The sequence below is a fragment of the Amycolatopsis deserti genome (assembly GCF_014653945.1).
In the GTDB taxonomy this organism is placed as follows: domain Bacteria; phylum Actinomycetota; class Actinomycetes; order Mycobacteriales; family Pseudonocardiaceae; genus Amycolatopsis_E; species Amycolatopsis_E deserti.
Genome location: NZ_BNAU01000002.1, coordinates 112,526 through 226,236, shown reverse-complemented (window position 1 = coordinate 226,236; position 113,711 = coordinate 112,526). Strand labels below are relative to the sequence as shown.

Annotated in this window: 105 protein-coding genes and 1 riboswitch (2 of these 106 running past the window's edge); of the genes, 76 read left to right on the top strand and 29 right to left on the bottom strand. The window is 73.6% G+C overall.

Translation table 11 applies throughout. The annotated features are described in order from the left end of the window. The 4 genes from IE290_RS09550 to IE290_RS09535 form a co-directional block, all read left to right on the top strand. Positions 1–1,442, top strand: the 3' portion of a protein-coding gene (locus IE290_RS09550) for a serine/threonine-protein kinase (RefSeq protein ID WP_191244190.1). 37 nt of this gene lie to the left of the window's left edge; only the last 1,442 of its 1,479 coding nucleotides appear in the window; the start codon falls outside the window, past its left edge; it ends in the stop codon at positions 1,440–1,442. 130 nt (positions 1,443–1,572) lie between these two features. Then, positions 1,573–2,586 carry a 4-hydroxy-tetrahydrodipicolinate synthase gene (dapA, locus tag IE290_RS09545; protein WP_191244189.1) on the top strand — a complete coding sequence of 338 codons (1,014 nt, stop codon included), beginning with the start codon at positions 1,573–1,575 and terminating at the stop codon, positions 2,584–2,586. Next, on the top strand, positions 2,586–4,301 hold the full coding sequence (locus tag IE290_RS09540; protein WP_373300454.1) for a ribonuclease J: 1,716 nt from the start codon (positions 2,586–2,588) through the stop codon (positions 4,299–4,301). The genes dapA and IE290_RS09540 overlap by 1 nt, the downstream gene beginning before the upstream one ends. A 67-nt stretch (positions 4,302–4,368) precedes the next feature. Continuing rightward, positions 4,369–5,988 carry a substrate-binding domain-containing protein gene (locus tag IE290_RS09535; RefSeq protein ID WP_229874358.1) on the top strand — a complete coding sequence of 540 codons (1,620 nt, stop codon included), beginning with the start codon at positions 4,369–4,371 and terminating at the stop codon, positions 5,986–5,988. Here the strand turns inward: IE290_RS09535 and IE290_RS09530 are convergent. After that, the gene (locus tag IE290_RS09530; RefSeq protein ID WP_191244187.1) at positions 5,955–6,539 is read right to left on the bottom strand and encodes a TetR/AcrR family transcriptional regulator; all 585 of its coding nucleotides are present in this window, start codon (positions 6,537–6,539) and stop codon (positions 5,955–5,957) included. The genes IE290_RS09535 and IE290_RS09530 overlap by 34 nt on opposite strands. Before the next feature lie 50 nt (positions 6,540–6,589). Between IE290_RS09530 and IE290_RS09525 the strand changes: the two genes are divergently transcribed. Further along, positions 6,590–7,540: a zinc-dependent alcohol dehydrogenase family protein gene (locus IE290_RS09525; RefSeq protein WP_191244186.1), complete on the top strand. Its 951-nt coding sequence runs from the start codon at positions 6,590–6,592 to the stop codon at positions 7,538–7,540. Here the strand turns inward: IE290_RS09525 and IE290_RS09520 are convergent. Further along, positions 7,537–7,872, bottom strand: a complete 336-nt coding sequence (locus IE290_RS09520; RefSeq protein WP_191244185.1) for a cupin domain-containing protein — start codon at positions 7,870–7,872, stop codon at positions 7,537–7,539. The two genes, IE290_RS09525 and IE290_RS09520, sit on opposite strands and share 4 nt — an antisense overlap. Before the next feature lie 72 nt (positions 7,873–7,944). Here IE290_RS09520 and IE290_RS09515 point away from each other — a divergent pair, with 72 nt between their 5' ends. Then, a complete protein-coding gene (locus tag IE290_RS09515) occupies positions 7,945–8,901 on the top strand; it encodes a GlxA family transcriptional regulator (RefSeq protein WP_191244184.1) in 957 nt (318 codons plus the stop codon). Here the strand turns inward: IE290_RS09515 and IE290_RS09510 are convergent. Beyond that, positions 8,804–9,823 carry an EamA family transporter gene (locus IE290_RS09510; RefSeq protein ID WP_191244183.1) on the bottom strand — a complete coding sequence of 340 codons (1,020 nt, stop codon included), beginning with the start codon at positions 9,821–9,823 and terminating at the stop codon, positions 8,804–8,806. The two genes, IE290_RS09515 and IE290_RS09510, sit on opposite strands and share 98 nt — an antisense overlap. Positions 9,824–9,996: 173 nt before the next feature. Continuing rightward, the gene (gene wrbA, locus IE290_RS09505; RefSeq protein WP_191244182.1) at positions 9,997–10,605 is read right to left on the bottom strand and encodes an NAD(P)H:quinone oxidoreductase; all 609 of its coding nucleotides are present in this window, start codon (positions 10,603–10,605) and stop codon (positions 9,997–9,999) included. Between the two features lie 86 nt (positions 10,606–10,691). Between wrbA and IE290_RS09500 the strand changes: the two genes are divergently transcribed. Further along, positions 10,692–11,987, top strand: a complete 1,296-nt coding sequence (locus tag IE290_RS09500; protein WP_229874357.1) for an MFS transporter — start codon at positions 10,692–10,694, stop codon at positions 11,985–11,987. Then, a complete protein-coding gene (locus IE290_RS09495) occupies positions 11,984–13,417 on the top strand; it encodes an LLM class flavin-dependent oxidoreductase (protein WP_229874356.1) in 1,434 nt (477 codons plus the stop codon). Before IE290_RS09500 ends, IE290_RS09495 begins: the two co-directional genes overlap by 4 nt. A 164-nt stretch (positions 13,418–13,581) precedes the next feature. Here the strand turns inward: IE290_RS09495 and IE290_RS09490 are convergent, their stop codons facing one another. Next, entirely contained in the window at positions 13,582–13,899 is a 318-nt protein-coding gene (locus tag IE290_RS09490; protein WP_229874355.1) for a chorismate mutase, read from the bottom strand. Beyond that, on the bottom strand, positions 13,887–14,708 hold the full coding sequence (locus IE290_RS09485) for a lysophospholipid acyltransferase family protein (protein WP_191244181.1): 822 nt from the start codon (positions 14,706–14,708) through the stop codon (positions 13,887–13,889). The genes IE290_RS09490 and IE290_RS09485 overlap by 13 nt, the downstream gene beginning before the upstream one ends. A gap of 108 nt (positions 14,709–14,816) precedes the next feature. On the opposite strand from IE290_RS09485, the gene IE290_RS09480 reads away from it, so the two are divergent. After that, on the top strand, positions 14,817–17,297 hold the full coding sequence (locus IE290_RS09480) for an FtsK/SpoIIIE family DNA translocase (RefSeq protein WP_191244180.1): 2,481 nt from the start codon (positions 14,817–14,819) through the stop codon (positions 17,295–17,297). On the opposite strand, the gene IE290_RS09475 is transcribed toward IE290_RS09480, so the two are convergent. Together IE290_RS09475 and IE290_RS09470 are read right to left on the bottom strand one after the other, a co-directional pair. Beyond that, positions 17,294–17,719, bottom strand: a complete 426-nt coding sequence (locus IE290_RS09475; protein ID WP_191244179.1) for a phospholipase — start codon at positions 17,717–17,719, stop codon at positions 17,294–17,296. The genes IE290_RS09480 and IE290_RS09475 overlap by 4 nt on opposite strands. A gap of 133 nt (positions 17,720–17,852) precedes the next feature. Next, positions 17,853–18,365: an amino-acid N-acetyltransferase gene (locus tag IE290_RS09470; protein WP_191244178.1), complete on the bottom strand. Its 513-nt coding sequence runs from the start codon at positions 18,363–18,365 to the stop codon at positions 17,853–17,855. An 80-nt stretch (positions 18,366–18,445) separates the two neighbouring features. Here IE290_RS09470 and rimO point away from each other — a divergent pair, with 80 nt between their 5' ends. From rimO to pspM, 6 genes are all read left to right on the top strand, one after another. Continuing rightward, positions 18,446–19,867 (top strand): 30S ribosomal protein S12 methylthiotransferase RimO, encoded by a 1,422-nt coding sequence (gene rimO / locus IE290_RS09465; protein ID WP_191244177.1) that lies wholly within the window; start codon positions 18,446–18,448, stop codon positions 19,865–19,867. Then, positions 19,864–20,493 (top strand): CDP-diacylglycerol--glycerol-3-phosphate 3-phosphatidyltransferase, encoded by a 630-nt coding sequence (gene pgsA, locus IE290_RS09460; RefSeq protein ID WP_191244176.1) that lies wholly within the window; start codon positions 19,864–19,866, stop codon positions 20,491–20,493. Before rimO ends, pgsA begins: the two co-directional genes overlap by 4 nt. After that, on the top strand, positions 20,490–20,954 hold the full coding sequence (locus tag IE290_RS09455) for a CinA family protein (protein WP_191244175.1): 465 nt from the start codon (positions 20,490–20,492) through the stop codon (positions 20,952–20,954). The genes pgsA and IE290_RS09455 overlap by 4 nt, the downstream gene beginning before the upstream one ends. A gap of 95 nt (positions 20,955–21,049) precedes the next feature. Beyond that, entirely contained in the window at positions 21,050–21,499 is a 450-nt protein-coding gene (locus IE290_RS09450) for a helix-turn-helix domain-containing protein (protein ID WP_191244174.1), read from the top strand. Between the two features lie 255 nt (positions 21,500–21,754). Then, entirely contained in the window at positions 21,755–22,591 is an 837-nt protein-coding gene (gene pspA, locus IE290_RS09445; RefSeq protein ID WP_191244173.1) for a phage shock protein PspA, read from the top strand. A 10-nt stretch (positions 22,592–22,601) separates the two neighbouring features. Then, on the top strand, positions 22,602–23,504 hold the full coding sequence (gene pspM, locus IE290_RS09440; protein ID WP_191244172.1) for a phage shock envelope stress response protein PspM: 903 nt from the start codon (positions 22,602–22,604) through the stop codon (positions 23,502–23,504). Positions 23,505–23,678: 174 nt separating this feature from the next. Here pspM and IE290_RS09435 read toward each other — a convergent pair whose 3' ends face one another. Both IE290_RS09435 and IE290_RS09430 read right to left on the bottom strand, forming a co-directional pair. Then, positions 23,679–24,770 (bottom strand): quinone-dependent dihydroorotate dehydrogenase, encoded by a 1,092-nt coding sequence (locus IE290_RS09435; protein WP_229874354.1) that lies wholly within the window; start codon positions 24,768–24,770, stop codon positions 23,679–23,681. 14 nt (positions 24,771–24,784) lie between these two features. Beyond that, the gene (locus tag IE290_RS09430; RefSeq protein ID WP_191244170.1) at positions 24,785–25,342 is read right to left on the bottom strand and encodes a GNAT family N-acetyltransferase; all 558 of its coding nucleotides are present in this window, start codon (positions 25,340–25,342) and stop codon (positions 24,785–24,787) included. 464 nt (positions 25,343–25,806) lie between these two features. On the opposite strand from IE290_RS09430, the gene IE290_RS09425 reads away from it, so the two are divergent. Together IE290_RS09425 and IE290_RS09420 are read left to right on the top strand one after the other, a co-directional pair. Then, complete coding sequence (locus IE290_RS09425) at positions 25,807–26,382, top strand: hypothetical protein (RefSeq protein ID WP_191244169.1); 576 nt, start codon at positions 25,807–25,809, stop codon at positions 26,380–26,382. Next, entirely contained in the window at positions 26,372–26,830 is a 459-nt protein-coding gene (locus tag IE290_RS09420; RefSeq protein ID WP_191244168.1) for a hypothetical protein, read from the top strand. The genes IE290_RS09425 and IE290_RS09420 overlap by 11 nt, the downstream gene beginning before the upstream one ends. Here the strand turns inward: IE290_RS09420 and IE290_RS09415 are convergent. Together IE290_RS09415 and IE290_RS09410 are read right to left on the bottom strand one after the other, a co-directional pair. After that, positions 26,794–27,633: a DNA-formamidopyrimidine glycosylase family protein gene (locus IE290_RS09415; protein WP_191244167.1), complete on the bottom strand. Its 840-nt coding sequence runs from the start codon at positions 27,631–27,633 to the stop codon at positions 26,794–26,796. The two genes, IE290_RS09420 and IE290_RS09415, sit on opposite strands and share 37 nt — an antisense overlap. Continuing rightward, positions 27,620–28,504: a ParA family protein gene (locus IE290_RS09410; protein WP_191244166.1), complete on the bottom strand. Its 885-nt coding sequence runs from the start codon at positions 28,502–28,504 to the stop codon at positions 27,620–27,622. The genes IE290_RS09415 and IE290_RS09410 overlap by 14 nt, the downstream gene beginning before the upstream one ends. Positions 28,505–28,567: 63 nt before the next feature. Between IE290_RS09410 and IE290_RS09405 the strand changes: the two genes are divergently transcribed. From IE290_RS09405 to IE290_RS09395, 3 genes are all read left to right on the top strand, one after another. Next, complete coding sequence (locus tag IE290_RS09405; protein ID WP_191244165.1) at positions 28,568–29,308, top strand: methyltransferase domain-containing protein; 741 nt, start codon at positions 28,568–28,570, stop codon at positions 29,306–29,308. Between the two features lie 37 nt (positions 29,309–29,345). After that, complete coding sequence (gene dinB / locus IE290_RS09400; RefSeq protein ID WP_191244164.1) at positions 29,346–30,605, top strand: DNA polymerase IV; 1,260 nt, start codon at positions 29,346–29,348, stop codon at positions 30,603–30,605. Positions 30,606–30,829: 224 nt separating this feature from the next. Continuing rightward, complete coding sequence (locus IE290_RS09395) at positions 30,830–31,213, top strand: SCO2097 family morphological protein (protein ID WP_191244163.1); 384 nt, start codon at positions 30,830–30,832, stop codon at positions 31,211–31,213. Positions 31,214–31,443: 230 nt separating this feature from the next. On the opposite strand, the gene IE290_RS09390 is transcribed toward IE290_RS09395, so the two are convergent. Then, positions 31,444–32,487 (bottom strand): LacI family DNA-binding transcriptional regulator, encoded by a 1,044-nt coding sequence (locus IE290_RS09390; protein WP_229874353.1) that lies wholly within the window; start codon positions 32,485–32,487, stop codon positions 31,444–31,446. A gap of 30 nt (positions 32,488–32,517) precedes the next feature. Here IE290_RS09390 and IE290_RS09385 point away from each other — a divergent pair, with 30 nt between their 5' ends. Together IE290_RS09385 and IE290_RS09380 are read left to right on the top strand one after the other, a co-directional pair. Further along, positions 32,518–33,657, top strand: coding sequence for an MFS transporter (locus IE290_RS09385; RefSeq protein ID WP_191244162.1), 1,140 nt, complete (start codon positions 32,518–32,520; stop codon positions 33,655–33,657). Next, positions 33,654–35,117, top strand: a complete 1,464-nt coding sequence (locus IE290_RS09380; protein WP_191244161.1) for an alpha-amylase family glycosyl hydrolase — start codon at positions 33,654–33,656, stop codon at positions 35,115–35,117. Before IE290_RS09385 ends, IE290_RS09380 begins: the two co-directional genes overlap by 4 nt. A 217-nt stretch (positions 35,118–35,334) precedes the next feature. On the opposite strand, the gene IE290_RS09375 is transcribed toward IE290_RS09380, so the two are convergent. From IE290_RS09375 to IE290_RS09365, 3 genes are all read right to left on the bottom strand, one after another. Next, positions 35,335–37,830 (bottom strand): transglutaminase TgpA family protein, encoded by a 2,496-nt coding sequence (locus tag IE290_RS09375; RefSeq protein ID WP_191244160.1) that lies wholly within the window; start codon positions 37,828–37,830, stop codon positions 35,335–35,337. A gap of 544 nt (positions 37,831–38,374) precedes the next feature. Further along, positions 38,375–39,649, bottom strand: a complete 1,275-nt coding sequence (locus tag IE290_RS09370) for a DUF58 domain-containing protein (protein WP_191244159.1) — start codon at positions 39,647–39,649, stop codon at positions 38,375–38,377. Between the two features lie 6 nt (positions 39,650–39,655). Next, entirely contained in the window at positions 39,656–40,744 is a 1,089-nt protein-coding gene (locus IE290_RS09365) for an AAA family ATPase (RefSeq protein ID WP_191244158.1), read from the bottom strand. Between the two features lie 245 nt (positions 40,745–40,989). On the opposite strand from IE290_RS09365, the gene IE290_RS09360 reads away from it, so the two are divergent. The 16 genes from IE290_RS09360 to IE290_RS09285 all read left to right on the top strand — a co-directional run bounded on the left by IE290_RS09360 (position 40,990) and on the right by IE290_RS09285 (position 58,245). Next, the gene (locus IE290_RS09360; protein ID WP_094005917.1) at positions 40,990–41,340 is read left to right on the top strand and encodes a hypothetical protein; all 351 of its coding nucleotides are present in this window, start codon (positions 40,990–40,992) and stop codon (positions 41,338–41,340) included. Then, on the top strand, positions 41,333–41,869 hold the full coding sequence (locus tag IE290_RS09355) for a DUF3558 family protein (RefSeq protein ID WP_444541887.1): 537 nt from the start codon (positions 41,333–41,335) through the stop codon (positions 41,867–41,869). The genes IE290_RS09360 and IE290_RS09355 overlap by 8 nt, the downstream gene beginning before the upstream one ends. 9 nt (positions 41,870–41,878) lie before the next feature. Beyond that, positions 41,879–42,436, top strand: coding sequence for a PE-PGRS family protein (locus IE290_RS09350; protein WP_191244157.1), 558 nt, complete (start codon positions 41,879–41,881; stop codon positions 42,434–42,436). Next, positions 42,433–43,146 (top strand): ESX secretion-associated protein EspG, encoded by a 714-nt coding sequence (locus IE290_RS09345; RefSeq protein WP_191244156.1) that lies wholly within the window; start codon positions 42,433–42,435, stop codon positions 43,144–43,146. Before IE290_RS09350 ends, IE290_RS09345 begins: the two co-directional genes overlap by 4 nt. Positions 43,147–43,593: 447 nt before the next feature. Beyond that, on the top strand, positions 43,594–44,025 hold the full coding sequence (gene mraZ, locus IE290_RS09340; protein WP_026153053.1) for a division/cell wall cluster transcriptional repressor MraZ: 432 nt from the start codon (positions 43,594–43,596) through the stop codon (positions 44,023–44,025). A gap of 180 nt (positions 44,026–44,205) precedes the next feature. Further along, complete coding sequence (gene rsmH, locus IE290_RS09335) at positions 44,206–45,165, top strand: 16S rRNA (cytosine(1402)-N(4))-methyltransferase RsmH (RefSeq protein ID WP_191244155.1); 960 nt, start codon at positions 44,206–44,208, stop codon at positions 45,163–45,165. A gap of 73 nt (positions 45,166–45,238) precedes the next feature. Continuing rightward, a complete protein-coding gene (gene ftsL / locus IE290_RS09330; RefSeq protein ID WP_191244154.1) occupies positions 45,239–45,988 on the top strand; it encodes a cell division protein FtsL in 750 nt (249 codons plus the stop codon). After that, a complete protein-coding gene (locus tag IE290_RS09325; RefSeq protein ID WP_191244153.1) occupies positions 45,988–47,877 on the top strand; it encodes a peptidoglycan D,D-transpeptidase FtsI family protein in 1,890 nt (629 codons plus the stop codon). The genes ftsL and IE290_RS09325 overlap by 1 nt, the downstream gene beginning before the upstream one ends. A 111-nt stretch (positions 47,878–47,988) precedes the next feature. After that, the gene (locus tag IE290_RS09320) at positions 47,989–49,578 is read left to right on the top strand and encodes a UDP-N-acetylmuramoyl-L-alanyl-D-glutamate--2,6-diaminopimelate ligase (protein WP_191244152.1); all 1,590 of its coding nucleotides are present in this window, start codon (positions 47,989–47,991) and stop codon (positions 49,576–49,578) included. Continuing rightward, on the top strand, positions 49,575–51,044 hold the full coding sequence (locus tag IE290_RS09315) for a UDP-N-acetylmuramoyl-tripeptide--D-alanyl-D-alanine ligase (RefSeq protein WP_191244151.1): 1,470 nt from the start codon (positions 49,575–49,577) through the stop codon (positions 51,042–51,044). The genes IE290_RS09320 and IE290_RS09315 overlap by 4 nt, the downstream gene beginning before the upstream one ends. After that, a complete protein-coding gene (gene mraY / locus IE290_RS09310; RefSeq protein ID WP_191244150.1) occupies positions 51,041–52,129 on the top strand; it encodes a phospho-N-acetylmuramoyl-pentapeptide-transferase in 1,089 nt (362 codons plus the stop codon). Before IE290_RS09315 ends, mraY begins: the two co-directional genes overlap by 4 nt. Positions 52,130–52,131: 2 nt before the next feature. Next, positions 52,132–53,526 carry a UDP-N-acetylmuramoyl-L-alanine--D-glutamate ligase gene (murD, locus tag IE290_RS09305; RefSeq protein ID WP_191244149.1) on the top strand — a complete coding sequence of 465 codons (1,395 nt, stop codon included), beginning with the start codon at positions 52,132–52,134 and terminating at the stop codon, positions 53,524–53,526. Next, a complete protein-coding gene (ftsW, locus tag IE290_RS09300) occupies positions 53,513–54,934 on the top strand; it encodes a putative lipid II flippase FtsW (protein WP_191244148.1) in 1,422 nt (473 codons plus the stop codon). The genes murD and ftsW overlap by 14 nt, the downstream gene beginning before the upstream one ends. Positions 54,935–54,940: 6 nt before the next feature. Further along, a complete protein-coding gene (gene murG / locus IE290_RS09295; RefSeq protein ID WP_191244147.1) occupies positions 54,941–56,044 on the top strand; it encodes an undecaprenyldiphospho-muramoylpentapeptide beta-N-acetylglucosaminyltransferase in 1,104 nt (367 codons plus the stop codon). Beyond that, on the top strand, positions 56,041–57,450 hold the full coding sequence (murC, locus tag IE290_RS09290; RefSeq protein ID WP_191244146.1) for a UDP-N-acetylmuramate--L-alanine ligase: 1,410 nt from the start codon (positions 56,041–56,043) through the stop codon (positions 57,448–57,450). Before murG ends, murC begins: the two co-directional genes overlap by 4 nt. Then, positions 57,451–58,245, top strand: a complete 795-nt coding sequence (locus tag IE290_RS09285; protein ID WP_191244145.1) for a cell division protein FtsQ/DivIB — start codon at positions 57,451–57,453, stop codon at positions 58,243–58,245. A 27-nt stretch (positions 58,246–58,272) separates the two neighbouring features. Here IE290_RS09285 and IE290_RS09280 read toward each other — a convergent pair whose 3' ends face one another. Next, the gene (locus IE290_RS09280; RefSeq protein WP_191244144.1) at positions 58,273–58,707 is read right to left on the bottom strand and encodes an OsmC family peroxiredoxin; all 435 of its coding nucleotides are present in this window, start codon (positions 58,705–58,707) and stop codon (positions 58,273–58,275) included. 97 nt (positions 58,708–58,804) lie between these two features. Here IE290_RS09280 and IE290_RS09275 point away from each other — a divergent pair, with 97 nt between their 5' ends. Both IE290_RS09275 and ftsZ read left to right on the top strand, forming a co-directional pair. Then, positions 58,805–59,299, top strand: coding sequence for a DinB family protein (locus tag IE290_RS09275; RefSeq protein ID WP_229874352.1), 495 nt, complete (start codon positions 58,805–58,807; stop codon positions 59,297–59,299). Positions 59,300–59,487: 188 nt separating this feature from the next. After that, positions 59,488–60,774, top strand: a complete 1,287-nt coding sequence (gene ftsZ / locus IE290_RS09270; RefSeq protein WP_191244143.1) for a cell division protein FtsZ — start codon at positions 59,488–59,490, stop codon at positions 60,772–60,774. A gap of 23 nt (positions 60,775–60,797) precedes the next feature. Here the strand turns inward: ftsZ and IE290_RS09265 are convergent, their stop codons facing one another. Beyond that, on the bottom strand, positions 60,798–61,631 hold the full coding sequence (locus IE290_RS09265; protein WP_191244142.1) for a hypothetical protein: 834 nt from the start codon (positions 61,629–61,631) through the stop codon (positions 60,798–60,800). A 78-nt stretch (positions 61,632–61,709) separates the two neighbouring features. On the opposite strand from IE290_RS09265, the gene pgeF reads away from it, so the two are divergent. The 6 genes from pgeF (at position 61,710) to IE290_RS09235 (ending at position 65,877) form a co-directional block, all read left to right on the top strand. After that, positions 61,710–62,411: a peptidoglycan editing factor PgeF gene (gene pgeF, locus IE290_RS09260; protein WP_191244141.1), complete on the top strand. Its 702-nt coding sequence runs from the start codon at positions 61,710–61,712 to the stop codon at positions 62,409–62,411. Then, the gene (locus IE290_RS09255) at positions 62,408–63,142 is read left to right on the top strand and encodes a YggS family pyridoxal phosphate-dependent enzyme (protein ID WP_191244140.1); all 735 of its coding nucleotides are present in this window, start codon (positions 62,408–62,410) and stop codon (positions 63,140–63,142) included. Before pgeF ends, IE290_RS09255 begins: the two co-directional genes overlap by 4 nt. 65 nt (positions 63,143–63,207) lie before the next feature. After that, entirely contained in the window at positions 63,208–63,828 is a 621-nt protein-coding gene (locus tag IE290_RS09250; RefSeq protein WP_191244139.1) for a cell division protein SepF, read from the top strand. A 179-nt stretch (positions 63,829–64,007) separates the two neighbouring features. Then, positions 64,008–64,292 carry a YggT family protein gene (locus IE290_RS09245; protein ID WP_026153057.1) on the top strand — a complete coding sequence of 95 codons (285 nt, stop codon included), beginning with the start codon at positions 64,008–64,010 and terminating at the stop codon, positions 64,290–64,292. 53 nt (positions 64,293–64,345) lie between these two features. Then, on the top strand, positions 64,346–65,176 hold the full coding sequence (wag31, locus tag IE290_RS09240; protein ID WP_191244138.1) for a DivIVA-like cell division protein Wag31: 831 nt from the start codon (positions 64,346–64,348) through the stop codon (positions 65,174–65,176). Positions 65,177–65,283: 107 nt separating this feature from the next. Further along, complete coding sequence (locus IE290_RS09235) at positions 65,284–65,877, top strand: hypothetical protein (RefSeq protein WP_191244137.1); 594 nt, start codon at positions 65,284–65,286, stop codon at positions 65,875–65,877. Positions 65,878–66,059: 182 nt separating this feature from the next. On the opposite strand, the gene IE290_RS09230 is transcribed toward IE290_RS09235, so the two are convergent. Further along, on the bottom strand, positions 66,060–66,818 hold the full coding sequence (locus IE290_RS09230; protein ID WP_191244136.1) for an ArsR/SmtB family transcription factor: 759 nt from the start codon (positions 66,816–66,818) through the stop codon (positions 66,060–66,062). Between the two features lie 235 nt (positions 66,819–67,053). Here IE290_RS09230 and IE290_RS09225 point away from each other — a divergent pair, with 235 nt between their 5' ends. Continuing rightward, positions 67,054–67,950 carry a class I SAM-dependent methyltransferase gene (locus IE290_RS09225; RefSeq protein WP_191244135.1) on the top strand — a complete coding sequence of 299 codons (897 nt, stop codon included), beginning with the start codon at positions 67,054–67,056 and terminating at the stop codon, positions 67,948–67,950. Here the strand turns inward: IE290_RS09225 and IE290_RS09220 are convergent. Next, entirely contained in the window at positions 67,913–68,476 is a 564-nt protein-coding gene (locus IE290_RS09220) for an SDR family NAD(P)-dependent oxidoreductase (protein ID WP_191244134.1), read from the bottom strand. The two genes, IE290_RS09225 and IE290_RS09220, sit on opposite strands and share 38 nt — an antisense overlap. A 156-nt stretch (positions 68,477–68,632) precedes the next feature. Between IE290_RS09220 and IE290_RS09215 the strand changes: the two genes are divergently transcribed. The 9 genes from IE290_RS09215 to IE290_RS09175 all read left to right on the top strand — a co-directional run bounded on the left by IE290_RS09215 (position 68,633) and on the right by IE290_RS09175 (position 82,112). Continuing rightward, the gene (locus IE290_RS09215; RefSeq protein WP_191244133.1) at positions 68,633–69,955 is read left to right on the top strand and encodes an MFS transporter; all 1,323 of its coding nucleotides are present in this window, start codon (positions 68,633–68,635) and stop codon (positions 69,953–69,955) included. Between the two features lie 273 nt (positions 69,956–70,228). Beyond that, entirely contained in the window at positions 70,229–73,399 is a 3,171-nt protein-coding gene (ileS, locus tag IE290_RS09210) for an isoleucine--tRNA ligase (RefSeq protein ID WP_191244132.1), read from the top strand. A 58-nt stretch (positions 73,400–73,457) separates the two neighbouring features. Next, on the top strand, positions 73,458–75,032 hold the full coding sequence (locus tag IE290_RS09205; RefSeq protein WP_191245092.1) for a penicillin-binding transpeptidase domain-containing protein: 1,575 nt from the start codon (positions 73,458–73,460) through the stop codon (positions 75,030–75,032). A 44-nt stretch (positions 75,033–75,076) separates the two neighbouring features. Next, positions 75,077–75,766: an ArsR/SmtB family transcription factor gene (locus IE290_RS09200; protein WP_191244131.1), complete on the top strand. Its 690-nt coding sequence runs from the start codon at positions 75,077–75,079 to the stop codon at positions 75,764–75,766. A 622-nt stretch (positions 75,767–76,388) separates the two neighbouring features. Next, a complete protein-coding gene (locus tag IE290_RS09195; protein WP_191244130.1) occupies positions 76,389–77,867 on the top strand; it encodes a potassium/proton antiporter in 1,479 nt (492 codons plus the stop codon). A 46-nt stretch (positions 77,868–77,913) separates the two neighbouring features. Continuing rightward, positions 77,914–78,028: riboswitch (SAM riboswitch) on the top strand. A gap of 35 nt (positions 78,029–78,063) precedes the next feature. Next, positions 78,064–79,386, top strand: a complete 1,323-nt coding sequence (locus IE290_RS09190) for an aminotransferase class V-fold PLP-dependent enzyme (RefSeq protein ID WP_191244129.1) — start codon at positions 78,064–78,066, stop codon at positions 79,384–79,386. Between the two features lie 637 nt (positions 79,387–80,023). Continuing rightward, a complete protein-coding gene (gene lspA / locus IE290_RS09185) occupies positions 80,024–80,599 on the top strand; it encodes a signal peptidase II (RefSeq protein WP_229874351.1) in 576 nt (191 codons plus the stop codon). Between the two features lie 8 nt (positions 80,600–80,607). Continuing rightward, a complete protein-coding gene (locus tag IE290_RS09180; RefSeq protein ID WP_229874350.1) occupies positions 80,608–81,522 on the top strand; it encodes an RluA family pseudouridine synthase in 915 nt (304 codons plus the stop codon). Between the two features lie 113 nt (positions 81,523–81,635). Next, complete coding sequence (locus tag IE290_RS09175; RefSeq protein WP_505606743.1) at positions 81,636–82,112, top strand: WYL domain-containing protein; 477 nt, start codon at positions 81,636–81,638, stop codon at positions 82,110–82,112. Here IE290_RS09175 and IE290_RS09170 read toward each other — a convergent pair. Further along, positions 82,090–83,163, bottom strand: coding sequence for an AsnC family protein (locus tag IE290_RS09170; RefSeq protein ID WP_191244127.1), 1,074 nt, complete (start codon positions 83,161–83,163; stop codon positions 82,090–82,092). The two genes, IE290_RS09175 and IE290_RS09170, sit on opposite strands and share 23 nt — an antisense overlap. A gap of 110 nt (positions 83,164–83,273) precedes the next feature. Here IE290_RS09170 and IE290_RS09165 point away from each other — a divergent pair, with 110 nt between their 5' ends. The 3 genes from IE290_RS09165 to IE290_RS09155 are packed head-to-tail and all read left to right on the top strand — an operon-like array spanning position 83,274 to position 87,647. Continuing rightward, positions 83,274–84,929: a DUF885 domain-containing protein gene (locus IE290_RS09165; protein WP_191244126.1), complete on the top strand. Its 1,656-nt coding sequence runs from the start codon at positions 83,274–83,276 to the stop codon at positions 84,927–84,929. After that, complete coding sequence (locus IE290_RS09160; protein WP_191244125.1) at positions 84,926–86,557, top strand: DUF885 domain-containing protein; 1,632 nt, start codon at positions 84,926–84,928, stop codon at positions 86,555–86,557. The genes IE290_RS09165 and IE290_RS09160 overlap by 4 nt, the downstream gene beginning before the upstream one ends. Before the next feature lie 49 nt (positions 86,558–86,606). Continuing rightward, the gene (locus IE290_RS09155; protein ID WP_191244124.1) at positions 86,607–87,647 is read left to right on the top strand and encodes an LLM class F420-dependent oxidoreductase; all 1,041 of its coding nucleotides are present in this window, start codon (positions 86,607–86,609) and stop codon (positions 87,645–87,647) included. On the opposite strand, the gene IE290_RS09150 is transcribed toward IE290_RS09155, so the two are convergent. Continuing rightward, positions 87,640–88,020 (bottom strand): nitroreductase family deazaflavin-dependent oxidoreductase, encoded by a 381-nt coding sequence (locus tag IE290_RS09150; RefSeq protein WP_191244123.1) that lies wholly within the window; start codon positions 88,018–88,020, stop codon positions 87,640–87,642. The genes IE290_RS09155 and IE290_RS09150 overlap by 8 nt on opposite strands. A gap of 85 nt (positions 88,021–88,105) precedes the next feature. On the opposite strand from IE290_RS09150, the gene IE290_RS09145 reads away from it, so the two are divergent. Beyond that, a complete protein-coding gene (locus IE290_RS09145) occupies positions 88,106–88,885 on the top strand; it encodes an Fpg/Nei family DNA glycosylase (RefSeq protein WP_191244122.1) in 780 nt (259 codons plus the stop codon). A 30-nt stretch (positions 88,886–88,915) separates the two neighbouring features. After that, a complete protein-coding gene (locus IE290_RS09140; protein WP_191244121.1) occupies positions 88,916–89,089 on the top strand; it encodes a hypothetical protein in 174 nt (57 codons plus the stop codon). Positions 89,090–89,650: 561 nt separating this feature from the next. Here IE290_RS09140 and IE290_RS09135 read toward each other — a convergent pair. The 3 genes from IE290_RS09135 to IE290_RS38195 form a co-directional block, all read right to left on the bottom strand. Then, on the bottom strand, positions 89,651–92,029 hold the full coding sequence (locus IE290_RS09135) for a glycoside hydrolase family 65 protein (protein WP_191244120.1): 2,379 nt from the start codon (positions 92,027–92,029) through the stop codon (positions 89,651–89,653). Next, positions 92,026–92,760 carry an HAD family hydrolase gene (locus IE290_RS09130; protein ID WP_191244119.1) on the bottom strand — a complete coding sequence of 245 codons (735 nt, stop codon included), beginning with the start codon at positions 92,758–92,760 and terminating at the stop codon, positions 92,026–92,028. The genes IE290_RS09135 and IE290_RS09130 overlap by 4 nt, the downstream gene beginning before the upstream one ends. Before the next feature lie 107 nt (positions 92,761–92,867). Then, positions 92,868–92,993: a hypothetical protein gene (locus tag IE290_RS38195; RefSeq protein ID WP_268246330.1), complete on the bottom strand. Its 126-nt coding sequence runs from the start codon at positions 92,991–92,993 to the stop codon at positions 92,868–92,870. A 51-nt stretch (positions 92,994–93,044) separates the two neighbouring features. On the opposite strand from IE290_RS38195, the gene IE290_RS09120 reads away from it, so the two are divergent. Further along, positions 93,045–94,457 (top strand): amidase, encoded by a 1,413-nt coding sequence (locus tag IE290_RS09120; RefSeq protein WP_191244118.1) that lies wholly within the window; start codon positions 93,045–93,047, stop codon positions 94,455–94,457. Then, positions 94,457–95,281: an SCO6745 family protein gene (locus tag IE290_RS09115; RefSeq protein ID WP_191244117.1), complete on the top strand. Its 825-nt coding sequence runs from the start codon at positions 94,457–94,459 to the stop codon at positions 95,279–95,281. The genes IE290_RS09120 and IE290_RS09115 overlap by 1 nt, the downstream gene beginning before the upstream one ends. A gap of 378 nt (positions 95,282–95,659) precedes the next feature. Here IE290_RS09115 and IE290_RS09110 read toward each other — a convergent pair whose 3' ends face one another. The 3 genes from IE290_RS09110 to IE290_RS09100 form a co-directional block, all read right to left on the bottom strand. After that, positions 95,660–95,908 (bottom strand): DUF6480 family protein, encoded by a 249-nt coding sequence (locus IE290_RS09110; protein ID WP_191244116.1) that lies wholly within the window; start codon positions 95,906–95,908, stop codon positions 95,660–95,662. After that, positions 95,905–98,412: an ATP-dependent Clp protease ATP-binding subunit gene (locus tag IE290_RS09105; protein WP_191244115.1), complete on the bottom strand. Its 2,508-nt coding sequence runs from the start codon at positions 98,410–98,412 to the stop codon at positions 95,905–95,907. The genes IE290_RS09110 and IE290_RS09105 overlap by 4 nt, the downstream gene beginning before the upstream one ends. A 117-nt stretch (positions 98,413–98,529) precedes the next feature. Next, positions 98,530–99,324, bottom strand: coding sequence for a SigB/SigF/SigG family RNA polymerase sigma factor (locus IE290_RS09100; protein WP_191244114.1), 795 nt, complete (start codon positions 99,322–99,324; stop codon positions 98,530–98,532). Positions 99,325–99,462: 138 nt separating this feature from the next. On the opposite strand from IE290_RS09100, the gene IE290_RS09095 reads away from it, so the two are divergent. From IE290_RS09095 to IE290_RS09085, 3 genes are all read left to right on the top strand, one after another. Further along, positions 99,463–99,867, top strand: a complete 405-nt coding sequence (locus tag IE290_RS09095; protein ID WP_191244113.1) for a DUF4383 domain-containing protein — start codon at positions 99,463–99,465, stop codon at positions 99,865–99,867. A 235-nt stretch (positions 99,868–100,102) separates the two neighbouring features. Next, a complete protein-coding gene (locus tag IE290_RS09090) occupies positions 100,103–100,927 on the top strand; it encodes a glycosyltransferase (RefSeq protein WP_191245090.1) in 825 nt (274 codons plus the stop codon). Then, the gene (locus tag IE290_RS09085) at positions 100,924–102,159 is read left to right on the top strand and encodes a glycosyltransferase (RefSeq protein WP_191244112.1); all 1,236 of its coding nucleotides are present in this window, start codon (positions 100,924–100,926) and stop codon (positions 102,157–102,159) included. Before IE290_RS09090 ends, IE290_RS09085 begins: the two co-directional genes overlap by 4 nt. A gap of 62 nt (positions 102,160–102,221) precedes the next feature. Here IE290_RS09085 and IE290_RS09080 read toward each other — a convergent pair whose 3' ends face one another. Continuing rightward, positions 102,222–103,088: a manganese catalase gene (locus IE290_RS09080; protein WP_191244111.1), complete on the bottom strand. Its 867-nt coding sequence runs from the start codon at positions 103,086–103,088 to the stop codon at positions 102,222–102,224. Positions 103,089–103,219: 131 nt separating this feature from the next. Between IE290_RS09080 and IE290_RS09075 the strand changes: the two genes are divergently transcribed. From IE290_RS09075 to IE290_RS09030, 10 genes are all read left to right on the top strand, one after another. Next, on the top strand, positions 103,220–103,753 hold the full coding sequence (locus tag IE290_RS09075; RefSeq protein WP_191244110.1) for a MarR family winged helix-turn-helix transcriptional regulator: 534 nt from the start codon (positions 103,220–103,222) through the stop codon (positions 103,751–103,753). Between the two features lie 493 nt (positions 103,754–104,246). Then, a complete protein-coding gene (locus IE290_RS09070; RefSeq protein ID WP_191244109.1) occupies positions 104,247–105,068 on the top strand; it encodes an EamA family transporter in 822 nt (273 codons plus the stop codon). Positions 105,069–105,120: 52 nt separating this feature from the next. Beyond that, complete coding sequence (locus IE290_RS09065) at positions 105,121–106,059, top strand: NAD-dependent epimerase/dehydratase family protein (protein ID WP_191244108.1); 939 nt, start codon at positions 105,121–105,123, stop codon at positions 106,057–106,059. Positions 106,060–106,118: 59 nt separating this feature from the next. After that, positions 106,119–107,747, top strand: coding sequence for a carbamoyltransferase family protein (locus IE290_RS09060; RefSeq protein WP_191244107.1), 1,629 nt, complete (start codon positions 106,119–106,121; stop codon positions 107,745–107,747). Continuing rightward, a complete protein-coding gene (locus IE290_RS09055) occupies positions 107,744–109,234 on the top strand; it encodes an HAD-IIIA family hydrolase (protein ID WP_191244106.1) in 1,491 nt (496 codons plus the stop codon). Before IE290_RS09060 ends, IE290_RS09055 begins: the two co-directional genes overlap by 4 nt. After that, positions 109,228–110,244: a glycosyltransferase family 9 protein gene (locus IE290_RS09050; protein WP_373300424.1), complete on the top strand. Its 1,017-nt coding sequence runs from the start codon at positions 109,228–109,230 to the stop codon at positions 110,242–110,244. The genes IE290_RS09055 and IE290_RS09050 overlap by 7 nt, the downstream gene beginning before the upstream one ends. Then, positions 110,241–110,804, top strand: a complete 564-nt coding sequence (locus tag IE290_RS09045; RefSeq protein ID WP_229874349.1) for a D-sedoheptulose-7-phosphate isomerase — start codon at positions 110,241–110,243, stop codon at positions 110,802–110,804. The genes IE290_RS09050 and IE290_RS09045 overlap by 4 nt, the downstream gene beginning before the upstream one ends. Continuing rightward, entirely contained in the window at positions 110,801–112,162 is a 1,362-nt protein-coding gene (rfaE2, locus tag IE290_RS09040; RefSeq protein ID WP_191244105.1) for a D-glycero-beta-D-manno-heptose 1-phosphate adenylyltransferase, read from the top strand. Before IE290_RS09045 ends, rfaE2 begins: the two co-directional genes overlap by 4 nt. Positions 112,163–112,172: 10 nt before the next feature. Then, a complete protein-coding gene (locus IE290_RS09035) occupies positions 112,173–112,862 on the top strand; it encodes an SDR family oxidoreductase (protein ID WP_191244104.1) in 690 nt (229 codons plus the stop codon). Then, positions 112,859–113,711 carry the 5' portion of a glycosyltransferase family 9 protein gene (locus IE290_RS09030; protein ID WP_191244103.1) on the top strand. It continues 92 nt past the right edge of the window, so only the first 853 of its 945 coding nucleotides appear in the window; it begins with the start codon at positions 112,859–112,861; the stop codon falls past the right edge of the window. The genes IE290_RS09035 and IE290_RS09030 overlap by 4 nt, the downstream gene beginning before the upstream one ends.

Here is a 113,711-nt window from a genome sequence, read left to right as displayed (position 1 = left end):
CGGCCGGATCGCGGGTGGTGGCCGGCCGCTACGCGCTCCTCGGCGAGCTGGGCCGGGGCGGGCACGGCGTGGTGTGGCGGGCGCAGGACCAGGTGATCGGCCGCCAGGTCGCGATCAAGGAGCTGCGCCTGGCCGACGGCGCCGAGGAGACCGTGTTCACCGAGCGGGTGCTGCGCGAGGTGCGCACCGCCGGACGGCTCAACGACCCGGCGATCGTCACGGTCTTCGACGTGGTCGCCGAGGACGGCGCGACCTACATCGTGATGGAGCTGGTGGAGGCGCCCACGCTGGGCGACCTGGTGCGCCACCACGGCGCGTTGCCGCCGCAGCAGGTGGCCTCGATCGGGCTGCAGGTGCTCTCCGCGCTGCAGGCCGCGCACGAGGCCGGCATCGTGCACCGCGACGTCAAGCCCGGCAACATCATGGTCGGCGCGAACGAGCGGGTGAAGCTCACCGACTTCGGCATCGCCACCGCGATCGACGACCCGCGTCTGACCTCGAGCGGCACCATCGTCGGCTCGCCGGCGTTCATGGCCCCGGAGCGGCTCGACGGCCGCGAGGCGCTGCCCGCCTCCGACCTGTGGTCGCTGGGCGCGACGCTGTTCCTGGCGGTGGAGGGCAAGTCCGCGTTCGACCGCCCGACCACCGCGGCGACGATGAACGCGATCCTCACCGAGGTGCCGTACCTGACCCGGGTCCAGGGCCCGCTCGCCTCGGCGATCATGGGCCTGCTGGTGGCCAAGCCGGAGGGTCGCATCTCCGCCGCCCAGGCCGGGCACCTGCTCGGCATCGCCGCCCACAACACCCCGCCGGGCGGGATCGGCACCGCCGTTCACACCGGCCCGCCGCCCACGCGGTTCGCTCCGGCGCCGGCGCGGAAGAGCCGCCGCGGGCTGTGGGCGACCGCGGGCGCGGTGCTGGGCGTGGCGCTGCTCGCGGGCGGTTTCCTGGCCGGCCAGTGGTGGGCGGGGGAGCGCGCGGACGACGCGATGCTGCCCACCATGACCTACGGCCGGGGCGGCGACCTGGACTTCGACCCGGGCAGCTCGTACCGGTGCTACAACGGCCGCCTCGACCCCGGCTACCGCATCAACTCCGACAACCAGGTCAGCTGCGACAAGCCGCACGAGCTGGAGGTCTACGACGAGCAGGACAGCCTCGGCAACTCCAGCGCCGGGGACGACGACGCCGGGTTCGTGGCCTATCCGGGTGGCGACGCGCTGCGCCGCTACGCCGAATCGTTCTGCTCGCTGAGCTTCCACTCCGGCACCCTCGACGCCGACACCCGCGCCACGCTCAGCTACCGCGCGCTCGTCCCGTCGCAGACCGAGTGGGACGCGACCCCGGACTCCTACGACGACCCGGTCCGCGGCATCTACTGCCTGGTGGCGAAGAAGGGCGGCGGTCAGCTCACCGAGGCGGTCACCCTCAAGGTGCGCTGACGCGGAAGGGTTGCGGCCGAAGATCACCTGGTCCAGGGATTCTCCGGCGGGTGGTGGCACTTTCCTGCGGATCATGCCGTTCTGGCAGGTGGGCACGAATATTCCCGGCGTGAGGAGGTACCGTCAGAGCATGTCCAACCCACCTTCGGCAGCGCCCGGGAGGCCCTTCGGGCGCGTGCTCACCGCGATGGTCACCCCCTTCGACGCGGACGGCGCAGTCGACCTGAAGCGGGCGCAGGAGCTCGCCGAGCACCTCGTGGAGCTGGGCAACGACGGTCTGGTCGTCAACGGCACCACCGGCGAGAGCCCGACCACGACCGACGCCGAGAAGGCGGACGTGGTCCGCGCCGTCGCCGAGGCGGTGGGCGACCGCGCCACCGTGATCGCGGGCGCGGGCACCTACAACACCGCGCACAGCGTCGAACTGGTGCAGCAGGCCGAGAAGGCCGGCGCCCACGGCGTCCTGCTGGTCACGCCCTACTACTCGCGCCCCTCGCAGGCCGGGCTGTACGCGCACTTCACCACGGTCGCCGACGCCACCGGCCTGCCCGTGATGCTCTACGACATCCCGCCGCGCTCGATCGTGCCGATCGAGGTGGACACCCTGCGCCGCCTGGCCGAGCACCCGCGCATCCTGGCCGTCAAGGACGCCAAGGGCGACCTGCTGGCCGGCAGCGAGGTCATCGCCAACACCCACCTGGCCTACTACTCCGGCGACGACGCGCTGAACCTGCCGTGGCTGTCGGTGGGCGCGGCCGGCGTGGTGAGCGTGATCGGGCACGTGGTGGCCGGCCGGATCCGGGCCATGATCGAGGCCTACGAGGACGGCGACACCTCGACCGCCCGCACCAACCACCGCGGCATGCTGCCCGTCTTCCGCGCCATGTCGCGCGTCGGCGGTGTCGTGTTCGCCAAGACCGCGCTCGCGTTGCGCGGCCACCCGGTCGGCGGCCCGCGGCTGCCGATCGTGCCCGCGACCCCGGACCAGGTGGAGGCGATCGCCACCGACCTCGCCCAGGCGGGGGTCCCCCTCGAAGAGTCGCCGTCGCCGGACTGGCACTCTTCCCGGGTGGCGCAGGCCGACTCCGCGGCGGCCTACGTCGCGCCGACCACTCACACCAGCGTTGGGACCATTCACAGGTGATCTCGGCAGGACCCGGACCGACCAACAACCCACCCGCACTGCCCGAAGGCGGCCTGCGCGCGGTCGCCCTCGGCGGCATCGGCGAGGTCGGCCGCAACATGACCGTCTTCGAGTACGACAGCCGCCTGGTGATCGTCGACTGCGGGGTGCTCTTCCCCGAGGACGAGCAGCCCGGCGTCGACCTGATCCTGCCCGACTTCCGGGCGATCGAGGACCGGCTGTCCGACATCGAGGCCCTCGTGCTCACCCACGGGCACGAGGACCACATCGGCGCCGTGCCGTTCCTGCTGCGCCTGCGGCCGGACCTGCCGGTCTACGGCTCGCGGTTCACGCTCGCGCTGCTGGAGGCCAAGTGCAAGGAGCACCGGCAGCGCCCGAAGCTGATCGAGGTGACCGAGTCCGAGCGGCGCACGGTGGGGCCGTTCGAGCTGGAGTTCTTCGCGGTCAACCACTCCATCCCGGACGCGCTGGCGGTCGCGCTGCGCACCCCGGCCGGGGTCGTGCTGCACACCGGTGACATCAAGCTCGACCAGCTGCCGCTGGACAACCGCCTGACCGACCTGGCCGGGTTCTCCCGCCTCGGCGACGAGGGCGTGGACCTGCTGTGCATCGACTCGACCAACGCCGAGGTGCCCGGGTTCGTCACCCCGGAGCGCGACATCGGCCCGGTGCTCGACGACGTCATCGGCAAGGTCAGCCAGCGGGTGATCGTGGCCTGCTTCGCCAGCCACGTGCACCGCGTGCAGCAGGTGCTCGACGCGGCGGTCAAGCACGGCCGCCGGGTGGCGTTCGTGGGCCGTTCGATGGTCCGCAACATGGGCATCGCGGCCGATCTGGGGCTGCTGAACATCCACGAGGGCCTGCTGATCAACCTCGACGAGGCCGTCAACCTGCCGGAGAGCAGGGTGCTGTTCGTGTCCACCGGGTCGCAGGGCGAGCCGCTGTCGGCGCTGTCCCGGATGGCGCGCGGCGAGCACCGGCAGATCTCCATCCGCGCCGGGGACACGGTCGTGCTGGCCAGCTCGCTCATCCCGGGCAACGAGACCGCCGTGTTCGGCGTGGTCAACGGCCTGGTCCGGCTCGGCGCCAACGTGGTGCACCAGGGCAACGCGAAGGTGCACGTGTCCGGGCATGCCTCGGCGGGGGAGCTGCTGTTCCTCTACAACGCCATCCGGCCGAGCAACGTGATGCCGGTGCACGGCGAGTGGCGGCACCTGCGGGCCAACGGGGCGCTCGCGATCCGCACCGGCGTGGCGCCGGAGAACGTGGTGCTGGCCGAGAACGGCGTGGTGGTCGACCTGGTGGACGGCCGGGCGCGCCCGACGGGGCGGGTCGAGGTCGGGCACGTCTACGTCGACGGCCTGTCGGTCGGCGACGTCGGCGAGTCGACCCTGTCCGACCGGCTGGTGCTGGGCGAGGGCGGGTTCATCGCGATCAACGTCGCCGTGGACTCGACCACCGGCCGCGCGGTGAGTACGCCGACGGTGTCCGGGCGCGGGTTCTCCGACGACCCGAAGGCACTCGATGCGGTGGTTCCGCTCGTGGAGATGGAGCTGTCCCGCACCGAGATCGAGGGCATCACCGACAGCCACCGGATCGCCCAGGCCGTGCGCCGTGTGGTGGGCCGATGGGTCGCCGAGACCTACCGCCGCCGCCCGATGATCGTGCCGACCGTCATCCCGGTGACGTACGGACAGGCCGATCCGACAGCGTAGGTAATCTTCGTCACTGCCCTTAACCTGGATCGCGTCCTGGTGAGCGAGGCAGCGGAGGCGGTGCGAGGTGGGCCGACATTCGTCTCCCGCCCGGCGGCGGCCGCGGCGGGCCTGGGCGATCGCCGGCATCCTCGTGCTGCTGGGCGGCGCCGGCTGGATCGCCACCAACGTGGTGCGTGACCAGGGCGGATGCGAGCGGCCGGTGGTGGTGCGGGTCGCCGCCGCACCCGCGGTGGCTCCGGCGGTCGCGCAGGTCGCCCGCCGGGTGGCGCAGACCGAGTGCGCCGCCTTCGAGGTCAACGCCGTCGATTCGGCCGCCGTCGCGCAGTCGCTGGCCCTGCCCTCCGGCGGGGTCCGGCCGGACGTGTGGATCCCGGAGTCGACATTGCAGCTGCGGCGCGCCAAGGGCGTCGGCGCGAGCGGGATCGCGGGCGGCACCAGCATCGCCAGCTCACCGGTGGTGTTCGCGGTGACCGAGGAGGCGGCGAAGGGCCTTGGCTGGCCGGGTCGCGCGCCGACCTGGTCCGACGTACTCGGCGCGCCCGGGCTGACGCTCGGCGTGCCCGATCCGGGCCGTGACCCGGCGGGCCTGTCCGCGCTGATCGGCGTCCGCGCCGCGGTGCCCGCCGCCGATGCCTACGCCGCCACACTGCGCCGGCTGTCGCCGAACGCGGTCCCGGCGACCGACGAGTTGTTCACCCGGCTGGCCGACCGCACGCTCGCCGGGTTCCCGGTGTCGGAGAACGCGCTGCTGCGCCACAACGTGCGCACCGGCGTCGCCGGCACCCAGAGCGGGCTGGTCGCGACCTACCAGTCCGAGGCGCCCGCGCTGGACTACCCGTTCGCCGTGCTCGGCGGGGCGGGGGAGTCCCAGCGCGCGGCCGCGGGGGCGCTGCTGTCGGCGCTGCTCGGCCTGGAGGGGACGAACGCGCTGGCCGACGCCGGGTTCCGCACCCCGGACGGCCGGTACCTGCGCGACGGGACGGCGCAGAACGTCAGCGACCGGACCCTGCCCTCGCCCGCGGTGCCGACCGACGCCGAGGTGGACGCGCTGCTGGGGCAGTGGGCGCGGATCAACTCCAGCTCGCGGGCGCGGGTGCTGATCGACGTGTCCGGGTCGATGGACGTCGAGGTGCCCGGTACCGGGCGGACCCGGATGCAGCTGACGACCGACGCGGCCGCGCGGGCGCTGTCGCTGTTCAAGCCGACGTCGGAGTGCAGCGTGTGGGAGTTCGCCACGCGCCTGGACGGGGACCGCGACTACCGCGAGGTGCTGCCGATGCGGCCGGTGAGCGACCAGCTGGCGTCGGGGGCGGCGGAGCGGTTGCGCGCGATCCAGGCCACGCCGGACGGCGACACCGGGTTGTACGACACGGTGTTGGCCGCGTATCGGCTGGCGACGGCGGAGTGGCAGCCCGGGCGGCTCAACCTCGTGATCGTCCTGACCGACGGCCGCAACGACGATGACGACGGCATCAGCAGGGACGCGCTGGTCGCGGAGCTGACCCGGCTGGCGGATCCGGCCCGTCCGGTGGCGATCATCGGCATCGGAATCGGCCCGGACGTGGACGTGCCCGAACTGACGGCGATCACCGTGCCCACGGGCGGTCAGGCGTTCGCGGCGCCGGATCCGGCTCGGATCGCCGATGTGTTCTACGGTGCGCTGGCCGGGTTGACCGGGGCTTGAAACGCCTGGATCACCAGCGTCGCGAAGCGACGGGACGCTCGGAGACGGGCCGCCGCCGAGCTGGCGGGCAGGCCGCGGTGGGCCATCAGCATCAGCACCAGGTCGTCCAGCACGAAGTCCGCGCGCAGGTGGCCGGTGGCCCGGGCGCGCCGGGCCAGTTCCGCGACCGCCTTCAGGGTGCGTTCCCGGCTCGCCACGGCGTCGGGGAACGCGGACAGGAAGGCGTCGGTGAAGCCGCGGTTGCGGGCGTGCAGCTCGCAGATCCGCTCGATCACATCCCGGAAACCGCGCCACGGGTCCGGATCGGCGAGTCCGTCTTCCACGATGGACTGGCACGCACGCACCTCGTCCGCGAAGACCTCCTCCACCAGCACCTGCTTGGCCGGGAAGCGGCGGTACAGGGTCGCGGGCCCGACGCCGGCCCGGCGCGCGATCGCCCGCATCGGCACGTCCAGGCCTTCGGTGGCGAACAACGCGCGGGCCGCCTCCAGGATGCGCGCGCGGTTGTCCAACGCGTCCGAGCGCAGGGTCTGAGTCACTTCACCGGCCACCGCTCTCACTTTAGCGAAACGGACGGGGCCGTCCGTTAACGTCGGCGGACGTGAAAGCAGTGGTGATCAAGGAATTCGGCGGGCCCGAGGGCCTGGCCGTGGTCGACGTTCCCGAGCCGGAGCCAGCGGCCGGGGAGGTACTCATCGAGACCGCGGCGATCGGGGTCGGCGGCGTGGACGTGGCGATCCGCCGCGGCGCGCTCGCCGCCCACGGGTTCGCGGCGGGGCACATCCCGGGCAGCGAGGTGGCCGGCACCGTGACCGGGGTCGGTGCCGGGGTCGGGCAGGCGTGGCTGGGCCGGCGCGTGTGGGCGTTCACCGGCACCGGCGGCGGCTATGTCGAACGCGCGGTGGCGCCGGCGGCGGAGGTGCTGCCGCTGCCCCCGGGTCTGTCCGATGAGGACGCGGTGACGCTCGGAAGTTCCGCTGTGGTGGCGCACTTCGGCCTGGCCCACGCGCGGTTCGCGCCCGGCGAGTCGGTGCTCGTGCGGGGTGCGGCGGGCAGCATCGGCATCGCGGCGGTCCAGCTCGCGGCCTCCGGCGGCGGGACGGTGGCGGTCACGACGTCGTCCGCCGCGCGGGGCGACCGCCTGCGGGAACTGGGCGCGACGCACGTCCTGGACCGGTCCGGCACCGGCGGTGACGGCTTCGACGTGATCCTCGACGTCGTCGCCGGCCCGGACCTGCCCGCGTTCCTCGGCAAGCTCGACCCCAACGGCCGGCTCGTGGTGCTCGGCGTGGTCGGCGGCCCGCCGGCGGAGGTGGGCCCGGCGATGATGGCGGCGTTCCGGAAGTCGTTGTCCTTCGCCACCTTCAGCGCCGACACGGTGCCCGCGTCCGACCGGCAGGCCGTCCGCGCCGCGCAGTTCGCCGCCGCGGCTCGCGGGGAACTGCGCGCGGTGGTGCACGAGGTGCTTCCCCTGGCGGAGGCCGCGCTCGCGCACCACAAGATGGACCGCGGCGAGGTGTTCGGCCGGATCGTGCTGACGACGGCCGGCTAGCCCTCCGGGTAGAACAGGAACAGCGTGCACCCGGTGGTGGTGGCCGGCACGTGCCAGGTTCCCGCGGGGGCGTGCAGGAACGTCCCGGGCGGGTAGTCGCGCGCGCCGTCGTTGAAGGTGCCCGCGACGACGTACACCTCCTCCGGGCCGGGTTCGTGGACGTCGCGGTGCGGCCAGGACGTGCCGGGGTCCATCTCCAGCAGGTCGGCGTGCGCCCCGGTGGGCCCGGTCCACAACGGACGGTGCCGGATCCCGGGGAACACTTCGCGGGCCGGGGCGTCGTAGGCGTTGACCGAGGTGTAGCCCTCCTGGGCGAGGATTTCGTCGTGCATGTCCCCCAAGATGACGCGCGCGGGCGGCGGCCGGACAGTGTCCGGAAAGACACCATGGGGTACTTTTCTGCCATGCATCGCGTGATCGCCCTGGTGCGGCCGGTGCAGTCGACCTTCGAGCTCGGCTGCGCCGCGGAGGTCTTCGGCACGGTGCGGGAGGGCGTGCCGCAGTACTACGAGTTCGACGTGTGCACCGAGACGCCCGGGCCGGTGCCGACGACCGCGGGCTACGCCATGTCGGTGCCGCGGGGCCTGCCGGCGCTGGCTTCCGCGGACACGGTGATCATCCCGGGCTGGCGGCCGGTGGACGCGCCGCTGTCCCCGCGCGTGCGCCGGGCACTGCTGCGGGCCCACGCCCGCGGGGCGCGGCTGGTCACGATCTGCTCGGGTGTGTTCGCGCTCGCGCGCACCGGGTTGCTGGACGGCCGCTCGGCCACCACGCACTGGGCGGGCGCCGACCGGCTGCGGCGGGAGTTCCCGCAGGTGCGCGTCGAGCCGGACCGGCTCTACGTCGACCACGGCGACGTCGCCACGAGCGCCGGGGCGGGCGCGGGCATCGACCTGTGCCTGCACCTCGTGCGGCGGGACCACGGGGCCGCGCACGCCGCCCTCCTCGCGCGGCACATGGTGATGCCCCCGCACCGCGACGGCGGTCAGAACCAGTTCGTGCCGCCGGCCCCGCCCGCGGCGGCGCTGGACGGCCTGCTCGAGTGGGCCGGTGACCGCCTCGGGACCCCGCTGTCGGTGGCCGACCTGGCCGCGCGGCTCAACGTGTCGCCCCGCACGCTCGCGCGGCGCTTCCACGAGCAGCTCGGCATGAGCCCGGGCGCGTGGCTGCTGTCCCGCCGCGTGGCCGAGGCACGCCGGCTGCTGGAGGACACCGACCTGCCGGTCGAGGCGATCGCGGCGCGCGTCGGGCTCACCTCAGCGGTCAACCTGCGCCGCCGCTTCCGTGATCAGCTGGGGACGACGCCGGGGGCCTACCGGCGGGCGTTCCGATCTCCGGAACCTGCGGGCGCGGCGAGTTGAGCTGCACGATCAGTGCGCCGCCCAGCAGGACGACCGCGCCGGCGAGCTGGGGCCAGGCGAGGGTTTCGTGCAGCAGCGCCCACGCGGTGGCGGTGGCGATGACCGGTTCGAGCAGGCCGATGACGCTGGCGACCGACGCCGGCAGGTGGCGCAGCGCGGTGAGGCCGATCGCGTAGGCCAGCACGGTCGAGAACAGCGCGACGGCGACCAGCAGCAACCACACCGGCGGGCGCCACGGGCCGAACTCGCCCGGCGCGGTGAGGATCTCCGCGGGCAGGGTCCACGGCGGCGCGACCGCGCACACCGCCACCGCGCCGATGATCATGCCCCAGGTGACCATGCCCATCGGGTGGCGGCTGCTGACGCCGTGCTCGCCGAGCAGGAAGTACGCCGCCGAGCACAGCGCGGCGCCGAGCCCGGCGAGCAGGCCGACGGCGTCCAGGCTGAGCCCCTGCCACACCTGCGCGACGCCGGCGAGCCCGGCCATCGCGAGCGCGATCCCGGCCCACATGCGCCCGGGCAGCCGCACGCCGCGCACGAACCGCGTCCACAACGCGATCAGCACCGGGGAGGTGAACTCGAGCAGGATCGCGATGCCGACCGGCAGCCGCCCCGCGGCGACGAAGTAGCACAGCTGCACGCCCGCGACGCCGAGCAGGCCGTAGCCGAGCAGCAGGGGCCATTCCGCGCGGCGCACCCGCAGCAGCGACGGCTTCACCACGGCCACCGCCGCGGCCAGCACGAGCGCGGCCAGACCGATCCGCGCCGCGGCGACCTGTTCGGCGGACAGCCCGGCGAGCATCGCGGGTTTCGCGATGGTGCCGGAGCTGCCGAAGCAGACCGAGGAGACGAGGATCAGCGTCGTGCCACGCCCGCGGTGCGGGACGAACGCACGCGCGGGTGCGGGAGCTTCGGTGACCACCCCGTCCACCCTAGGCAGCGCAGCGGTACGGCGGTACCGGAATTCCGTCACGCCTCGCCTAACCGGTCACACTCGCACACCGGTTAGCGGGGGAGGGGGGTGGGATGCGGCCGGCCCGCGTCCCCGCTGCGGTCGCGGGGATGGCGCAGGAGCCGGGCCGCCGCCCGCCCGCCTCAGGCGCCGCGGCCGGTGCGGACGTACCCGGCGATCGTGGCGAGGCGGGTGCCCTGGATGCGCAGCGCCTCGAGCGACTCCTTGTCCGGCTCGGCCGACTTGCGCGACACGAACGAACCGCCGTAGGGGTTGCCCGACTCCAGCAGGTGCGGCTGCCCGTAGCCGAGCGGCAGCACGATCGCGCCCCAGTGGTAGAAGATGTTGTTCATCGCCAGCACGGTCGCCTCCAGGCCGCCGTGCGCGGTGGACGCGGTGGTGAAGGACGTGGCGACCTTGTCCACCAGCTTTCCCTGCGCCCACAACCCACCGGTGCTGTCCAGATAGGACTTGAGCTGGCTCGCCGGCCCGCCGAACCGCGTCGGGCTGCCGATCGCCAGCCCGTCGGCCCACTCCAGGTCGCCCAGGGTGGCCACCTCGTCGTGCGGCCCGGCGTCCACCCACGCCTGCCAGCGCGGGTTGGTGGCGATCGCCTCGGGCGGGGCGGTTTCCGGGACCGTGCGGACCCGCACGTCGGCCCCCGCGTCGGCCGCCCCCTCGGCCAGGGCGGCCGCCAGCTTCGCGGTGTTGCCGGTGGCGCTGTAGTACACGACGAGAATCCGGGTGCTCACGATCACCACCCTAGGGGATCGGAATCCCGGTTCCAGCATCTGAGAGATCACCCGCGGCCGCGCGGAAATCCTTACCGTGCCGGGACGTGACGACCACGGCTGAGTCCCCGCCCCGCACCACGCCCCGCAGTGCCGCGATCGGCAGCATGATCGGCACGACCATCGAGTGGTACGACTTCTACCTCTACGCCACCGCGACCGCGCTGGTGTTCAAACCGCTGTTCTTCCCCAACGTCTCCTCGACCGCGGGCACGCTCGCGGCGTTCGGCACCTACGCGGTCGGCTTCGGCGCGCGGCCGCTGGGCGCGGTGATCTCCGGTCACCTCGGGGACCGGGTGGGCCGCAAGGCGGTGCTGGTCGGCGCGCTGCTGCTGATGGGCATCGCCACCACGGCGATCGGTGTGCTGCCGACCTACGCGCAGGCCGGGATCGCCGCCCCCGCGCTGCTCGTGGTGCTGCGGCTGTTGCAGGGCCTCGCGGTCGGCGCGGAGTGGGGCGGCGCGGCGCTGCTGTCGGTCGAGCACGCCACACCCGGTCGGCGCGGGCTGTTCGGCAGCTTCACGCAACTCGGATCGTCGGCCGGGATGCTGCTGGCCACCGGCGTCTACTACCTCGTCCGCACGGTGGCCGGTGAGGCGTTCCTGTCCTGGGCCTGGCGGGTGCCGTTCCTGCTCAGCCTGGTACTCGTGGCGGTCGGCCTGGTGATCCGGCTGCGGCTGACCGACGCGCCGGTGTTCGCCGAGCTGCGCGCCCGCGGGGAGACCGCCCGGCTGCCGGTGGTGGAGGTGCTGCGGACCCAGCCGCGCAACGTAGCGCTGACCACCGGGCTGCGGCTGTCGCAGATCGCGTTGTTCGTGCTGCTCACCACCTACTCGCTGACCTACCTGCAGACCACGTTCGGCAAGGACAGTTCGGTGGGCCTGGTCGCGGTGATGGTCGCCTCGGCGGTCGGGCTGGTCAGCACGCCGCTGTGGGGGTACCTGTCCGACCGCTTCGGGCGCCGCCCGCCGTACCTGTTCGGGTCGGCGGCCGGGATCGTCGCGCTGGTGCTGTTCTTCCTCGCCGCCGACTCCGGGTCCGCGGTGGCGGTGGTGCTGGCGATCGTGTTCGGCGTGAACGTGGTGCACGACGCGATGTACGGGCCGCAGGCCGCGTGGTTCGGTGAGCTGTTCGACACCCGCGTGCGCTACAGCGGCGCGTCGCTGGGCTACCAGATCGGCGCGGTGCTCTCCGGCGGGTTCGCGCCGCTGTTCGCCGCCGCGCTGCTGGCCGCCGGGGACGGGAAGCCGTGGCTGATCGTGGCCTACTTCGCCGGGCTGGCGGTGCTGACGTTCGCCTCCGCGTGGTTCGCGCGGGAGACCAACCGGGAGGGCCTGGCATGAGCCGGATCTACCTGAACGCCTTCGACATGAACTGCGCCGGCCACCAGTCGGCGGGGCTGTGGAAGCACCCCGACGACCAGGGGCACCGCTACACCGACCTGTCGTTCTGGCTGGACCTGGCGCGCACGCTGGAGGACGGCGGGTTCGACGCGTTGTTCCTCGCCGACGTGCTGGGCGTGTACGACGTCTACGGCGGGTCGAAGGACGCGGCGGTCGCCGACGCCGCGCAGATCCCGGTGAACGAGCCGACGGTGCTGCTGCCCGCGCTGGCCGCGGTGACCTCGCACCTCGGGTTCGGGGTCACCGTGTCCACGACCTACGAGCAGCCGTACTCGCTGGCCCGTCGCCTGTCCACACTGGACCACCTGACGGGCGGCCGGGTCGCGTGGAACGTCGTGACGTCCTATCTGGACAGTGCGGCCCGCAACCTCGGCCTGGACGCCCAGGTCCCGCACGACGAGCGGTACGAGATCGCCGAGGAGTACCTCGAGGTCTGCTACCGGCTGTGGGAGGGCTCGTGGGAGGACGACGCCGTCGTGCGGTCCGGCGGCGTGTACGCGGATCCGGCGAAGGTGCACGACATCGGGCACAAGGGGAAGTACTTCTCGGTGCCCGGGCCGCACCTGTCGGAGCCGTCGCCGCAGCGCACGCCGGTGCTGTTCCAGGCGGGCGCGTCGCCGCGGGGCGTGCGGTTCGCGGCGCGGCACGCGGAGGCGGTGTTCGTGTCCGGGCCGACGCCGCGGGTGGTGCGCCGCTCGGTGGATGCGATCCGCGCGGGCGTGGCCGAGCAGGGCCGGGACCCGCGAGCGGTGAAGATCTTCACGATGCTCACGCCGGTGGTGGCCGAGACGTCCGAGGAGGCCGCGGCGAAGCTGCGGGAGTACCAGTCGCTGGTCTCGGTGCCCGGCGCGTTCGCCCTGTTCGGCGGCTGGACGGGCGTCGACCTGGCCGAACTGCCGGTGGACGAGCCGCTGACCTACCGCGACGGCGACGCGAACCGGTCGGCGCTGGCGGCGTTCACGACGGCCGAACGGGCCTGGACGCCGCGGGAGCTGGCCGGGTTCATCGGGCTCGGCGGCCGCGGGCCGGTCGTGACGGGTTCCGGCCCGGAGGTCGCGGACGAGCTCGAGCGCTGGGTCGAGGAGGCCGACGTGGACGGCTTCAACCTGGCGTATGTCACGACCCCGGGCACGTTCGCGGACTTCGCGCGCTGGGTGGTGCCGGAGCTGCGCCGCCGGGGGCGGGTGCCGGCGCAACCGGAGGCGGGCACGCTACGGGAGCGCCTCGGCGGCGAGGGCCCGCGCCTGGCGGCGAACCACCCGGGGGCGGCCTACCGCCGCTGCGGGGGAGGGCCGCCGGGGCCGGGCAGGTCGGCGGTGCGGCCGCCTGCGGCTGGCGGCGGGCCGCCCGGGGTGGCTTACCGGCGGTGAGGCCGGCGCTGTGGGCTCGGTGCGGCGGGCGACCGCCGAAGGCGGGCAGTCGGCGGCCCACGCCTCGCGGCGAACCCGGGCCACGCCTCGCGGCGAAGCCTCGGCCCACGCCTCGCGGCCCCCCCTGGCGGCGAACCACCGGCGGCGAACCACCCGGGGGCGGCCTACCGCCGCTGATCGCTCCCGAGCCGGGCGTGCTCGCTCATCTCCAGGTCGATGAAGGCGCCGATCATCGCGCGCCACACCGGCTCCGCGACCTCAGGTGCCAGTCCCGCGGCGGCGGCCCGCTCCCGGACCGACGCGATCACCTGCTCCACCCGCCCGGGCGCGCGCACCGCCTGCTCGTCGGTCTTGAACGCGGCCGCCGACCGCACCAGTGACTGGCGTGCGGCCAGCAGCCGGATCAGCTCGGTGTCGAGGGCGTCGATGCGGGCGCGGACCTCCGCCAGCGACTTCGGCTCGTCCGCCATCACGGCCGCCACGGGCTGACGGTGTCGGTGGGCCGCGTCGGGTCGTGGAACTTCGGCACGTCCGGCTCGTCGCGGCGCAGCGGGACCAGCCCGGCGGTGATCGCGCGCATGATCTTCGCGTGCGCGCGCACCCCGGCGCCCGGGCGGGCCGGCTCGATGTCGCTCAGGTCCACCGGCTCGCCGAAGTGCACCCGGTACGTCGGGCGCCGCAGCGGGGCCGTCAGGCCGGACCGGGCCAGCGGCAGCAGGTCCGCGGGCCCCTCGACGCGCTCGGTGCCCCAGTACACGGCCTCGTGCGCGCCCCACTGGCTGATCGGCACCACCGGCACGCCGGCGGCGATCGCGAGCCGGGCGGCGCCGGTCTTGCCGCGCTCCGGCCACAGGCCCGGGTCGTGGCTGATGCGGCCCTCCGGGTAGACGATGACCGGGCTCGGGGTGGTCCGCATCTCCCGCACGGCCTGCGCGAACTGCTCCAGCGCGCTCGCCTTGCCGCGGTCGACGCGCATGTGCCCGCTGACCTTCAGCGCGGGCCCGATCACCGGCGCGTCCAGGATCCCGCCGGCCAGCATGAACCGCGGCGAGATGCCGATCTTCCGGCACGCGGCGATCAGCACGAACGGGTCGAACACGCCGATGTGGTTGGCGGCCATCAGGAACGGCCGTCCGCGCAGCTCCGGCGCGATCCGGCCGGTGATCCGCAGTCGCCCGGTCAGCGCGACGAGCCCCTGGTCCAGACGGGTCATGGTCCGCCAGACCGCCGGTGGCCTGCGGCGTGTCTGCCCGGTGTCGTCGGAGTGCAGCGCGAACATGGTCGTCAGCATGGCAGATCACCGAAATGGCGGATCAAGGTCCGCCGGTGACGGCGAAGTTCCCGCTGTGCCGAGTGTGGCACCTGGGGTTGCTGGGGCCAGGCGGTTACCGTAGAGGACATGGCTAGCGGGGCGGCGACGAGGAGCAGCGGCACGAAACGGACCGGCGGCAAGGGCGGCACCGCACGCAGGAGCACGCGCGGCGCGGCCAAGTCGCGGCCCGCGGCCTCGCGCGCCCGCAAGCCCGCGCCGAAGAAGAAGGCCGGGACGTTCAGCAAGGCCGTCCGCGGCGGCTGGAGCCTGTTGGCCAAGGGGCTGGGCAGCCTGGTGCGCACCGTCGGCCGCGGCCGTGAGCTGGAGCCCGAGCACCGCCGGGACGGGCTCGCGCTGGGGTTCATCGCACTGGCCGTGATCATCGCCGCCGGGGTGTGGTGGCGCGCGGCCGGGCCGGTCGGCGGCTACGTCGAGCTGGGCACCCGCACGATCTTCGGCGCCGGCGCGGTCACCCTGCCGCTCGTGCTCGTGGTCACCGCCGTGACGCTGATGCGCACCGAGCCGCAACCGGAGATCCGCCCGCGCATGGTCATCGGCACCGTGCTGGGCGTGTTCGCGCTGCTGGGTCTGCTGCACCTGTTCAACGGCCGCCCGCACGACACCGAGAACCAGCGCTACGCCGGTGGCGTCCTCGGCTACCTCTCCGGCGACCTGCTCGCGCAGGGGCTGACGGCGTGGGTCGCGGTGCCGCTGCTGTTCCTCGCGCTGGCGTTCGGCCTGCTCGTGTTCACCGGCACCCGCATCCGCGACATCCCGCACCTGGTCCGCACCTGGGGCCTCGACCCCGAGGAGCTCGCCGAGGAGGAGGCGCAGCGCGAGGCGCGCGCCGAGAAGACCGACGAGGTCACCGAGGCCGACCCGAAGGCGGTCCGGCTGCGCAAGCCCTCGCGCCGCCGCCAGGCCACCGGCGCGGATCCGGACCAGCTGGACATCGAGTCCGCGCTGGCCGAGGCGCCCACCTCGGTGCGGCCGCCGAAGCCGGTGCCGGCCGAGGTACCGGAGAAGAAGCCCAAGAAGCAAGAGCCGGTCATGTCGGTCACCCGCACCGTCGAGGGCGACTACGAGCTGCCGCCCGCCGACCTGCTGCAGCTGGGCGACGCGCCGAAGACCCGCAGCAAGGCCAACGACGCCATGATCGAGGCGATCACCGGCGTGCTGGAGCAGTTCAACGTCGACGCGCAGGTCACCGGCTTCACCCGCGGCCCGACGGTGACCCGGTACGAGGTCGAGCTGGGTCCCGGTGTGAAGGTCGAGAAGATCACCGCGCTGACCAAGAACATCGCCTACGCGGTGGCCACCGACAACGTGCGCCTGCTCGCGCCGATCCCCGGCAAGTCGGCGGTCGGCATCGAGGTGCCCAACTCCGACCGCGAGATGGTGCGCCTCGGCGACGTGCTGCGGTCCTCGACCGCGGCCAAGGACAGCCACCCGATGGTGATCGGGCTGGGCAAGGACATCGAGGGCCACTTCGTCACCGCGAACCTGACGAAGATGCCGCACCTGCTGGTCGCCGGGTCCACCGGTTCCGGAAAGTCGAGCTTCGTCAACTCGATGCTGGTGTCGCTGCTGTCGCGGGCCACGCCGGACGAGGTGCGGATGATCCTGATCGACCCGAAGATGGTCGAGCTGACGCCGTACGAGGGCATCCCGCACCTGATCACGCCCATCATCACCCAGCCGAAGAAGGCCGCCGCGGCGCTGGCCTGGCTGGTGGAGGAGATGGAGCAGCGCTACCAGGACATGCAGGCCAACCGGGTGCGCCACATCGACGACTTCAACCGCAAGGTGAAGTCCGGGGAGATCACGGCGCCGCCGGGCAGCGAGCGCGTGTACCGCCCCTACCCCTACATCATGGCGATCGTCGACGAGCTGGCCGACCTGATGATGACCGCGCCGCGCGACGTCGAGGACGCGATCGTCCGGATCACCCAGAAGGCCCGCGCCGCGGGGATCCACCTGGTGCTGGCCACGCAGCGGCCGTCGGTGGACGTGGTGACCGGCCTGATCAAGACGAACGTGCCGTCGCGGCTGGCGTTCGCGACGTCGTCGCTGACCGACTCGCGGGTCATCCTGGACCAGCCGGGCGCCGAGAAGCTGATCGGCATGGGCGACGGCCTGTACCTGCCGATGGGCGCGGGCAAACCGGTCCGGATCCAGGGCGCCTATGTCGGCGACGACGAGATTTCCGCGATCGTCAACTTCACGAAGGAGCAGGCGCAGCCGGAGTACCAGGAGGGCGTCACCGCCGCGAAGGCCGGCGAGAAGAAGGAGATCGACCCGGACATCGGCGACGACCTGGACGTCCTGCTGCAGGCCGCGGAGCTGATCATCACCTCGCAGTTCGGGTCGACGTCGATGCTGCAGCGCAAGCTGCGGGTCGGGTTCGCCAAGGCCGGCCGGCTGATGGACCTGCTGGAGACGCGCGGCGTGGTGGGCCCGTCGGAGGGCTCGAAGGCCCGCGACGTGCTCGTCAAGCCCGAGGACCTGGAAGGCACGCTGATGCTCATCCGCGGCGGCTCGGTACCCGACGACGACGGCGAGGACTAGGAGCCGCCGAACCGGCGGACCGCCTGGTAGTAGGTCCAGGCCGTGCCGTTGCAGCGCCAGTCGCCGTGGCAGATGGTCTTCAGGTCGCGGTAGAAGTTGTCGTCGATGCGCTTGCGGTTGGTGCTGGTGAACCGGTCCTGCCGCTTGTAGTTGCGGTACCCGAAGTCGTGGCGGTGGCACGCGGGGGAGAAGTCGAACCCGAGCGGCTTGTCCGGCGACCACGAGCAGGTGTCCGACGACCAGTCCAGCTTCGCCGCGTACGGCCGGTCCGCGCGGATCTGCTCGAACCGGCTCAGCGACGTGTCGAACAGGTAGGTGTCGGTCACCGCCCCGATGTCGACGGCCTGCGCGGTGCCGGTCCCGGCGACCAGGGCGGTGGCCAGTGCGGCCGTGGACAGCAGACGACGGGCGGCGACGCGCATCGGGGGACTCCTCGCTGATCAACGGACAGGCGTGATCAGCTTCCGGCCACCGGGTGACGGCCACCAGGCCCGAACGGTGGACACCGGGCGAACTTCACCCGGCGGGCCCAACGCATACAACTGGGTGCAGCGCCTACAACTCCAGGAGCATCCGGGTGTTGCCGAGCGTGTTCGGCTTCGCGTAGGGGAGTTCGAGGAACTCGGCCACGCCCGGGTCGACCGAGCGGCGCATCTCCTCGTACACCGAGCTCGGCACCGGCGTGCCGTCGATCTCGGTGAAGCCGTGCCGCGCGAAGAAGCTCGTCTCGAAGGTGAGCACGAAGATCCGCCGCAGCCCCAGTTCCCGCGCCAGCGTGATCAGCTGCGCGACCAGCCGGTGCCCGATGCCCTGCCCGCGCATCCGCTTGTCGACCGCGACCGTGCGGATCTCGGCCATGTCCTCCCACAGCACGTGCAGCGCGCCGCAGCCCAGGATTTCCCCGTCCCGGTCCGCGACCCAGAACTCCTGCATGTCCTCGTACAGGGTGACGAGCTCCTTCTCCAGGAGCACGCGCCCCGCGTCCGCGTCCACCAACGCCTTGATCTTGCGGACGTCCGAGATCCGGGCCCGCCGGATCTCGACGGAACTGGAAGGATCACCGTGCACCGATCGACCGTATCGGGGCGGGGGCGGGCCTGTCGCGGTGGGTTCGGCCACGCCCGCGCGCGCCAGCTACCCTGAGTGTCGTGTCTTCTGCCGCCACCGAGTCCTCCGGCCGTCGTGTCTCCCTGCTGACCCTGGGCTGCGCCCGCAACGAGGTGGACTCCGAGGAGCTGGCCGGCCGGCTCGCCGAAGGGGGTTGGCAGCTGGCCGACGACCCCGAGGGCAGCGACGTGATCGTCGTGAACACCTGCGGGTTCGTGGAGTCGGCGAAGAAGGACTCGGTCGACACGCTGCTGGCCGCCGCCGACACCGGCGCGAAGGTCGTCGCGGTCGGCTGCATGGCCGAGCGCTACGGCGCCGAGCTGGCCGAGAGCCTGCCGGAGGCCCACGCGGTCCTCGGCTTCGACCACTACAACGACCTCGCCGCCCGCCTGGACGACGTCGCGGCCGGGCGCACCATCGCCTCGCACACCCCGGGCGACCGCCGCAAGCTGCTCCCGATCACCCCGGTCGAGCGCGCCGCGGCCACCGAGGACGTCTCCATCCCCGGCCACGGCTGGGGCCCGCGGGTGCTGCGCAGCCGGCTGTCCGACTCGCCGGTGGCGGCGCTGAAGATCGCCTCCGGCTGCGACCGCCGCTGCTCGTTCTGCGCGATCCCGTCCTTCCGCGGCTCGTTCGTCTCCCGCCACCCGGACGAGATCGTCGCCGAGGCCGCGTGGCTGGCCGGCCAGGGCGTCAAGGAGCTGTTCCTGGTCAGCGAGAACTCCACCTCCTACGGCAAGGACCTGGGCCGTGACCTGGGCGGCACCCGCGCCCTGGAGCGGCTGCTGCCGCGCCTGGCCGTCATCGAGGGCATCGAGCGGGTCCGCGTGTCCTACCTGCAGCCGGCCGAGACGCGCCCGGACCTGGTCCGCGCCATCGCGACCACCCCGGGCGTGGCGCCCTACTTCGACATGTCCTTCCAGCACTCCAGCGAGACCGTGCTGCGCCGGATGCGCCGGTTCGGCTCCACCAAGTCCTTCCTCGCGCTGATCCAGCAGATCCGCGAGTACGCGCCGCAGGCCGGCATCCGCAGCAACGTGATCGTCGGCTTCCCCGGGGAGACCGAGGACGACGTCGCCGAGCTGGAGCACTTCCTCACCGAGGCCGGCCTGGACGCGGTCGGCGTGTTCGGCTACTCCGACGAGGACGGCACCGAGGCCGAGACCTACGACGGCAAGATCGACCCGGAGGTGGTCGCCGAGCGCGTCGCGCGGGTGTCCGCGCTGGTCGAGGAGCTGACCGCGCAGCGCGCCGAGGACCGCGTCGGCGAGATCGTCGACGTGCTGGTCGAGGAGGCCGACGCCGAGGAGGTGTCCGGCCGCGCCGCGCACCAGGCCCCCGAGGTCGACGGCGCCTGCGTGGTGCTCGGCGGCGAGGGGCTCGAGGTCGGCCAGATGGTGCGCTGCCGGGTCGTCGGCTCCGAGGGCGTCGACCTGCTCGTCGAGCCGGACGCCGGCAGATGAGCGCCGCGGCGGAGGAGTCGGCCCAGGCGGGCGGGGAGGCCCGCCCGCCGCACCGCGAGCCCGAGCCGACCCCGGTGCCCACACTCAACGTCGCGAACCTGCTCACGCTGTCCCGGCTGGTCCTGGTCCCGCTGTTCGTGCTGGCGCTGTTCGCCGGCGGCGGCGAGGACACCGGGTGGCGGATCGGCGCGACCGTGCTGTTCGCCATCGCGTCGCTGACCGACCAGGTGGACGGCTGGGTCGCGCGCCGCTACGGGCTGATCACCGACTTCGGCAAGATCGCCGACCCGATCGCCGACAAGGCGCTGATCGGCGCCGCGCTGGTGGGCCTGAGCCTGCTCGGTGAGCTGCCCTGGTGGGTGACCATCGTGATCGCCGTCCGTGAGATCGGCGTGACCCTGCTGCGGTTCTGGGTCATCCGGCACGGCGTCATCCCGGCCAGCCGCGGCGGCAAGGCCAAGACGATGACCCAGATCCTGGCGATCGTGACCTACCTGCTGCCGCTGCCGGACGGCGCGCTGCCGGTGCAGTGGGCGCTGATGGGCCTGGCGGTGGTGCTCACCGTCGTCACCGGCGCGGACTACGTGGTGCGCGCGGTGCGGCTGCGCGCGGCGGCCCGGGCATGACCTCGGCGCGCCCGGTGGTGGCCGCGCTGCTGCGCCTGCGGCAGACCGTGGCCGCGGCGGAGTCGCTGACCGCCGGCCTGGTCACCGCGACCCTGACCGAGGTGCCCGGCTCCAGCGCGGTCGTGCGCGGCGGCCTCGTGGTCTACGCCACCGACCTCAAGGCGAAGCTCGCGGGCGTCGACCCGGCGCTGCTGGCCGCGCACGGCGCGGTGCACCCGGAGGTCGCGGCGCAGCTCGCGGAGGGCGCGCGGGAGCGCTGCGGGGCCGACTGGGGCCTGGGCCTGACCGGGGTGGCCGGGCCGGACCCGCAGGACGGCGTCGCACCCGGCACCGTGCACATCGGCCTGGCCGGGCCGGGCGGCCGGGAGGTGCGGACGCACTGGTTCGAGGGCGACCGGGCCGCCGTGCGGCGGGCCTCGGTGACGGCCGCGCTGGACCTGCTGGGGGAACATCTCACTTGATCGGGGCGTTCGCCCTGGGCGTACCCCCGTGTCAATCGCTGCGAGGAGGCGCTCGAACTGGGTAACGTGGTCGGTATCAGGAAGGGAGGCGCGCGATGACCGTGCTCCTGCGCGAGGCGATCGGCGACCGGCTCCGGCATGCCCGCACCAACAAGCGTCGCACGTTGCGCGACATCTCCCGCGCCGCCAAGGTCAGCCTCGGCTACCTGTCCGAGGTGGAGCGCGGGCAGAAGGAGGCGTCCAGCGAGCTGCTGGCGTCCATCTGCGAGGCGCTCGAGCTGCCGCTCGCCGAGCTGCTGAGCAACGTCGCCGCCGACATCTCGGCGCTGGAGAGCGTGGACGTGCCCACGATGGCCGAGACCGCCGAGGGCGAGGGCCGCGCGCGCAAGACGGGCGAGTCGCCCGCCGCGACGGGCCGGCTCGAAGGTGGCCGCCTCATCGACGGCATGATCGGCAACGACCTGCCGGACCTGCGGGTCTCCGGCCAGCGGGTCGGGCCGTCGCTGCGCACCACCATCCGCGCGCCGAAGATGGTCGCCGCCTGATCACCAGCTGAGCAGACAACCACACGAGGCCACCGTCCGGGCGATCCGCGCCCCGGCGGTGGCCTTCGTGCGTCCGGGCCAGGGGAGGCGGGTCAGGGTCGTCCCTGAAATCCCCCGGGGTCGCCTGGAACACACGGGCGCGACCTGACACGATGGAACCCACTCCGGGGTCGCGGCGTTGCTCAGACAGGGGAGAGTGGCGCCGGGCGACCATCGGCGACACCCAGGCAGGGATCTAGAAGGCAGGCGGAGGAGATGGCCAACCCTTTCGTGAAGTTCTGGAAGTACCTCATGGCGTCGTTCTCGTCGAAGATCGACGAGCACGCCGACCCGAAGGTGCAGATCCAGCAGGCCATCGAGGAGGCGCAGCGCAACCACCAGGCGCTCTCCCAGCAGGCCGCCGCGGTGATCGGTAACCAGCGGCAGCTGGAGATGAAGCTCAACCGCCAGCTCGCCGAGGTCGAGAAGCTGCAGGCGTCGGCGCGCCAGGCGCTGGTGCTGGCGGACGAGGCGCGGGGCAAGGGGGACGAGCAGAAGGCCCAGCAGTACGAGGTGGCCGCGGAGTCGTTCGCCACCCAGCTGGTCACGGCCGAGCAGAGCATCGAGGACCTCAAGACGCTGCACGACCAGGCCCTGCAGGCCGCCGCGCAGGCGAAGCAGGCGGTCGAGCGCAACTCGGCGATGCTGCAGCAGAAGCTGGCCGAGCGCACCAAGCTGCTCTCGCAGCTGGAGCAGGCCAAGATGCAGGAGCAGGTGTCGGCCTCGCTCAACCAGATGTCGCAGCTCGCGGCGCCGGGCAACACCCCGTCGCTGGAAGAGGTGCGGGACAAAATCGAGAAGCGCTACACCACCGCGCTGGGCCAGGCCGAGCTGGCGCAGAACTCGGTGCAGGGCCGCATGCTCGAGGTGCAGCAGGCCACCACGCAGATGGCGGGCAGCTCGCGGCTGGAGCAGATCCGGGCGTCCATGCGCGGCGAGTCGGTCGCGCAGGTCACCTCCGGCTCCGGTGAGAAGGCGGCGGCCCCGGCGGCGGACATCCAGCGCGAGATCGAGTCGCGCGTCCAGGCCGAGCAGCAGAAGAACCAGGCCTGAGCGGGTAGCGATGGCGTCGGGCAGGCGGGACTTCTCGCAGTTCCAGGCGAAACTGGAAAAGCACATCGAGCGCCTGCCCGACTACGCGCAGCGCGCGCAGCAGAAGCTGCAGCGGTACATGCCCGAGCAGGGCTCTTCCGGTGCGGTGACGCGGCCGAAGGTCGTCTCGCAGGCGATGCCGGTGCTCAACGAGGCCCGCGCGAAGTGGGTCGCGTGGAATTCGCCCGAGGCGAAGCTGGCGCGGCGCAAGCAGCGGACCTCGCGGGCGCTGACGCTGTGGATCATGGCGGCGGTGCTGTTCGTGCTGTACGCCGTGATCGGCTGGCTCGGGCTCGCCGGGGCCGGTGGGGTGGCCGAGGCCGCGCCGGGGATCTTCGGGGCGGTCGTGTTCACGACGTTGTCGGTGCGCTCGGCGCTGCGGCTGCGGCAGCTGAACCGGATCGTGCTGCCGGCCAGCACGACCCCGCCGCCGCTGCCGCCGTCCGGCTCCGCGGCGCGCGCCCCGATGCAGCGGCTCGCGCAGTGCGAGTCGACGCTGGCCGACCTGCTGCGGCAGCTGTCGGAGCCGTCGGCGCTGGGCACGGCGCCGGTGCCGGAGTACTCGGTGGCCGACGCGCGGTCGACGGCCGCGGACGCCGCGGCGGCGCTGCGGGCGCTGGCCCTGCGGATCCAGTCGATCGAGCGAGCGCGCGACGCGGCCCCGGCCGGCGAGCGGGCCGCGCTGGACTCGGCGATCGCGACGCTGCGCGAGCAGCTGGACGACGGGGTGGAGAGCTTCGGAGCCCTGGTGGCCGCGGCGGGCCGCGCGGTCGCCGCGAGCAGCCACGGCCTGGCCGACTCGCGCCTGTTCCTGACCGACGCGACCGACCGGCTGGCCGGACTCGCCCTGGCCCTCCGCGAACTGTCCTCCTGACGCCTGTCCCACGCTAGGTGGGGAGACTTCCACACTGGCGGCCGTTCCCGATGCGCCAAGCGCGGCTGGGATCACGGAGGTCCGGTCCGGGAGCCCGCGCTGCGGGAACTGTCCTGATGCGACGGATCCGCCGCGCCTGGAGCCCGGTCGGACAGTGTGGACTCCGGCCGACGGTTACGCGGTCCGGGAACCGGCCCCGCCAGCCGTCTCCTCCGATCGCGCATCCGCCAGGGCGCGGTTGATCGTGCGCACCAAACCGGGCCCGTGCAGGGCGAACCCGGTGTAGAGCTGGATCAGGCTCGCCCCCGCGTCCAGCATCCGGCGCGCGTCGTCGCCGGTGGAGATTCCTCCTACGCCGATGATCGGCACCGTGCCCTCGGTGTGCCGGTGCACGAACCGCACCACCTCGCGCGCCCGCTCGGTCAGCGGGCGCCCGGACAGCCCGCCGGTCTCCGCACCCACCGGGGCCTCGTCGGCGGTGAGGCCGTCCCGGCCCAGCGTCGTGTTGGTCGCGATGATCCCGGACACTCCGTGCTCGTCGCACACCTCGAGCAGCTCGGCGAGCGCGTCGTCGGTCAGGTCGGGCGCCACCTTGACCAGCAGCGGCGTCGCCGGCTTCCCGGCCGCCGCGGCCAGCTCCTCACCGGTGCGGCCCAGCTCGGCGAGCAGCTCGGCCAGCGCCTCCCGGTCCTGCAGCGCCCGCAGCCCCGGCGTGTTGGGCGAGCTGACGTTGATCGCGAAGTAGTCCGCCCACGGGTACAGCGCCCGCAGCGACTCCTGGTAGTCGGCGACCGCCTCCTCGAGCGGAGTCACCTTGGACTTGCCGATCGACACGCCCAGCGGGATGTCCGGCTTCCCCTTGGCGGCCAGGCGCTGCGCGAGCGCGGCCGCGCCGGAGTTGTTGAACCCCATGCGGTTGATCACCGCGTCGCTGTGCGGCAGCGTGAACAGCCGCGGCTTCGGGTTGCCCGGCTGCGCCAGCCGCGTGACGGTGCCCACCTCGACGAAGCCGAACCCGAGCGCGGGCCACGCGGCCAGTGCGCGCCCGTCCTTGTCCATCCCGGCGGCGAGCCCGACCCGGTTGGCGAACCGCAGCCCGAACAACGTCACCGGGTCGGAGACGGCGAACCGGCGCCGCAGCGCGGCCAGCGCGGGCGGGACGTCGGACAGCCGCGAGAGGACGCCGAGGGTGCGTTCGTGCACCTTCTCGGGGTCGTTGTCGTTGAGCCGGTAGAGCGTGGGACGGATCAGCCTGTCGAAGAGCACGGTCCCATCTTCGCTCAGCGCCGTTTCCACTCCGACGACAGCATGGCGTAGACGAGCTCGTCGGTCCATTCACCCTTGACCAGCTCGTTCTCCCGCAGGTGCGCCTCGCGTCGCATGCCCAGTCCCTCCATCAGGGACGCCGAGGCCACGTTGCGGCTGTCGCAGCGGCCGTAGATGCGGTGCAGGCCCAGGTCTTCGAAGCCGAGCCGGAACAGCTCGCCGGCCGCCTCGGCGGCGTAGCCCTTGCCGTGGTGGCGGGGGTGGAAGACCACCCCGATCTCGCCGCTGGCGTGCTCCCGGCTGGTCCACCACAGCGTGAGGTCGCCGATCAGCTCACCGGTGTCGATCAGCTCGACGGCGATCGCGAGGTACTCGCCGGGCTCGGTCAGCGTCGAGCGGGCGATCTTGTCCTCGAGGACGGCGGCGGTCTCGGCCCGCGTGCGCGGTTCCCAGTAGAGGTACCGCGTGACGTCCGGGCGGGACTGGAAGGAGTGCAGCGCGTTGAGGTCCGCCTTGGTGAACGGGCGGAGGATCAGCCGTGCGGTCTTCATCGGGTACGCGGGCTGCAGCACCGGCGAAGAATAGCGCGCCCCGGACGATCTTCGGGGGCTTTTCCGCCGGATTAGGGGATTGGGGGGAACCCCCGGCGCGACTCCTGACCGTCGTCAGCCGTTCGGGCCCGAGCCGGACCAGTGCTCGGAAACGCCGGGGGGCGGTGGCTGTCTGGTATTCACCAGCAGTCCAGGGTGTGGCATCCGCTAGCGGACAGCCACCTCACGAGTCCCGTTGCTACACAACTTTGGACCACCTCCTTTCCCGTGTACCAGCAACGCTAGGCGCGCCGGTGCCCCTGCGGCAACTGGATTTCCGGGCCGGCCGGCGTGGCCGTTCTCACCCGCCGGAACGGGCGCCGCCGGGAATTTCCACGCCGTCCGCTGGATCGATCCACGGCGGGCCGCCGGGTTTCGGCCCGCCCGCGTAGGTGTACCCGATCGGGTGACCGGGGGGCTGGTTCGCAGCAACGGGAGAGTGTGCGATGTCCACGTCCGTGGTCGTTCTGATCGTCGTCGTCGCCGTGGTGGTGATCGCCGGGGCGGCGCTGCTGGCCCGCGCCGGGATGCGGCGCAAACGCCTGCAGGAGCGGTTCGGGCCCGAGTACGACCGGGCCGTCGAGGGTGGCAGGAGCAAGCGGGCCGCCGAACGGGACCTGGCCGAGCGGGAGAAGCGGCACAGTCAGCTGGACATCCGGCCGCTGCCGGATTCCACCCGCCAGCGCTACCGCCAGCAGTGGTCGCTGGTGCAGCAGCAGTTCGTCGACCGGCCCGGCGCGGCCATCCTGGAGGCCGACCGCCTGCTCACCTCGCTGATGGGCGAGCGCGGCTACCCGACCGAGGGGTACGAGCAGCAGCACCGGGACCTGTCCGTCGAGCACGCGAACACGCTCGAGCACTACCGGCGCGCGCACGAGATCACCGAGGGCCACCAGAAGACCGAGGCGTCCACCGAGGACCTGCGCAAGGCGATGGTCCACTACCGGCAGGTGTTCGAGGACCTGCTCGGCGACGCCGACGTCCGGCCGCGGCAGGAGGGAGACCGTCACCATGCGCGCTGAGGACCGCACCGCCGACGGCCTGTCCACCGACGACCTCGTCGCACCGCGCGGTGGCGAGCAGCCCGCGCAGCCGATGGCCGAACAGCCCGCCGGGCGCACCATGCCCGCCGAAGCCGCGGCCACCCAGGGCGTGCCGGAGGAGTCGGTGCCCGCGCAGGCCCGTCTGGACGAGGGCGAGGAGCGCGTCGAGCTGTTCCGGCCCGAGCAGGTCAGCGAGTTCCGGGACCGCTGGCGCGAGGTGCAGACCTCGTTCGTCGACGATCCACAAGCGACACTGCGGGACGCCGACCAGCTGGTGGCCGAGGTGATGCGGGCCCTCGCCTCGACCTTCGCCGACCACAAGCACGAACTGGAGTCGCAGTGGCAGCGCGGTGAGGCCGCCACCGAGGACCTGCGGCTGGCGCTGCGGCGCTACCGCACGTTCTTCAACGAGCTGCTGCGCGGCTGAGGCGCGGGCCCGCGCTGGCAGCGCGGGCAGAACCAGGTGGGGCGGGCTTGCACGTCGCGGGGGTCGCGGCCCTGGTCCTCGACCCGGAGCCGGCTCCCGCACCGGAAGCAGCCCTGCCTGGTTCGCTCGTACACCCAGTTCCGGCGGCCGCGGGCGAGGTCGCCGGTGGTGCTCTGCTCGTGCCGCCAGGCGTTGGCCAGCAACAGCTTCCGCGCCAGCCGCACCGCCTTGCGACCGTCCACTTCGGAGACCGGGGTCCACGGGGTGACGCCGAGCAGGAAGCAGATCTCGCACTTGTAGAGGTTGCCCACGCCCGCCATCACGCGCTGGTCGAGCAGCGCGAGCCCGAGCTCCCGGCCGGGCTCGCGCGCCAGCGCCGCCACCGCGCGGTCCTCGTGCTCGTCGCTCCACTGTGGATCGAGCAGGTCCGGACCGAGGTGGCCGACCAGGCGGGATTCCTCCGCGGTGGGCAGCAGTTCCAGGTCGTGCACGCGGAACCCGACGACCTGCACGCCGCCGGCTTCGAGCACGACGCGCGCGTGGTGCGCCGGGTGCCGCCAGCGGGAGCCGGGCCGGGTGATCTCCCACGAGCCGTCCATCTTGAGGTGGCTGTGCAGGCTCAGGTCCGGTGAGAAGCGGAAGAACAGGTGCTTGCCCACCGTCCGCACCCCGAGCACCGTGGCGCCGGTCATGTCGGTCGTGGCCAGCGCGGGATGCCGGAAGTCGGTGCGCGTCAGCACCCGGCCGGCGAGAGCCTTCTCGACCGTCCGGCCGGCCAGGAAGACGGTGTCACCTTCGGGCATCGTCCGCGGTCCGGGCGATCCGGGGCACCGGGCCGGTGCTCTCGGCCGGGGTTTCGGCCACGTCCCGGTCGATGCGGTGCCGTCCGGCGCGGTTGGAGCGCAGGATCTTGGCCAGCACCATGTTGAAGGTCAGCGCGACCTCCTGGGCGCCGGGGGAGTGCCAGTCGTGGATCGGGCTGCACGCGCCCTGCGCCTGCTGCACGGCGAGCCGGTCCGGGATCGCGGTCGGCATCACCAGGCCGCCGAAGGACTCGCGCAGCTCGGCGATGCGGAACTGGTGCTCGTGCGAGCGCGGCCGCAGCCGGTTCACCAGCACACCGGCCGCCTTGAGGCCGGGGTTGAGCTCGTCGCGGATCCGCTCGATCGCCTCCAGCGCGCGCTGGGCGCCGCTGACCGCGTACATCGTCGGCTCGGTCACCAGGATCGCGCTGTCCGCGGCCACCAGGGCCGACTTGGTCAGCCGCCCGAGCGAGGGCGGGCAGTCCAGGATCGCCAGTTCGTAGGGGCGGCCTCGCAGCGGGCGCTCGTGCAGCTCGTCCAGCGCGCGGGAGAGGTTGCCGACCTGGTCGTCCTCCGGCCCCGGCTCGTTGAGCAGCTCCAGCTCCTCCGCCCCGACCAGCACGTCCACCTCGGGGCTCCACGCGCTCGGCGCGACCGCCTGCCGCAGCACGTCGCGGACCGGGGTGGCGAGCACGTCGGCCAGCGTGGCGTCGGTGTAGGGCGGGTCGAGGGTGGCGGTGGCGTTGCCCTGCGGGTCCAGATCGGCCACCAGCGTGCGCGCGCCCCTACGGAGCGCAGCCGAAGCGATGCCCAGCGCGACCGTCGTTTTGCCGACACCACCCTTGAGGCTCAGTACGGCGACCGTGTGCACGGGGTCGAGCGTAGCCGGAGTGCCACGGCGAGCGCCCGGACCGGGCTCACTACGCTGTCCGCCATGCGAACGGACACCGGGACAGCACGCGGCTCCGGCACGGTCTGGCGGGCACTGCGGGCCGAGCTCGACCGGGCGCGGGAACGAGGCACTGACGAGCCGGCCGTCGTCGACGTCGGCGGCGGCAGCGGGGTGTGGGCGGTGCCGCTGGCCGCCGAGGGCTGCCGGGTGACCGTGGTCGAGCCGAGCCCGAACGCGCTGGCGACCCTGCGGCGGCGCGCCGAGGAGGCCGGCGTCGGCGGGGCGATCACCGTCGTGGCCGACGACACCGACGCGCTCGCCGCGCGGATCCCGGCCGGTTCGGCCGACCTGGTGCTGGCGCACGGCCTGCTCGAGGTGGTCGACGACCCGGCCGCGGTGGCCGCCGCGCTGGCCGGGATCGTGGCGCCGGGCGGCGCGGTGTCGGTGCTGGTCGCCAACCGGCACGCGGCCGCGCTGCACCGCGCCCTGGCCGGCCGGGTGCGCGAGGCGCACGCGCTGCTGACCAGCTCCGACGGGGTGCTCGCGGACGACGGGGAGACGCTGCTGCGCCGCTTCGACGCCGACGGCCTGCGCGGCCTGCTGGCCGGCGCGGGGCTGCGGGTGGAGCTCATCCAGGGCGACGGGGTCGTGTCGGACGTGCTGGGTGAGGTCGAGTCGGAGCAGTACACCGCCGACGACCTCGCCGACTTCGAGGCCGCCGCGGGCGCGATCCCGCCGCTGCGCGACCTCGCCAGCCGCCTGCACGTGCTCGCCCGCCTCTGACCGGAACTGTCGGACCCCCTGCGTAGGCTCGTGCGCGATGGGTAGGAATGCGGCCCTGCCGGCCGGGTACGAGCGGTTCCGGGTGAGCGCGGGGCACACACCGGACGACACCGGCTGCGGTCTGCTGCACGTCGACATGGACGCGTTCTTCGCGGCCGTGGAGCTGCGCACGCGGCCGGAGCTGGTGGACAAGCCGGTGATCGTCGCGGGCGCGGGCCCGCGGTCGGTGGTGACGTCGGCGAACTACCCGGCGCGCGAGTACGGCGTGCGGGCGGCGATGCCGGTCGCGGTGGCGCGCCGGCTGTGCCCGCACGGGGTGTTCCTGCCGCCGACGCACGGGCTCTACGGCGAGGTGTCGAAGGGCGTGATGGCGATCTTCCGGGAGCTGACGCCGCTGGTGGAGCCGCTGAGCCTGGACGAGGCGTTCCTGGACGTCAGCGGCGCCCTGCGGCGGCTGGGGGAGACGCCGGCGGGCATCGCCGAGCTGATCCGCCGCCGGGTCCGGGCGGAGCACGGCATCACCTGCTCGGTCGGGGTGGCGCCGGTGAAGTTCGTGGCGAAGCTGGCCTCGGGCATGGCGAAGCCGGACGGGGTGGTCGTGGTGCCCGCCGGGCGGATCCTGGAGTTCCTGCACCCGCTGCCGATCTCCGCGCTGTGGGGCGTCGGGAAGAAGACCGAGGAGAGCCTGCGCCGGCTCGGGTTGTCCACGATCGCCGACATCGCGGCGGCGCCGCTGCCGCGGTTGCGCAAGGCGGTCGGCAACGCCGCGGCCGAGCACCTGCACGCGCTGGCGCACGGGCGCGACGAGCGCGGCGTGGTGGTCGATTCGCCGGAGAAGTCGCTGGGCGCCGAGCACACCTTCGACACCGACCAGCGTGACCCGCGGGTGCTCGAGCGCGAGCTGCTGCGGCTGTCCGAGCGGGTCGCGGAGAGCCTGCGGCGGCGGGGGCTGCGCGGGCGCACGGTGTCGATCAAGGTGCGGTTCGCCGACTTCCGCACGATCACCCGGGCGCGGACGCTGCCCGCGGCCACCGACGTGGCCCGGGTGATCCACTCGACGGCGGTCGCGCTGCTGGCGGAGGCGGTCGCCGGGGCCGATGTCCGCCTGCTCGGAGTGCGGGTGGAGGGGCTGACCGGGGAGGCCGAGCCGGAGCAGCTGACCTTCGACCAGCCCGCGCCGCGGTGGCGGGACGCGGAGGTGGCGGCGGACGTGGCGCGGTCGAAGTTCGGCGCGGCGGCGGTCCGGCCGGCGTCACTGATCGTGTCCAACCCCGACCCGGCTCGGGGGGAACCCTGAGGCGCGTGAAACGTTGAGCAGAGGGGCGGCGACACCCCAGCAAGAACACCAGCGCCCAGGACGGCGGGGAGATTTGAGCCAAACGGGGCACAGGTTGGAGTGGGATCGGGTAGTCCTGATCGCGAAGGACTCGTATCCTGGAGGGTGACACCACTAGGGGTGTCTGTTGGGTCCAGGACGTTGCGCGGCCCGGCGCCCGCGACAGCTGTGCCGGAGGAGGAAAGATGCCACTCTCCGAGCATGAGCAGCGGCTGCTCGACCAGATCGAGCGCGAGCTCTATGCCGAGGACCCCAAGTTCGCGTCTACGGTGCGCGGTGCCCGGTTCCGCCGGCCCGCCCGCCGCCGCCGAATCCAGGGGATCGCGCTGTTCGTCGTCGGTGTCGCCCTGCTCGTACTGGGTGTGATGGTGCGGGCCCTGTGGGTCGCCGACGTGCCGTTGATGAGCGTGTTCGGTTTCGTCGTGATGTTCGCGGGCGCGATGCTCGCGTTGTTCTCCGGCCGTGGCGGGGGCGACGGCACGCAGAGCGGTGGCAAGCCCGTCAAGGCGAAGAGTTCGTTCACGCAGCGGATGGAAGAGCGTTTCCGCCAGCGCTTCGAAGAGCAGTAGTTCTTCTCCGCGAAGTGCCTACGTCCAGTGCGGGCGTAGGCACTTTCGCATGGGCCCCTCAGCCGACCGCGGCCGGTCAGCGGCGCCAGTGGCACGGCGCTGCCGCCCGCGGCAACGGCCGGTCCGGAAGCGGCTGACGAGGCGCCCGCACGGGAGGCTGCCCGCCGGCGGGTGAACCGCGCTGGGGCGCGGGCCGTGGTCGCCGAAGCCGCCGTGCGGGGGTCTCAAGCTCATGCCTCGTGACGCGTGCTGGCGCGGACGACCACCGACCAGGAAGTCTCGACCGGGGCGTCGGCGCCGAGGGCGATCAGCGCGCAGCTCCGGCCCTGGTCGCGCAGGGACTGGGCGATCGTGGTGAGCCCCGCCGATTCCGCGTCCGGGTCGTCGTCCCAGCCGGCGACCGCGAGGTCCCCCGGCACCCGCAGGCCCCGGCGGCGGGCGGCGTCCAGGACGGCGAACGCCAGCTGGTCGCTCATCGCCACCACCGCGTCCGCCCCGGTGTCCAGCAGGGCGTCGGCCATCTCCGCCGCTGCGGCGCGGTCGTTGCGGGCCACCACCGCCACCGGCAGCTCTCGCCAGTCGAGACCCGCGTCCTGGCAATACTCTGCGATGCCGCGTAGCCGTTCCCGCGTCACCGGGAACTCCACGCCGTCGGGGGCCGGCCCGGTCACCAGCCGCGCCCTGCGGTCCCGGCCGAACGGGAAGCTCAGCACCGCGGGCCGCGCCGCCCCGGCGAACGTGCGGGCGGCCAGGTCACGCGCCGAGGCCCGGTTGTCGATCGTCACCACCCGCGCGCCGGGCGCGGCCGGGCCGCCGTGCACCGCGACCGGCTTGCCCAGACCGGTCACCACGGGCAGCACCGGGTCGTCGTCGGCGGTGGTCCAGACGATGTAGCCGTCCACCGACGCCGACGTCACGCGCTCGACGTCGGTGTCCGCCCCGGTGGTCGGAATCAGGTTCAGCCCGGTCCCGCGCTCGCGGCAGACCTCGGCGACCCCCGTGAGGAAGCTGCGAGCCTGCGGGTCCTCGAAGGCGTAGGCGAGGTGCTCGCCGAGCACCACGCCGATCGTGCCGGTGCGGCGGCGGCGCAGCGACCGCGCGGTCGGGTCCGGCCCCCGGTAGCCCAGCTCGGCGGCCACCGCGCGGACCCGCCGCAACGTCTCCGGAGCGACCCGGTCCGGCTGGTTGTAGCAGTACGACACGGTCATCGGCGAGACACCGCTGCGGCGCGCCACCTCGGCCATCGTGACGCGGGGCGATCCCGGGCTGGACATGCCCACACCCTATCTGTGTATCGTTACACAATGCGCATCCACAAGACGGGTGTCGCGCTCGGAGCGCTCAGCGCCGCCTGCTTCGTGTCCGTGACCTCGGAGAACCTGCCGGTCGCCCTGCTGCCGCAGTTCGCGGCCGGGTTCGACGTGTCCGGTTCGGCCATCGGGCTGCTGATGACCGGGTACGCGATCGTGGTCGCGGTCTCGGTCGTCCCGCTGGTCGCGCTGACGGCCCGCTGGGACCGCCGCACGGCCGCGCTCGTCACGGTCGCGGCGATCGCGGTGTCGAACCTGCTGCTGGCGCTCGCGCCCGGATACGCCGTCGCGGTGGTCGCCCGGCTGGTCGCGGCGGCCGGGCACGGGGTGTTCTGGTCGGTGGTCGCGCCGATGGCCGCCCGCCTGCTCGGACCGCAGCGGGCCGGCCGCGCCACCGCGGTGGTCTTCGCGGGCAACTCGCTGGCGTTCCTCTTCGGGCTCCCGCTGAGCTCGTGGCTCGGCGAGACGATCGGCTGGCGGCCCACTGTCCTCGCGGTGGCCGGCGCCGCCGCGCTGGCGGCGGTGGCGATCCGCGCGACGGTCGAACCCACCCCGGCCGGACCGCCGGCGCCGCGCCGCGGATCGCTGAACCGGGCCCTGCTCCCCGTCAACCTCGCCACGCTGATCGTGGTGACCGGGCACTTCGCCGCCTTCACCTACATCACCGCGATCATCGCCCGGTCCGTCCACCTCACCGGGGCGGCGACGTCCGGCCTGCTGTTCGCGCACGGCGCGGCCGGCCTGCTCGGCCTGGTCCTGATCGGGCGGCGGGTGGACAGCCATCCGCGCGCCACCGCCGTGGTCGTCACCGGCGGGCTCGCGGTGTGCATGCTCGTGCTGCTGATCCCGGGTTCCGGCGTGCTCGCTGGTGCGGCGGTCGTGCTGTGGGCCGTGCCGGCCGGCGGGATGGCCGTGGTGCTGCAGGCCGCGGTCCTGCGCGTGGCCGGCCAGCCGGACCTGGCGTCCGCGGTCTACATCGTCGCCTTCCAGATCGGCATCGCCACCGGTGCCGCGGTCGGCGGCGCCGCCCTCGACCACGGCGCCCTGCCCGCCGCGGTGGCGCTGGCGGCGGGGTGCGGGCTGGCCGCCACGCTGGTCGTCCGCCGGTCCGCCGCGTTCCGGGGAGCGTCATGAGGCCGTGGTGGCAGGACGCGGTGATTTACCAGGTCTACCCGCGCAGCTTCGCCGACAGCGACGGCGACGGCATCGGCGACCTGCCGGGCATCCTCGAACGGCTGCCGTACCTGCGGTGGCTCGGCGTGGACGCGCTGTGGATCTCGCCGTTCTTCCGGTCGCCGATGCTCGACTTCGGCTACGACATCAGCGACCACACCGCCGTCGACCCGGTCTTCGGCACCGATGCCGACGCCGACGCCCTGATCACCGCCGCGCACGAGCACGGTCTGCGGGTGATCCTGGACATCGTGCTCGGCCACACCAGCGACCGGCACCCGTGGTTCACCACGCGCCCGGACTTCTACGTGTGGCGGGACGGGACCAGGCCCCCGAACAACTGGCTCGCCGGGTTCCCGCCGGGCAGCCCAGCCTGGACGTGGCATCCCGAAGCGGGGCGCTGGTACCTGCACTCGCACCTGCCGCAGCAGCCCGACCTGGACTGGACAAACCCGGCGGTGCGCGCCGCGCAGCTGGACGTGCTGCGGTTCTGGCTGGACCGCGGTGTGGACGGGGTGCGGCTCGACTCGATCAACCGTCTCGGCAAGGACCCGGCGTTGCGCGACAACGTGCCCGGCGAGCCGTCGCGGCAACAGGACTGGCCGACGCTGCACGCGTACCTGCGCGAGGTCCGCGCGGTCGCCGACTCCTACCCGGACGTGGCGGTGATCGGGGAGGTGTGGGAGTTCGACCAGCGCCGGATCCTGCCCTACCTCGCGCCCGGGGAGCTGCACCTGGCGCACAACTTCGTGTTCGCCCGGGTGCCGTGCGATGCCGCGGCGATCCGGCGCACCGTCGAGGAGTTCCTGGACCTGGCCGGGCCGGACGTGTGGCCCGCGTGGTTCCTGAACAACCACGACGAGCCCCGGATCGCGAGCCGCTGGTCCGCGGCCGGGGCGCGCCTGGCGGCGGTGCTGCTGCTGACCCTGCGCGGCACGCCGTTCCTGTACCAGGGTGAGGAGCTGGGCCTGCCGGACACCGCGTTGCCGCCCGGGGCGGGCACCGATCGCAACGGCCGCGACCCGCAGCGCACCCCGATGCCGTGGGCGCCGCCGTCCGTGGCCGGCCCCGGCGCCGGGTTCACCACCGGCGAGCCGTGGCTGCCGGTCGGCGACACGGCCGAGCACCTCAACGTGGCCGTGGAGCGGCGGGACCAGGGGTCGATGCTGGCGCTGTACCGCGCGCTGCTGGCGCTGCGGCGCGCCCGGCCCTCACTGCGCCACGGCAGCCAGGAGTTCCTGGACGCGCCGCCCGGCGTGCTCGCCTACCAGCGCGTGGCGGACGGCGAACGCACCCTGGTGGCCCTGAACTTCAGCGACACGCCACGCGCACTCGGGTTCGGCGGGCGGGTGCTGGTCTCGACGGACGGCGGTGGTGACGTGCTCGGCCCGGGCGCCGGCGCCGTGTTCGACGTCGGCTAGCAGTCGCGACTCGTGAGGTTGTGGACGGCGTGCTGGGTTGGTTGTGGGGAGGGCCTCCGGGCGGAGTGCGTGTATGCCCCGCAGCTGATGGTGGCGCGATGTCGGGCGGCCCGGATCGCCGAACACGGGCCTACCGCCTGGCAGCCCTGCCCGCACGGGCAGGCCACCCCCATCACCCGACTGCCCCGACGATCGACAACCTGTCAAATCACGCGCGCTAGCGCCGGCGGAAGACCGAGCGCGGGAACAGCCGCCCGCGCCAGGACATCGGCGCGTTGCGCTGCAGGCTCCGGCGCAGCCCCTCGAACGCGGTCGCGAAATCGGCGTCCGTGGACTGGCTGGGGGAGTACCACGAGCGCTCCACCTCGGTGATCACCGTGCGCAGGTCGGCCTTCCCGGCGTCGTCCAGGTTGTGCTGCACCGCCATCTTCTGCGCCGCCGCCCGCACGGTGTCGCTCGGTGGGATCGGGACGCCGCGGTCGGCGCACTCGTCCATCAGCTCAGCCCACGCCGCGTCCGCCGCGCCCGGCCGGTGCGCCGTGATCGCGGTGAGGCGCCGCCGCCGCTGGATCTCCCGCAGCACCGCCGGGGTCAGCCCCGCCACCGCGAGCAGGAACAGCACCAGGGCCAGCACCCAGTGCACCAGCCACGCGGTGAGCACCACGGCGACCAGCCACGCCCCGGCCGCGGCCAGCGGCAGCCAGGACGCCGTCCGCCCGCGGAACTTGCGGATCGCGACGAACGCGCCGGCGGTCAGGGCCAGCGCGATCAGCACCAGCACCAGCGCGATCCACCCGGTCCAGCCCGGCGCCGAACCGGCCGGCGCGGCCTGCGTGCCACCCGGGTTGGCGGCGCTGCCCTGCGTCTCGGGGGCCCCGGTGGGCGCGACCCGCGTGGTGGACACGCTCGGCACGTCCTGCTCCTCCGAGTCCGAGGACCCGCTGGAGGTGGCGCCGGACTGCAGGTACGGCGGGACGTAGCCGCGGCCGTCGGAGCGCGGGGTCGGGTCGAAGCTGACCCAGCCCAGGTCGTCGAAGTACACCTCGACCCACGCGTGCGCGTCCTGCGAGGTGATCATGCGCGAGTCGCCGTCGGCGTAGCCGGAGGTGAACCCGACCGCCACCCGGGACGGGATGTTCAGCACCCGCAGCATCACGGCCATCGCGGAGGCGAACTGCTCGCAGAAGCCGCGCTTGCCGTTGAGCAGGAAGTCGGCCAGGGCGTCGCTGTCGGTCGCGGCGGCCGTCTCCGTGTCGTAGGTGAACCCGTTCTCGGCGCTGAAGTACCGCCAGATCGCGCTTGCCCGGTCGAAGTCGGTGGCCGCGCCCGCCGCGAGGTCCCGGGCGAGGCTGACCACGCGCGGGTCGACACCGGTGATCTGGCTGTAGCTCGCCGGGATGTCGCCGCCGCGGGTGCTGGCCGACTTCAGCTGTTCCTTCGTCGGCTCGGCCAGGGACGCGGTCTCCACGTAGGCCGGGATGCGCTGCTTGCGCTCGCTGAACACCGCGCCGCTGGTCGGGTCGTAGTACCAGCCCTGCGACACGCCCTGCAGGCCGCGCAGCTGCCCGTACACCGGCATCCACACGTCGACCCAGTTCAGCGGCTCGATCTGGATCTGGCGGGCCTCGCCGGCGCCGTCGTCACCGGGCGCGGCGGGCAGCGGCTGGTTGGCCGGGAAACCGGCCGGCATCGGGCCGTCCGGCAGGCTCCAGCCGCGGTTGGGGCGGTAGGTGTCGAGCGTGAACGCGCGCAGCAGGCGCTTGTCGTTGCCCAGGCCGCGGACGCGGAACAGGTCGACCGTGTTGCCCTGGTCGAGCATGCCGCGCAGCGAGGTGAACGGGTTGACGCCCAGCCCGCCGGACCCGGCGCCGGCGCCGCTGCGGCCGCTGCCGGGCAGGCGCCCGACGGTGCCGACCGCGGTGATCGCGGTGCCCGCGACCAGGCCCAGGACCACGGCGACCGCGACCACGGCCACCGGTGCGGACGCGGCGGCCGGTGCGTTGCCGAGGCCGGAGTCGCGGTTGCGCCAGCGGCGGTGGCGGTGGTTGCCGTCGACGGCGAGCAGGCCCGCGAAGGCCGCCGCGCCGAGCAGGAACGTCCACCACGGGAGCATGTCGTCGGCCAGCGAGGCGGGCACCGCGTAGACGCACAGCAGCACCAGACCGGTGGCGGCGGGCGCGGAGGCGGCGACGGCGAGGGTGTCCACGAGCACCGCGACCAGGCCGATCGCGATGGTCACCAGGCACAGGATCGGCGGGGTCGCCTCGACCGGCGGCAGGCCGGTGCGGATCTGCTCGAACGCCGCGGTGAGGACGCCGTTGATCTCGCTGAACGCGGCCGGGCCGGGGATCACGCCGAGGATGCCGCTGCTGGTGAACACGCCGGTGATCAACAGCAACAGCACGACGAGCTGGGCCAGCCCGACGACCGCGGTCGGCGTGCGGATGGTCCGCAGGGCGAGCCCGGTGGCGGCGACGAGCACGACGGCCACCGTGACGTACCCGAGCCAGCCGGCCCCGCCGACGACGCCGGTCAGCGAGGTGGAGGCGCACAGGGTGGCGAGCCCGGCGGCGATCGGCGCGAGGATCGAGCCCCGCCACTGCGGCGGCGGCTCCACGACGCGCTGCGTGGGGCGGTGCAGCTCCGGCCGCCCCGGCGGCGGGGCGTCGGGCTGCTGCTCGGGACGCGGCGGACGGCCGGTCAGCGTGGTCACTGCGATCCCCCGGAGTTCAGGTGGCCGGCCGCGGGGCCCGTGATGCCCGCGGTGCACAGGGTGCCCTTGGCGCCCGCGGCGCGCGCGATGGCGTGGCGCGCGGGCGGGCGAAGGTGGTGTGGTCCGCGCGGGGCCGGGTTGGGCTCAGCGGCGGGGCGGGTGGTGATTTCAGCGGCGGGGCGGGTGGTGGTCGCCGTGGCGTGGAACGGGGCGGCGGTTCGCTGGGTGGCGGTGCCGGTGGTCGCGTGGAACGCGATGGGCTGACCGGGCGCGAAGTGGCGCGGGCCTGCCCGGTGACGCCGCTGCGCGGCGGTGGTCGTCGCGGCTGGGCGCGGGTCCGTGGTGCTGTCTCGCCGGGCGGTGGCGTGGCGCGCGGTGAGCCAGCCCGCCACGTGGCGCCGCTCCGCCGTGGCGGGGCGCGGGTCCGCGGTAGCGCCGCTGGTGGCGTGGCGCGCGGTGGGCTCACCAAGCGTGAACCGGCGCGAGCCCGCCGCGGAGCGGCCGTGGACCGATGCGCTGCCCGCCGTCAGACGGTCGCGCCCGTTCACAGCGCGCCCCCGATGAGGGTGCCCCGCCCCGCGGCGGTGCGGCACAAATCGCCCCAGACCTGGGGCATCGGGCTGTTCGGGCCGGCCACCACGACGCCCCAGCCGGCCGCCCGCAGCAGCGCCGCCGACTCCTCCGTCGCCGCCGCGCGATGTTCCGGCGCGCTCACGCCCCCGGACCACGCCGGGGTGTCCAGCAGCACCGCCAAGCTCCGGATGCCCCGCGGCCGGAACCGCGCCAGCTCCGTCACCGCCTGGTTCGACACCGTCCCCAGGATCGCGATCAGCTCCTGCCCCTCGGCCGGATCATGACCCGTCGTCAGGTCGCGCTGGTGCGCCGGCTGCAGCGCGGCCAGCGCGTCGAGCAGCACGTTGTCGTAGCCCTCGCCGCCGTCGCCGGGCACGTCGGCCAGCGGTTTGCCGTGCTCGGTGACCAGCCGGACGCGGTGCCCGGCCCGCCGCACGTGCACGCACACGCTCGCGGCGAACGAGATCGCCCACTCCAGGCTCGCGGCCGGCCCGGTGCCGTGGTGCGCCGCGGCCCGGTGGTCGAGCAGGACGGTCGTCCCGCCGCGCCACGGCCGCTCCTCGACCCGCACCATGATCTCGTCGCGCCGCGCGGTCGAGCGCCAGTGCACCTTGCGCAGGTCGTCGCCCTGCCGGTACTGCCGCACCACCACGTCGGTCTCGCCCTGGCCGGCGTGCAGCCGGACGCTGCCGTCGTCGCCCGCGCCGATCCCGGCGCCGCTGGGCAGCCCCCACAGGGACACCACCTTCGGCACCACGACCAGCCGCGAATGCGCGATCAGCTCGCGGTCGAACTCGCACAGCCCGAACGGGTCGGTCAGCGTCGCACGCAGCGGGCCGACCTGCTGGATCCCGCGCATCATCGGCTGGATCGGGTAGCGCAGCGCGATGACGCGGCCGTGCGGCAGGCGCTCCACGACGAAGCGCGGCCGCGACCCCAGCGCGTAGGGCACCCCGTCCTCGAGCAGGACCTCACCGGCGGGCAGCTTGCCGTCGCGCCACAGCGCCAGCTCCACCTCGCCCGCCGACCCGGCCGAGACGCGCTCGGGCAGCAGCTTGCGGGACGCGCCGATGCGCACCCGCGACGCCGCGATGAACAGGGCGATCAGCAGCGGCAGCGCCACCACGAACACCGCGACCCGCAGCAGGTCGCGCTCGTTGAGCACCACCGCGCACACCGCGGCCGCCACCCCGGCGGCGAGCAGGCACCGCCCCCGCGTGGTCAGCCCGGACAGCGAGCGGAACACGGCCGGCTACCGGCGGCCGGCGGTCTGCGGGTGACCGCCCTGGGGCACCGGCACCCGGTGCAGCACCGCGCGGACCACGTCGGTGGCGGAGCGGCGGGCCGCGTGCGCCTCGGTGGTCAGCACCAGCCGGTGCGCGAGCACCGGGACGGCGACCGCGTGCAGGTCGTCCGGGACGACGAAGTCGCGGCCGGACAGCGCGGCCTGGGCGCGCGCCGAACGGACCAGCTGCAGCGTGGCCCGCGGCGAGGCGCCCAGCCGGATCTCCGGCACCTGGCGCGTCGCGGCGACCAGGTCGACGGCGTACTTGCGCACCTCCGGCGCGATGTGCACCGTGCGGACCTGCTGGATCAGCCGGTTGAGGGTGGCCGCGTCGGACACCGGCTGCAGGTCGGCCAGCGGGTCGTGGCCGGAGTGCTCGTCGACCATGGCCAGCTCGGCCTGCTGGTCCGGGTAGCCGATCGACACACGCGCGGTGAACCGGTCGCGCTGCGCCTCGGGCAGGGCGTAGGTGCCCTCCATCTCGATCGGGTTCTGCGTGGCGATGACCATGAAGGGGTCGTCCAGGCGGTAGGTCGTGGTGTCGACCGTGACCTGCTTCTCCTCCATGCACTCCAGCAGCGCCGACTGGGTCTTCGGCGACGCGCGGTTGATCTCGTCGCCCACCACGATGTTGGCGAACACCGGGCCGGGCCGGAACTCGAACCCGCCGGTCTGCCGGTTGTAGATGGACACGCCGGTGACGTCGCTGGGCAGCAGGTCGGGCGTGAACTGGATGCGGCTGACCGTGCAGTCGATCGACCGGGCCAGCGCCTTGGCCAGCGACGTCTTGCCGACGCCCGGCACGTCCTCGACCAGCAGGTGGCCCTCGGCCAGCAGCGTCACCAGCGCGACGCGCACCACCTCGGGTTTGCCGACGAGCACCCGCTCGACGTTGCCCGCGATGCGGCGCATGGTCTCGTGCAGCTCACCGTGGCCGTTGTGGCTGATCGGCAGGCCGTGTGCCGGGCTCGCACCGGACGGGTGGTACGGCGCTTGCCCGGGCGCCTGCTCGCCGGTGAACTCCCCGGACGATGCAGGCTGTGTCCTCGACGTCACTCGACCTCCTGGTGCCGAAGCCCATTTTTCAAAACCGGAACACGGGTGCGGCCCGCCTGACCGCGCCGCGGCGCGGAAGGATCTCACAGCCGGGGACGGGTGCTGCGCGGTGGCCCGCCCCGGCACCCAGCCTGGCATCCAGTGTGTCAAACCCCGGCCAAGTCGGTCGAAGAACCCTGAATTCGATTCGGACGCTATGCTGCGGTCTGGAACCGGTCGGCTACCGAGAGGTGCGAACAGAACCGATGACCGACACGCACAGTGGCCTGAACGTGAACGCGGGGGCGTTCGCGGTCTCGCCCGAGCTGGCGGCCGGGGCCTATCAGCAGATCAGTCAGCTCCAGGACGTCGTCGGCGAGATGGTGCGGGAGGCCCGGGTGCTGGGCCGCACCGTGCCGCTGGGCGGCGGGTACGCCGGCGAGGTCGGCGAGTTCATGGCCCGCTACGGCCTGGGCGGTCCCGGTTCGGCGGCCGACTCGCTGATCCGGTTCGGCCAGGAGCTGGAGACGCTGAAGACGAACATCCGCCGCGCGCTGAAGCGGTACTCCGACAGCGACGACGACGCCGCCGAGGGCGTCGACTGCAGCGGTGGCTGAGCGGATGCGCGGTGCGGTCCTGGTGCTCGCCGCCGGCGCGCTGCTCACCGCGTGCGGGCAGCCGGCTTCGCGGCCCGCGGCGCCGGTCCCGTCCAGCCCCGCCTCGGCCTCGCCCAGCGCGCCGCCTGCCGGTCTGGCGGGGCTGAAGCCGTGCGAGCTGCTGTCCACGACCGACCGCTCCACCGCCGGGCTGACCTCGCTGGGCGAGGAGAAGACCATCGGCACCGCACGAGCCTGCGACTGGACCGAGCCGGGCACCTTCGGCGTCACCGTCACGCTCGCCGAGGACGCGCCGCTGGCGTCGCTGGAGATCGACAAGGGCACCGGCAAGCGCGTGACCGTGGGTGCGCACAAGGGCTTCCGGGTGTCCGACCGCCGCGCCGGGGACGGCACGTGCGCGGTCCTGCTCGGCGTCGGCCAGGAGGCCAGCGTGCAGGTGGACGTGACCAACACGGGTTTCGCGGACACGCCGCTCGCGTGCGAGCGGGCGGACACCGTGGCCCGGCTGATCGAGCCGAAACTGCCCTGAGGAGCCGGCGTGAACCAGGTGCCCGAGCCGACGACGCGGTACGAGTCCTACACCCACGAGGCGATGGCGGCCGAGGTCGCCGACGGCAACGACCCGGCCACCGCCGGCCGCATCGGCGAGCAGTGGGCCGGGCTGGCCGCGCGGCTGCGCGAGTCGGCGCAGGCGCTCGGCACGATCGCGGAGCGGGCGGGCGAGGCGTTCGAGGGCCCGGCCGGGGAGGCGCTGCGCAAGACGCTGGCCAAGGCCGAGAGCTGGTCCGGGCACGCCACCGAGCTGTCGGCGACCCTGTCCGACGCGGTCGGGCGCCAGGCCGGGATCGCCGCGCGGGCGCGGGACGAGATGCCGCCGCCGGTGCCCTACGACCCGGCCGCGATGATCCGCGAGGCCGCCGCGAGCGGGAACTTCGCGGCGCTGGCCGGGCTGTCGGACGCCATGGAGCAGCGGCGGGCGGCCGCCGAGGAGGCCCGCCAGAAGGCGATCGACGTGCTCAACGCGCGCGACGCGGCCCTGCGCGAGTCGGTGCCGGGCCGGTTCTTCGACGAACCACCGGAGCTGGGGCAGTCGTGATCCGGGTCTCGGCGTCCGCGTTCGACGTCCTGTGGCACGACCTCGGGCACACCCGGGTGCCGGTGCCGCTGGAGGTCCGCAGTGTCGGCGCGACCGAGGCCGAGCGCGCCGAGATCCGCCGCGCGGTGCACGCGAACCTGGCCGAGCGGGGGCTTCTCGACGGCGGCCGGCTGGACCCCGCGCTGGAGTCGCGGCTGGCGACCCTGGCGACGGCGGAGGTCTACGTCGAGTGCGAGGCCCTGGCTGATCTGGAGGCGGAGGCGCCGTTCCGGGCGGTGGCCGCGGCCGGCGGCAGGCGGGGCGTGCTGGCGGCGCAGCCGAGCCGGACCATCGGGCTGTCCGGGATCCGCGACACGGAGATCTTCACCGCGGTCGTCGACCTGCTGCCCCCACTGGAGCCCGGGCCGGGCTACGGAGTCAGCCTCCCGGCCGACGCGCTGTCCGGGGGCGGTGGTTCGCGAGCGGCGGCGCGGCAGGTGGACGAGGTGCGGGCGATCCAGTCCCGGCCGGTGCTCGGGGCCGGGCAGTTCACGGTGCGCGTGCGCGAGGCCGGGCGGCTGCGCCGGGCCGGTGGCGTGAGCTGGTTCCGCACCGACCAGGGCGCGTACCTGGGCACCGTGGAGCCGGGGCGCGGGGGAGCGGCGTGGGTGAACGTGGTCCCCGCCGGCTCGGCGAAGGTGGCGGCGCGGCTGGCGGAGCTGCTCGGCTGAGCCCAGGCCCGAACGCCGGACGACGCGCACCTGACCCGCGCGGCTCGCGCGCCGGAACGTCGAGCTCGCGGAGCTTCGCGGGTACCCGGGCGGCCGTGCTCACCCGGATGCCCCACTGTCCTCCACCCGCTTCCCCACCCATCCCCACCGCGCTCCCCACTTCCACCCACCGCCCGCCCCACCGGCCCCCACCAGAGGCCCGAAACGCCGTTCCGCGGGCGCGAAAGCTACCCGGTGCGGGGGAGGCCCGCCGCGGCTCCCCACCTTCTCCCCACTTCGACCCCCTCGCGCTGACCTGCGTAAATACCGCCAGGATCGCCCGGTCGGGCATCCTTGCGGCGTTGACTGTGGGGAAAAGTGGGGTACGGTGGTGCGCAGTGGGGCAGTAGGGAGGCCCCAGGGGCCGCATCCGGTGGAGCACCGGGGGCGGTGGGGAGGTGGATGCCGGTGTTCCTCGGCACCCACACACCCAAGCTGGACGACAAGGGGCGGCTCACGCTGCCCGCGAAGTTCCGCGACGCGCTGGCAGGTGGGCTGATGGTCACCAAGGGGCAAGATCACTGCCTCTTCGTCTTCCCGCGCGCGGAGTTCGAGCAGCTGGCCCGCAAGGTCGCGGAGGCGCCCTTCACCAACGAGGCGGTGCGGGCCTACCAGCGGTACCTGTTCGCGGGCACCGACGAGCAGCGTCCGGACGGCCAGGGGCGCATCGCGATCGCGCCCGAGCTCCGGCGCTACGCCGGGCTCAACAAGGAGTGCGTGGTGATCGGGGCGATCACGCGCTTGGAGATCTGGGACGCCCAGCGCTGGGAGTCCTACCTGGAGGAACACGAGGACAGCTACGCGCAGGCCCAGGAAGAGGTCCTGCCGGGAGTCTTCTAGGTGACCCGCGCCGTCGGGGGGCGCGGGTGGCGGAACGCGAGTGGGGGCGGGATCCGGCGACGGATGTCGTGAGGCCTCTGTCCGCTCAGTGGCCCTGGTGCACCTTCCCCGGCACCAGGTTCGCAGCGGGCGGGCGGGGACCTGACGGCATCCGCACGACGGCTTAAGGGGGTGGGAGAAGTGGCAGCCGAGGCCGCGCACGTGCCGGTCATGACCGAGCGCGTGCTGGAGCTGTTCGCTCCCGCGCTCGAGGGCCGCCCGGCCGTCGTGGTCGACGCGACCACCGGCCTGGGCGGGCACTCCGAGGCACTGCTCACCGCGTTCCCCCAGCTGAAGCTCATCGGCCTGGACCGGGACCCGCACGCGCTGGAACGCGCCGGCGCGCGGCTGGCGCCCTTCGGCGACCGCGCCCAGCTGGTGCACGCCGTCTACGACACCCTGCCGGACGTCCTCGACCGGCTCGGGTTGTCCCGTGTGGACGGTGTCATGTTCGACCTCGGCGTGTCCTCCATGCAGCTGGACTCCGAGGAACGCGGCTTCGCCTACGCCCGGGACGCCCCGCTGGACATGCGGATGGACCCCACCACCGGGCAGACCGCCGCGGACGTGCTCAACACCTACGAGCCGGGCGAGCTGGTCCGGATCCTGCGCGAGTACGGCGAGGAGCGGTTCGCCCAGCGGATCGTCAAGGCGATCGTCGCGGAGCGGGCGCGGCAGCCGTTCGACCGCAGCGAGCGGCTGGTGCGGTTGCTCTACGACGCGGTGCCGGCCGCGAGCCGCCGCACCGGCGGGCATCCGGCCAAGCGCACGTTCCAGGCGCTGCGCATCGAGGTCAACGGCGAGCTGGAGGTGCTGCGCCGGGCGATCCCCGCGGCGTTGTCCGCGCTGGCCGTGGGCGGCCGGATCGTCGTGGAGTCCTACCACTCGCTGGAGGACCGGATCGTCAAGCAGGCCTTCGCGGAGCTGGCGAAATCGCGCACGCCGCCCGGCCTGCCGGTCGAACTCCCCGGCCACGGGCCGGAACTGAAGCTGATCACGCGCGGCGCCGAGAAGGCGAGCGAGGAAGAGATCGAACAGAACCCGAGGGCGGCGTCCGTGCGGCTGCGGGTGGCGGAACGGATCAAGGAGGCGGACGCATGATCGACAATTGCGCAGCCCCGGTCATGCGGCCAGCCCGGGTGCGGGTGTCCCGCAAGATGCAGGAGGCGGACGCATGACAGCGCCTACGCGGGCACGCAGGCAGGCCGGTGCGCAGCCGCGACGGCGTCCGCGCCGTTCGGACGCACCCGCCGAGGAGGGCCTGGGCACACCGGTACCGGCCAAGCGCCGCCGTCCCCAGCAGCAGCCGCGGCAGTCCCAGCGCACCACCGCCGCCGAGCGTGCCTACGCCCGGCGGGCGCAGCGCGCCGAGGGCCTGAAGCGCGCGCCCGAGCCCGAGCGCCAGAAGATCCGGCTCAAGCTGCGGGTGCCGCGCTCGCGGGCCACGTTCGTGATGCTGGTGATGGTGCTGCTCGCCGCCGGGGTGGTGGCGACGCTGCTGCTGTCCACGCAGGCGATCGCCGACTCCTACCGGCTCGAGCAGTTGCGCGACGACAACGCCGCGCTGGCCGAGCGGGTCGAGCAGCTGCAGCAGGACGTCAGCGGCGCGGAGTCGCCGTCGTCGCTGGCCGAGCGGGCCAAGGCGCTGGGCATGGTGCCCGCGAAGGACCCGGCGCACCTGGTGCTGAACCCGGACGGGTCGGTCACCGTGGTCGGCGAGCCGAAGAAGGCCGAGGGTGCCCCGGCCACGCAGACGCAGACGGCGCCGGTGGTGCCGCAGGGCACGCCGGTCGGCGGCCGCCCGATCGAGGGTGACGTGCCGCAGGGCGACAGCCAGGTGACCCAGCCGCCGGACCAGGCGCAGGTGCCGCCGTCCGACGGGCAGACGCAGGCGCCGGGACAGCAGACCACGGGAGGGCAGTGATGGCGCGGCCGGGACGCCGCAGCTACGGCGCCCGGATGCGCCAGGTGGCCGGCCAGCCCAACGCCGCCACCGGCAAGGGGCGCTACGTCGGGGTGCGCGTGGTGCTCGTCGCGGTGCTGGTGCTGGCCGGGCTCAAGCTCGTGCAGGTCCAGGGCTTCCAGGCGGCGGCCCTGTCGGCGAAGGCGGAGAGCCAGCGCAGCACCACGATCCCGATCCCGGCCAAGCGCGGGTCCATTGTGGACCGCAACAACGTCAAGCTGGCCTTCACCGTGGAGACCCGCGCGCTGTCGGTGAACCTGCGCGCGATGCGCAAGGCGTGGGACGAGGTCGCGGCGAAGAACCCGGCGGGGGGCCAGAACTACGAGACGCGCGCGGCGGACGCGGCGAAGTTCATCGCCGCCAAGCTGCCCGGCCGGGTCACCGAGGCCGAGCTGCTCGCCGACTTCCGCAAGACCACGTCGTTCACCTACCTGGTGGACGGGGTCGAACCGTCGATCGCCGAGGAGATCACCACCGCGTTCCCGGAGATCGGCGCCGAGGTGCGGGCCGCCCGCGAGTACCCGGGCGACACGCTGGCCTCCAACGTCGTCGGGCTGGCGAACTGGCGCATGGACGACCCGGATGTGTCCAAGCACAGCCTGCAGGGCCTGGCCGGGCTGGAGTACACGCTCAACGCCGACCTGGCCGGCCAGCCGGGCCGCTACGTCGCCGACACCAAGCAAGGCAACGACAACGTGATCATCCCGGGCACCGAGCGGGACGTGCAGCCCGCCACCCCGGGCAACGACGTCGTGCTCACGCTGGACTCGGACACGCAGTACTTCCTGCAGAACGCGCTGGCCGACTACGTGCGGCAGTCGCACGCCAAGGGCGCCAGCGCGGTCGTGATGGACGCCAAGACCGGCGAGATCTACGCCATCGCCGACGACTCGACGTTCGACCCCTACGACAACAAGACCTACACGCAGTCGCTGATGGACCTGCAGGCGGTGTCCACGCCGTTCGAGCCGGGGTCGGTGAACAAGATCGTGACCGCCACCGCGGCGATCGACCAGGGCCTGGTGACGCCCGAGTCGGTGCTGCAGGTGCCCGGCACGCTGAAGGTCGCCGACCACACGGTGCACGACGCGTGGGTGCACGGCACGCAGAACTACTCGGTCACCGGCATCTTCGCGAAGTCCTCCAACGTCGGCACGCTGCTGCTGGCCCAGCAGCTCGGCCCGGACAAGTACCTGGACTACCTCAAGCGCTTCGGCGTCGGGCAGAGCGCCGGGCTGGGCCTGTCCGGGGAGAGCCGCGGGTTCGTGCCGCCGCGCAACACCTGGACCGGCACCACGTTCGGCAACCTGCCGATCGGGCAGGGCCTGTCGATGACCGTGGTGCAGATGACCGCGATGTACCAGGCGATCGCGAACAACGGCCTGCGGGTGCAGCCGAGCATCGTCAAGGAGGAGATCCGCCCGGACGGCACCGTGGTGCCCAAGGCGGCGCCGCAGACGACGCAGGTGGTCAGCCCGCAGACCGCGACGACGGTGCGGAACATGATGCGGGCGGTCACCCAGACCGGGAAGAACGGCAACAGCGGGACGGCGCCGACCGCGGCGCTGGAGGGCTACCAGATCTCCGGCAAGACCGGCACCGGCCAGCAGGTCAACCCGGCGACCGGCGCGTACAGCGACAGCCTGTACAACATCACCTTCGCCGGGATCCTGCCCGCGGACAACCCGCGGTTCGTGGTGGGCATCCGGCTGGACGCCCCGGACACCACGCTGCCCGCGGGCCACTCGGCGGCGCCGCTGTTCCACGACATCGCGTCGTACCTGACGCAGCGGTTCCAGATCCCGCTGTCCGACGGTGCGGCGCCGTACGTGCCGCTGGTGTTGCCGTAGCGACCGCTGTCCAATCGAGACAAACTCGCTAGGAGTACCGGCCCGCAAGGGGGGAATCCCGGCTCGGTAACCTTCCGTGCTGTGTCGGTGGAAGCGTCTGGAAGCAGCACCATGTCGCAGGAAGCGAAGGGGCGGGTACCGGACAGCCCGGTGAAGGCGGCGGTGGCGCCGCCACGGCCGACCCGCATCGAGCCGGTCCCGCTCACCACGTTGGTCGCGCGCGCGGACGCGCGCCTGGTCGGCGAGCCGCACTGGCCCGGCGACACGGTCGTCACGGGGGCCACCCTGCGGGCTCAGCACGTCCTGCCCGGCGACCTGTTCGCCGCGCTGCCGGGCGCGCGGGCGCACGGGGCCGACTTCGCCGCGGAGGCCATCGCCGCCGGGGCGGCGGCGGTGCTCACCGACGAGGCGGGCGCGGACCGGCCGGCGCTGCGTGAGGCGGGCGTCCCGGTGCTGGTGCACCCGGACCCGCGCGGGGTGCTCGGCTCGATGGCCGCCTGGATCTACGGCGAGCCGTCGCTGGAGCTGGCCGTGCTCGGCATCACCGGCACCTCCGGCAAGACCACCACCACCTACCTGGTCGAGTCGGGCCTGCGCGCCGCCGGGCACGTCACCGGCCTGATCGGCACGATCGAGACCCGCATCGCCGGCGAGCGGCTGGCCAGCGCGTTCACCACGCCCGAGGCGCCCGACCTGCAGGCGCTGCTCGCGGTGATGGTCGAGCAGGGCGTCACGCACGTGCCGATGGAGGTCTCCAGCCACGCGCTCGCGCTGGGCCGGGTCAACGGCACCCGGTTCGCGGTCGGCGCGTTCACCAACCTCTCCCAGGACCACCTGGACTTCCACCGCGACATGGAGGAGTACTTCGCCGCCAAGTCGCTGCTGTTCGACGGCCGTTCCACCACCGAGGTGGTGTGCATCGACACCGCCTGGGGCCAGGCGCTGGTCACGCCGCACACGATCACCGTGACCACCGAGCCGGGCGTGGACGCGAGCTGGACCGCCACCGACTTCGCCACCACGGCTAGCGGGGAGCAGAGCTTCACGCTGCACTCGCCGTCCGGGCGCACCGCGCGGGCCACGCTGCCGCTGCCGGGCACGTTCAACATCGCCAACGCGCTGCTCGCCGCGGCGATCCTGGAGACCTGCGGCCTCACGCTGGAGGAGACCGTCACCGGCCTGGCGCACGTCGAGGTCCCCGGCCGGATGGAGCGGGTGTACCTGGGCCAGGACTTCACCGCGGTCGTCGACTACGCGCACAAGCCGGCCGCGGTCGCCCAGGCGCTGGACGCGCTGCGCGCCCGCACCGAGGGGCGGATCATCACCGTCCTGGGCTGCGGCGGCGACCGGGACACCGCGAAGCGCCCGATGATGGGCGAGGCCGCCGCCAAGCGCAGCGACGTCCTCATCGTCACCGACGACAACCCGCGGTCGGAGGACCCGGCCGCGATCCGCGCCGCGATGCTGACCGGGGCCCGTGCCGCCGGTCCGGACGCCGGTGAGGTGCTGGAGATCGGCGACCGGCGCGAGGCGATCGTCCAGGCGGTCGGGCTGGCCCGCGCCGGGGACGTCGTGCTGATCGCGGGGAAGGGCCACGAGACCGGCCAGGAGGCCGCGGGCGTCGTGCACCCCTTCTCCGACCGCGACGAGCTGGCGGCGGCGATCCGGCACCGGCTCGAAGAGAACCAGGAGACCCGTTGATCCCGCTGACCCTGGAGCAGATCGCCGCCATCACCGGCGGGCGGCTGCACCGCACCGACGGACGTGAGACGGTCACCGGCAGCGTCGAGTTCGACTCGCGCCGCCTCACCCCGGGCGGGCTGTTCGTGGCCCTGCCGGGGGAGAAGGTCGACGGGCACGCCTTCGCCGCCAAGGCGGTGGAGAGCGGCGCCGCCGGGGTGCTGGCCGCCCGCGAGGTGGACGCGCCCGCGGTGATCGTGCCGCCGCTGCCGCCCGGCCAGGCGCACGAGCGCGCGCTCGCGCTGACCGGCGACAAGGACGGTTCCGGCGCCGCGGTGCTGGCCGCGCTGGCGAAGCTGGCCCGGCACGTGGTGATCGAGCTGTCCCGCGGCGGGCTCATCGTGGTCGGGGTGACCGGCTCGTCCGGCAAGACCTCCACCAAGGACCTGATCGCGCAGCTGCTCGAGCCGATGGGCCCGACGGTCGCGCCGCCCGGGTCGTTCAACAACGAGCTGGGCCACCCGTGGACGGCCCTGCGCGCCGACGAGAACACCCGCCACCTGGTGCTGGAGATGTCCGCCCGCGGCCCGGGCCACATCGCGCACCTGGCGGAGATCGCCCCGCCGCGCATCGGCGCCGTGCTCAACGTCGGCAGCGCGCACGTCGGCGAGTTCGGCTCGCGCGAGGGCATCGCCAAGACCAAGGGCGAGCTGGTCGAGGCGCTGCCGTCGGCCGACGAGGGCGGGGTCGCGGTCCTGAACCTGGACGACCCGCTGGTCGCGGCGATGGCGAGCCGGACCACGGCGCGGATCGTCGGCGTCGGCGAGCACCCGGACGCGCAGGTGCGCGCCGAGGACATGACCCTCGACGAGCAGGCCCGCGCCTCCTTCCGGCTGATCACCCCGGCCGGGCAGGCGCCGGTGAAGCTGTCGCTGTACGGCGAGCACCACGTGGGCAACGCCCTGACGGCCGCCGCGATCGCGCTGGAGCTGGGCGCGAGCGTCGAGGAGGTCGCGCAGCGCCTGTCAGCCGCGCAGCGCCGTTCCGCGCGCCGCATGGAGGTCACCACCAGGGCGGACGGCGTCGTGGTGATGAACGACTCCTACAACGCCAACCCGGAGTCGATGCGCGCCGCGCTCAAGACCCTGGCCTCGGCCAGCCGCGGGAAGCGGTCCTGGGCGGTCCTCGGTGTGATGGGCGAACTCGGTGCCGATAGCGTGTCCGCGCACGACGAGATCGGCCGCCTCGCGGTCCGGCTCAACATCAGCAGGCTCGTGGTGGTCGGCGAGGAGGCCGCCGCGATGCACCAGGGCGCCAGCCACGAGGGTTCGTGGGGCGAGGAGTCCGTGCTGGTGCCCGACGCCGACGCCGCGATCGCCCTCCTGCGCGAGCAGCTGGAACCCGGTGACGTCGTGCTGGTGAAGGCTTCGAAGGTCGCCGAGCTCTGGCTCGTCGCTGACGCACTGCTCAAGGAAGGTGTTGCGTGATCAGCATTCTGATCGCGGCCGCGATCGGTCTCCTGGTCTCCATCCTGCTCACGCCCTACCTCATCCGGGTCTTCTCCCGGCAGGGCTTCGGCCAGGAGATCCGCGAGGAGGGCCCGCAGGGCCACAAGTCCAAGCGCGGCACGCCCACGATGGGCGGGGTCGCGATCATCATCGCGATGGTGGTCGGCTACTTCGCCGCGCACCTGATGAACTGGATCGGCTCGGGCAGCTCGGCCGACGACGGCCCGTCCGCCTCCGGCCTGCTGGTGCTGTTCCTCGCGGTGGGCCTGGGCGTGGTCGGGTTCCTCGACGACTTCATCAAGATCCGCAAGCAGCGCAACCTGGGCCTGAACAAGACCGCGAAGCTGGTCGGCCAGCTGGTGGTCGCGGTCGCGTTCGGCATCCTGGCGCTGCAGTTCGCCGACCGCTACGGCCTCACCCCGGCCTCGCGCAACCTCAGCTACGTGCGCGACCTCGCGCTGATCACCTTCCCCGCGGTGATCTTCGTGATCTTCTGCTACGTGGTCATCTCCGGCTGGTCGAACGCGGTGAACTTCACCGACGGCCTGGACGGCCTGGCCGGCGGCACCTCGGCGATGGTGCTCGCGACCTACGTGGTGATCGCGTTCTGGCAGGCCCGCCTGTCCTGCGTGGTGACCCCGCAGGCGGCCTGCTACGACGTGCGTGACCCGCTGGACCTGGCGGTGGTCGCGGCCGCCGCGGCCGGCGCGTGCATCGGGTTCCTGTGGTGGAACGCGGCCCCGGCGAAGATCTTCATGGGCGACACCGGTTCGCTGGCGCTGGGCGGCCTGGTCGCCGGCCTGTCCATCACCACCCGCACCGAGCTGCTCGCCATCGTCATCGGCGGCCTGTTCATGGTCGAGATGATCTCGGTGGTGCTGCAGATCGCAGTGTTCCGCACGACGCGGCGCCGCCTGTTCCGGATGGCCCCGTTCCACCACCACTTCGAGCTGGCCGGCTGGGCCGAAACCACGGTGATCATCCGGTTCTGGCTGCTGGCGGCCATCTGCTGCATGTTCGGCCTCGGCCTCTTCTACTCCGAACAGCTGGGCGCGGGAGGCTAGAGGTGTTCGCCGGACGGAACGTGCTCGTCGCCGGTGCCGGGGTCACCGGGCGCTCGGCGGTGCGGGCCCTGACCGAGCGCGGCGCCCGGGTCACGGTGACCGACGGCAACGCCGAGCGGCTGGCCGAGCTGGACGGCCTGGGCGCCGAGCTGGTGCCCGGCCTGACCGAACCCCCGGCCGGGACCGACCTGGTGGTCACCAGCCCCGGCTGGCGGCCGACCGCGCCGCTGCTGGTCGCCTCGGCCGCCGCCGGCGTCGAGGTGATCGGCGACGTCGAGCTGGCCTGGCGCGCCTCCCGCGACCTGCCGAACCCGGCCACCTGGCTCGCGGTCACCGGCACCAACGGCAAGACCACCACCGTCGGCATGCTGGAGTCGATGCTGCGTGCGGGCGGGGCGCACGCGCTGGCCTGCGGCAACATCGGCCTGCCGGTGCTGGACGCGGTCTTTGAGGGCTACGAGGTGCTGGCCGTGGAGCTGTCCAGCTTCCAGCTGCACTGGTCCTCCACGCTGGCCCCGCACGCCTCGGTGGTGCTCAACCTCGCCGAGGACCACCTGGACTGGCACGGCTCGATGGAGTCCTACGCGGCCGCCAAGGGCACCATCCACGCGCACTCGAACGTCGTCGTGCACAACGCCGACGACCCGTGGTCGGTGCGGCTGGCCGGCGAGTACGCGCCCGCCGGGGCGAAGCGGGTCGGGTTCCGCCTGGACACCCCGCGCCCCGGCGAGCTGGGCCTGGTCGAGGACCTGCTGATCGACCGCGCCTACGGCCCGGACCCGCAGCACTCCGCCGAGGAGCTGATCTCCGCGACGGAGGTGCGCCCGACCGGACCGCACAACCTGGCCAACGCCCTCGCCGCGGCCGCCCTGGCCCGCGCCTACGGCATCGACCCCGGCGGCGTCGCGAAGGGCCTGCGCGAGTTCCAGCCCGGCGCGCACCGCGCGGTCGAGGTGGGCGAGTTCGGCGGGGTCCGCTACGTCAACGACTCCAAGGCCACCAACCCGCACGCCGCCGCCGGGTCGCTGCTCGCGCACTCCAGCGTGGTGTGGATCGCCGGCGGGCAGCTCAAGGGAGCCGCGGTCGACGAGCTGGTCGAGGCGGTCGCCGGACGCCTGCGGGGCGCGGTGCTGATGGGCGCCGACGCCCCGGTGATCGCGGCCGCTCTCGCGCGACACGCGCCGGATGTCCCCGTCCATCGGGTCGCTTCGGGTGACGATGAGGCCATGAACGAGGCGGTCTCGGTGGCCAGTGACCTGGCCCAGCCCGGTGACGTGGTGCTGCTGGCGCCGGCCGGGGCGTCCCTGGACATGTTCCGCAACTACGCCCACCGGGGCGACGCCTTCGCCGACGCGGTCCTGGCCCGTGCGACGGGGTCTGCCGATGACGGTCGTTGAGGAGCCGGACCAGAAGCAGGACCGCGAGCCGCGCAGGCGGGACCGGCAGAGCCCGGCGCGCGCCACGTTCACCGCGCTGACCGCGTGGCTGTCGCGCCCGCTCGCCGACTTCCACCTGGTGCTGGCCCTGACCGGCCTGCTCACCTCGATCGGCATCGTGATGGTGCTGTCGGCCTCCTCGGTCGCCTCGGTCGACCCGGACACCGGCTCCGGCGTGTACTCGCTGTTCAAGAAGCACCTGGTCTTCGTGCTCACCGGCTCGGTGGTGTTCTGGGTGGCGCTGCGGATGCCGCTGAAGCGGACCCGCGCGCTGTCCTCGATGGCCGTGGTGGTGTGCCTGGCGATGCTGGCGCTGGTGCTGACGCCGCTCGGTTCGGCCGGCGGTGGCGCCCAGCGGTGGTTCGCCCTCGGCGGCTTCTCGGTGCAGCCGGTCGAGTTCACCAAGGTCGCGTTCGCGCTGTGGGGCGCGCACGTGCTGGTCACCAAGTACCACGTGCTGCACCAGTGGCGGCACCTGATGGTGCCCGTGGTGCCGGTCGCGCTGCTGATGTTCGCGCTGGTCATGGCGCAGCCGAACCTGTCCGGCACGATCACGCTCGGCGTGGTGCTGATGTCGCTGCTGTGGTTCGCCGGCGCGCCGAAACGGCTGTTCGCGGTGATCCTCGCCGGTGGCGTGGCCGGGGCCGTGGTGCTGGCGCTGACCGCGTCCTACCGCATGTCGCGGGTCATGTCGTTCCTCTCGCCCGGCTCGGACACCAGCGGCGCCGCCTACCAGGCGACGCAGGCCAAGTACGCGCTGGCCGACGGCGGGCTGTTCGGCAAGGGGCTCGGGCAGGGCCCGTCGAAGTGGTCCTACCTGCCCAACGTGCAGAACGACTTCATCTTCGCGGTGATCGGCGAGGAGCTCGGGTTCATCGGCTGCATCGTGGTGATCGGCCTGTTCGTCGGGCTCGCCATCGTGGGCCTGCGCATCGCCATGCGTAACCTGGACCCGTGGATCCGGATCACCTCCGGCACGCTGACGGTGTTCACGGTGTCCCAGGCCGGGATCAACATCGGCTACGTCGTCGGGCTGCTGCCGGTCACCGGTGTGACGCTGCCGCTGATCTCGGCGGGCGGCACGTCGATCTGGGTCACCATGTTCCTGATGGGCCTGCTCGCCAACGCCGCCCGGCACGAGCCGGAGTCGGTCGCGGCGCTGCGGTCGCAGGGACCGGGTAAGTTCGGCCGTCTCCTGCGCCTGCCGGCTCCCGAGGTGTACCGGCCGCCGACGCGGCGGCGGGGCAGCGGCCGTGCGGCACCCCGCGGTGACCGGCCCTCGGCCCGCGGGGCACGATCGGCGCAGGCGCCCGAGCGCCGGCGCGCGGCGCCGGGCAGACGGGGAAGTTCAGTGCGGAGAGGGACGTAGGAGCAAGTGAGCAAGGCGGTTACCGGAGTGGCTCCCACCGTGGTGGTGGCGGGCGGCGGCACGGCCGGACACATCGAACCCGCGCTGGCGCTGGCCGACGCCGTGCGGCGGCTGCGGCCGGACGCCACGGTGGTCGCACTGGGCACGTCCCGGGGGCTGGAGAACAAGCTGGTCCCGGCGCGCGGCTACCCGCTGGAGCTGATCCCGCCGGTGCCGCTGCCGCGCAAACCGACCACCGACCTGCTGCGGCTGCCGCTGAAGATCCGGGACTCGGTCAAGCAGACCCGCGCGATCCTGGACCGGGTCGGCGCGGACGTCGTGGTCGGGTTCGGCGGGTACGTGTCGCTGCCGGCGTACTTCGCCGCGCGCGGCCGGGTGCCGATCGTGGTGCACGAGGCCAACCAGTCGCCGGGTCTGGCGAACCGGGTCGGGGCTCGGTTCGCGAAGCGGGTCGCGGTCGCGGTGCCCGGCACGCCCCTGCCCAGCGCGGAGGTCGTCGGCATCCCGCTGCGGCGCTCGATCACGTCCCTGGACCGCGCGGCGCTGCGCGCGGAGGCCCGCGCGCACTTCGGGCTCGACCCGGACGCGCCGACGCTGCTGGTGTTCGGCGGTTCGCAGGGCGCCCAGTCGATCAACAACGCGGTGTCCGGCGCGGCCAAGGAGCTGGCCGACGCCGGGATCGGCGTGCTGCACGCGCACGGCCCGAAGAACAGCCTGGTGGTGCAGGAGTTCCCGGGCCGCCCGCCGTACGTGCCGGTGCCCTACCTGGAGCGGATGGACCTGGCCTACGCGGCGGCCGACGTGGTGCTGTGCCGGTCGGGCGCGATGACCGCGGCCGAGGTGTCCGCGGTCGGGCTGCCCGCGGTGTTCGTGCCGCTGCCGCACGGCAACGGCGAGCAGGCGATCAACGCCCGGCCCGCGGTCGACGCCGGGGCGGCGCTGATGGTCGCCGACGCGGACCTGAGCCCGGCCAAGGTCGCCGAGCTGGTGATCCCGCTGGTCACCGACCCCGCCCGGGTCGCGAAGATGGGGGCCGCGGCGGTCGGGCTGGGCCACCGCGAGGCCGACGAGGTGCTGGCGCGCATCGTCCTGGAGGTGTGCGGAAAGTGAGCGACGTTCCCGCCGAGCTGGGCCGGGCCCACCTGATCGGGATCGGTGGTGCCGGCATGAGCGGCATCGCGCGGATCCTGCTGGCGCGTGGCGCCCGGGTGTCCGGGTCCGACGCCAAGGACTCCCGCGCGTTCCTGACGCTGCGCGCGCAGGGCGCGCAGATCGGCATCGGGCAGCGCCCGGAGAACCTGGACGCGCTGCCCGGCGGCCCGTCCGCGGTGGTCGTGTCCACCGCGATCAAGGAGAGCAACCCGGAGCTGGTGGCCGCCCGCGAACGCGGCATCCCGGTGCTGCACCGCGCGCAGGCGCTGGCGCTGCTGATGGCCGGGCACCGGGTGGCCTGCATCGCGGGCACGCACGGCAAGACGTCGACCACGTCGATGCTCACGGTGGCGTTGCAGCACTGCCGGCTGGACCCGTCGTTCGCGATCGGCGGTGACCTCAACGAGTCCGGCGCGAACGCGCACCACGGCGAGGGCGGGGTGTTCGTCGCCGAGGCCGACGAGAGCGACGGCTCGTTCCTGAGCTACTCGCCGTCGGTGGCGGTGGTGACCAACGTCGAGCCGGACCACCTCGACCACCACGGCACCGCCGAGGCCTACACCGCGGTGTTCACCCAGTTCACGCGCCGGATCGAGCCGGGCGGGCTGCTGATCGTGTGCGCCGACGACGCGACCGCGAACGCGCTGGGCGACCACGCGGCGGCCGAGGGCGTGCGGGTGCGCCGCTACGGCCGGTCGGTGACCGCCGCCGGGGACGCGCAGGTGCTGGACTACCGGCCCGCCGACGGTGGCGGAGTCATCCGGATCGCGCTGGACGGCGCCGAGACCGAAGTGCGGGTCGCGGTGCCGGGCGAGCACATGGCCTTCAACGCGGTCGCCGCGTTGCTGGCGGGGCTGGAGCTGGGCGCGCCGCTGGACGGGCTGGCCGAGGGGCTGGCCGCGTTCGGCGGGGTGCGGCGGCGGTTCGAGTTCAAGGGCCGCGCCGGCGACGTGCGGGTCTACGACGACTACGCGCACCACCCGACGGAGGTCGCCGCGCAGCTGCGGGCGGTGCGGCACGCGGCGGGCGGCGGCCGGGTGGTCGTGGTGTTCCAGCCGCACCTGTACTCGCGCACGAAGCTGTTCGCCGCGGAGTTCGCCGAGGCGCTCGGGCTGGCCGACGAGGTCGTGCTGCTGGACGTGTACGGCGCTCGCGAGGAGCCGGAGCCGGGGGTCAGCGGGGCGCTGATCGCGGAGAAGATCACCGGGGCGGGGGTGCACTACGAGCCGGCGTTCGACCGGGCCGTGGCGCTGGCCGCCGACCTGGTCAAGCCCGGTGACCTGCTGGTCACCATGGGCGCGGGCGACGTGACGCAGCTGGGGCCGGAGATCCTGGCGGAGCTGGACCGGCGGGCCGGGGGCTAGGTGGCGACGCGAGCGCGGAGCGAGGAGCGCAGCCGGCCGTCCACGCGGCGGTCGTCGTCGGCGGTGCGCAGCCGCCGGGGACGGCGCCCGCTGACGGCCCGGCGGCGCACCGGCACGGGCGTTTCGCGGCGCCGCGCGCTGCGGCGCCGCTGGGTGGCGGTGCTGAGCGTGCTGACGGTGCTCGGCCTCGGGTACGTCGTGCTGTTCACGTCGTTGCTCGGGGTGCGTTCGGTGGAGGTGCACGGCGCGCACAGCGTGCCGGGGGACCAGATCCTGGCCGCGGCGGCGGTGCCCGATCTCAAGCCCATGCTGTTGCTGGACACCGACGAGATCGCCGCCCGCGTCACGGCGATCCCCGGGGTGGCCACTGTGGACGTCTCCCGCTCCTGGCCCTCCACTGTGGACATCACGGTGACGGAGCGGACGCCGATCGGGTTCGTGGCCGGCCGGGACGGCTTCCACCTGGTCGATTCCGGTGGCCTGGACTACAAGACGGTGCAGAACAAGCCCGAGCGCCTACCGGAGCTGCAGGTGGCGGCGGTGTCCCCGGAGGACCCGGTGACGCGGTCGGTGGTCGCGGTGCTCGCGACGGTGCCGGAGCCGCTGAAGGGCCAGGTCGCCGTGGTGCGGGCGAAAACCCCGGGCGGCGTGGAGTTCACGCTGACCACGGGCAAAACGGTCCGCTGGGGCGACGCGGCGAACGCCGAGCGCAAGGCCCGGGTGCTGAGCGTCCTCCTGACGCGCGAGGGTCAGATCTACGACGTGGCGAGCCCGGAACTGCCGACCGTCTCCTGAGGACGGAGACGGCCGGCGGGACCGAACTCAGTCGAGCGCCGCGTCGAGTGTGATCGTCGTGCCCGCCAGCGCCTTCGACACCGGGCAGGTCTGTTCCGCGGTCTTGGCCAGCTCGGCGAACTTCTCCGCGTCCACGCCGGGCACGGTGGCGCGCAACGTGATCGCGATGCCGCTGAGCTCGAAGCCGCCGCCGGCGGCCGGGCCGAGCGTGACCTCGGCGCTGACGTCGATCGACTCGGCGGTCAGGCCCTGCGACTCCAGCACGCCGGAGAGGTTCATCGCCAGGCACGACGAGTGCGCGGCGGCGATCAGCTCCTCCGGGCTGGTCTGACCCTCCGGGTTGCCGGCGCGCGTCGGGAACGACACGTCGAACTGGCCGGCGTTCGACGAGTCGAGCGTGACGTGTCCCTTGCCGTTCTGCAGTCCGCCTTCCCAGTGGGTGGTGGCGTCGCGGGTGGGCATGGTGTTCCCCTTCCGGTTGCGTGAAGATCCTTCCGACCATGAACATAGCGCGCAATTCAATTGTGCGCAACTCATCCACTGTGGAAAGCTGTGTCACGTGATCAGAACGGAACCGCCCTTCGACGGCGGCGAACGCGAGCAGCTGACCGGCTTCCTGGACTTCCTGCGCGAGGCCGTCGTGCTCAAGTGCGCGGGCCTGACCGACGAGCAGGCCCGCCGCAGCCTGGTTCCGAGTGGTCTGACCACGATCGCCGGCCTGGTCGGCCATCTGACCTACGTGGAGCACTACTGGTTCGAAGCGGTGCTCGACGGCCGTCCCAACCGGTGGGCGGAGAAGCTGGACGCCGACCGCGACGCCGACTTCCGCGAGGCGCTCACGGTTCCGCTCGCCGGCCTGGTGGCCGGTTATCGCGCGCAGTGCGAGACCAGCCGCGCGATCGCGGCGAAGCTGGAGCCGGACACGCTGGTGTCCTTCCGGGACGGTGCGATCAACCTCCGCTACGTGCTGATCCACATGGTGGAGGAGACCGGCCGGCACGCCGGGCACCTCGATCTGCTGCGTGAGCTGACCGACGGCCGGACCGGCGAATGACGCGTCCGGCGCGGTGATTTTGCAACGCCACGGCCGACACGCGGCGTGGCTACTGGATTCCGCTTCGCCGGATCCCTACCGTCGGCGGACGGAGCGGGGAGTTGACATAACTCTGAACCTTGAGTTTAGGTTGAGGGTTTTCGCTCCCGGCGAGCGGTACGAGGAATCACGATAGGAAGGCGGACCCGATGACGCCCCCGCACAACTACCTCGCGGTGATCAAGGTCGTCGGCATCGGCGGTGGCGGTGTCAACGCCGTCAACCGCATGATCGAGGTCGGCCTCAAGGGTGTCGAGTTCATCGCGATCAACACGGACGCGCAGGCGCTGCTGATGTCCGACGCGGATGTCAAGCTCGACATCGGCCGCGAGCTGACCCGCGGCCTGGGCGCCGGCGCGAACCCCGAGGTGGGGCACAAGGCCGCCGAGGACCACCGCGAGGAGATCGAGGAGGTGCTCAAGGGCGCCGACATGGTCTTCGTGACCGCGGGTGAGGGCGGCGGCACCGGCACCGGCGGCGCGCCGGTGGTCGCCTCGATCGCGCGCAAGCTCGGCGCGCTCACGATCGGCGTGGTGACCCGGCCGTTCACCTTCGAGGGCAAGCGCCGCGGCAAGCAGGCCGAGGACGGCATCCAGGCGCTGCGCAACGAGTGCGACACCCTCATCGTCATCCCCAACGACCGGCTGCTGCAGCTCGGCGACATCGGCGTCAGCCTGATGGACGCGTTCCGCTCCGCCGACGAGGTCCTGCTCTCCGGTGTCCAGGGCATCACCGACCTGATCACCACACCGGGTCTGATCAACCTGGACTTCGCCGACGTGAAGAGCGTGATGTCCGGCGCGGGCAGCGCGCTGATGGGCATCGGCTCCGCGCGCGGCGAGGGGCGGGCGGTGCAGGCCGCGGAGAAGGCGATCAACTCGCCGCTGCTGGAGGCCTCGATGGAGGGCGCGCACGGCGCGCTGCTGTCCATCGCGGGCGGTTCCGACCTCGGCCTCTTCGAGATCAACGAGGCCGCCTCGCTGGTGCAGGAGGCCGCCCACCCGGAGGCGAACATCATCTTCGGGACGATCATCGACGACTCCCTCGGCGACGAGGTGCGCGTGACGGTGATCGCGGCCGGGTTCGACTCCGGCTCGCCCACCCACAAGAAGCTCGAGCCGCCCGCGGTGGGCACCCGCTCGACGACGGCGTCCGCCGAGGCCGGACAGGTCCGCCAGCCGGCGCCTCCGGCGTCGACGCCGCCGCCGGCCCCGCCCGCCGGCGGCGGCTTCCCGGTCACGCCGCCGCGCACGCCGCCGTCGGGCACCAACTACGGCACGCCGCCGAGCGGGCTCCCGCAGGCCGGTGGCGGCAGCCGCAGCTACCCGGCGCCGCGCACGAGCACCAGCCAGGGCAGCCTGCCCAGCCGGGCGGTCCCGGTGACCGACGACCCCTCCGACGACGACGTGGACGTCCCGCCGTTCATGCGGCGCTGACCCCGGGCCGGGCCTGACGCGCGTCAGGCCCGGTGGTGCTGTTCGAGTTCGTCGATGGCGCGGGACAGCGTCCAGCGCTCGTCCTCGGACAGCTCCCACGGCAGTTCGTCCCGCAGGGCGGCGTCGAGCCGCTCGGCGACCACGATCTCCAGGATGTCGGGCACCCCGGCGCCCATCAGCAGCTCGGCCAGCGGCACCGCCCAGTGCGGGTGCGGGAACCGCGCCGCGTGGCGGCTGGCGCGCGCCTCCTGCCAGATCCGCCGCGTCGCTTCGGGCCCGTCGAAGCGGACGGCGTCCTGCAGCAGCCGGCACCAGCCGAGGTCGGCCATGTCCATGGCCCCGCTGAACTCGCCCCACAGGTCGGCCTCGCCGACCTCGCGGTACAACGCCACCGCCCCGGCCCGGTCGCCCGCCGCATAGCGCGCGTCCGCCTCGTCCAGCTTGGCCTTGAGTCGCCGGCCCGCGGTGGCGCCGTGCTTCGCGACGTATTCGCCGTGCTCGCGGGCGAGGTGGGCGACGTCCGGCACCCGGCAGGTGACGTCCCACAGGTCCTGGACCTCTTCCTCCGGTACGCCGTGCCCGAGCGCTTCCTCGAGCAGGGCGATCGCCCGGTCGTTGTGCTCGTCCATCTCGCCGGGTTCGAGGAACTCGATGTCGTCCAGGTGGCCGTAGGCGCCGGCGAGCGCGAACGCGCCCCGCACCGCGGGGTCCACCTCGTCCAGGCGCTCGTCCACGGCTTCGGCGATGCGGGTCCACTTCTCCTGGCCGGGCGGGGTGAACAGCGCGGCCAGCTCCGGCGGCAGCTTCCCGGAGGTGGCCAGTGCGCGGACGCTCGGGGGTAGCGGTGGCAGATCCATGCCGGCTGAGACCCTCCGAGGACCGCGCCCGGTTCCCAGTAGGCTCAGGGCAAACCAGGCGAGTGGAGGTAATGGGACTTGCGCATCCGTCGGGTGGTCACGACCAGGGCGGGTGGCGTTTCGGCGCCGCCGTACGACACGTTCAACCTCGGCGACCACGTCGGTGACGACCCGGCCGCGGTGGCGGCCAACCGCAAGCGGCTGGGCACCGAGCTGGGCGTCGAGCGGGTGGCCTGGATGGAGCAGGTGCACGGCCGCACGGTCACCGTCGTCGACGGCAGCGAGACCGCGCCCGCCGAGGCCACCGACGCGCTCGTGACGAAAACCCCCGGCCTGCCCGTCGCCGTGCTCGTCGCGGACTGCGTGCCGGTCCTGCTCGGCGACCCGGAGACCGGGGTGGTGGCCGCGGTGCACGCCGGCCGCGTCGGCGCCCGCGTCGGGGTTCTCCCGGCGGCGCTGGAGGCCATGGTCGAAGCGGGCGCCGGAATGGGCCGCATCGAAGTCCTGCTCGGCCCGGCGATCTGCGGCGAATGCTACGAAGTGCCCGCCGAGATGGCGGCCGACGTGGACAAGCACCTGCCGGGCAGCGCGACCCGCACGCGCGCCGGCAAGCCCGGTCTGGACCTCCGGGCCGGCCTGTGGCGCCAGCTCGCCGAGGCCGGGGTCGGCAAGGTCGGCGTCGACCCGCGCTGCACCGCCGAGGACCCCACCCTGTTCAGCTACCGGCGCGACGGCACGACCGGCCGCATCGCCGCGCTGACCTGGGCCGAGCCGGAATGAGCGACGAACAGCGGCGGGACGAGATCGCCAAGGCGCTCGAAGCCGTCGAGGCGCGCGTGACGCAGGCGTGCGCGGCGGCCGGGCGGCCGCGCGCCGAGGTGCGCCTGCTCGCCGTCACCAAGACCTTCCCCGCCACCGACGCGGCCCTGCTCACCGACCTCGGCCAGACCGACCTCGCGGAGAACCGCGACCAGGAGGCCGGCGCCAAGGCCGCCGAGGTGCGCGAGCTGCGGCCGGACGCGCGGCCGCGCTGGCACATGATCGGGCGGCTGCAGCGCAACAAGGCGCGCTCGGTGGTGCGGTGGGCCGACGAGGTCCAGTCGGTCGACTCGGTCCGGCTCGCCGACGCGCTCGCCAAGGCGTTGCGCAACGCGCACGAAGCGGGGGAGCGGTCCGGGCCGCTGGACGTCCTGATCCAGGCCAGCCTCGACGACGATCCGTCACGAGGCGGCTGTCCACTCCCTCGGCTGGGTGAGCTGGCCGATCACATCGCCGGGCTGGACGGGCTGCGGCTGCGCGGCCTGATGGCGGTCGCGCCGCTCGGCGCCGACCCCGCGCCGGCCTTCGCGCGCCTGGCCGGAGCGGCCGACGACCTCCGCCGGAACCACCCGGAGGCGGTCGAGCTGTCCGCCGGGATGAGCAGTGATCTGGAACCCGCCATCGCGCACGGTTCGACATGTGTGCGTGTCGGAACCGCGTTGCTCGGCGCCCGCGGTTTAGCCTCGCCGTAGCGAGATCACCCGGAAGTGAGCGATCGCGTCCGGGTAGTCAGGTGAGGGAGCGGCTAGGGAGAGGCATGAGCGCGCTGCAGAAGCTGAAGGCCTACTTCGGCATGATCCCGGCCGACAGTGACGGTTACGACGGCTACGACTCCTACGAGGCCGCCGACCGGTACGACGAGGACTACCGGCGCGACTACGCCGACGAAGCCTACGACGGCTTCGACGAGGAGCCGCCGCCGCGTGCCCGCCGACGGTACCGCGACGGGTCCGACTACGACGAGGAGGGCCCGCTGCGGGCGCGGCCACGGGCGCCGGAGCCGCCGGTGCACGGCGCGCTGGCGGTCGAGCGGCAGCCGGAGCCGGTGGCGCGGCTGCGGCCGGTGCCGGAGCCGGCCCGGGCGTCCGCGCGGGACGCGCTGGGGCGGATCACCACGCTGCACCCGACGAGCTACGTCGAGGCGCGGGGGATCGGCGAGGCCTACCGCGAGGGCATCCCGGTGATCATCAACCTGACCCAGATGGAGAACGCGGACGCCAAGCGCCTCGTGGACTTCGCGGCCGGGCTGGCGTTCGCCCTGCGCGGCTCGATGGACAAGATCACCAGCAAGGTGTTCCTCCTGTCGCCGCCGGACGTGGAGGTGACCGCGGAGGAGCGCCGCCGGATCGCCGAGGGCGGGCTGTTCCTCCGTAACTGAGTGCGACCGCCAGGTCCGGAAAAATGGCCCGGACCAGTGTGATGACCCAACTACGATTCGTAACAATTTAGGCCGAACGGGTGAAACCGTTGGCTAAATCACAGTTCGATTACGTGACCCGGACAGACCGGGTGTTCCGGGTGCTCCCGGGGTCGCGGTGATGTGGCAGAGTGGTGTTCGTGGATGCGGTCCGGCTAGTCCTCTACTACGTGCTGTTCGTCTTTTGGCTGCTGCTCACAGCGCGTGTCGTGGTGGAGCTCGTGCGAGCCTTCGCACGGGACTGGCGCCCCGCCGGCGGGGTTGCGGTGACGCTGGAGACCATCTACACAGTGACCGATCCTCCGGTCCGCGTGGTGCGGAGGATCATTCCGATGGTGCGCATTGGCGGCGTCGGACTGGACTTGTCGATTATGGTGCTGCTGTTGGTTGTGTTCATACTGATGCAACTGGCGCTTCCTGGGTGACTTCGGGGGAACCCAGGTGTCGGAGCAGGCCATGGAGTGCGTGAGGTGATCTGATGTCGTTGACCCCCGCTGACGTGCATAACGTCGCGTTCAGCAAGCCACCCATCGGCAAGCGGGGCTACAACGAGGACGAGGTGGACGCGTTCCTCGACCTGGTGGAGACCGAGCTCGCGCGGCTCATCGAGGACAACAACGAGCTGCGCCAGCAGGTCGAGCAGCTCGACGCCGAACTCGAAGGCACCCGTGCCGACCTCGAGGCCGCCCGCGCCGGAGCCGGACCGCAGGAGCGCCGCCTGGCGCCCGTGCCGCCGCCCTCGGCCGCCGAGCAGACCCAGGCCCACCCGATGTCGGACGGCGGCGAGCCGAACGTCCAGGCGGCGAAGGTCCTCGGCCTGGCCCAGGAAATGGCCGACCGGCTGACCGCCGAGGCCAAGACCGAGTCCGACGGCATGCTGGCCGAGGCTCGCGCGAAGTCCGAGCAGCTGCTCTCCGACGCCCGCACCAAGGCCGACTCGATGGTCAACGAGGCGCGCACGCGAGCGGAGAACATGCTCAACGACGCCCGCACCCGGGCCGAGACGCTGGAGCGGCAGGCGCGCGACAAGGCGACCACCATGGAGCGCGAGGCGCAGCGCAAGTACACCGAGACCATGAACACGCTGAACAGCGAGAAGACCGCGCTGGGCAAGAAGATCGAGGAACTGCGCACCATCGAGCGCGAGTACCGCACGCGGCTGCGCGGGTTCCTGGAGTCCCAGCTGCGCGAGCTCGACGATCGTGGTTCCGCCGCGCCCGCCTCGGCGTCCTCCAACTCGGGACAGGCGAGCGCGGGATCGGGCAGCGGACAGGGCTACTCGTTCGGTCCCCGCGCCGAGGCCGGCTGAGCCGAGGCCGGCTGGGCTTCGGCCGGCTGGGCTTCCCGGTGACGGTTCCGGCACTCCGCGTGGGAGGGTCGGAACCGTTCCGGGCGTGGTCCGTGTTGTAATTCACCGTGCTCTTCATCGTTCTGATCCTGGTTCTGGCCGCGCTGGGGCTGCTGATCGCGGCTCTGGTCACGGCGAACTCGCTGTGGGCGTGGATCTCGATCGGCCTGTCGGTCGCCGCCGGGCTGCTGCTGGTGGCCGACTTCGTGCGGCGCCGGGTGGCCCGTCGGCGCGCGGCCGCCGAGCCGGTGGCGGAGCCCGCTGCCGCGGCGGCCGACGACGAGGAGGCGGCCGCGGAGGTGGCCGAGGCGGCGGAGAAGCCGGCCGTGGAGCCGTCGGACGCGGTCGCCGAGGTGGAAGACGCGCCGGTGGACCAGACCGCGCTGCTGCCGACCGCCGGTGAGCTGGTCGGCACCGCCGAGGAGGGCGAGCCGGGCGAGGAGCCCACGGACCCGGCCGATGCGAAGATCGTGGACGAGCTGGACGTCGAGGTCGTGGTCGTGGACGAGCACCCGCGCTACCACCTGACGGACTGCGGCTGGCTCGCCGACCGCGACACGATCCCGATCTCCGTGAAGGAGGCGCGGGACCTCGGGTTCACGCCGTGCGCCCGCTGCACCCCCGATGCGCACCTGGCGGAAGCCCACCGCGCGAAGGCCTGACGCACCTCCGGCCGATCAACCTCCGTTGAGCCGCGCCGGTCAGCTGGCGATGCGCACACCCAGCCGTGCAGCGAGGGCGTCGGTGAGCCGGAGTGCCCGGGGCCGGTGCCGGGTTAGCCAGCTCTGTTCCAGGAGCCGCGCCGCGAGCGCCGCGCGACCCATCTCCGTGCCAGGCGGCCCCGTCAGCCGGCGACGCGCACGCCGAGTCGTCGGGCGAGGGCGTCCGCGCCGGTGTGGGTGAGCCGGAGCGCCCGGTGCCCGGGCCGGTGCCGCGTTACCCAGCCCTGCGCCAGGAACCGCGCCGCGAGGGCCGCGCCGAGTGCGCCCGCCAGGTGGTGCCGCTGCTCGGACCAGTCCACGCAGAACTTCAGCAACGGCCGCCGCCCGCGGGCGTCGTCGACGGCGTGCACGTCCAGGCCGAGCGACGCCAGCACCTCCGGTGCCTCAGGGCCCAGGGCGTAGGGGTGGTCGGCCACGGGCTTGGACAGTGGGTCCCCCGGGCGGCGGAGCGTGCCGGGGACGCCGTCCGTCGTGACCAGCGCCCCGCGCTCGACCAGCGCCGCCGTGACCGCGACGCCCAGCCGCCCGGCGAGGTGGTCGTAACAGGTCCGGGCGAACCGCAGCGCCTGCGCCCGCGTGCCCGACCGCAGCGAGGTGACCGGCCGGGCGGGGGAGAAGCGGGCGAGCGTTTCGAGGATCTCCACGGCGTCCGGCCGCAGCCGGTAGAAGCGGTGCCGGCCGGACCGCTCCGCCTCGACGAGCCCGGCGTCCCGCAGCTTGGCCAGATGCGCGCTGACCCCGGGCGCGGACAACCCGGCCTCGGCAGCGAGCACGGACGCCGCGAGCGCCCGTCCGTCGGCCAGGGCCGTGAGCACCCGAACCCGGGCCGGATCCGCGAAGAGCGCCGCGGTCCGCGCGATGTCGACGTCGCCTCCACTCATGCCCCCAGGGTGCACCGGGAACACTTCCACCGTCACCGAAGTACTCCAAGGTCCACTATGGATACCCTTGCAGACCGCCCCGAGGAGATTCAGACTGGGGCGAGCGGGACAGGCTTGGAAACGGAAACGACCGCGCATTACGGGCAAAACCCCTTCTCCGAAGCCCGTTTCGTCCCCATCTCAAGAGTTTTTCCTTGTGGCACAAACCCGTGTGAGAACCTACCGGGACGATCCGATGGCACCCCTTGGTCTCAAGCAAGCGGTCAGGCGTTCGCTGCGCAACCGCGACGATCACGCCGCCGCTCAGTACGCCGACCCCGACCTGGTCCGCGGCTACGCCGCGGCCTACGAGTCGGGGCGTTCCACCCGCTACTTCCAGTCGCGGCTGCACGTCGTCGACGCCGCGCTGCGGCCGGTTTCCGGCGCGCTCCTCGACGTCGGCTGCGGGCCGGGCATGCTGGTGCGCCACCTGCTCGACACGAGACCGGGCGACTTCCGCATCACCGCGTGCGACCGGTCGGCCGCGATGATCGACGCCGTCACCGACCGCGTCGAGCCCGGCGACGTCACGGTGTCGGTGGCCCGCATCGAAGACATGCCGTTCCCGGACGCCGGTTTCGACGTCGTCGTGGCGATGGGCGTGCTCGAATACGCCCGTGCCCGCGAGGGCGTGCGGGAACTGGCCAGGGTGCTCCGGCCGGGCGGCCTGGCCGTGGTGAGCATGCTCAACCCGCTCAGCCCCTACCGGCTCGTCGAATGGTGCCTGTACTGGCCGTTCCTCCGCCTGCTGGCGCAGGCCGAGCGCCTGGCCGGTGTCCCGCCGGGGAAGCGGCACACCGTGCCCCGGAGCGGGATCCGCGCGCTTCCGGCGCCGTGGCTGCGCCGGATGCTCCGCGACGCCGGGTTCGAGCCCGTCGACCTGGTGTACTACGACGTGACACCGTTCGTGCCACCGCTGGACAAGGCCGTCCGGCGGTGGAGGCAGGGGTGGCGCGACCACCTCGACAAAACGGTCAGCCGCGGGCCCGGCCGCTGGCTGGGCACCGGCTACCTCATCACCGCCCGCCGAGCCGGGCGCGTGCTCGCGGTGGCGGCTAGCGGAGCTTCGTCACCGGCCGCACCGCCAGCCTGATCGGCCGTGCCTGGCGGGGCAGCGTCACGAGCAGCCGCACCGCGGCGGCGACTTGGGCGGGCTCATCGGCCGGCGGGGCCCCCTCCGCGTCGTCCCATCCCGGGTCGAGCACGGCCACCCGGACTCCGTGACGCACTTCTTCCTCGCGCAGCGTGTCGGTCAGCACAGCGAGCGCGGCCTTGCTCGCGGCGTAGGCGCCCCGGTCGGCGGGTGAATCGGCGACACCGGGCGAGTTCACGACGATGACGAGCCCGCCCGCGGCGCGGAGGGCGGGCAGCAGGAGCGACGTGAACCGCGCCACGGCGAACACGTTGGCCTCGAAGAGGTCCTGCCAGGTCGCGACCGGCGTCTCGGCGAGCGGTCCGGCCGCGTACTCGTCGGCGCAGTGCACCAGGACGTCGACGCGCGGCGGCGGCGGGCCGGTGTCCGGCCACCAGACGTCGTGGCTGTCGGCCAGCGCCCGGACGATCGCCGCGGTGAGCGGTCCGGGCCGGCCGGCGACGACGGCGACGTGAGCGGAGTCCAACGCTGCCACCTCCCTGGACCCAGGAGCGGAAGACGCAGGATTCCCGCGCCGGGCAACGGGAAAACCGCCGGACAGTGAGTACCGGAGGCCCGCCCGGGTTGGTGTGCCGCTGACATTTCCACCCACCTGGAAGCGAATCCGCGGTTTCCTGGGACCATGCCCGACAAGCGCTCCACCGTCCTGCTCACCCAGTGTGCCGGCATGTTCCTGGTGCAGCTCGACGTCACCGTGGTCAACGTCGCGCTGCCGAGCATCGGCGCGGGGTTCCACGCCGGTGTTCCGGTGCTGCAGTGGATCGTCGACGGCTACACCGTCGTGCTCGCCGCGCTGCTGCTGTCCGGCGGGGCGCTCGGCGACGCGATCGGCCACCGCCGGGTCGTGCTCGCCGGGCTGGGGATCTTCGGCCTCGCCTCCGCCGGGTGCGCCCTGGCGCCGGACGGCGCGACCCTGATCGCCGCCCGCGTGGCCCAAGGCGCCGGGGCCGCGCTGCTGCTGCCCGGCACGCTGGCGTTGATCACCCGCACCTTCCCCGGGCGCCGTGAACAGGCCCGCGCGCTCGGCGTCTGGGCGGGGGTCTCCGCCCTGGCACTGGCCACCGGCCCGCTGCTGGGCGGGCTGCTGGTCACGGCCGCCGGCTGGCGGTCGCTGTTCTGGATCAACGTGCCGCTGACCGCGCTGGCCGCCGCCGGCACCCTGCTCGTCCCCGCCGACCCGCCGGCCACCGGCCGCGTGGACGTCAAGGGCACCCTCACCGGCGCCACCGCCCTCGCCGCCCTGGTCTACGCGGTCATCCAGTCCAGCGTCCCGGCCGCCGTCCTCGGCGTCGCCGCGACCGTGGCGTTCCTGGCCGTCGAACGCACCAGCCCGGCACCGATGCTGCCGCTGGCCCTGCTGCGCTCGCGCACCTTCGCCGCGGCCAACGTCGTCGCCGGCGCGATGAACTTCGCCGGCCTCGGCACGATCCTGCTCGCCACCCTCTACCTGCAGGGCGTCCACCGCGCGAGCCCGCTGACCGCGGCGCTGGCGATGCTGCCCGGGTTCCTGCCGCTGTCGCTGCTCGCCCCGGTCACCGGGCGGCTCACGGCGCGGTTCGGCCCGCGGCCGGTCATGATCGCCGGGCTGCTCACCGGCGCGACCGGCCTGCTCGGCCTGCTGCGGGTCACCGAACACAGCACGGTCGCCGGTTCGTTCCTGCCCGCGTTCGCCCTGTTCGGCGTGGGACTGGGCCTGCTGACCGCGGCGGTCGTCGCCGCGGCGGTCGGCGGCGTCCCGGCCGGCCGGGCGGGCACCGCCAGCGGCGTCAACAACACCGCGCGGCAGGCGTGCGGCGCGCTCGGCATCGCCACGTTCGGCGCCATCGCCGGCAGCCCCGCCCGGCCCGCGGCGTTCGTGCACGGGCTGCACACCGCCGGAGTGCTGGGCGCCGGGATGTGGCTGGCCGCGGCCGTCCTCACCGCCGTCGCCATCGGCCGACCCTGACCGGAACCGGGTTGCGGGAGGCGGCTAACCTGGAGGGACACAGGCGTTGATCCGGCCATCACCGGGGAGCCTCCGGAAGAACGGGACCCACGTGGTCCTCAGTAGAACCGGACGGGTACGGCCCGTCACAGCCGTCAACGAAGGGGCTCGCTCGGTGAGCGGGCAAACGGGGTGGTACCGCGGAAGCGCGCTCAGGTGGCGCATTTTCGTCCCCGTGCTGGATCCGCCCAGGATCCGCCACGAGAGCGACGAGCACCCGCGAGGAGCGCACCGATGTACCCGAAGGCTCAGCTCGGCGACGGCCCGGCCGGCCAGGTCCCGTCCCAGCCGTCCTTCCCGGCGCTGGAGGCCGGCGTGCTGGCCTACTGGGAGTCCGACCGGACCTTCCAGGCCACCATCGACGCGCGCGAACCGGGGACGAACGGCAGCAACGAGTACGTCTTCTACGACGGCCCGCCGTTCGCCAACGGCCTGCCGCACTACGGCCACCTGCTGACCGGTTACGTCAAGGACATCGTGCCGCGGTACCAGACCATGCGCGGCCGCCGCGTCGAGCGCCGCTTCGGCTGGGACACCCACGGCCTGCCCGCCGAGCTGGAGGCCGAGCGGCAGCTCGGGATCACCGACAAGTCGCAGATCGACGAGATGGGCATCGCCGCGTTCAACGACGCGTGCCGCACGTCCGTGCTGCGCTACACGAACGAGTGGCGCGAGTACGTCACCCGCCAGGCCCGCTGGGTCGACTTCGAGCACGACTACAAGACGCTCGACGTCACCTTCATGGAGTCGGTGATCTGGGCGTTCAAGCAGCTGTGGGACAAGGGCCTGGTCTACGAGGGCTACCGCGTGCTGCCCTACTGCTGGCGCGACGAGACCCCGCTGTCCAACCACGAGCTGCGGATGGACGAGGACGTCTACGCCAGCCGCCAGGACCCGGCGCTGACCGTCGGGTTCCGCGCCGAGGGCAACGGCACCGACCTGGACGGCACCCACCTGCTGATCTGGACCACCACGCCGTGGACCCTGCCGTCCAACCAGGCGGTCGCGGTGCACCCGGACGTGGACTACGTCGTGGTCGAGCGGGACGGGAAGCGATTCCTGCTCGCCGAGCCGCGGCTGGCCGCCTACGCCAAGGAACTCGGCGAGGAGCCGGCGGTCGTCGCCCGCCACCGGGGCGCCGACCTGGCCGGGGTGAAGTACGCGCCGCCGTTCCCGTACTTCGTCGGCGCCGAGAACTCCCACCAGGTGCTGCTGGCCGACTTCGTCACCACCGACGACGGCACCGGCATCGTGCACATGGCCCCGGCCTACGGTGAGGACGACAAGGCCGCTTGCGACGCCGTCGGCATCACCCCGGTCACCCCGGTGGACGCGCGTGGCCGCTTCGACGCGACCGTGCCGGACTACGAGGGCCAGCAGGTGTTCGACGCCAACGCCGACATCATCAAGGATCTCAAGTACGGCACCGGTTCGGCCGCCCAGCAGGGCGCCGTGCTGCTGCGGCACGAGACCTACGAGCACACCTACCCGCACTGCTGGCGCTGCCGCAACCCGCTGATCTACCGCGCGGTGTCGTCGTGGTTCGTCAAGGTCACCGCGTTCCGGGACCGCATGGTCGAGCTGAACCAGCAGATCACCTGGTACCCCGAGCACGTCAAGGACGGCCAGTTCGGCAAGTGGCTGGAGAACGCGCGCGACTGGTCGATCTCTCGCAACCGCTACTGGGGCACGCCGATCCCGGTGTGGGTGTCGGACAACCCGGAGTACCCGCGGATCGACGTGTACGGCTCGCTGGACGAGCTGGAGCGCGACTTCGGCGTGCGGCCTGCCGACCTGCACCGCCCGCACATCGACCAGCTGACCCGGCCCAACCCCGACGATCCGACCGGCCAGTCCACCATGCGCCGGGTGCCCGAGGTGCTGGACGTGTGGTTCGACTCCGGGTCGATGCCCTACGCCCAGGTGCACTACCCGTTCGAGAACGCCGAGTGGTTCGAGCACCACTACCCGGGTGACTTCATCGTCGAGTACATCGGGCAGACGCGCGGCTGGTTCTACACGCTGCACGTGCTGGCGACGGCGCTGTTCGACCGGCCCTCGTTCCTCACCTGCGTCTCGCACGGCATCGTGCTCGGCTCCGACGGGCAGAAGATGTCGAAGTCGCTGCGCAACTACCCGGACGTCAACGAGGTGTTCGACCGGGACGGCTCGGACGCGATGCGCTGGTACCTGATGGCCAGCCCGATCCTGCGCGGCGGCAACCTGATCGTCACCGAGAAGGGCATCCGCGACGCGGTGCGCCAGGCCGTCCTGCCGCTGTGGAACTCCTACTACTTCCTCGCCCTCTACGCCAACGCCGAGGGCGTGGACGGCCAGTGGCGCACGGATTCCCCGCACGTGCTGGACCGCTACATCCTCGCCAAGACCGGCGAGCTGGTCACCGACGTGCAGTCCGCTTTGGACACCTGTGACATCGCGGGCGCGTGCGCGACCAGCCGCGACTTCCTCGAGGTGCTCACGAACTGGTACGTGCGCCGCTCGCGGGAGCGGTTCTGGGCCGGCGACAAGGACGCGATCGACACGCTGCACACGGTGCTGGAGGTGGTGTCGCGGACGATGGCGCCGCTGCTGCCGCTGACCACCGAGGTGGTGTGGCGCGGGCTGACCGGTGGCCGGTCGGTGCACCTGCAGGACTGGCCGCTGGTCGACGAGCTGCCCGCGGACGCGGCGCTGGTGACGGCCATGGACCGGGTGCGCCAGGTGTGCTCGTCGGCGCTGTCGCTGCGCAAGGCGAACAAGCTGCGGGTGCGCCTGCCGCTGGCGAAGCTGGTCATCGCGGCCGACGACGCCGAGGCGCTCGCGGACTTCACCGACATCATCGCCGACGAGGTCAACGTCAAGGCGGTCGAGCTGAGCACCGACGTCGCCGCGCACGGCCGGTTCGAGGTCGCGGTCAACGCCCGCGCCGCCGGTCCGCGCCTGGGCCGCGACGTGCAGAAGGTGATCAAGGCCGTCAAGGCGGGCGACTGGACCACCTCGCCGGGCGGCGCGGTGGTGGCCGCGGGGATCGAGCTCGCCGAGGGCGAGTACGAGCGGCGCCTGGTCGCCAAGGACGGGGGCGCGACCGCGGAGCTGCCCGGCGGCTCCGGCCTGGTGCAGCTGGACACCGCGGTGACCCCGGAACTGGCCGCCGAGGGTGTGGCGCGCGACCTGGTCCGGGTCGTGCAGCAGGCGCGCCGCGACGCCGGGCTCGACGTGGCCGACCGCATCACGCTGACCGTGGACGCGCCGGAGGACGTGGTCGCCGCGGCGACGCTCCACGAGGAGTTCATCGCGGGCGAGACGCTGGCCACCGAGGTGGCGTTCGCGCACGTTGACGGCGGGTTCGCGGGTGCGGTCGGGGACGGCGGCAAGATCACCGTGGCGGTAACGAAGGCCCCCTGATCCCCGACAGACCGGGAAACACCAACAGGGGGGATCGCCGGTGACTTGGCGCAGGTGGGTGCTGGCGGGTGGCGCGGCGGCGGTCGTCGCGATCGTCGCGGCGGCCGTGGTCGTCGTGTGGGGCGGCTCCTCCCCGGAGAAGCCCCAGGCCAGCGGCTCGGGCGCGGCGGACTCGGGCACCGTGGCGTCGGAGTTCCTGCGCGCCTTCGCCGAGGGGAACGCCGACGCCGCGGCGGCCCTGACCGACGATCCGCGCGCGGCGAGCGTCCTGCTCGCCGACGCGCGCCGTGGCCTGGCCCCGGTGTCGGTCTCGGCGCGGCTGGGCCAGGTCACGCCGGGCGCCACCCGGGCCACCGCGGCGTTCCAGGTCGGCTGGACGATCGCGGCCGGGCAGGTGTGGTCCTACGACAACACCCTCGACCTGGTCGCCGCCGACGGCCGCTGGCTGGTGCACTGGAGCCCGGCGGTGGTGCACCCGAAGCTGCGTGCCGGGCAGCAGCTGGCGGTGCGCACGCGGGCGGGCAAGGTCGCGGTGGCCGACCGCAACGGCCGTCCGGTCCTGACCTGGCAGGCGGCGGGGACGCGGGCGGCCGAGCCGGGCGCGGCGCCGCTGCTACCCGCGTTGCAGCGGACGGTGGCCGAACGGTCGCAGGGCGGCTGGTCGGTGGTCAGCACGGACCTCGAGGGCGTGGTGCAGGAGACCCTGTTCGGCCAGGGCGACGTCGAGGTGCCGCCGCTGACCACGACGCTGAGCCTGCCCGCGCAGGCGGCGGCGCAGCGGGCGGTGGACTCGGCGGCGAGCCCGGCGATGCTGGTGGCGATCCAGCCCTCCACCGGCGACCTGCTCGCGGTGGCGCAGAACGCGGCGGCCGGGACCGAGCCGAAGGCGCTGAACGGCCTGTACGCGCCGGGGTCGACGTTCAAGATCGCCACGGCGGCGGCGCTGCTGGAGTCGGGCACGGCCACCGCCGACACGGTCGCCGACTGCCCGGCCACCGCGCGGATCGGGCAGCGCACGATCCCCAACGACGATGAGTTCTCCTTCCCGCCGCTGCCGCTGCACTCGGCGTTCGCGCACTCGTGCAACACCACGTTCGCCCAGCTGGCCTCGACGTTGCCGGCCGACGCGCTGGCCGAGGCGGCGAGCGGGTTCGGCCTCAACGCCGACTTCACCATCCCGGGCATCACCACCGAGGCCGGCAAGGTGGTCCCCGGCACGAGCGGGGCCGAGCAGGTCGAGTCGGCGATCGGGCAGGGCACCGTGCAGGCCAGCCCGTTCGGCCTGGCGCTGATGGCGGCGACCGTCGCGCGCGGCGACGAGGTGACGCCGCGGCTGTGGCAGGAGCTGGAGACCGTGGTGAACACCGGCTACCGGGCGCCGTCGCGGGAGGTGATCGCCGCGCTGCGCACGATGATGCGGGAGGTGGTCACCGGCGGCACCGCGACCGGGCTGCGCGGCAACGGCGCCGTGTACGGCAAGACGGGCACGGCGCAGTTCGGCGACGGCAGCCGCTCCAACGGGTGGTTCGCCGGGTACCGCGACGACGTGGCGTTCGCGGTGCTGCTGCTCGGGTCGGACTCGTCGAAGCCGGCGGTAACCGTGTCCTCGGTGTTCCTGGGGGCGCTGGGCTGACGTTTCGGCCCCGGCCGATGCCTTCGGTGGCTACGGTGGTCGGCGTGGAGACGATCGCGCTGGCCGAGGTGGCCGCGGTGCTCGCCGACCCGAGCCGGGCGGCGATGTGCCTGGCCCTGCTCGACGGGCGCGCGTGGACCGTGGGGGAGCTGGCCCGCTCGGCGGGGATCGCCCCGTCGACGGCGAGCGAGCACGTCGCGCGGCTGGTGGAGGCGGGGTTCGTCGCGGGGGTGAAGCAGGGGCGGCACCGGTACGTGCGGATCGCCGACCCGCGGGTGGCCGAGCTGATCGAGCACCTGGCACAGCACGCCGAGCACCGGTCGACCACGGGCCTGCGCGAGTCGCTTCGCGTCCGGCGGCTGGCGTTCGCGCGCACCTGCTACGACCACCTGGCCGGGACGGCCGGCGTGGCCCTGCGGGACGGCATGATCCGGACCGGGCTGATCACCGAGCGCGCGGGGCTGGCGCTGACCGCGCGCGGCCGGGCGGTGCTGGGCGAGCTGGGGGTGGCGATCCCCGCGGGGCGGCGCCCGTTGCTGCGGGCGTGCCTGGACTGGACCGAACGCCGCGACCACCTGGGCGGCTCGCTCCCGGCGGCGCTGTTCGCGCACGGGGTCGAGCACGGCTGGTTCGAGCGGCGCCCGGACCGGGCGGTCCGGGTGTTGCCGGCGGCGGAGGAGCCGCTGGCGCGCCTGGGGGTGGAGTTGCCGGCCGAGCGCCCGGCAACCGCCTGATCCGCGGCTGGCGGTGTTGTTCGGGCATAGGTCGAGCGGGATTGGTTCGGGCGGCGTGCGGTCCGGGCTGTTCGGGTGTTGCCGGCTGCGGTGGGGCCGCTGGCGTGTCTGGGGGGTGGAGTTGCCGGCCGAGCGCCCCGGGGACCGCCTGATCCGCGGCTGGTCGTGTTGTTCGGGCATGGGTCGAGCGGGGTTGGTTCGGGCGGCGGGCGGTCCGGGTGCGGTGGAGCCGCTGGGGCGCCGGGGGTGGAGTCGCCGGCCGGGCGCGGGAACCGCGTGAGCTCGCTCCCGGCGGCGCTGTTCGCGCACGGGGCCGAGCAGGGCTGGTTCGAGCATCACCCGAACCGGGCGGTCCGGGTGTTGCCGGCGGCGGGGGAGCCGCTGGCGCGCCTGGGGGTGGAGTTGCCGGCCGAGCGCCCGGGGAACCGCCTGCTCCGCGGCCGGGGCGGTCCCCTCGACCCGGCACTCCTCGTCACCGGGCGCGTACCTGCCGTCGGCGGCGCGATCTCCTTGCCGGGCAACGGGAACGGCTCGGCGAGCCGCCGGGGGACCCACCGGGGCGCGGCGGGGCCCCTGCCCTCCTTATCCTGAGACCCGGAGAAACCGGGCAGGGGAGGTGCGGGTGGGCGAGCTGCCGGTCGTGCTGGGGCTGGGCGCGGCCGTCCTGCTGGCCGCCGTTCTCGCGGTCCGCTTCTCCACCCGGCTGGGCCTGCCGTCGCTGCTGCTGTACCTCGCGATCGGCGTGCTGCTCGGCGAAGCCGGGTTCGGCATCCAGTTCTCCGACCCGTTCCTCACCCAGGCGCTGGGCCTGGCCGCCCTGGTCATGATCCTCACCGAGGGCGGCCTGACGACCCGCTGGTCGGCGGTGAAACCCGCGCTGCGCCAGGGAGTGGCACTGTCCACTGTGGCGGTCGGGCTGAGCATCGCGATCACCGGGCCCGCCCTGCACTGGCTGCTCGGCCTGGACTGGCGGACCGCCCTGCTGTGGGGCGCGGTGCTGGCCCCCACCGACTCGGCCGCGGTGTTCTCCGTGCTGCGCAGCGCCGGCCTGCCGAAGCGGCTGGTGGGCACCCTCGAGCTGGAGTCCGGTATCAACGACGCCCCGGCCTACATCGCCGTCGTCGTGCTGGCCCAGGGCACCCTGGTGGACTGGTCGCTGCCGCTGCTCGTGGTCTACGAACTGGCCGCCGGCCTGGCGCTGGGCCTGGTGCTCGGCTTCGCCGGGGTCTGGGCGCTGCGGCGCGCGGCGCTGCCCGCCACCGGTCTCTATCCACTCGCGACGGTCGCGGTGTGCGTGGTGGCCTACTCGTCCGGACAGCTGCTGCACGCGTCCGGGCTGCTGGCCACCTACGTGGCGGCGGTGGTGCTGGGCAACGCCCGGCTGCCGCACCGGTCGGACACGGTGTCGTTCGCCGAGGGGCTGGGCTGGCTCGCCCAGATCGGGCTGTTCGTGCTGCTGGGCCTGTTCGCCTCGCCCGAGCGGCTGATGGAGTCGGTCGTGCCCGGCCTGATCGCCGCCGCCGTCCTGCTGCTGCTCGCGCGCCCGCTGTCGGTGCTCGTCACCCAGCTGCCGTTCCGCGTTCCGCTGCGCGAGCAGGTGTTCCTGTCCTGGGCGGGGCTGCGTGGCGCGGTGCCGATCGTGCTGGCGATGATCCCGCTGGCCGAGCAGATGCCGGGGGCGCAGCGGCTCGTCGACGCCGTGTTCGTGCTCGTGATCGTGCTCACCCTCGTCCAGGGCGTCACGCTCGGCCGCCTTGCGCGGATCCTGCGGCTGCCCGCGGAGGCGGAGCCGCAGGAGGTCCAGGTCGACGCCGCGCCCCTGGACGAGCTGCAGGCCGAGCTGCTCCAGGTCAGGATCCAGCCCGGCTCCCGCCTGCACGGCGTGTACCTGTCGGAGCTGCGGCTGCCGGCCGGGGCGTCGCTGAGCCTGATCGTCCGCGACGGCCGCAGCTTCACCCCGCAGCGCACCGACCGGCTGCAGCGCGGGGACCAGATCCTGATCGTGAGCACCGAGTCCGCGCGGGAGGCGGCCGAGCGGCGCATCCGCGCGGTGGACCGGGCCGGGCCGCTGGCCCGCTGGAAGGGCGAGTCCGGCACGTGAGACCCGCTGGCGCGCGCCGGGGGCGATCGGTTACTGTGTCCGCGTAGGTCATGAGTGCCAGCGCCAAGCCCCGGCTCGCTGGCCGGCAACCCTCCTTCCGCGGTGGGGTGCCCCGGGTGAGGACCTGGCTCGTCGCGAGGTGCGGCGGGCAAGCGCGGACCCCCTTGCGGGTCCCTGGACCCGAGGAGCCTTTCCGATGACTCTCGCTCTCGAACGCGTCACCACCCCCGCCGTCACCGCCGCCGCGGCCGTTCCGCTGGTCACCGGCGGGGAGCTGGACTACGCCAACCTCGACCACGCGGCCAGCGCCCCGTGCCTGGAGTCGGTGCGGCGCGCGGTGGACGAGTTCCTGCCGCACTACGCCAGCGTGCACCGCGGCGCCGGGTTCGCCTCGCAGGTGTCCACAAAGGTCTACGAGCGCACCCGGGACGTGCTGCGCCGGTTCGTCGGCGCGCGGTCCTCCGACGCGGTCGTGTTCACCCGCAACACCACCGACGCGCTGAACCTGCTGGCCCGCAGCCTGCCGCGGCACACGTCGGTGGTGCTGTTCGACACCGAGCACCACGCGGCGCTGCTGCCGTGGCGCGGCCCGAACGTGCGCCGGATCCCGCTGCCGAACACCCGGCTGGCCGCGGTGTCCGCTGTGGACAGTGCGCTGGCGGAGTGTCCGGAGGGGCCGCGGCTGGTGGTCGTGACCGGCGCGTCGAACGTGACCGGCGAGCTGCTGCCGGTGGCCGAGATCGCGGCGGTGGCCCGGCGGCACGGCGCGCGCATCGCGCTGGACGGCGCGCAGCTGGCCCCGCACCGGCCGATCTCGGTGCGCGAGCTGGACGTGGACTACGTGGTGCTGTCCGGGCACAAGCTGTACGCGCCGTTCGGGGCGGGCGCGCTGATCGGGCGGGGCGACTGGCTGCGCGCGGCGGACCCGTACCTGGCCGGCGGCGGCGCGACGAAGTCCGTGCGCCGCGACGGCGACGGGCTCGGGGTGGCGTGGCAGAGCGGGGTGGAGCGGCATGAGGCCGGTTCGCCCAACACCGTCGGGGTGTACGCGCTGGGCGTGGCGTGCGAGCAGCTGGCCGGGTCGTGGGACGCGGTGGTGGCGCACGAGCGGGAGCTGCTGGAGCGGCTGACGCGGGGGCTCGCGGCGGTGCCGGGGCTGGCGGAGCTGCGGCTGTTCGACGGCGCGGCCGAGCGGGTCGGCACGGTGAGCTTCGTGCTCGACGGGTTCGAGCCGGGCTGGGTGGCGGCGGTCCTCTCGGCCGAGTACGGCATCGGCGTGCGCGACGGGGCGTTCTGCGCGCACATCGCCGTGCGACGGCTGGTGGAGCGCACCGGCGGGGAGGGGCAGCAGGCGCTGCGGGTGAGCCTCGGGCTGGGCACCACGGCCGAGCACGTCGACCGCCTGGTGACCGCGCTGAGGCAGATCATCGCCCGGGGCGCCCGGTGGACCTACGGCGTGGTGGACGGCCGGTGGGCGCCGTGCCCGGACCCGCGGCCGCTGCCGGGTTTCCTGGCCTGACCGGGGTTCGCGACCGGGCCGCGGGTGGGTTGCCCGGTGTGAGCTGCACTGTGCGGCAGGGTGGCGAGCCGGCTCGGGCTGTTGGCGGGCCGGTGGCCTCGCGGTGCGGGGTGGGCGATTGGGTCTCGCGCGGCTGGCGGGGGTGCGTCTTGGGCGAGCCGGGCCGGCTGGTGGTGCGCGGTGGGGTGGTGAGTCGGCCCGGGGCTTGGCGGCCCTGCCCCGCGGTGCGGGACTGGCGGCTTTTCCGGGCCTGGCCCCCGGGGCGCGGGGGCCCGCGATCGGGCCTCGCACCCATGCGGGGTTTCCGGCCGTGGGCGCCGGCTGGCTGCTGTGCGGTAACTGATCCGCGCGCGTGCTGGGGCGCATTGCCCGGCCCCGCGGCCGCTGCCCTGGCTTGAGCGGCCCCGCGGGGCGGGGCGGCAATCGGGCCGCGCGGCCGGCGGCTTTCCGGCCTGCGACCCCGCGGCGCGGGGCAGGTAATCAGATCGCGTGCCGCGAACGGGTTCCGGCCCGCGGGCCGGGCCGGCTGCGGCGGCCCCGGCCAAGGTGCGCGAGCCCGGCGGTCCCGCTCCGGCCGCTTCCTGCCCGTTTCCTGGCCTGAACCAGGACCGAACCGGCAGGCGTGGACAATGGCTTGGTGAGCAGTGACCCCCAGCCCTCCCCGAACCCGGACACCGTGCCGGACGAGCAGCCGGCGTCCCCGCCCCCGCGGCGTGCCCTGCTGCTGGCCGTGATCGCGATCGTCGTGTTCGCGGCGGACGTCCTGACCAAGTCGGTCGTCGTGGCGACCCTGGAGGGGCACGAGCCGGTCCGGGTGCTCGGCGGGCTCGTCTACCTGCAGCTCATCCGCAACCCCTTCGCCGCCTTCGGCATGGGCGTCACGGGCATGACCTGGGTGTTCGCGATCGTCGCGTTCGGGGTGGTCGTCGCGCTGATCTGGTTCGCCAAGCGGCTGCGCTCGGTCGGCTGGGCGATCGGGCTCGGGCTCATCCTCGCCGGCGCGCTCGGCAACCTGGCCGACCGCGTCTTCCGCGCGCCCGGCGTCCTGCGCGGCCACGTCGTCGACTTCGTGTCGCTGTTCGCGCCCAACGGCGACGTGTGGCCGGTCTTCAACGTGGCCGACTCGGCGATCTGCGTCGGCGGCGTGCTGATCGTGCTGCTGTCCCTGCTCGGCCGCGAGTACGACGGCACCGTCAAGAGGGCCAAGCGTTGAGCGCCCGGATGCTGCCCGTCCCGGACGGGCTCGACGGCATGCGCGTGGACGCGGGCCTGGCGAAGCTGCTCGGCTTGTCCCGCACGGTCGTCGCGGAGCTGGCCGAGTCCGGCGACGTCCTGCTCGACGGCCGTCCCGCGGGCAAGTCCGACCGCCTCTCCGCCGGGGTGCTGCTCGAGGTGACCCTGCCCGACCCGGACAACCCGGTCGAGGTGATCGCCGAACCGGTCGAGGGCCTGCGCATCCTCCACGACGACGACGACATCGTGGTCGTGTCCAAGCCGGTCGGCGTCGCCGCGCACCCCAGCCCCGGCTGGACCGGGCCCACCGTCATCGGCGGGCTCGCCGCCGCCGGGTTGCGCATCTCCACCTCGGGCGCGGCCGAGCGCCAGGGGGTCGTGCACCGCCTCGACGCCGGCACCACCGGCGTGATGGTCGTGGCCAAGAGCGAGCACGCCTACACCGTGCTCAAGCGCGCGTTCAAGGAACGCACCGTCGACAAGGGCTACCACGCCGTCGTGCAGGGCCACCCGGACCCGACGCGCGGCACGATCGACGCGCCGATCGACCGGCACCCCCGGCACGACTACAAGTTCGCCGTCGTCGCCGGGGGCCGCCCGTCGGTCACCCACTACGAGGTGATCGAGGCGTTCCGCGCGGCGTCCCTGGTGGACGTCAAGCTGGAGACCGGCCGCACCCACCAGATCCGGGTGCACTTCTCGGCGCTGCGGCACCCGTGCGCCGGCGACCTGACCTACGGCGCGGACCCGGTGCTGGCCCGCAAGCTCGGCCTGACCCGGCAGTGGCTGCACGCCCGCACCCTCGGCTTCGCCCACCCCGCCGACGGCCGCTGGGTCCAGTTCGAGGCGCCCTACCCGGAGGACCTGTCGCACGCGCTGGACGTGCTGCGCGCGGAGAGCTGAGCGTCACGCGACCGCGGTGCCCTCGAGCTCGACCACCAGGCCGCGCACCGCGCTGTGTGAGATCGACGCGCTCCCGGAAAGCCACCGGGACGTCGCCGCGGGGGGCCCAGCGGTTGCTCGTCGCCCCGGAAACCGACCTCCTCGCGAGCCGCGTGGCCGAGGTCCGGCCCGCGGTGTTCGCCGGGCACCGGCTGCGCATCCACTACGCGTCCGCGGGCCAGGCCCCGCGGTGGCGGACGGTGGACCCGATCGGCCTGGTCACCGTCCGCGGCCAGGGTTGTCTGCTGACCACGAGGTCCGGCGTGGACCGCACCTACCGGCTGTCCCGGATCCTGGCAGCCGTGGAACTCGCCGAACCCGCGCGGCGGCCGGACCGGGACGACCTGGATCGCGCGTGGCGGGAACGCGGCACGCGGTTTCCGGACCGGCGCCGACCAGGTCACCGTGGTGGCCCGACAGGTCCGCGGCCGGACCCGCCGCGAGCCCGGCCGGATCGCGGTGCCGGCCCGGTCCACTCCGGCGACGACAGCTCGACCAGCGCTTGTGGCTCCCCGGGCGGCGGTTGTCCTAGTCCTCGAGCGACCAGGTGAGGGAGCGGTCGTCCGGCTCCGGGCGCGGGCTCCAGCGCACCGCCACCACCCGGGTGGACTCGGGCAGCACGTAGACCGTGTGGCCGCCCGCCGTCTCACCGGGCTGGACCCCGATCTTGTGCGGCGGCCGGGACGTCAGCGACACCGGCGCCTTCGCCACCGGCGTGCCGTCCTCGGTGAGCAGCTCGAGGTAGTTGTCCGGCAGCGACACGAACGGGATCGGCCCCTTGTTGGTGACCTCGGTGTGCACCACGACCGCCCGCTCACCCGGTTCGAGCCGGTACCCGGCCGCGCCGAACAGGTAGTCCGCCGGGTCCTGCACCTCGAGCAGCTGCACGGTGAGCTGCTCGCCCTCGAGGCCCTGCCCGGCGAGGCTGTCGCCGATCTTGCCGGTGCGCGGGCCCGCTGGTGGCGCGGGCCGCTGGTCGCCCCGGGCCCAGGACGCCGTCTGCGGCGGGCCCCACGTGCTGATCACCGGGTCCAGCGGCGCGGGATACGGCCCGGACACGACACCGGCGACCTGGTACGGCCCCGAGCCCCCGGCGGGCGGCGCCGGGACCTGGTACGGGCCGGAGGGCACGCCGCCCGGCGGGCGAGCGCCGCCGGGGCCGTTCTGCGGCGGGACCCCCGCGCCGGAACCGCCGGGCCGGGCGGGCGGCGGGTACCCGGGCGCGGACGGCGGCGGGAAGCCGGCCGACGGCACGGGGCCGGACTGCGGGTGCGACGGCCCGGCCGGCACGGCCCCGGAGGGCGCGCCCGGCGCCGGGTAGCCGGGGGTCGGAACCTGGTACGGCGCGAGGGGAGGGCCGTGCGCCGGGCGCGGCGTCTGCGGCGCGGCGGGGAACGCCCCGGCGAGCGCCGCGCGCAGGCCCTGCGGGTCGCTCTCCACGCCGACCAGCAGCGGCAGCCCGCTGCCGGACAGGGCGACCAGGCGGTAGGCGGCCTCCCGCGGGTCCATGCCCACGCGGGCCGCGAGTTCGTGCACGGCCACCTTGCCCAGCTCGGCCAGTGCGGCGAGCAGGCGGGCATCAGCGGGATCGGTCACGGCCACAGCGGGAAACGCTACCCGCTGGCCGGTCCGGCCTCCTCGTTCACCCCGGCGCGACCCCCGGAGGTTCTAGGCTGGCGGCACGCGCACCCCGACGACACTGGGATGGATGGATGACCGAGGTCGTGAAGCTCGCCGACGAGTTCGTGGAAGCCCTGTTCGACGCGGAGCCGCTGTGGCCCGCGGTGCTGGGGCTGGAGTCCGAGAGGACCGGGCTCGGCGATCTCAGTGCCGAGGCCGAGGCCGCCCACCGCGACCGGCTCGCGGAGTTCGTCCGGCGCGCCGAGGCGATCGACCCGGCCGGGCTGAGCGCGGAGGACCGGGTGACCCGGGACGTGCTGCTGAGCCAGGCCCGCGGCAACCTGGACCGGCTGGACACCCACCTAGTCGAGTTCACGATCAGCGACATCTTCATCGCCCCCGCGGTCGGCCTGCTGACCATCCTGCCGATGATCGGCGTGCCGGACGACGAGCAAGGCCGTCGCCACCTCGACCGGCTCGCCGCGATCCCCCGGTACCTGGAGCAGGCCGCCGACCGGCACCGCGCGGGCATCGCCGCCGGGCGGGTCCCGGTCGAGCACCTGGTGCGCGCCGCGATCGCGCACCTGGACCGCTACCTGGCCGCGCCGGACGCCGACCCGCTGCTGCGGCAGCCCGCGCCGAGTGAGGAGTTCGCCGCCGCGCGCGAACGGGTGCTGGCCGAGGTCGTGCGGCCCGCGTTCGCCGCCTACCGGGACGCCCTCGCCACCGACATCGCGCCGCACGGGCGCCCGCCGGAGAAGCCCGGCGTGTGCTGGCTGCCCGACGGCGAGCGCGTCTACGCCTCCCTGGCGCGCACGCACACCACTACCGACCGCACCCCGGACGAGCTGCACGAAACCGGCCTGCGCATCATCGGCGAGCTGGCCGGCGAGTACCGCGAGATCGGCTCCCGCGTGTTCGGCACCGACGACCTGGCCGAGATCTTCCGGCGGCTGCGGACCGATCCGCAGCTGCGCTGGCGCAGTGCGGAGGAGCTGCTCGACACCGCGCGGTCGGCGATCAGCCGCGCGGAAGAGGCCGCGCCGCGCTGGTTCGGCCGGATCCCGCCGCACCCGTGGGTGGTGGAGCCGGTGCCCGCGGCCGAAGCACCCGGCGGGCCGGCGGCGTTCTACCTGCAGCCCGCGGTCGACGGCTCGCGGCCGGGCATCTACTTCGCCAACACCCACGAGGTGACCGAGCGGTTCCGGCACGCTGCCGAGGTGATGGCGTTCCACGAGGCCATTCCCGGCCACCACTTCCAGCTCTCCACGGCGCTGACGCTCACGGACCTGCCGTTGCTGCGCCGGATCGGGGACTTCAACGCCTACGCCGAGGGCTGGGGCCTCTACAGCGAGCGGCTGGCCGCCGAGATGGGCCTGTACTCCGACAACGTCGCGCTGCTCGGGATGCTCACCATGGACTCGATGCGCGCCGGGCGCCTGGTGGTGGACACCGGTCTGCACGCCAAGGGCTGGTCCCGCCGGCAGGCCGTGGACTACCTGCGCGAGCACACCCCGATGCCGCAGGTGGAGATCGAGTCCGAAGTGGACCGCTACATCGCCTACCCGGGCCAGGCGCTGTCCTACATGGTGGGGCGGCTGGAGATCCAGCGCGTGCGGGCGCGGGCCGAGCAGGCGCTGGGGGAGCGGTTCGACATCCGCGCCTTCCACGACCTGGTCCTCGGCGGCGGTGCGCTGCCGCTGTCGGTGCTGGCGGGCGTCGTCGACGAGTGGATCGCGCGGGCATGAGCGAGGTGGACGCGCTCGCCGACGAGCTCACCGGCCGGTTGTTCGAGGCCGATCCGCTGCGCCCGTCGGTGCTCGGCCTGCCTGGCGACCACGACCGGTTGCCCGACCTGTCCGCGGCGGCGCAGGCCCGGCACCGGGCGGCCTGCCTGGACATCGCCGCCCGCGCCGAAGCCGCCACTCCGCAGGGTCCGGTGGAGCCGGTGACCCGCGACGTCGTGGTCCAGCAGGCCCGGGCCTCGGTCGACGTGCTGGACGCGCGGCTGCCCGAGTTCGCCGTCAGCGACGCCTTCACCGGCCCGGTGCAGCTGCTGCTGATGACGCTGCCGATGATCGAGCTGACCGACGAGACCCGGGCGCGGGGCTTCCTCGCCCGGCTCGCCGCGTTCCCGTCCTTCGTGGACCAGGTGGTGGAGCGGCAGTCCGGCGACCTGGTCCCGCCGGACTTCCTGGTGGACGCGGCGATCGGCTACTTCGACCGGATGCTCGCCGCGCCGGAGCTCGCGTCGCTGCGGCTGGACGTCGGGTCGGAGACACTGGCCGCCGAGCGGGACGCGCTGCTGGCCGGCTTCGTGCGGCCCGCGCTGACCCGCTACCGCGAGTTCCTCGCCGGGGAGCTACGGCCGCGAGCGCGGCCCGCCGAAGAGGCCGGGCTGTGCTGGCAGCCCGGCGGCCTGCTGCGCTACGCCGGGCTGATCCGCGCGCACACCACCACCGAGCGCACCGCGCAGGAGCTGCACGACATCGGCCTGGCGCTGATCGCCGACCTGACCGGGGAGTTCCGCACGATCGGCCGCCGGGTGTTCGGGACGGGTGAGCCGGCCGAGATCTTCCGGCGCCTGCGCACCGATCCCGCGCTGCGGTGGGGCAGCGGCGAGGAGCTGCTGGCCGCCGCGCGCGCCGCGATCGAGCGGGCGGAGACCGAGGCGCCCCGGTGGTTCAAGACGATCCCGTCCGCGCGGTGCGAGGTGCGCCCGGTGCCCGAGAGCGACGCCGACGCCGGCACCATCGCCTACTACGTCGAACCGGCGCTGGACGGCTCCCGGCCGGGGATCTACTACGCCAACACCTTCCACGCCGGGGAGCGGTTCCGGCACGTCAGCGAGGCGATCGCCTACCACGAGGCAGTCCCTGGCCACCACTTCCAGCTGTCGCTGGCGCTCGGGCTGGACCTGCCGTTGCTGCGCCGCGTCGCCGACGTCACCGCCTACACCGAGGGCTGGGGCCTCTACGCCGAGCGGCTGGCCGAGGAGATGGGCCTCTACACCGGCGACGTGGCCAGGCTCGGGATGCTGACCCAGGACGCGATGCGCGCCGCGCGGCTGGTCGTCGACACCGGTCTGCACGCGCTGGGCTGGTCCCGGCAGCGGGCGGTGGACTACCTGCGCGAGAACACGCCGATGGCGCCGCTGGAGATCGAGGAGGAGATCGACCGCTACGCGGGCTGCCCGGGCCAGGCGCTGTCCTACATGACGGGACGGCTGGAGATCGACCGGATCCGCGCGGGTGCGGAGCGGACGCTGGGGGAGCGGTTCGACATCCGCGAGTTCCACGACGTCGTGCTGGGACACGGCATTCTCCCGCTGCCGGTCCTCGACCGGGTGGTTTCGCACTGGATTACCAGCCGGTAGTCTGACCCGCACAGAGGTAAGCGCACGCTTAGGACAGAAGGTGGCATCGATGCGGATCGGCACCCAGATCTCGTACTCCGGCGGGTTCGCCGAGAGCGTCCGCGACGTCGTCGAGCTGGAGAAGGCCGGCCTCGACGTCGTCACCATCCCCGAGGCCTACTCGTTCGACGCGGTCAGCCAGCTCGGCTACGTCGCGGCGAAGACCGAGCGGGTCCAGCTCGCGTCGGGCATCCTGCAGATCTACACGCGGACCCCGACGCTGACCGCGATGACGGCGGCCGGCCTGGACTTCGTGTCGGGTGGCCGGTTCATCCTCGGCATCGGCGCGTCCGGGCCGCAGGTCGTCGAGGGCTTCCACGGCGTCAAGTACGACGCGCCGCTGGGCCGCACCCGCGAGATCGTGGAGATCTGCCGCCAGGTCTGGCGGCGCGAGCGCGTGGTGCACGACGGCAAGCACTACCAGATCCCGCTTCCCGCGGACCAGGGCACCGGACTGGGCAAGCCGCTGAAGATCATCAACCACCCGGTGCGCGAGCGCATCCCGGTGCAGATCGCGGCGATCGGGCCCAAGAACGTGGCGCTGACCGCGGAGATCGCCGAGGGCTGGCAGCCGATCTTCTTCCACCCGGAGCGCGCGGCCGAGGTGTGGGGCGAGGCGCTGGCCGAGGGCAGGGCCAAGCGGGACCCGTCGCTGGGCGAGCTGGACGTCGCCGTCGGCGTGCCGGTGGCGATCGGCGAGGACGTGGGCCACATGCTCGACTGGGTCCGCCCGGTCGTCGCCCTCTACGTCGGCGGCATGGGTGCCCGCGGCAAGAACTTCTACAACGAGCTGGCCTGCCGGTACGGCTACGAGGCCGAGGCGAAGCTGATCCAGGACCTCTACCTGGACGGCAAGAAGGAGGAGGCCGCCGCCGCGGTGCCGGCCGAGCTGCTCAAGGCGATCTCCCTGGTCGGCCCGAAGGGGCTGATCAAGGAGCGGCTGGCCGCCCTGCGCGAGGCCGGGGTCACCACCCTGCAGGTCACCTTCCTCGAGCCCGACCCGGCGCGCCGCGTCGGCGTGGTGAGCGAGCTGCGCGAACTGCTCAGCTGACCCGGTCCAGGAACAGGAAGTCGGTCACGCCGACGACCGACAGGATCTGGCGCACGCCGGGAGGCATGGCGCGGCGCTGCTCGTCGTGCACGAGGCGGGGCCGGGTCGTCTTCACGACCTGGCCCCGCGTTTCGATCTCGCAGCCGCCGGCAGCCAGGACGTTGCGGACCCAGTCGGTGTCCGGCCCGTAGGTGAGGGCGAGGACGAAGCCGCCGTCGGCGCGGAAGACGCTCACCGGTGTCCGGTAGGTCTTCCCGGACTTGCGGCCCCGGTGGACGATCGTGGCGAACCCGGGCAGTCCCCTGGTCAGCGGGCCCAGGACGCGGTTGGTCGCGACGCGGTTGAACCGGGCGACGCTCTTCGGCAGCACCATGGGATCAGCATGCCCGCCTCGCCGCCGGAAATCAACACATGATGAATTGAAGTTTGGGTGCGCGGGTGCGGTGGAACGCTGCGGCATGCCCGAGCTGCCGGACGTGGAAGGGTTCCGCCGCACGCTCGCCGAGCACGGCGTGGGCAAGCCGATCACCGGCGTGACCACGCTCGACGCGGGGGTGCTGCGCGGAGTGAGCGCGCGCAAGCTGCGGGAGGTGTTGCGGGGCCGGCGGTTCGGCGAGCCGCGGCGGCTGGGGAAGTGGCTGATCGTGCCGGTGGACGGCGGCCCGGAGACGGTGGTGCTGCACTTCGGCATGACCGGGTCGCTGGAGTGGTCGGGTCCGGATGACCGGCAGCGGCACGACCGGGTGATCTTCGCCTTCGACGACGGCGAGCTGCGCTACCGGGACATGCGCAAGCTGCAGGGGCTGCGGCTGCTTGTGGACGACGCGGAGCTGCACCGGCTGCTCGCCGGCACCGGGCCGGACGCGCTGGAGGTGTCCCAGGAGCGGTTCCGGGAGCTGCTCGGCCGTCGCCGGGGGCTCAAGCAGTTGCTGACCGACCAGGCGGTGCTGGCCGGGCTGGGCAACCTGCTGGCCGACGAGATCCTGTGGCGGGCGCGGATCGACCCGCACGTGCGGGCCGCGGACCTGGACCGCGGCGCGGCGGACCGGGTGCACCGGGAGATGCGGCGGGTGCTGCGGGAGGCGGTGAAGGCCGGGCGGGTGCCGCCGCGCAAGACGTGGCTGACCGGCCGGCGGGACGAGCCGTCCGGGTCGTGCCCGCGGTGCGGGTGCGCGCTGGCCCGGGGCCGCGTCGGCGGGCGGGGCACGGTGTGGTGCCCGCGGTGCCAGGCCGGTTGACAGGTGCGGGAATTGGGGTAAGCCGGTGCCATGAACGACAAGGACGACGAGAAGAAGCCGGTCAACCCGGAGCCCCCACTGTCCCCGGACTTCCCCGAAGTGCGGCACCCCGATCTGGACATCGGCCCCACCGAGGACGTCGAAAAGCCGCCGAACTCGGAGAAGATCGAGGTGGAGGAGGGAGTGCCCGAGCCCCCCGACTGAGCGGGGGCGCCTAGGCGGTGGCAGGGGCGGGGTTGACGGCCGCCCCGCAGACCGCCCGCGGCCGGGTGCCCGAGTAACTGGTTTGAGCCGGCGCACCTCGGCGGCGGCAGCCGGCCGGGGCGGGGGTTGACGGCCGCGGCGCGCGCGAGCCGAGGGGCTGGCGCCGCGTGGGCCAGGCGGGCCGGCCCGTGGCGGGTGCGCTTTTGCCTCGGCGGGGGCCCGGCTCGCGCGGAGAGCAGCCATCCGACGCGGTCGGAGCTGACCACCGCGGCGCGCACCGTGCGGGCGGGTGCGGCGCGGCTTCGGCGGGCGCCGAGTCCGGCCCACCGGCGGTCGAGGTGCGGAGCGGTTGATGTCCCGCCTCTGGGCGGAGTGCGGCTCCGCCTCGGCAGGAGGCGGCCCCGGGGCCCGCTCCGAATCTCATGCGCCCCGGGCCGTCCCGCAATGCGGCCGCCGACTCTGCCTTCAGTGCGGACGCGCCTGAACCCTCAGCCGGAAGCGCGGGCGCCCCAGCACTCCGGCGGGAACCGCGGCCATCCCCGAATCCCTAGCCGCCCCGAATCAGCGCGAGGCGATGTTCCGCCGCACCTGGGCGGGGTCCCGGTGGGCCGGCTCGCGGCCCGCCGGCTGGTGCGGCTCCGGGCCGGGGTCGATCGGCGGGATCGGCTTCGTCGTGGGGGTCTCGGTCACCGACATCGGCTCGCCGTGGTGCCGGATCTCCACCTCCTTGCCGGACAGCAGCCGGTACGTCGCGTCGGTCCGGTGGATCTCCACCGCGAACCGGCTGCCGCGGAAGCACATGCGGAACTGGATGCGGTCCAGCGCGGGCGGCAGCCGCGGCGCGAAGGTGAGCTTGCCGTCGTGGTCGCGCATCCCGCCGAAGCCCGCGACCACCCCCATCCACGCCCCGGCCAGCGACGCCATGTGCAGTCCATTTCGGACGTTGTTGTGCACGTCGTGCAGATCGGTCAGCGCCGCCTCACCCAGGTAGTCGTAGGCGAGGTCCAGGTGCCCCACCTCGGCCGCGATCACCGACTGCGTACCGGCCGACAGCGACGAGTCCCGCACCGTACGGGCCTCGTAGTAGGCGAAGTTGCGCTGCTTCTGCTCCGGCGTGAACGCATCGCCCCGGAAGTGCAGCGCCAGCACCAGATCCGCCTGCTTGACCACCTGCTTGCGGTACAGGTCGAAGTACGGGTAGTTCAGCAGCAGCGGGTAGTTCTCCAGCGGCGTGCCCGCGAAGTCCCAGTCCAGGTGCTCGGTGAACCCCTCCGACTGCGGGTGCACCCCGAGCTCTTCGTTGTACGGCACGAACATCCGCTCGGCCGCCTGCCGCCAGCCGGCCAGCTCGGATTCGTCCACACCGAACAGTTCGGCGACCTCCGGCACCCGCTCGCAGGAGGCCGCCGCCTCGCGGAAGTTCCGCTGCGCCATCAGGTTCGTGTAGACGTTGTTGTCCGCGACGGCCGAGTACTCGTCCGGCCCGGTCACGCCGTCGATGCGGAAGCGGCCGTGCCGGTCGAAGTGGCCCAGCGACATCCACAGCCGCGCCGTTTCCAGCAGCAGCTCGGTGCCGCACTGGCGCTCGAAATCCGCGTCGCCGGTGGCCCAGTAGTAGCGGGCGACCGCGTCGGCGATGTCGGCGCTGACGTGGAACGCCGCGGTGCCCGCCGGCCAGTACGCCGAGCACTCCGCGCCGTTGATCGACCGCCACGGGAACGCCGCGCCGCGCAGTCCCAGCTGCCGCGCCCGTTCCCGCGCCTTGGGCAGCGTGGAATGCCGCCACCGCAACGCATCCCGCGCCGCTTCCGGCACGCTGTAGGTCAGCACCGGCAGCACGAACGACTCGGTGTCCCAGAAGGCGTGGCCGTCGTAGCCCGGCCCGGTCAGCCCCTTGCCCGGGATCGCGCGGCTCTCGCCGCGGGCCCCGGCCTGCAGGATGTGGAACAACGCGAACCGCGTCGCCTGCTGCAGCTCCGGGTCGCCGTCGATCTCGACGTCGGCGGTCTCCCAGAAGTCGTCGAGGAACGCGCGCTGCTCGGCCAGCAGCCCGTCCCAGCCGGTCTGCAGCGCCCCGGCCAGCGCGGCGTCGACCTGCGCGCGCAACGCCGGCACCGAACGCTGCGCCGACCACCCGTAGCCGACGAACTTCGTCAGCCGCAGCACCTTGCCCTGCGGCACGTCCACCGCGATGCTCAGCCGCGCCAGGTCCTCCTCGGCGAGGATGTCGGTGCGCAGCCCGTCCGGCGACTCGATCTGGTGGTCCATCGCCGCGGCCACCCGCAACCCGGACCGCCGCGTCTGGTGCACCAGCACCGCGCGGTAGTGGTCGGCGAGGAAGAACTCCGACTCCAGCGGCGACTGCAGCGCCGCGGCCACCCGCGGGTCCCTGGTGTCCGACTCGATCGGCTCGTTGGCCAGGAGGTCCGACTGCAGCACCAGCTGCATCTTCCCGTCCAGCGGCTCGACCTCGTACCGGATCGCCACCACCGCGCGCTGGGTGAACGACACCAGCCGCTGGGTCCGCACCCGCACGCACCGGCCGGTCGGCGACGACCACTCGGTGGTGCGGCTCAGCGTGCCGGTCCGGAAGTCCAGCACCCGCTCGTGCGCGGTCGCGGTGCCGTAGCGCATGTCGAACGGCTCGTCCTCCACCAGCAGGCGGATGATCTTGCCGTCGGTGACGTTGACGATCGTCTGCCCGGCTTCCGGGTAGCCGTAGCCGGCCTCGGCGTAGGGCAGCTCGTGTTCTTCGTAGAAGCCGTTCAGGTAGGTGCCGGGCAAACCGCGCGGCTCGCCCTCCTCGAGGGTGCCGCGCAGGCCGATGTGCCCGTTCGACAACGCGAACGTCGACTCGGTGCGCTGCAACTGGTCGACCGCCAGCCCGCGCCACCGCAGTTCCCACGGCGCGCACTCGTAGCCGCGCGTCACGAGGCTCATGCCTGGTCCCCCAACAGTTCCGCGAGATCCTCCACCACCACGTCGGCGCCGTGCTCCCGCAGCGCCTCCGCCTGGTCCGCCCGGTTCACGCCGACGACGAACCCGAAGTTCCCCGCCCGGCCCGCCTCGACACCCGCCAGCGCGTCCTCGAACACGGCGGCCTGCTTCGGCTCGACGCCCAGCGCCTTGGCCCCGGCCAGGAACGAGTCCGGCGCCGGTTTGCCGCGCAGCCCGTCGCGGGTGATGACCAGCCCGTCGATGCGGGCCTGCACGAACGGGGTGAACCCGGCGGCGTCGAGGACGGCCTGCGCGTTCGCCGACGACGTGACGACCGCGATCGCCAGCCCCGCGTCCCGCGCGGCCTCCAGGTACCGGCGCGAGCCCTCGTACGGGTTGGGCCCGCGCTCGGCGATGATCCGCAGCACGAGGTCGTTCTTGCGGTTGCCCAGGCCGTGCACGGTGTGCTCGGTCACCGCGTCGCCGGGGTCGCCCTCGGGCAGGTCGATCCCGCGGGCGGCGAGGAACGTGCGGACCCCGTCCAGCCGCGGCCGCCCGTCCACGTAGTTGGCGTAGTCGGCGTCGGTGAACGGGTGGAAACCGCTTCCGTCCCGTTCGCGCAGGAACTGGTCGAACGTCTGCTTCCAGGCTTCCCGGTGCAGCGCGGCGGTGCCGGTCAGGACACCGTCCAGGTCGAACAGGCACGCGGTGATGCCGTCGGGCAACCCGATCATGCCCTGCACGGTACCTGCGAACGGGCGCGCCCGCCGCCTTCCACTGCGTATAACGACCTATACCGCGCCGCTCTGGTGCTCCGGGTGCGGACGAGCAACGTCAGACGCTACCGATCAGCCAGCACGGAGAACCGCTGCGCCCGCTCCCGCACCCCGTCACGGTCGCCGAGGCCGTCCAGCGCCGCCTCGACGGCGGGACCGTCGATCACCCGGCGCTGCGTCCCGTTCGTCACCGCGGAATCGTCTCATCCGCCCGCGGCCCGGGTTGCTGGCAGGATCGAACCGTGACCGACATCGTCTTCCGCACCGCACGGGAACTGCGCGCCGCGCTCGGGGCGCGTGAGCTGTCCGTCCGCGAGGTCGTCCAGGCGCACCTCGACCAGATCGAACGCGTCAACCCGCGGGTCAACGCCGTCGTCACGGTGGTCGCCGAGCGGGCGCTGGCCGAGGCAGCCGCGGCCGACGAACGCGCGGCCCGCGGCGAGGATCTGCCGCCCCTGTACGGCATCCCGGTCGCGCACAAGGACACCCACGAGACGGCCGGCATCCGCACCACGTTCGGCTCGCCACTGCACGCCGAGTACGTGCCCGAACGGGACGAGCTGGTGATCGAGCGCATGCGCGCCGCCGGGGTGATCAGCCTCGGCAAGACCAACGTGCCGGAGTTCGCCGCCGGATCGCACACGTTCAACCCGGTCTTCGGCGCCACCCGCAACCCGTACGACCCCAGCCGGTCCGCGGGCGGCAGCAGCGGGGGCGCCGCGGCCGCCCTCGCCACCGGGATGCACCCACTCGCCGACGGCAGTGACCTCGGCGGCTCACTGCGCAACCCGGCGTCGTTCTGCAACGTCGTGGGCTTCCGGCCGTCGATCGGGCGGGTGCCGTCGTGGCCGGCGCCGCTGGGCTGGTCCGGGCTGGCGACGGCGGGTCCGATGGCCCGCACGGTCGCCGACGCCGCCCTGCTGCTGTCGGTGCTCGCCGGGCCGGACCCGCGCTCGCCGATCGCGCTGGACGAGCCGGGGGAGGGATTCGCGCACTCGCTGGACCGCGACGTGCGGGGCCTGCGGATCGCGTGGTCGCCCGATCTGGGCGGGAGCGTGCCGGTGGAACCGGAGGTCGCGCACGTGGTCGAGGCCTCGGCGAAGGTGTTCGCCGACCTGGGATGCGTGGTGGAGCGCGACTGCCCGGACTTCGCCGGCGCGGACGAGGCGTTCCGCATCCTGCGGGCGTGGCAGTTCGCGGTGAAGTTCGGGCCGCTGCTGGAATCCGCGCGCGACCGGCTCAAGGACACCATCGTGTGGAACACCGAGGAGGGGCTGCGGCTGTCGGCGACCGACGTGGGCCGCGCCGAGGTCCTGCGCACCGAGCTGTTCCACCGCTTCCGCGAGTTCTTCACCCGCTACGACTTCCTGCTGCTGCCGGTGAGCCAGGTGCCGCCGTTCGACGGCGAGCTGGAGTACCCGACGCGGGTCGCCGGGCAGGACATGGAGACCTACCTGGACTGGATGCGTTCCGCGTACTTCGTGACGGTCAGCGGCTCGCCCGCGCTGTCGGTGCCGGCCGGGTTCACGCCGGGCGGCCTGCCGGTGGGGGTGCAGATCGTGGGGCCGCACCGCGCGGACTTCGCCGTTCTGCAGCTGGGGCACGCGTTCGAACAGGCCACGCGGGTGGGCCGGCAGCGTCCGGCGGTGGCGTGATGAGGGCGCGGGAGCTGTGGGTGGTGCTGGAGACGCTGCATGACGTCACCTACTTCGCCCCGCAGGCGAGGGCGGCGCACGAGGCCGCGGGGCTGCGCGGGTTCTGGCGCGGGTACGTCGGGACGCGGGCGGCGCCGCTGGGGGCGGCGGGTCTCGGCGTGGTGACGGCGGTGTTCTACAACTTCGCGCCGTCGTTCCTGGCGCGATCGGTGCCCGCGATCTGGGACGTGGTGTCCCCGGAGGAGGCGCTGGCGGCGCGGAGCGCGGGTGCGGTGGCAGCGTTGCGTGAGCACGTGCCGGAGGTGCCGGAGCCGGTGCTTTCGGTGCTGCGGCGGGTCGTCGAGGCGGTCGGCTGGGCGGGGCGGCCGCTGGGGGCGGCGAACGCGGCGTTGCCGTGGCCGGACGAGCCGCTCGCCGCGCTCTGGCAGGCGGCGACCACGTTGCGCGAGCACCGCGGCGACGGTCATGTGGCGGTGCTGGCCGCGGAGGGCATCGACGGCCTGGAGGCGCACGCCCTGCGCGACGCGGCGGACGGCAGCCGGAGCGTGGTGGCGCCGAACCGCGGCTGGACGGATGAGGAGTGGACCGCGGCCCGCGAGCGCTTGACGGGACGGGGACTCCTCGGTGCGGACGGCCTCACCGAGGAGGGCGCCCGCCTGCGGGCCCACATCGAGCGGCGGACGGACGAGCTGGCGGCGGTGCCGTATTCGGTCGTGGGTGACGAGGAGCTGGCTGCCCTGGATGGTTGGCTGCGGCCGATCGCGCGCGGGCTGGTGCCGGCGCCGGTACCGCACCCGAACCCGGTGGGGACGCCGGCTCCTTAGCGGCAGTGCGGCGGGCGGATCTGGGCGGCCGGCCGCATCGGCGGCGGGGGCGCCGGGGCGGCGCGAGGGTGTGCTGCGGCCGAGCGGGGCGCAGCCCGCGCCGGGTGGCTGGCCGCGGCTGGGTGGCTGACCGCCGCTGGGCGGCGGGGATCCGCGTTGGAGCCGGAATCTGGTTCGGCCGGGCGGCGAAGCCGCTGTTCGCCGTGGCGCGGCCGCGTGCCGCCGAGCTGTCCCGGCGCCAGGCGGTGCGGTGGAAGCGGGTCGCCGGGATGCCCCGGCCGGGGTTGCCGCCGAGACGCCCCTGCAGCCGGGGGCGCCGCCGAGGCATCAGGCCCAGCGCGAGCGGTGGCCGTGCCCACCCGCAGCGCGGGCTCGGCCTCAGAACTGCAGCCAGCCCACTGCCGACGCCACCAGCAGCGCCGCCACCAGGATGGCCAGCACCACCGCGATCACGATGGTCGCCACGGGGAGGGCCCTCGGGGGTTTCTGCTGGTGGTGCGACAGGCCCGAGGTCTGCCCCGAGTCCGGGGGCGTGTCACCGGGGGCCACGCCTCCGCCGGGTTCCAGCCCCGGCGTCCGGGCGGGGTCGGGGTCGGGCGGGACGTCGCCGGGGCGCGGGTCGCTCATCGGGAACTCACCTCTGACACGTCGAACGACAAGCCCTTGTCCCCGCCGGCCACGCGTACCCGCGCGCCCGGGGTCAGCTCGCCGCGCAGCATCATCCTCGACAACGGGTTGTCGACCTCGCGCTGGATCGTGCGGCGCATCGGGCGCGCGCCGAACTCGGGCTGGTACCCGGCGCGCGCCAGCCACTGCACCGCTTCCGGCGTGAACTCCAGCGTGATGTCCTGCGCGTGCGCCCGCCGTTTCGTCTGCTCCAGCATCAGCTCGGTGATCTGCTCCAGCTGCCGGGCCTCGAGCTTGCGGAACACGATGATCTCGTCGATCCGGTTGAGGAACTCCGGCCGGAACTGCTCCCGCAGCCGCCGCATCAGCCGGTCCCGCAGCGGCGCCTCGGCGTCGCCGCGGTCGGTGCCGAACCCGAGCGCGCCCTGCGTGCTGCTGGAAATGATCTCCGACCCGATGTTGCTGGTCATGATCAGCACCGTGTTGGTGAAGTTCACCGTGCGCCCGCGCCCGTCGGTCAGCCTGCCGTCGTCGAGGACCTGCAGCAGCACGTTGAAGATCTCCGGGTGCGCCTTCTCGATCTCGTCGAACAGCACCACCGAGTAGGGCCGCCGCCGCACCGCCTCGGTCAGCTGCCCGGCCTCCTCGTACCCGACGTAGCCCGGGGGAGCGCCGATCAGCCTGCTGACCGTGTGCCGCTCGCCGTACTCGGACATGTCCAGCCGGATCATCCGCTCCTCGTCGCCGAACAGCGCCGCCGCCAGCGCCCGCGCCAGCTCGGTCTTGCCGACCCCGGTCGGGCCGAGGAACAGGAAACTGCCGTAAGGCCGGTTCGGGGGCGCGAATCCGGCCCGCGACCGGCGCACCGCCTCGGCGACCGCGTCCACCGCCTCCTCCTGCCCGACGACCCGTTCGTGCAGGTGCTCCTCCAGCCGCAGCAGCCGCTCGCGCTCGTCCTCGGTCAGCTGGTTCACCGGGACCCCGGTCAGCCGCGAGATCACCTCGGCGATGTCCTCGCGCGTCACCTCCTGCGCGCCGCTGGGCCGCCCGTCGCTGTCCGCGGTGCGCAGCTGCTCCCGCAGGCCGGCGATCTCGTCGCGCAGGGCCGAGGCGCGTTCGAAGTTCTCCTCGGCGACGGCCTGGTCCTTGTCCCGGGACAGCTCCTCCAGCCGGGCCTGCAGCTCGCGCACGTCGTGCGGACGGCGCCCGGCACGCAACCGCACCCGTGCGCCCGCCTGGTCGATCAGGTCGATCGCCTTGTCCGGCAGGAACCGGTCGGTCAGGTAGCGGTCGGACAGGTCGGCGGCCGCGGCCAGCGCCTCGTCGGTGAACCGGACCTGGTGGTGCGCCTCGTACCGGTCGCGCAGGCCGTGCAGGATCGCGACCGTGTCGGCCACCGACGGCTCGGGCACCAGGATCGGCTGGAACCGCCGCTCCAGCGCCGGGTCGTTTTCGATGTGCTGCCGGTACTCCTCCAGCGTGGTCGCGCCGACGATGTGCAGTTCGCCGCGCGCCAGGGCGGGTTTGAGCATGTTGCCCGCGCCCATCGAGCCCTCCGAGGAGCCCGCACCGACGACGGTGTGCAGTTCGTCGATGAACACGATCAGCTGGTCGCGGTGAGCGCGGATCTCGTCGAGGAGGTTGGTCATGCGCTCCTCGAAGTCGCCGCGGTAGCGGGTGCCGGCGACCATCGCGGTCAGGTCGAGCCGCACCACCTTGCGCCGGGACAGCAGGTCGGGCACGTCGCCGTCGCAGATGCGCTGCGCCAGGCCCTCCACGATGGCCGTCTTGCCCACGCCCGGTTCGCCGATCAGGACCGGGTTGTTCTTGGTGCGCCGGGACAGGACCTCGATGGTCTGCTCGATCTCCTCGTCCCGCCCGACGACCGGGTCGATGCCGCCCTCGGCCGCTTCGGCGGTGAGATCGCGCCCGTACTGGTCCAGCGTCGGCGTGTCGGTGCGGGTCTGCGGCCGCTGTTCGGGCCGGCCGTGCTGCGGTGACGGGCCCTGGAACGCCTCGGGGGTGACGCCCGCCCGCGCGAGGATGCGGCCGGCCGCGGAGTCCGGGTTGGCCACGAGCGCGAGCAGCAGGTGCTGGGGCCCGATGTAGGTGGAGCCGAGGGTGCGGGCGATGCCGTGCGCGTCCAGCAGCGTGCGCTTGGCCCCCGGCGCGAGCATCGCCGGCGTGCTGCGCTGACCGGTGCCGTTGCCGTGCCGGTCGATCTCGCGAGCGATCTCCTCGGGGTTCGCGCCCGCGCTCTCCAGCAGCTGCCGCGTCGGCGACGCCTGGGTGGCCGCCCACAGCAGCTGTTCGGTGTCGACGTCGGTGCGGCCCTGCTCGGCGGCCTTCTCGGCGGCGTGCGCGACGAGTTCCCGGGCCTGGCCGGACATCAGGCGGGTGATGTCGACCGCGTTCGGCCGTCTGCTGGGCACGGCGTTGCCGAAGAACTGCGCCAGGAACTGGTCGAACGGACTGCCGGGCCCGCCCGCGAAGAAGCCGGTCATCTGCGGGAACACTCCTTAGCCGTCGGGGTGCGGGCCCGGCGATCCACTTCGGACGGAGCGGGCCCGGGCCGTCCACCGACGTCGGCTACCCGTGCGCGGGCGCGGCGAAACGACGCGTCAGGGCTCTTCGGTGAGCTTCTCGCGCAGGTGCTGCAGGGTCTGCGCGAGCAGCCGCGACACGTGCATCTGGGAGATCCCGACGCGCTTGGCGATCTGCGTCTGCGTCATGTTGCCGAAGAACCGCAGCATCAGGATGGTCCGCTCGCGCGGGGCGAGGTCGCGCAGCAGCGGCTGCAGCGCCTCGTGGTTCTCGACCGTCTCGATGCCGTAGTCCTCTTCGCCGAGGGTGTCGGCCAGCGACGCGGCCTCGTCGTCCTCACCGGCGGGTTTGTCGACCGACACCGCGTAGTAGGCGTTGCCGGCCTGCAGGCCCTCGCTCACCTCGTCGGGCGTGAGCTCCAGCTCGCGGGCGATCTCGGTCGGGGTCGGCGCGCGGCCCAGGCGCTGGCCCAGCTCGCTGCTGGCCTGCCCGATCTGCAGGTGGAGTTCCTTGAGCCGGCGCGGCACCCGCACCGACCAGCTGGCGTCGCGGAAGTGGCGCCGCACCTCGCCCATGATCGTCGGCACGGCGAAGGACAGGAAGTCGGTGCCGCGTTCGGGCTCGAACCGGTCGACCGCGTTGATCAGCCCGACCCGCGCGACCTGCAGCAGGTCCTCGTACGCCTCGCCGCGCCCGCTGAACCGGCGCGCGATGTGCTCGGCCACCGACAGGTACTGGGTGACCAGCGCGGTGCGGAGCCGCTCCCGGCGCGGATCATCCGGCGGGGTGGCCGCCAGATCCGTGAAGGTGGGGGTGTCGCCCTCCGAGGATTCGTTGTCCTCGACGGTGCCCGCGAGGCGCGTCTCAGCCAACGTTCCGCTTCCCCCCGCTGCTTCGTCCCGGCCTGGTCATGGCCCGGACTACCCCGTCCCGCGGTTCGCCACACCTGGTTGCGGCCGCCCGGCGCGGGGAACCCCGCCCGGGCAAGCCGGAACGAAGGAGGTCTATCCATGGCTGAGCACACCACGGGGCGGGCGCCGGTGGCCCAGGGTTTCGCGCTGCTGGTCGGCGTGGTGTTCCTGGCGCTGGGGATCGGCGGGTTCGCCACGTCCGGCGAACTCCTCGGATTCCACACGGGAACGCTGCTGAACCTCACGCGCACCGCGGTCGGCCTGCTCGCGCTGGTGGCGGCGTGGAAGGGACCGTCCGCGCGGATCATCGCCCTGGTGGTCTTCTTCGGACTGCTGGGAATCACGGTGTGGGGCCTGCTGTCGGCGGGCACGGGCGGCCCGGGTGACGTCCGCCGCGTGTTCGATCCGGCCTGGACGGACAACGCGCTGCACGGCGTGGTCGCGGTGCTGGGTCTGGTCGTCTTCCTGCTGCCCGCCCGGACGAGGACCACCGAACGAGTGTGACGACCACGGAGAGTAGCAGTGCTGCGTAGCGTGTTTAGTTCCTCTGCCAGGGTGAAAGAACTTCTCCATGAGACGGGCAGAGGACGATCCGCTGCGCATACTGCTGTGGCACGTACACGGGTCCTGGACCAGTTCGTTCGTGCGCGGGCGGCACGAATACCTCCTTCCGCTGCTGCCGGAGGGCGGTCCCTGGGGCCGGGGGCGTTGTGACCGAGCGTGGCCGTCGGCGCGGGAAGTGAGCCCGGCCCAGCTGCGCGACGCCGACATCGACGTGGTCGTCCTCCAGCGCCCGGAGGAGATCGAGCTGACCGAGCGCTGGACCGGGCGGCGGCCCGGCCGGGACGTGCCCGCGGTGTTCGTCGAGCACAACACCCCGACCGGCGACGTGCCGCGCACGCGGCACCCGCTGGCCGACCAGGACGAGATCCCGCTGGTGCACGTCACCCACTTCAACCACCTGATCTGGGACTCCGGCCGGGCGCCGGCCACGGTCATCGAGCACGGCGTGGTCGACCCGGGCGAGCGCTACACCGGCGAGGAGGCCTCGATCGGCCTGGTGATGAACGAGCCGGTGCGGCGGGGCCGGGCGGTCGGCACCGACCTGCTGCCGGCCTTCGCCGAGGTCGCGCCGCTGGACGTGTGGGGCATCGGCGTGGAGAAGCTCGAGGAGCACTTCGGCCTGGGGGAGCGCCTGCGCACGCGGGGTGATCTCGGGCAGGACGCCCTGCACGCGGGGCTGGCGCGGTGCCGGGTGTACCTGCACACGCCGCGCTGGACGTCGCTGGGCCTGTCGCTGATCGAGGCGATGCACCTGGGGATGCCGGTGCTGGCGGTGGCCAGCACCGAGGCGTCCCGGGCGGTGCCGCCGGAGGCGGGTGTCGTCTCGGCGGATGTGAACGAACTGGTGCGTGCGGCCGCCGAGCTCATGGCGGACCCGGAACTGGCGCACCGGATGGGCAAGCAAGCGCGCGAGCACGCGCTGGCCAGCTACGGCCTGGACGCCTTCCTGCGCAACTGGGAGGTCCAGCTCGGCCGGGTGACGAGTGGAGGTAGCGCATGAAGATCTCGATGGTGTCGGAGCACGCCAACCCACTGGCCGTCCTGGGCGAGGTGGACGCGGGCGGGCAGAACCTGCACGTGGCGGAGCTGTCCGCGGCGTTGTGCCGCCAGGGCCACGACGTCACCGTCTACACCCGGCGCGACGACGGGGACCAGCCCGAGCAGGTCCGGGCCCCCGCGGGCTACCGGGTGGTGCACGTGCCGGCCGGCCCGGCGCGGCACCTGCCCAAGGACGAACTGCTGCCGCACATGACCGAGTTCGGGCGCTACCTGGCGAAGGCGTGGCAACGCGACACCCCGGACGTGGTGCACGCGCACTTCTGGATGTCCGGTCTGGCGTCGCTGCTCGCCACCCGCGGCGCCGACGTCCCGGTGGTCCAGACCTTTCACGCGCTGGGGGTGGTGAAGAAGCGGTACCAGGGCACGGCGGACACCAGCCCGCCCGAGCGGGTGCAGCTGGAGCGGCTGATCGGCAAGAACGCCGCCCGCGTCGCCGCGACCTGCTCCGACGAGGTCTTCGAGCTGGCCCGGATGGGCCTGCCGCGTTCGCGCATGTCGGTCGCCCCGTGCGGGGTGGACCTGGAGCGCTTCACCCCGGACGGCCCGGTCGCCCCGCGCGGCAACCTGCACCGGATCGTCAGCGTCGGCCGGCTGGTGCCGCGCAAGGGGTTCGCGACGGCGATCGCCGCGCTGCCCGCGGTGCCCGGTGCCGAGCTGGTGATCGCCGGGGGCCCCGAGCGCGGGCGGCTCGCCGACGACCCGGAGGCCAAGCGCCTGATGGAACTGGCGCAGCGGCTCGGCGTCGCGGACCGGGTGCGGCTGCTGGGCCAGGTGACCCGCGACGAGATGCCGTCGCTGCTGCGGTCGGCGGACCTGGTCGTGTGCACGCCGTGGTACGAGCCGTTCGGCATCGTGCCGCTGGAGGCGATGGCCTGCGGGGTCCCGGTGGTGGCGGCCGCGGTCGGCGGGCTGATCGACACCGTGGTGGACGGCGTGACCGGTGAGCTGGTGCCACCGAAGCGGCCGGAGGCGCTGGCCGCGACGCTGCGGCGGCTGCTGGGCGACCCCGCGCAGCGCGAGGCGTACGGGATCGCCGGCTGCGACCGGGCGCGGTCGCGGTACTCGTGGGACCGCATCGCGATCGACGTGCTGCGCATCTACGAGAAGGCGCTGGGGGACAAGGCCCCGGCGGGCGCGGTGCTGCCCGCGGACGCCGCGGCCAGCCCGGTCTGACGTAAGAAGCGAGCGGAGAGTCCCCTCGGGATCCGGTTCCCGAGGGGGCTCTTCACTTCCGGTCAGGTCAGCTTGTTCACCGCGGACTGGGCCTTGCCCTTGACCGTGCCCATCGCGTCCTGCGTGGGCGAGTAGGTGGCGTAGAGCTCCGGGTCGGGTTTGGGGGCGCTGCCGGGGCCGCCGAGGGGTTTGGGGTCCATGAGGTAGTCGATGCGGTCTTCGCCGGTGGACCAGGAGCCTTTGTTGCCGTCGGGGCCGTCGGAGAGGTGCCAGATGGTGTTGTTGTGGGTCTGGTCCTCCTCGTCGAGCAGGGCGCTGGGGGCGATGTCGGTTTCCAGGCCGTCGGCTTGGAGTTCTTCGATGGCGCGCAGCCACTGCTTCTGGTGCACGGTGTCACGGGCCAGGTTGAACTTCAGCATCTCCTTCACGCCCGGATCGTCGGTCATGTTGTACAGCCGCGCGGTCTGCAACCGGCCCTGCGCCTCGGCGGCGGCGTTGGCCCGGAAATCGGCCAGCAGGTTGCCCGAGGCGACGATGTATTTGCCGTTCCACGGCGTGCCGTTGGAATCGGCCGGCAGCGCCCCGCCACCGGCGACGATGGCCTGCTGGGGATCCATCCCGCCCAGCACGGCCGCCATCACCGGGTCCTTGGCGGCTTCGGCGGTGGCGGTGGCCGGGGCGCCTTCGAGCAGGCGGGCGACCATGGTGGCCAGCATTTCCACGTGACCGATCTCCTCGGTCGCGGTGTCCATGATCAGGTCCTTGTACTTGCCCTCGATGCGACAGTTCCAGCCCTGGAACAGGTACTGCATCGTCACCGTCATCTCACCGTAGGCGCCACCGATCAGCTCCTGCAGCTTCCGCGCGTAATAGGGGTCCGGACGCTCCGGCTTCGCCTCGAACTGCAGCAGTTTCGTGTGTCGGAACACAGAGATCTCCTTGGAAAACGAAGGGGAATTGCCTTGAGTACGCAGACCCGGGGGCTTCCCCCGCGCGTACGGGTTATTCGCGTTCACTTCGCCGACTTGCGGATCCCACTCCGATGAACTATGCATGAGTTATGCATGACGAGCGGCTGGCGAACCTCCTCGGCGCGCTCGCGCTGACGGTGAACGACCTCGCCCTGACCGACGCGACGGCCGCCGCGGGCACCAGCGTGAGCGGTTCGGCCGCGCTGGTGGTGCTGTCCACCGCGCCCGGGCTGTCGGTGACGGAGCTGGGCCGGCGGGTGGGGCTGAGCCAGCCCGCGGCGGCGCGGATGGTGGACGTGCTGGAGCGGCGGGGCCTGGTGGAGCGGCGGCCCACGCTCGCCAGGGCGGTCGCGGTGCACCTGACGGAGGCGGGCGCCCAGGCGGCCGCGCGGATCCTCGGCGAGCGCGGCGGGCGGCTCGGCTCGCTGGCGGCCGCGCTCGACGAGCGGGAGCGGGAGGTGTTCGCCGAGCTGGCCGGAAAGCTGCTCACGGCGGCCTACCAGCAGCTCCCCGAGGCCGACCGGCTGTGCCGCTTGTGCGACCGGGCGGCGTGCGTCGCCGAGGGCGAGGTCTGCCCGGTGGGAGCGGCCTGCCGCGCACGGGAGGCCGGCCATGAGGGGTGAGGTTGTGGTGGTGGGGTGGCGGCCCTGTGTCGGCGGCGCGCGACCGGTGCGAGCCGGGCGGGTGGCCTTGGTTCCCGTGGGCTCGGCGCAGGTGCGGCCGGCCGGGGGAGGGAGGCCGCTGATGAGGGGTGAGATCGCGACGGCGGCCGGTGTTCGCGGTGGGCGGCCCGGTGCCGGCAGGGCGGGGCTGGGCGTGCCTGGCGGGTGGTCTCGGTTCTCCTGGGCTTGGTGCCCGGTGGGAGCGGCCTGCCGCGCACGGGAGGCCGGCCATGAGGGGTGAGGTTGTGGTGGCGGGGTGGCGGCCCTGTTCCGGCGGTGCGCGACCGGTGCGAGCCGGGCGGGTGGTCTCGGTTCCCGTGGGCTCGGCGCAGGTGCCGAGGAGGGGTGAGATCGCGACGGCGGCCGGTGTTCGCGGTGGGCGGCCCGGTGCCGCCGTGGCGGGGGCGAGCGCCCGAAACCGGGCGGCCGCGTCATCGGGCGCGGGAGGCCACCGATGACCGGTGAACTTCTCGCCCTCGCCTCCGCTGGGTGCTTCGGTGTCACCCACTTCGTCAACGGCGTGATCGCCCGGCGGGCGCCCGGCCTCACCGTCTCCCTGTACGCGCAGCTCGGCGGCACCGCGGTCACCCTCGTCGTCGCGCTGTTGTGGTCCGCGCCCAGTGCCACCGGCATCCTGTGGGGCGCCCTGTCCGGCGTCGGCACGGGGATCGGCGTCGGGTTCCTCTACCGCGCCATGAGCCGGGACGCGTTGAGCGTCGTGGTACCCGTCAGCGACGTCGGCGCCGTCGCGCTGCCCGTCGTCGCCGGGCTGGCCTTCCTCGGCGAACGGCCCTCGCCCGCGGCGATCGCCGGGATCGTGCTCGCCCTGCCCGCCATCTGGCTCGTCTCCGGGGGCGGGCGGCCCACCGGCCCCGGCATCCGCTACGCGCTCATCGCCGGAGCCGGCTTCGCACTCCAGTTCCTCGCCATGAAACCCGTCCCGCTGGACGCCGGGCTGTGGCCGATCGTGATCAGCCGCGCCGCCTCCGTGGCCGTCATCCTGCCGCTCGTGCTCACCACGCGCACCCCGCTCGCGCTGCGCCCGCGCCTCGCTTGGCCGGCCGCCGCCGCGGGGGCCCTGGGCAGCGTCGCGATCGTGCTCTACTGGGTCGCCACCCACCAGCAGCTGCTGGCCGTCGCGACCGTCCTGGCCGCCCTCTACCCGGCCATCCCCGTCGTGCTCGCACTGCTCTTCCTGGGTGAACGCCTCAGCCGGAAGCAGACTCTGGGTGTCTGCGGAGCCGCCGCGGCACTGGCCCTGTTGGCCCTGGCGTAGGAGAAGTACCTCCGTAGCGTTTCGAAGTGACTCCGCCGGGTAGGAGAAGCGCATGCGCGGGCATGCGGTCGTCACGGGCGGAGCGGGCTTCGTCGGCTCCCACCTGTGTGACCGCCTGCTCGCCCGCGGTATGCGCGTCACTTGCGTGGACAACCTGTGCACGGGCAGCGCGGACAACATCGCGCACCTGACGGGTGACTTCCACTTCGTCGAGGCCGACGTCTCCCGTGGCCTGGGCGTCGACGGCCCGGTCGACCTGGTGATGCACCTGGCCAGCCCCGCCTCGCCCCGCGACTACGACCGCCTGCCGGTGGAAACGCTGCAGACCGGCGCCGCCGGCACCAACCACGCCCTGGACCTCGCGCAGGCCAACGGCGCCCGGTTCGTGCTCGCCTCGACCAGCGAAGTCTACGGTGATCCGCGCGAGCACCCGCAACGTGAAACCTATTGGGGCAACGTCAACCCGGTCGGCCCGCGCAGCGTCTACGACGAGGCGAAACGCTACGCCGAAGCGCTCACCGCGGCCTATCGCCGCACCCGTGGGGTGAACACCGGCATCGCGCGGATCTTCAACACCTACGGTCCGCGCATGCGCGCCGACGACGGGCGCGCGATCCCCACGTTCGTCAAGCAGATCCTCACCGGCGAACCGGTCACCATCGCCGGCGCGGGCACCCAGACCCGTTCCCTGTGCTATGTGGACGACACCGTGGACGGCCTGCTCGCCCTGGCGGACAGCGATTTCCCGGGCCCGGTCAACCTCGGCAACCCGCACGAACTCCAGATCCGCGAGCTGGTGGGGGAGATCCAGCGGCTGGCCGGCACCAGCGTGCCGGTGCGCAGCATCCCGGCCCCGGTGGACGATCCGCAGCGACGGTGTCCCGACATCGCCGTGGCGCAACGGGAACTGGGCTGGCAGCCGCGCGTGGAGCTGCACGAGGGCCTGCGCCGGACCCTGGAGTGGTTCGCCACCCACCTCAGTCCCGTTTAGACGCGGAGTAGCAGGGGTAGCGCTAAGTAGCAGTAGTGACCGGATGTGGAGGTAAGAGCTTGCGGGTCCTCGGGGTCAACGCGGTGTTCCACGATCCGGCCGCCGCCCTCGTGGTCGACGGCCGGGTGGTCGCCGCCGCCGAGGAGGAGCGGTTCAGCCGCCGCAAACACGGCAAGCGCCCGGTTCCCTTCTCCACCTGGGAACTCCCCGAGCAGTCGATCCGATGGTGCCTGGCGCAGGCCGGGATCGGACCGGACGAACTGGACGCCGTGGGCTATTCCTACGACCCCGGTCTGGTCGACCACGGCCTGGACGGCGTCGACCCGGGCTGGGAGGAGCTGCGCACCACGTTCGCGCGCCGCGCCCCGAACTTCCTCGAAACGGCGTTGCCCGGCCTGGATCCGGACAAGGTGCGGTTCGTCCGGCACCACGTGGCGCACGCCGCGTCCAGTGGCCTGGCGGCGCCGCTGCGGGACGCCGCCGTGCTGGTCGCGGACGGGCGCGGTGAGGCGACCTCCTACCTGGCCGGGGAATACCGCGACGGCAAGCTGGTCGAGCTGGCCGCGCAACGGCTTCCGCACTCGCTCGGCCTGCGCTACGAGGACCTCACCGAGCACCTCGGGTTCGCGCGCTCCAGCGACGAGTACAAGGTGATGGCCCTGGCCTCGTACGGGAAACCACGGTTCGCCGAGGAGCTGCGCGCGGAGATCGCCGCCCTCGGTGACGGCGGTTTCCGCGCCGCACCGGTGGATCTGAGCCGGTTCGCGCCCCGCCGCGCGCCCGGCGCGGACTTCCGCCCCGAGCACGCCGACCTCGCCGCGAGCATGCAGCAGCGGATCGAGGAGGTCCTGCTCGACCTCGCCCGGTGGCTGCACCTGCAGACCGGGCAACGGAACCTGACGATGGCCGGCGGCATCGCGCTCAACTGCGTGGCGAACACGCGGCTGCTCGCCGAGGGCCCGTTCGACGACATCTGGGTGCAGCCGGCCGCGGGCGACGCGGGAACCGCGCTCGGCGCCGCGCTGCACCTGGCCGCCGAGCTGGGCGAACCCGCCGCGCCGATGCGGGGCGCCGATCTCGGGCGCGGGTTCACCGACGCCGAGATCCAGAAAGCGCTCGAGGTCGCCCGCCTGCCCTACGAGCGACCGGACGACCTCGCCGCCACGGTGGCGCAGGCGCTCGCCGACGACGAGATCGTGGCCTGGTTCCAGGGGCGCGCCGAGTTCGGTCCGCGCGCGCTGGGACACCGCTCGCTGCTCGCGCATCCCGGCCACCAGCGCAACCTGGAGCGCCTCAACGACGTCAAGGGCCGCGAGCAGTTCCGCCCGGTCGCGCCGATGGTGCTGGCCGACCGCGCGCGCGAGCTGTTCGAGCGCGGCCCGGTGCCAAGCCCCTACATGCTGTTCGTGCACGACGTCCGTCCGGAGTGGAGGGACCGCATCCCGGCCGTGACGCACGTGGACGGCACCGCGCGGATCCAGACGGTGGACCCGGCGGCCGAGCCGCTGGTCGCGCGGATGCTCGAAGAATTCGCCGCGCGCACCGGGATTCCGGTCGTGGTCAACACGAGCCTGAACACCGCGGGCCGCCCGATGGTCGACTCGCCGCGCGACGCCCTGGAGTGCTTCGGATCGAGCCCGATCGACCTGCTCGCGATCGGCCCGTTCGTGGTCCGGAGGCCGGCATGACCGCCTACACCGTGGTTGTCCCGACGACCGGCCGGGACAGCCTCAGGGCTCTGCTGTCCGCACTGGACCACGGGATCGGGCCGGCGCCCGCCGAGGTCGTCCTCGTCGACGACCGCCCTGAACCGGGCGAGCTTCCGCTGCCCGACACGAGCCTGAAGGTGCGCGTGCTGCGTTCCGGCGGCCGTGGCCCCGCCGCGGCACGCAACATGGGCTGGCGCGCGGCGGGCACCGAGTGGATCGCCTTCCTCGACGACGACGTGCGCCCGACCGCCGACTGGCCGTCCGGCCTGGTGACCGACCTGGAGTCGCTGGCCTCCGACGTGGCGGCGTCGCAGGGCCGGATCATCGTGCCCGGGCCGACCGGCGGCCGCCGCCCCACGGACGAGGAACGGGACACGGCCGGGCTCGCCACGGCGGAGTGGATCACCGCGGACATGGCTTACCGGCGCGCGGTCCTCGCCGCCGTCGGCGGGTTCGACGAGCGGTTCCCGCGGGCCTTCCGCGAGGACGCCGACCTCGCGCTGCGCGTGCGGCAGGCCGGGTGGCGGCTGGAGCGCGGCACTCGCCGGACGTTGCACCCGGCGCGCCACGGCGGGTTCTTCGCCAGCCTGCGAGCCCAGCGCGGCAACGCGGACAACGCGCTGATGCGGCGCAAGTTCGGTCCACAGTGGAGAGAATTGTGCGCGGCCGGGCCGGGCCGACTGGGCCGTCACGCGCTCACCACCCTCAGCGGCGCGGCCGCGCTCGCGTTCGCGGCCGCCCGCCGTCCCACCCCCGCCGCCTTCGCCGGCATCGCCTGGCTGGGCCTGACCGCCGAGTTCGCGCTCCGCCGCATCCTGCCCGGGCCGAAGACCCCGGAGGAACTGGCGAAGATGGCCGTCACGAGCGTGCTGATCCCGCCCGCCGCGCTGGGCCACCGGCTCGCCGGCGAGGTGCGCGTCCGCCGCCCGCGCCCGGCCGCGAAGGCGATCCTGTTCGACCGCGACGACACCCTCATCCACGACGAGCCCTACAACAACGACCCGAAGCTGGTCCGCCCGGTGTCCGGCGCCGAGGACGTGCTGCGCCGCCTGCGCGCCGCCGGCGTCCCGGTCGGGGTGGTCAGCAACCAGTCCGGCGTGGCCCGCGGGCTGATCACCCCGGACGAGCTGGCCGCGGTCAACGCACGGGTCGAAGAGCTGCTCGGGCCGTTCGGCACCTGGCAGGTGTGCGTGCACGCCGACGGCGACGGCTGCTGCTGCCGCAAACCCAAGCCGGGCCTGGTGACGCGCGCCGCGCTGGCACTGGGGGTGCGGCCCGAGGACTGCGTGGTGATCGGGGACATCGGCGCCGACGTCGAGGCCGCCCGCGCGGCGGGTGCGCGGGCTGTCCTCGTGCCGACCGCCCGGACCCGGGCCGCGGAGATCGCGGCGGCGCGGCGGGACGCGCTGGTGGCGGGCGACCTGGCCGAGGCGGTGGAGCTGGCGATGGGGGGCCGGGCATGGTGAGGTCACGGGTTCTGGTGGCGCGGCTGGACAACGCGGGCGACGTCCTGCTGTCCGGGCCGCTGGTGCGCGCGGTGGCGGCGCGGGCGGAGTCGGTCACGTTCCTGGCCGGGCCGCACGGCCGCGCGGCCGCCGAGCTGCTGCCCGGCGTCGACGAGGTCGTCGAGTGGTGCGCCCCGTGGATCGACCCCGAGCCGCCCGCCGCGACGCCCGCCCACCTGGCCGAGCTGCGTGCGCACATCCGCGCCGCGCAACCGGATTCGGCGCTGATCGTGACGTCGTTCCACCAGTCGCCGCTGCCGCTCGCGCTGATCCTGCGCGAGTGCGGGGTGCCGTGGATCGGCGCGATCTGCGAGGACTACCCGGGCTCGCTGCTGGACCTGCGGCACCGCGTCGAGGGCGACCCGCCGGAGGCCGAACGCGCCCTGTCGCTGGCCCGGGCCGCCGGGTTCGAGCTGCCGCCCGGCGACGACGGGCGCCTCGCCGTCCGCGAGCCGCTGCCGGACGTCTCCGGCCTGGTCGGCGAACCCGGTTACGTCGTGGTGCACCCGGCCGCGTCGGTGCCCGCCCGCCAGTACCCCGCCGAGCGCAACGCGGAGGTCGTCCGGCTGCTCGCCGAATCCGGATACCGGGTCGTCGTCACCGGCGGCCCGGCCGAAGGCGACCTGACCGCCCGGGTCGCCGGTGAGCACGGCCTGGACCTGGCGGGCAAGACGGATCTGCACGGCCTCGCCGCCGTGCTCGCCGGGGCGCGGGTGACCGTCGCCCCCAACACCGGGCCGGCGCACCTGGCCGCGGCCGTCGGCACCCCCGTGGTGTCGCTGTTCGCGCCCGTGGTGCCTGCCGCGCGGTGGGCGCCCTACGGGGTGCCGCTCGTCCTGCTCGGCGATCAGGACGCGCCCTGTCGTGACACCCGGGCCCGGAGCTGTCCGGTGCCCGGCCACCCGTGCCTGGACCGGGTTCCGCCGGAGGAGGTCCTGCGGGCCGTGGAGAAACTAGGAGGTGCAGCGTGATCGAAGAGCGGTTCGCGGCGTTGGCCGCGACCATGCGGGATCTGACCGCGCTGGCACCGAGGATCGAGGCGTGGGGTCGTCACCTCGCCGAGGTGCTCGGAGCCGGTGGACGGCTGCTCGCCTGCGGTAACGGCGGCAGCGCCGCCGAGGCGCAGCACCTGACCGGCGAGCTGGTCGGGCGATTCGTCAACGACCGGCAGCCGCTGTCGGCGATCGCGTTGCACGCCGACACCTCGGCCACCACCGCGATCGTCAACGACTACGGCGACCACGAGGTGTTCGCCCGCCAGGTCCGCGCGCACGGCCGCCCCGGCGACGTCCTGGTGGCGCTGTCCACCAGCGGCCGCAGCCAGAACGTGTGCGCGGCGGCGAAGACCGCGCACGAACTGGGCCTCACGACGTGGGCGCTGACCGGGCCCGGGCCGAACGCGCTGGCGTCGGTCAGCGACGACGCGGTGATGATCGACGCGCCGAGCACCGGCACGGTGCAGGAGGCGCACCTCGCGGTGATCCACGGCCTGTGCGCGGCGCTGGACGAGGCGCTGGGAGTGCCCTCGTGAGCGGCCCCCTGGTGGTGGTCGGCGACACGTTGCTGGACATCGACGTCGACGGCAACGCGGACCGGCTGTGCCCGGAGGCGCCCGTGCCGGTGGTCGACGTCGGCCGGGAATGGCACCGGCCCGGCGGCGCGGGTCTGGCCGCGCGCCTGGCCGCCCGGTCCGCGGCGGACGTCGTGCTGGTCACCGCGCTCGGCGGCGACGAGGGCGGGGCGCGGCTGGCCCGGTTGCTGGCCGGCGAGGTCGAGCTGTGCGCGCTGCCGCTGAACGGCGAGACCGTGCGCAAGACCCGCATCCGCGCGGCCGGGCAGTCGGTCGTGCGGCTGGACCACGGCGACGGCCGGGCCGCGCACGAGCCGCTGGACGCGCGCACGGTGTCCGTGCTGCGCGGCGCGTCCGCGATCCTGGTCGCCGACTACGGGCGCGGCGTCGCGAGCCACCCCCAGATCCGCGAGCTGCTGGCCGAGACCGCCGCGCCGGTGGTGTGGGACCCGCACCCGCGCGGTGGGCCGCCGGTGCCGGGCGCGGCCCTGGTCACGCCCAACGACAGCGAGGCCGCCAAGTTCGCGGGGGCCTCGGGCACCCCGGAGGAGCTGGCCGCGCGGTTGCGCGAAGAGTGGGCGGCCGAGGCGGTCGCGGTGACCGTCGGCTCGCAGGGCGCGGTCCTCGCTGACGAGACCGGCACGCGCGCGATCCCGGTGCCCCACGCGGCACGGGTCCCAGCGAGCGTCCGGCCCGACACCTGCGGCGCGGGCGACCGGTTCGCCAGCGCCGTCGCCGCGGCCCTGCACGACGGTGCCGCGCTGCCCGACGCGGTCGCCGCGGCGGTCGAGTCGGCGGCCCGGTTCGTCGCCGCCGGTGCGGCCACCGCGCTGTCCGAGCCCGCCGAGCCGATCCGCCCGCCCGAGGGCCTGTCCGGGTTCGAACTGGCCGAGCGGGTGCGGCGCCGCGGCGGCCGGGTCGTCGCGACCGGCGGTTGCTTCGACATCCTGCATCCCGGGCACGTGACCCTGCTGCGGCGCGCCCGCGAGCTCGGTGACGTGCTCATCGTGTGCGTCAACTCCGACGAGTCGGTGCGCCGCCTGAAGGGACCGGGACGCCCGGTCGTGACCGCCGCCGACCGGGTGCGCGTGCTCAGCGCGCTGGAGTCCGTCGACGCTGTCGTGGTGTTCGAGGAGTCCTCCCCGGTCGAGGTGCTGCGCACGCTGCGGCCCGACGTGTGGGTCAAGGGCGGCGACTACGCGGGCGCCGACCTGCCCGAGGCCGAGGTGATCCGGGAGAGCGGCGGGCGGGTCGTGCTGGTGCCGACCGTCGAGGGCTACTCCACCACGCGGCTCATCGAGACCGTGTCCAACGGATAGAAAGGCAGAAATGGCTGCATCGCCAGGCAAGGTACTGATCACCGGGGGCGCGTCCGGGCTGGGCGCGGCGACCGTCAAGGCGGTCGCGGACGCCGGCGGGACCCCGCTGGTGCTCGACCGCAAACCCCCGGCCGCCGGCGTGCCCTACGTGCCGGTCGACCTCACCGACACGGCCGAGACCGAGCGGGCCGTCACCGAGCTGGCCGAGCAGGCCGGCGGGCTGGACGCGGTGTTCACCGCCGCGGGCATCGACTTCCCCGGCAAGCTGACCGACGTGTCCACAGCGGACTGGGAGCGCGTGGTCCAGGTCAACCTGTTCGGCACCGCCGCCGTGGTGCGCGCCGCGCTGCCGTACCTGGAACGCTCGCACGGCAAGGTCGTCACCGTGGCGTCCACTTTGGGCATCAAGGCGGTCAGCGACGCGACCGCCTACTGCGCCTCGAAGTGGGGGGTCGTCGGGTTCACCCGCGCGCTGGCCGCGGAGACCGCGGGCCGGATCGGCGTCACCATGCTGGTGCCGGGCGGCATGCACACCGCGTTCTTCGACGCGCGCGACGAGCAGTACAAGCCGCCCGCCGACGCGAAGCTGAACAACCCCGAGAACGTGGCGCGGACGGTGCTGTTCGCGCTGTCCCAGCCGGCCGGCTGCGAGGTGCGTGAACTGGTCGTGGCGCATTCGGAGGAGGGCTCCTGGCCGTGACCGGCGACGTCCTGGTGCTGCGGGCGCTCGGGGTCGGTGACCTCCTGGTCACCGTCCCGGCGCTGCGTGGCCTGCGGGCCGCGTTCCCGGACGCGCGGATCACCCTGGCCGCGCCCGCGGCACTGGACGAGCTGGCCACGCTCACCGGCGCGGTCGACCGCGTGCTGCCCACTGCGGGCCTGGGCGCGCTGCGGTGGACCGGCGAGCCGCCCGCCGTGGCGGTCAACCTGCACGGCAGCGGCCCGGAGAGCGTGACGGACCTGCTGGGCACGCGCCCGGGGCGGGTGTTGTCGCACCGGCACCCGGACTTCCCGGACCTGGACGGCCCGGAGTGGCGCGAGGAGCAGCACGAGGTGCTGCGCTGGTGCCGGATGCTCGCCTTCTTCGGTGTCGAGGCCGACCGGCACGACCTCGCGCTGGCCCGCCCGGACGTGCCGAGCCCGGCGCCGGGCGCGGTCGTCGTGCACCCCGGGGCAGCGTTCGGGTCGCGGCGCTGGCCGCCCGAACGCTTCGCCGAGGTGGCACGCGAGTTCGCCCGCGATGGTTCCCGGGTCGTGGTGACCGGTAGCGCCGCGGAACGGGACCTCGCGGGACGGCTCGCGGCCGCGGCCGGGCTGCCCGAAGACGCCGTGCTGGCCGGCCGCACCGGGCTGGCCGAGCTGGCCGCTCTCGTGGCCGGTGCGCGGCTGGTGATCAGCGGTGACACCGGCGTCGCCCACCTCGCCACGGCCTACCGCACGCCCTCGGTGCTGCTGTTCGGCCCGACCCCGCCGGGGCGGTGGGGGCCGCCGCCGGGCACGGAAGAGCGGCACGTGGTGCTCTGGGCGGGGGAGGCGGGCGACCCGTTCG

What these genes read in the sequence shown, in the direction of transcription:
- dapA (WP_191244189.1), top strand. Translation starts at nt 1,573, where the DNA reads ATGTCCAACCCACCTTCGGCAGCGCCCGGGAGGCCCTTCGGGCGCGTG.
- IE290_RS09520 (WP_191244185.1), bottom strand. Translation starts at nt 7,872, where the DNA reads ATGCACGACGAAATCCTCGCCCAGGAGGGCTACACCTCGGTCAACGCC.
- IE290_RS09515 (WP_191244184.1), top strand. Translation starts at nt 7,945, where the DNA reads ATGCATCGCGTGATCGCCCTGGTGCGGCCGGTGCAGTCGACCTTCGAG.
- IE290_RS09495 (WP_229874356.1), top strand. Translation starts at nt 11,984, where the DNA reads ATGAGCCGGATCTACCTGAACGCCTTCGACATGAACTGCGCCGGCCAC.
- IE290_RS09485 (WP_191244181.1), bottom strand. Translation starts at nt 14,708, where the DNA reads ATGCTGACGACCATGTTCGCGCTGCACTCCGACGACACCGGGCAGACA.
- IE290_RS09480 (WP_191244180.1), top strand. Translation starts at nt 14,817, where the DNA reads ATGGCTAGCGGGGCGGCGACGAGGAGCAGCGGCACGAAACGGACCGGC.
- IE290_RS09475 (WP_191244179.1), bottom strand. Translation starts at nt 17,719, where the DNA reads ATGCGCGTCGCCGCCCGTCGTCTGCTGTCCACGGCCGCACTGGCCACC.
- pgsA (WP_191244176.1), top strand. Translation starts at nt 19,864, where the DNA reads ATGAGCGCCGCGGCGGAGGAGTCGGCCCAGGCGGGCGGGGAGGCCCGC.
- IE290_RS09455 (WP_191244175.1), top strand. Translation starts at nt 20,490, where the DNA reads ATGACCTCGGCGCGCCCGGTGGTGGCCGCGCTGCTGCGCCTGCGGCAG.
- IE290_RS09450 (WP_191244174.1), top strand. Translation starts at nt 21,050, where the DNA reads ATGACCGTGCTCCTGCGCGAGGCGATCGGCGACCGGCTCCGGCATGCC.
- pspA (WP_191244173.1), top strand. Translation starts at nt 21,755, where the DNA reads ATGGCCAACCCTTTCGTGAAGTTCTGGAAGTACCTCATGGCGTCGTTC.
- pspM (WP_191244172.1), top strand. Translation starts at nt 22,602, where the DNA reads ATGGCGTCGGGCAGGCGGGACTTCTCGCAGTTCCAGGCGAAACTGGAA.
- IE290_RS09425 (WP_191244169.1), top strand. Translation starts at nt 25,807, where the DNA reads ATGTCCACGTCCGTGGTCGTTCTGATCGTCGTCGTCGCCGTGGTGGTG.
- IE290_RS09420 (WP_191244168.1), top strand. Translation starts at nt 26,372, where the DNA reads ATGCGCGCTGAGGACCGCACCGCCGACGGCCTGTCCACCGACGACCTC.
- IE290_RS09415 (WP_191244167.1), bottom strand. Translation starts at nt 27,633, where the DNA reads ATGCCCGAAGGTGACACCGTCTTCCTGGCCGGCCGGACGGTCGAGAAG.
- IE290_RS09405 (WP_191244165.1), top strand. Translation starts at nt 28,568, where the DNA reads ATGCGAACGGACACCGGGACAGCACGCGGCTCCGGCACGGTCTGGCGG.
- dinB (WP_191244164.1), top strand. Translation starts at nt 29,346, where the DNA reads ATGGGTAGGAATGCGGCCCTGCCGGCCGGGTACGAGCGGTTCCGGGTG.
- IE290_RS09395 (WP_191244163.1), top strand. Translation starts at nt 30,830, where the DNA reads ATGCCACTCTCCGAGCATGAGCAGCGGCTGCTCGACCAGATCGAGCGC.
- IE290_RS09390 (WP_229874353.1), bottom strand. Translation starts at nt 32,487, where the DNA reads ATGTCCAGCCCGGGATCGCCCCGCGTCACGATGGCCGAGGTGGCGCGC.
- IE290_RS09385 (WP_191244162.1), top strand. Translation starts at nt 32,518, where the DNA reads ATGCGCATCCACAAGACGGGTGTCGCGCTCGGAGCGCTCAGCGCCGCC.
- IE290_RS09380 (WP_191244161.1), top strand. Translation starts at nt 33,654, where the DNA reads ATGAGGCCGTGGTGGCAGGACGCGGTGATTTACCAGGTCTACCCGCGC.
- IE290_RS09360 (WP_094005917.1), top strand. Translation starts at nt 40,990, where the DNA reads ATGACCGACACGCACAGTGGCCTGAACGTGAACGCGGGGGCGTTCGCG.
- ftsL (WP_191244154.1), top strand. Translation starts at nt 45,239, where the DNA reads ATGACAGCGCCTACGCGGGCACGCAGGCAGGCCGGTGCGCAGCCGCGA.
- IE290_RS09325 (WP_191244153.1), top strand. Translation starts at nt 45,988, where the DNA reads ATGGCGCGGCCGGGACGCCGCAGCTACGGCGCCCGGATGCGCCAGGTG.
- IE290_RS09320 (WP_191244152.1), top strand. Translation starts at nt 47,989, where the DNA reads ATGTCGCAGGAAGCGAAGGGGCGGGTACCGGACAGCCCGGTGAAGGCG.
- ftsW (WP_191244148.1), top strand. Translation starts at nt 53,513, where the DNA reads ATGACGGTCGTTGAGGAGCCGGACCAGAAGCAGGACCGCGAGCCGCGC.
- IE290_RS09280 (WP_191244144.1), bottom strand. Translation starts at nt 58,707, where the DNA reads ATGCCCACCCGCGACGCCACCACCCACTGGGAAGGCGGACTGCAGAAC.
- ftsZ (WP_191244143.1), top strand. Translation starts at nt 59,488, where the DNA reads ATGACGCCCCCGCACAACTACCTCGCGGTGATCAAGGTCGTCGGCATC.
- IE290_RS09265 (WP_191244142.1), bottom strand. Translation starts at nt 61,631, where the DNA reads ATGGATCTGCCACCGCTACCCCCGAGCGTCCGCGCACTGGCCACCTCC.
- IE290_RS09255 (WP_191244140.1), top strand. Translation starts at nt 62,408, where the DNA reads ATGAGCGACGAACAGCGGCGGGACGAGATCGCCAAGGCGCTCGAAGCC.
- IE290_RS09250 (WP_191244139.1), top strand. Translation starts at nt 63,208, where the DNA reads ATGAGCGCGCTGCAGAAGCTGAAGGCCTACTTCGGCATGATCCCGGCC.
- wag31 (WP_191244138.1), top strand. Translation starts at nt 64,346, where the DNA reads ATGTCGTTGACCCCCGCTGACGTGCATAACGTCGCGTTCAGCAAGCCA.
- IE290_RS09230 (WP_191244136.1), bottom strand. Translation starts at nt 66,818, where the DNA reads ATGAGTGGAGGCGACGTCGACATCGCGCGGACCGCGGCGCTCTTCGCG.
- IE290_RS09225 (WP_191244135.1), top strand. Translation starts at nt 67,054, where the DNA reads ATGGCACCCCTTGGTCTCAAGCAAGCGGTCAGGCGTTCGCTGCGCAAC.
- IE290_RS09215 (WP_191244133.1), top strand. Translation starts at nt 68,633, where the DNA reads ATGCCCGACAAGCGCTCCACCGTCCTGCTCACCCAGTGTGCCGGCATG.
- ileS (WP_191244132.1), top strand. Translation starts at nt 70,229, where the DNA reads ATGTACCCGAAGGCTCAGCTCGGCGACGGCCCGGCCGGCCAGGTCCCG.
- IE290_RS09190 (WP_191244129.1), top strand. Translation starts at nt 78,064, where the DNA reads ATGACTCTCGCTCTCGAACGCGTCACCACCCCCGCCGTCACCGCCGCC.
- IE290_RS09180 (WP_229874350.1), top strand. Translation starts at nt 80,608, where the DNA reads ATGCTGCCCGTCCCGGACGGGCTCGACGGCATGCGCGTGGACGCGGGC.
- IE290_RS09165 (WP_191244126.1), top strand. Translation starts at nt 83,274, where the DNA reads ATGACCGAGGTCGTGAAGCTCGCCGACGAGTTCGTGGAAGCCCTGTTC.
- IE290_RS09160 (WP_191244125.1), top strand. Translation starts at nt 84,926, where the DNA reads ATGAGCGAGGTGGACGCGCTCGCCGACGAGCTCACCGGCCGGTTGTTC.
- IE290_RS09155 (WP_191244124.1), top strand. Translation starts at nt 86,607, where the DNA reads ATGCGGATCGGCACCCAGATCTCGTACTCCGGCGGGTTCGCCGAGAGC.
- IE290_RS09150 (WP_191244123.1), bottom strand. Translation starts at nt 88,020, where the DNA reads ATGGTGCTGCCGAAGAGCGTCGCCCGGTTCAACCGCGTCGCGACCAAC.
- IE290_RS09145 (WP_191244122.1), top strand. Translation starts at nt 88,106, where the DNA reads ATGCCCGAGCTGCCGGACGTGGAAGGGTTCCGCCGCACGCTCGCCGAG.
- IE290_RS09140 (WP_191244121.1), top strand. Translation starts at nt 88,916, where the DNA reads ATGAACGACAAGGACGACGAGAAGAAGCCGGTCAACCCGGAGCCCCCA.
- IE290_RS09135 (WP_191244120.1), bottom strand. Translation starts at nt 92,029, where the DNA reads ATGAGCCTCGTGACGCGCGGCTACGAGTGCGCGCCGTGGGAACTGCGG.
- IE290_RS09130 (WP_191244119.1), bottom strand. Translation starts at nt 92,760, where the DNA reads ATGATCGGGTTGCCCGACGGCATCACCGCGTGCCTGTTCGACCTGGAC.
- IE290_RS09115 (WP_191244117.1), top strand. Translation starts at nt 94,457, where the DNA reads ATGAGGGCGCGGGAGCTGTGGGTGGTGCTGGAGACGCTGCATGACGTC.
- IE290_RS09110 (WP_191244116.1), bottom strand. Translation starts at nt 95,908, where the DNA reads ATGAGCGACCCGCGCCCCGGCGACGTCCCGCCCGACCCCGACCCCGCC.
- IE290_RS09105 (WP_191244115.1), bottom strand. Translation starts at nt 98,412, where the DNA reads ATGACCGGCTTCTTCGCGGGCGGGCCCGGCAGTCCGTTCGACCAGTTC.
- IE290_RS09095 (WP_191244113.1), top strand. Translation starts at nt 99,463, where the DNA reads ATGGCTGAGCACACCACGGGGCGGGCGCCGGTGGCCCAGGGTTTCGCG.
- IE290_RS09085 (WP_191244112.1), top strand. Translation starts at nt 100,924, where the DNA reads ATGAAGATCTCGATGGTGTCGGAGCACGCCAACCCACTGGCCGTCCTG.
- IE290_RS09075 (WP_191244110.1), top strand. Translation starts at nt 103,220, where the DNA reads ATGCATGACGAGCGGCTGGCGAACCTCCTCGGCGCGCTCGCGCTGACG.
- IE290_RS09070 (WP_191244109.1), top strand. Translation starts at nt 104,247, where the DNA reads ATGACCGGTGAACTTCTCGCCCTCGCCTCCGCTGGGTGCTTCGGTGTC.
- IE290_RS09065 (WP_191244108.1), top strand. Translation starts at nt 105,121, where the DNA reads ATGCGCGGGCATGCGGTCGTCACGGGCGGAGCGGGCTTCGTCGGCTCC.
- IE290_RS09055 (WP_191244106.1), top strand. Translation starts at nt 107,744, where the DNA reads ATGACCGCCTACACCGTGGTTGTCCCGACGACCGGCCGGGACAGCCTC.
- IE290_RS09050 (WP_373300424.1), top strand. Translation starts at nt 109,228, where the DNA reads ATGGTGAGGTCACGGGTTCTGGTGGCGCGGCTGGACAACGCGGGCGAC.
- IE290_RS09035 (WP_191244104.1), top strand. Translation starts at nt 112,173, where the DNA reads ATGGCTGCATCGCCAGGCAAGGTACTGATCACCGGGGGCGCGTCCGGG.